Genomic DNA, 115343 nt, shown 5'->3' on the forward strand with positions numbered 1-115343 from the left:
GCCCATTCAGGTTTAAGGTTAGTATTATTTCTCTTGTTTCAAAAGGAAGTAAACCAGTAAAGTTCCACGATAAATTGTTTGCGCTTTGAGCATCTGTAGCAGGAACAGATGTTACATAATCTATAACCGAATCTATGTAAACAAGGTTTAGATTACCATTAAGTACCTGGTTGCCTTTGTTCTTATAAATAATTTTATACTCGGCATCAAAGCCAGGCTGGGCCATACCTAAGGGAGCAATAACAACTTCAACATCTGGATGTACGCCATTAGCTGTAACACAAAAATTTTGTACCACTTCCAAATTATCAGCCGTAGCAAAATTTACTACTGCTGTAGCAGGTGTTACGGTAAAATAATCATTATCTATTATTGCGGCCACGTTTATAGCACCGCTTTGCGTGTAAAGGCTGTATTGGCCTAAAGCATTGGTAAAATTTGCACCGGTGTTAGTACCATCATCAGAAGTTACTTTTACGAAATCCGGTAAATAGTCCTGGTCGTCGCAGCCATCATTATCAAAATCAAAACTAACGGTACCCGTAATGGTATTAAAATTACCACCCGGTGTAAAGTTGCAGTACGAACTTATTATAAGGTTGGGTAAATTATAGTATCCCAAAAAATCAAGATAATACTCTACTTCGTCGCTATCTACACATGCAAATTGTAGTGCCGTATTAGCAACGCCGGGATAAATTGTCCCGAAACCGTTTTTAAGATTTATGTATTCTAAATTCACATTATTGTTTGCAGGCAATTCAAATGTTCCAGGAACATTACTAAGATCTAAGGTAGTAAGGTTATTGTGACTAACATCTAATAGATTAATTGATGGCAAATTTGACAACGTTATCTCTGTTAGAGCATTGTTATCCGCCTGTACCGTTTGCAATGCAGGTAAATTTTGTAAAGTAAGAGAGGTAATATCGTTATTATAACACCAAAAAACTTCGAGCGCAGAGATACCACTAAAGTCTAACTCAGAAAGATTGTTGTTAAAGCAATAGAAATTTTTTAGGTTAGTTAGGCCTGTAATATTTATACTTGTTAAGTTATTGTTGTTGCAATGAAGAGCTTCTAAAAAAGAAAGCATAGATAAATCCACACTTACAACCTGATTATAAGAAAAATTGAAAACTCTTAAATTTGTAAAATATTCTATTCCTGTAAGATCTGCAATGGTCCATGCGTCGCCAAGCGAAAGTTCATAAACCTCAAGTGCTTCGCTTAACTGAATTTCCCCATCATTGTTAGCATCAACAATCATAGGGTTACCGTTTACGTCAATCGCTGTGCTGTAAGTTAGAGGGTTAAGTAGCCTATCTTTAAAGGTTGGATCAGGTATATTAACTGTTTGGGCTTGTAATGTTCCGGCAACTAAAAGTGTTAAGTAAAGTAAGGTTTTTTTCATAATTGTTAATTAGATTATGTCTCTATAGTTAATGCATGGCCTTGCATTCGTTAAACATTTAAACATTAAAATCCCTAACTAAACTTTTGCGTTTTAACATTAAAGCATAAAAAAGCCGCACAATGTGCGGCTTTCCATTCAATTTTATAATCTTACTTTTTCATAATTTTTTCAACCTTAACACCTTTAGCAGTTGTTACTTTTAAGAAATACATTCCCGTAGCCCTTGTAGAAATATCTACAGTAGCTGTAACATCATTTATAATTGCAGTTTGCAGCAGCCTGCCCTGTACATCATACAATTCTATAGATTGCAGGTTACTATCTGCATCCAATTTAATGATGCCGCTCGTAGGGTTAGGGTATATTATAACTGAGTTATCAATTTCAAAATCGCCTGTGCTTAATACCCCAAACACAGTATTTGTCTCGTTAGTTTCAACAGGCAATTTGTAATCGTAAAATATCCTCGCCTGATTTGAAACCGACATTCCCGATTGCAGGCTTGTTTTAGTTTTAACTTTAAACAATATATTACCTCCCCCGTCTGCCGCTAAATTAACATTCCTCAATAAAAAAGTTATTGTGTTATTCGCCGTTGTTGCCGTTACTTCTTCAGAGCTATTTAACAGTTCGAGCGTATTAATATCAAAATAGTCAGGATTTAAGTCGTGTGTAATCACAACATTCTGAGCTGTCTCAGTGCCTGTATTTTTAAAGTTGACACCATAGTGTAAATAATTGCCAATTGCCGTAGCAGGCTGCGTATTACCTTCTACACACATAATATTATTAGGGTTTACCATAGCTGGCACCGTTTGATGGTACACAAAGTTGTTATCGCCCGGCAAAACATCGGTACTATTAACAGCTGCAAGCGCAGTAAAATTAATTACATCGCCAGTGTTTACCGGCGGATTATCGGTTGATCCGTTTACATCCAGGTAAATTACTATCTCCCTGTTCTCAAAAGGCTTTAGGTCGGTAAAATTCCATGAGTAAACAGATGGACCTGCATAATTTGCGGTAGGTGCTGTGTAAACACTACTAAACAATTGGGTATTCCAAGTACAGCTAACTGCACCCGAAACCTGTACTGAACCTTTATTTTTATACACGATTTTATAAACAGCACTACCCCCGGATGTTGCCGGTACAACAGGCACCATAACAACCTCTACATCGGCAGAATAGGTATTCGCTGTAACACAAAAGTTTTTTATATCTGTTGCACCCAAACCAGTGAATATGGAGGTAGCAGACACAGGTGTAGCGGTAAAAAAGTTATTTTCAAATTGTGGCGTTATAGCATAAACACCCTGAGGGGTATAAATATCATAGCTACCTGTTAAACTGGTAAATGTTGCGCACGATTGCACCCCATTAGTAGATACTATTTTAATAAAGCTTTGCGGGACATCATCAGTATCACAACCATCGTTATCACCATCAAAAATAATATTCCCGGTAATAGTGTTGTAACCTCCACCAGGGGTAAAACTGCAATACTGGTTAGCATTTACATCTGTAAGTCCGCTTGCAGCGAGAATTGTAGTAATTGCAGCTACCTCAAAATCGTCTATGCAAACAAATTCAAGGTCAGGATTATTACCCCATTCATTCACTCCATTGGTACCAGACGAATGAGCGGCACCATTTTTCAGTCCGATATAAGTAAGGTTATTGTCATTACATATTAACTCCGTTAGCATTGGGTTAGCAGAAAAATCCAACTCTATAATTTGATTATCAGCACATTCAACCGCTTCAAGGTAATTTAATCCTGCAACGTTTAATACTGTAAGCTGGTTCTCGTTGCATTCTAATTCATGAAGATTGTAAAAATATTCAACGCCTGCTAATGATGCAATGCCTTCATTCTCTACTTTAAGTTTAAATACCATTAGCGCCTCACTTTGCTGGATATTACCATCACCATTAACATCTATAATGATAGAATCGCCATCGTTATCCCTTGCAATATCATTATTAGTAGTAGCTGAAAGGAGGGCAGCCTTAAAAGCTGCATCAGGGATACTTATAACCTGTGCTCCCGCTAAAGCAGTAAACAATAAAAAGAAGCAAAACATGGTAGTTTTCATAGTAAATATCCTCCTGATTAAAAACTTCAAATCTATATAATTATATGGCATAAATGTTAAACGGATTAGAATTTGGCAGGTTTCACTTAGAATTCGTTATAACGATCGTAATAAATCCTGCAATCTTTCGCGCTTTCTCTGAGATATGGGCAGGTGGCTATTATCTGCCATTACTGCATAACCACCATCTTTTTTTATATACGACCTTAAATAGGCCAAATTTATGAGGTGAGACTGGTGTATACGCTCAAAACCCTGTTCTGAAAGCAGGTCTTCATACTCCTTAAGGGTCTTGGCTATAAGCACCGGCTTATTATCTTTAATATAAAATTTAGTATAATTATCCTGCGACTCTAAACGAATAATATCGCTAACTTCAAAAAGGTGTATCCCATCTGATGTTGAAAGGGCAATACGCTTAAACTTATCTACCTTTTTCCTAATATTTTCAAGCAAAAGGTCTATGTGTGCATAACTATCATTATTGGCCAGCACTTTGGTTATTTTCTCTACTACTTTACGCAAATCTTCCGGGTCTACAGGTTTTAGCAGATAGTCAAGTGCGCTAAAACGAAACGCTTTTACTGCATACTCTTCGTGCGCCGTTATAAACACCACATGACTTGTAAGTTTACCGTGCATTTGTGTCAGTTGCTCTAAAATATCAAACCCGGTACCATCACCTAATTGTATATCTAAAAAAACAACATCAGGCTTATATTCTGCTATTGCAATAATACCGGCTTTTACGCTATCTGCCTCTCCCAGTATCTTTATATTGGGGGCATACATTTCCAAAAGCCCCTTCATACCGGCCCTCAGGTTGCTGTCATCATCTATTAGTAAAGCTGTTATCATGTTAATTAGTAGCGTATTGTATTGGCAAATTTAGCACAATTCGGGTTCCCGTTACACGTCCTTGTGTATCTTTAATTTCTTTTATTTCTACCTGCGCTGTTTTAGATGTTACAGCCTGTATAACTTCCAGCCTTTTACGGGTAATTTCCAACGCCATGGATTTATGTACTGTAACCGACTTTTCCTTATTTTTCCGGGACTGGTCAATTCCAATTCCATCGTCAGTAACAGTACATACAAGTTTTTCGCCATCAAGCGAAAAATCAACGCTTATGGTACCATTTTCTTTTTTAGGGACTATGCCATGTATTATAGCATTTTCTACAAAAGGCTGCAATAACAACGGAGGTATACCCATATCATCTTCTATATTTGGATCCTTTGTAATACTAAACTCAAAAACACGGTTAAACCGGAGCTGCTCAAGTTCTAAATAGTTTTGAAGCCCTTCTATTTCGCGATCTATAGGTATAAGCGATTCTTTAGAATACTCAAGCGTAAGCCTCATTAGTTTACTAAATTTAGAGAGGTATTTTATAGCCGAATCGGTACCATTTTGAACAATAAAACTGGATATAGACCCCAGGCAGTTAAACACAAAATGCGGGTTCATTTGAAGGTGAAGAGCTTTTTGCTCGTATTCAGCAAGGTCGCGTTGCAATGTTAGTCTTTTTTTAAGCTGTAGCCTGCTGAAAAGAGAAAAAGTAATACCAAAAATCAACAAAACAAAAATCCCTAAAAAAAGCATTTGTTGTTTATGCCTTTTAGATTCTTCGGTATACAAAGCCTGTTTCTTTTCATCTTCAAGCTTTTGCAGGCTGGCTTTACGCTCAAACTCATAGTTGATTTCTTCCCTGATAAGGTTCTTAACATTTTCGCCGTTAACTATTTCATCCTTAACATCGGTATATTTTTTATAATGTTCTAAAGCCTCTGTGGTATTACCTATATTTTCATAATACTCACTCAATGCCTTTTCCGATTGTTCAACCTGCTTTAATACGCCTATTTCTTTAGCTAAATTGCTGGATTGTGTAAGATACTCAACAGCTTGGCGTTTTTTTTGCTGGCCATACAAAACACCAAGATTTAATAATGAAACCGATTCTCCAAATTTCTCTCCGGTAGACCTGATAATGTTTAGTGCATCAAGATAATAACGTTCGGCATCGGCAAAGTTGTTTTGCCTCTTATAAAAATCCCCCAGGTTATTATACAGGTTAGTAAGACCCCTTTTGTTATTAAATGCAATTAACTGTTTCTCGGCTTCTTTATAAAGCTCTAATGCCTTTGCCTCGTTATTTTTATGAAAGTAAATATTCCCAATGTTTGTAACAGTAACAGCGGTAGTTTCATCGCCCAATTTTTCCTGAATAATAAGTGCCTTATTAAAGTACTGCAATGCCTTATCATACTCCTTTTGCGATTCATAAACAATACCAATATTGTTATTAATAAAGGCAACTACATGCTCGCTATTTATACCCGTATAAAGCTTAAGGGCCTTAAAATAATATTCGAGTGCTTTAGGATAGTTATTTTGCTCAGAGCATACCACACCAATACTTCCATAGGCATTGGCAAGACCCACAATCATTTCTTTATTTTTTTTGTTTGCAGGCACTTTTAAAATACCTTCATAAATATCCTGAGAGCGAGTAAAACTTTTTAAAGCATCCGTATATTTACTAAGCAGCACATTGGCATTGCCAATATTAAGCCATGCATCGGCTTCCTGTTCTTTAAGTTTATTTTTTTGTGCAAATGCCAGCCCTTTCTTTGCAAATTGCATCATGCTGGCCGGATCGCTTTCATATTCTCCGGCTATTAAATTTAACAGCCCTGCCTTTTCTTTAGCAGTAGTTGCCTTATTAAACTGATTATTAAGGCTGTCCAGTACTTTATTTTGCGATAAAGCCGGCCAACATACAAAAACCATCAAAACCGGCAACCATTTTAAAAGCTTCATAAAGAGTTTCTTAATCAACACAAAAATAGGTTATACCAACATATATATAACGTGCTGTTTAGAATTTGAAGCCTATTATTTAGAATTCGATAATAAATTGATAATCTATAGCTATGATTTCAGAAAATTCAACAATTGTAAACTCCATCCAACAAAAAAAGGCTGCCCGAATTGGACAGCCTTATAACCTGAAATACCAGGAAAATTATTTTTTGATTTTGAATGCTTTTTCACCAGGGAAGTAAGCAATTTCGCCAAGCTCTTCCTCAATCCTAAGCAATTGGTTGTATTTTGCCATACGGTCGCTACGAGAAGCAGAACCTGTTTTGATCTGGCCACAGTTAAGCGCCACAGCAAGATCGGCAATAGTGTTATCTTCAGTCTCTCCAGAACGATGTGACATTACTGATGTATAACCAGCATTATGCGCCATGTTTACTGCAGAAATAGTCTCGGTAAGCGTACCAATCTGGTTAACTTTAATAAGTATAGAATTAGCAATACCTAAATCGATACCCTTAGCAAGACGCTCAACGTTAGTAACAAATAAATCGTCACCCACTAATTGCGTTTTATCGCCAATAAGTTCAGTAAGGTATTTCCAGCCATCCCAGTCATTTTCCTGCATACCGTCTTCAATAGAGATAATTGGGTATTTAGATGCAAGTTCAGCAAGGTATTCAGCCTGCTCTTTAGAAGTCCTGATTTTACCCGTCTCGCCTTCAAATTTAGTATAGTCGTATTTACCGTCTACAAAAAACTCAGAAGCAGCACAGTCAAGAGCTATCTTAACATCACCACCAAAAGTATAACCCGCTTTTTCTACAGCAAGTTTAATAGTATCAAGAGCATCCTCTGTACCACCGGCTAAGTTAGGTGCAAAACCACCTTCGTCGCCCACAGCTGTACTTAGGCCACGGTCATGAAGTACTTTTTTAAGGTTATGAAAAACCTCTGTACCTATTTGCATAGCATGTGTAAAACTTGTAGCTTTTACAGGGAAGATCATAAATTCCTGGAAAGCGATAGGCGCATCAGAGTGCGAACCACCGTTAATGATGTTCATCATCGGAACAGGAAGCGTGTTTCCTGATACACCACCTACGTAACGGTAAAGTGGCATGCCAAGCTCGTTAGCAGCAGCCTTAGCAACTGCTAAAGATACGCCAAGGATAGCGTTAGCACCCAGTTTCGATTTGTTAGGTGTACCATCAACGTCTATCATTGCTTTATCAATAGCATTTTGCTCGAAAACTGACATACCCACTATCTCGGCAGCTAATGTAGTATTTACGTTTTCAACAGCTTTTAAAACACCTTTGCCCATGTAAGCTTTACCACCATCACGAAGCTCAACAGCTTCATGTTCTCCGGTAGAAGCTCCAGATGGTACCGCAGCCCTGCCTAAAACGCCGTTTTCTGTAATAACATCTACTTCAACTGTAGGGTTTCCGCGAGAATCCAGAATTTGCCTGGCGTGTACTTTAATAATTATGCTCATAATTGTTTTTTTGGTTTATTTTCTTCTATAATTTTTAATTGCTGTGTTTACCCTTTTCTATGTTTGTAATAAACTGGTCAAAAAGGTAAGAGGCGTCATGCGGGCCCGGGCTGGCTTCTGGGTGGTATTGTACAGAAAAACAATTCTTATTTTTCATGCGCATACCTGCAACAGTACCATCGTTAACATGAACGTGTGTAATTTCAAAATCAGGATGTTTTTCCAGCGCTTCCCTGTTTACAGCAAAACCGTGGTTTTGCGATGTAATTTCTCCTTCGCCTGTAAGCAGGTTTTTAACGGGGTGGTTAATACCCCTGTGGCCGTTAAACATTTTATAAGTTGGTATGCCATTGGCAAGGGCCAGTACCTGGTGGCCAAGGCATATACCAAAAACAGGCTCATTTTTATCTAATATCTGACGGGCAGTTTCCTGAGCGACTAAAAGCGGATCGGGGTCGCCGGGGCCGTTAGAAAGGAAATATCCGTCAGGGTTAAAGCCTTTAAGCTCATCGTAAGTCGCATCATAAGGAAACACTTTAATGTAGCAGTCCCTTTTTGCCATATTGCGCAGGATGTTCTTTTTAATACCAAGATCGAGCGCAGAGATTTTATATTTTGCTTCAGGATTACCTACAAAATAAGGCTCTGTAGTAGATACTTTAGATGAAAGTTCAAGGCCTTTCATGTCCGGCACAGCAGCAAGGCGTGTTTTAAGCGCTTCGATGTCGCACTCCTCAGTACAAATAGCCGCGTTCATGGCGCCATTTTCCCTGATATAGCTTACTAAAGCCCTTGTATCAACATCAGATATAGCTACAAGGTTTTGCTCTTCAAAGTATTGTTTAAGCCCTTCTGTAGAGTTTACCCTACTGTGATTAAAACTAAAATTTTTACAAACAAGACCCGATATCATTATTTTATCGGCCTCTACTTCTTCTTCATTAGTACCGTAGTTGCCAATATGCGCGTTAGACGCTACCATTATCTGGCCAAAGTATGAAGGATCGGTAAAAATTTCCTGATAGCCCGTCATACCGGTATTAAAACAAACTTCTCCAAAAACAGTACCCTCTATGCCTATAGATTTGCCATAAAAAATAGTACCGTCTGCCAAAAGGAGTATTGCCTTGTTCCTGTTAGTATATTTCATTTATATTGTTTGTTGTTGTGCGGTGCAAATTTACTTTAAAAAATCGTGATACTAAAAACACAGGGGTATTTTTGCATTTACCTTAGTCTAAAACGATTAAGGTTTGCAAAAAAAAAGGACAAACTATACAGTTTATCCTTTTTTTAGTATTGAAAAATCATTTTTCCATGATTATTCAGTAGCTTCTTTATTTTCGTCTGTATCAACAGCTGGCGCTTCAGTAGCTGCAGGAGCTTCGGCCACAGGAGCAGCATCAGCTTTTTTAGCAGAACGGCTACGACGGGTAGTTTTCTTAGCTTCTTTTTTAGTAGCGTTGTACAGTTCGTTAAAATCTACAAGTTCAATCATCGCCATATCAGCGTTGTCACCTAAACGGTTACCAAGCTTAATGATACGGGTATAACCACCCGGACGATCGCCAACTTTAGCTGCTACTTCCCTAAAAAGTTCTGTAACTGCATATTTATCGCGAAGGTTAGCGAATACAATACGCCTGTTGTGCGTAGTGTCTTCTTTAGATTTTGTAACTAAAGGCTCAATATATTGTTTAAGCGCTTTAGCTTTAGCCACAGTCGTATTAATACGCTTGTGCTCTATAAGAGAACAGGCCATGTTAGCCAGCATAAGTTTCCTATGCCCAGACTGCCTGCTTAAATGATTTACTTTTTTTCCGTGTCTCATTGCTGATTGTAATTTAAACCTAAACCTTTGCGGTACGGATTATTCTTTATCTAATTTGTATTTCGTTAAATCCATTCCAAAGTGTAAGTTCTTAGAGGCAACAAGTTCATCAAGCTCAGTCAATGATTTTTTACCAAAATTACGGAATTTCATTAAGTCGTTTTTATTAAACGATACCAGATCTCCTAATGTATCAACTTCAGCCGCTTTTAAACAATTTAATGCCCTTACAGAAAGATCCATGTCAACCAGTTTGGTTTTAAGAAGCTGCCTCATATGAAGCGACTCTTCGTCATAAGATTCTGTTTGTGCAATTTCATCGGCCTCAAGTGTTATTCTTTCATCAGAGAACAGCATAAAGTGGTGTATCAGTGTTTTTGCTGCCTCAGTAAGCGCTTCTTTAGGATGAATAGAACCATCTGTAATGATCTCAAAAACCAGTTTTTCGTAATCTGTTTTTTGCTCCACACGGAAGTTTTCTATTGTATATTTTACATTCTTTACCGGTGTAAAGATAGAATCTGTAAAAATAGTCCCTATAGCTGCGTTTTGCTTCTTGTTCTCTTCTGCAGGAACGTAACCCCTACCTTTCTCGATAGTAAGCTCAAGGTTAACGTTGATTTTGCTGTCCATGTTGCAGATAACAAGATCCGGGTTAAGCACCTGGAATCCTGAAATAAACTTTTGGAAATCACCTGCTGTAAGCTGGTCTTTTCCTGTAAAAGATACAGATACACTTTCGTTGTCGATATCTTCTATCTGGCGTTTAAAACGAACCTGTTTAAGGTTCAGGATTATTTCTGTAACATCTTCAACAACCCCCGGTATTGTGGAGAACTCATGGTCTACTCCTTCAATGCGAACTGAAGTAATTGCATAACCTTCTAATGAAGAAAGCAAAACTCTTCTAAGTGCGTTACCAACGGTCAATCCATATCCGGGCTCCAGGGGACGGAACTCAAATTTCCCCTGAAAATCCGTAGAATCGATCATGATAACTTTATCGGGCTTCTGAAAATTAAATATTGCCATATTTCGACTAATGTCAATTATTATTTGTTATACAACTCAACGATTAGTTGTTCTTTGATATTTTCCGGTATCTGGATCCTTGCAGGTACACTAACAAAAGTACCTTCTTTAGTATCGTTATTCCAGGTAATCCACTCGTATACACGAGAAGAATTTGATAAAGATTGCTCTATAACATCAATAGATTTTGATTTTTCACGAACAGCCACTTTATCGCCGGGTTTAAGGTGGTAAGACGGGATGTTTACTAACTCGCCGTTTACTGTAATATGCCTGTGGCCTACAATTTGCCTTGCAGCCCTGCGAGAAGGTGCAATACCCATCCTAAATACCACGTTGTCTAATCTCGCTTCACAAAGCTGTAAAAGTACTTCACCGGTAACGCCTTTAGTGGCAGCGGCTTTTTCATACAGGTTCCTGAATTGTTTTTCAAGGATACCATAAGAGTACTTAGCTTTTTGCTTCTCCATTAACTGAACAGCATATTCAGATTTTTTACCCCTTTTTTTGGCTAAACCATGTTGCCCAGGAGGGTAATTTCTTTTATCGAAAGATTTGTCATCTCCGAAGATCGCCTCACCAAATTTACGGGCGATTTTTGTTTGTGGACCAGTATATCTTGCCATTTCTAAAAATTAATGAACAGGGGGTTATGAATTCAGGTCTTAGTATCCTCCGATAACCCTTAATCCTATTCGAATTATACTATAAATTAAACTCTTCTTCTCTTAGGAGGGCGACAGCCATTGTGTGGCATCGGTGTTACATCGATGATCTCTGTAACTTCAATTCCTCCATTGTGTAAAGACCTGATAGCAGATTCCCTGCCATTACCCGGGCCTTTAACGTAAACTTTTACTTTCTTCAAACCAGCCTCAATAGCTACTTTGCTGCAATCTTCGGCTGCCATCTGGGCTGCATAAGGAGTGTTCTTTTTAGAACCCCTAAAGCCCATTTTACCTGCTGAAGACCATGAAATAACTTCACCTTTCTTGTTGGTTAAAGAAATGATTATGTTATTAAAGGTTGCGCTAATGTGAGCCTCGCCAGTAGATTCTACTATAACTTTACGTTTTTTTGTATTCGCTTTAGCCATTGCTACTTATTATTTAGTTGCTTTTTTCTTGTTAGCAACAGTTTTTCTCTTACCTTTTCTTGTCCTTGAGTTGTTCTTGGTGCGTTGGCCCCTAAGTGGAAGACCAGCTCTGTGGCGTATGCCCCTGTAGCAGCCAATATCCATTAAACGTTTGATGTTTAATGATATTTCTGAACGAAGCTCACCTTCTATCTTGAAGTAAGAAACAGCCTCACGAATAGCGCTGATCTCGTCATCGTTCCATTCCTGAACTTTTTTATCTTCGCTAACCTGAGCTTTCTCTAAAATTTCTTTAGCTCTGCTATTACCAATACCAAAAATATAGGTTAAAGCAATAACTCCTCGTTTGTTTTTAGGTATGTCTACCCCTGCAATTCTTGCCATAATTATCCTTGTCTTTGTTTAAATCTAGGATTCTTTTTGTTAATAACATATAATCTGCCTTTCCTGCGCACTATCTTGCACTCGGCACTTCTTTTTTTAACTGATGCTCTTACTTTCATTATTAATAGCTATTAGTATCTATAAGTAATTCTTGCTTTAGACAAATCATAAGGGCTCATTTCCAGTTTTACTTTATCACCAGGCAAAAGCTTGATGTAGTGCATACGCATTTTTCCTGAAATATGAGCAATTACCACATGCCCGTTCTCTAATTCTACACGAAACATGGCATTGGATAATGCCTCAATTATTGATCCGTCTTGTTCTATTGCTGATTGTTTTGCCATAAAAATTGTTAAGCTACTGCTTTTCTATTCTTACCACTTTTCATCAAACCGTCATAATGCCTATTCAGTAAATAAGAATTTATCTGCTGAATGGTATCGATTGCAACCCCAACCATAATTAACAGTGATGTACCACCATAAAACAACGCCCACTGAGATTGAACCCCAAAACTTACCACAACTGCCGGGAACACAGCAATAAGTGCTAAAAATAACGAACCGGGGAACGTAATCAATGACATTATTCTATCAAGGTAATCGCCTGTCTCCACACCTGGCCTTACACCCGGTATAAATCCGCCACTCCTCTTAAGGTCATCAGCCATTTTGTTAGTAGGCACCGTAATCGCGGTGTAAAAGTACGTAAAAATTATAATTAATAACGCAAAAACCACATTGTAGGCTAAACCAAACACATTTTGAAAACTTGTTGTGATGGTTTGGGCCGCATCAGACTTAGAAAGCCCTGCCAGTGCAGCAGGAATAAACATAATTGCCTGGGCAAAGATAATTGGCATAACCCCCGAAGCATTAAGCTTTAACGGTATCCATTGCCTGTTGCCGCCAAACATGTCCTGCTCAAAGTCGCCAGAAGCGGTGCGCCTTGCGTATTGCACAGGTATTTTTCTTACGGCCATGATCATTAAGATACATGCAATAATAATAAATAACCAAACTACAATTTCAAGAAGCAGTTGTAACGGGCCTCCATTGTTTTCTGTTACAACAGAAGTAAACTCCTGTATAAACGCTTGTGGCATTCTTGCGATAATACCCACAAGGATTAATAATGATATACCGTTACCAATACCCTTATCTGTAATTTTTTCTCCAAGCCACATAGCAAATATGGTGCCGGTTGTAAGTATCACTACAGATGAGAATAAGAATGGAAACGAGTCAGATGGTAATAGGAACGCCTCACCAGGTAAAGTTCTGTAAAGGTTATAAATATAACCAGGACCTTGTACCAGTGTTATGGCAATAGTTAGCCAACGGGTAATTTGGTTTAGCTTTTTCCTTCCGCTCTCTCCTTCTTTCTGCAATTTTTGCAGGTAAGGCACCGCAATACCCATTAATTGTACTACGATAGATGCAGAAATGTAGGGCATAATACCCAATGCAAATACAGATGCCTGCGAGAACGCACCACCTGTAAATACATCGATAAGCCAGCCTATACCACCTTGGGTTTGTTTAGATAAATTTGTTAGCCCTGTAGCATCAATACCAGGAAGGGTAACGTGTGCACCAAAACGGTACACAAGCAATAAACCTAAAGTAACTAAAATTCTGTTTTTTAGTTCTTCTATTTTCCAGACATTGACAAATGCTTCTAAAAATTTCTTCATAAGGCTATAGGGATTATAAACTTAAACTCACAGCCTCTCCACCAGCAGCCTCTATAGCAGCTTTAGCAGTAGCAGTAAATTTGTGGGCAGTTACTTTTAGTTTTGCCTTTAGCTCTCCTCTTCCTAAAATCTTAACCTGTTCATTTTTCGTAGCCAGGCGATTCTCTACAAACACTGTAAAATCTACAGTATCTGTAACGATGCCGTTATCTACAAGAGCCTGAAGTGTATCAAGGTTTACTCCTTCGTATTCTTTACGATTGATGTTTTTAAAACCAAACTTAGGAACACGTCTTTGAAGTGGCATCTGGCCACCTTCAAAACCTATCTTCTTAGAGTAACCAGAACGCGATTTAGCTCCTTTGTGGCCACGAGAAGCTGTGCCTCCTTTGCCAGAACCTTCGCCCCTGCCTAATCTTTTGTTTTTATTGTGAACCGAACCTTCAGCAGGTTGTAAGTTACTTAAATCCATTTCCTGTTATTGTTAGTTAGTTTCTTCTACAGAAACTAAGTGTTTAACTTTATTTACCATTCCAAGGATAGCTGGAGTTGCATCGTGCTCAACAACCTGACCCATTTTGCGAAGGCCTAAAGACTCAAGAGTCAGCTTTTGCGTTTGAGGGCAGTTGATTTTACTCTTAACTTGTTTTACTATAATTTTTCCCATGATTTCCTTTGGATTAACCTTTAAATACTTTTTCTAAAGAAACACCTCTTTGTTTTGCAACAGTTGCAGCGCTCCTCATTTGAAGAAGGGCATCAAAAGTAGCTTTAACAACGTTGTGAGGGTTAGATGAACCCTGAGATTTAGATAATACATCATGTATACCTACAGACTCAAGTACAGAACGTACAGCACCACCGGCAATTACACCGGTACCGTGAGAAGCCGGCATTAGCAGTACACGTGCACCACCAAATTTACCTTTTTGCTCATGCGGCACAGACTGACCAGATAGAGGGATCTTTACAAGGTTTTTCTTAGCATCTTCCACCGCTTTAGCAATAGCTTCAGATACATCTTTAGATTTACCAAGTCCATGACCTACTACACCATTCTCATCTCCTACAACTACAATTGCAGAAAAGCCGAAAGCCCTACCACCTTTTGTAACTTTAGTAACACGATTTACACTTACCAAACGATCTTTAAGTTCAAGACCGCTTGGTTTTACAAGTTCTACGTTTTTATAATTATGATACATAATTTTTCTTAGAATTTAAGCCCGGCTTCTCTTGCGCCTTCAGCTAATGATTTAACACGTCCGTGGTAAAGGTATCCACCCCTGTCAAAAGTGATAGATTCTATACCTGCCTGTAAAGCTTTTTCAGCGATAAGTTTACCAACTGAAGCAGCTGTTTCTATGTTAGTACCTTTAGTGATGCCTGCTTCTCTTGATGAAGCAGAGGCCAAAGTTACACCGTTTACGTCGTCTATGATTTGTGCATAGATTTCTTTATTGCTCCTGAAAACAGAAAGTCTTGGCTGAGTTGCAGTTCCGCTTACAATCTTTCTGATCCTGAACTTAATTCTTTGTCTTCTTTCAGATTTGTTTAATGACATGATCTTTTAATTATTAAGCTGATTTACCTGCTTTTCTCCTTAATACTTCACCTACAAATTTAACACCTTTTCCTTTGTAAGGCTCTGGCTTGCGGAATCCTCTGATCTTGGCCGCTACCTGCCCTAAAAGTTGTTTATCAAACGATGTTAATTTTATAATTGGGTTCTTTCCTTTTTCCGATATAGTTTCTACTGTAACTTCAGATACAACTTCTAAAACTATATTGTGAGAGAAACCAAGTGCCATATCCAGTTTTTGACCCTGGTTAGACGCCCTGTAACCTACACCTACAAGCTCTAATTGTTTTGTAAATCCTTCAGATACGCCAATTATCATGTTATTGATAAGAGACCTGTATAAACCGTGTTTAGATCTTTCGTCTTTATGATCAGAAAATCTCTCTACTAAAACCTGGCCATCCTCGATTTTTACAGATACATCTGAAAATTCCTGAGTTAATTGGCCTTTTTTACCTTTTACAGTAACAATGTTACCGTTAACCTCTACAGTTACGCCGGCTGGTATTGCTACTGGATTTTTACCTATTCTTGACATGGTACTAAGTCTTTGTTATTAGTATACGTAGCAAATTACCTCTCCACCAACATTTTGTTGTTTTGCCTGTTTTCCTGTCATCAAGCCTTTTGATGTAGAAACGATAGCAATACCTAATCCGTTAAGGATTCTTGGTAGGTTAGATGCACCTGCATATTTACGTAAACCCGGTTTACTAATTCTTTGGATATCTTTAATTACACTCTCTTTAGTTTCTTTATCATACTTAAGAGCGATTTTGATGGTGCCTTGTACAGCATTGTCATCAAATTTGTAGCTTAAGATATATCCCTGATCGAATAAAATCTTAGTGATCTCTTTTTTAAGGTTTGATGCAGGAATTTCAACCACTTTGTGGTTAGCCCTTACAGCATTTCTAATCCTTGTAAGAAAATCGGCAATAGGATCTGTATACATTTGTATTAATTTGCGGTTACGGTTTTCGGTCTTAACTCTTAAGACCGAACCTGAAACCAATTTATAATTCTTTTATTTTACCAGCTGGCTTTTTTAACACCCGGGATAAGACCGTTGTTTGCCATTTCACGGAAAGTAACACGTGAGATACCAAACTGGCGCATATATCCTCTTGGCCTACCTGTAAGTTTACAACGGTTGTGTAAACGTACTGGTGAAGCATTTTTAGGTAGTTTTTGTAATCCTTCGTAATCTCCGGCTTCTAATAAAGCCTTCCTTTTCTCAGCATATTTTTCTACCATTGCCTGCCTTTTTACCTCGCGGGCTTTCATTGATTCTTTAGCCATAACTTAATTCTTTTTAAAAGGTAAACCTAATTCTGCTAATAGTGATTTTGCTTCTTTATCTGTTTGTGCAGATGTTACAAAGGTAATATCCATTCCTGATATTTTGTTAACTTTATCAATATCAATTTCAGGGAAAATGATTTGTTCAGTTACACCCAGGTTATAGTTACCTCTTCCGTCAAAACCTGTAGCTTTAATTCCGCTAAAATCCCTTACACGTGGCAACGCAGAGGTTACCAGCCTGTCTAAGAATTCATACATCCTCTCACCACGAAGTGTTACTTTAGCACCAATTGGCATACCTTTTCTAAGTTTGAAAGACGCAACGTCTTTTTTAGATATGGTAGAAACCGCTTTTTGGCCGGTAATTTTTGTTAACTCGTCTACGGCATAATCGATAAGTTTCTTATCAGATACAGCTGCACCAACGCCACGGCTTAAAATGATTTTTTCAAGTTTAGGAACCTGCATTACATTTTTGTAACCGAACTCTTCTTTAAGAGCAGAGATAACCCTGCTGTTATATTCTTCTTTTAGTCTTGGTATATAAGCCATCTCTATAATACTTGATTAGATTTTTTTGAAAATCTCACGTTCTTATCTCCTTCTTTCCTAACACCTGTTTTTGTAGTTTCCTTAGATTTAAGGTCTACAAGTGCAATGTTAGAAATATGGATAGGAGCCTCTTTCTTAACGATACCACCCTGAGGGTTTTTAGCGCTTGGTTTAGTGTGTTTTGACACCATGTTAACGCCTTCTACGACCGCTTTGTTTTTTTCACGAAGCACACGTAGTACTTTACCTTCGCTACCTTTATGGTCGCCAGCAATTACCCTTACAGTGTCTCCTGATTTTATTTTTAGCTTTATCATCTTTTTAACAATTAAAGCACTTCAGGTGCTAATGATACAATTTTCATGAATTGTTTTTCACGAAGTTCCCTTGCTACAGGACCAAAAACACGAGTTCCCCTCATTTCACCAGCAGCATTTAACAATACGCAAGCGTTATCGTCAAACCTGATGTATGAACCGTCGGCTCTTCTCACTTCTTTTTTGGTACGTACAACAACTGCGGTAGAAACAGCACCTTTTTTAACGTTACCGTTAGGTGTTGCATCTTTAATAGATACCACAATTTTATCTCCAACAGAGGCATAACGTCTTTTCGTTCCTCCTAATACACGGATAGTTAAAACTTCTTTAGCTCCCGTGTTATCTGCTACTTTTAGTCTAGATTCCTGTTGTACCATAATTACTTCGCTCTTTCAATGATTTCAACTAACCTCCAACATTTTGTTTTACTTAAAGGTCGTGTTTCCATGATCTTTACTGTATCACCAATGTTACAGTCGTTCTTTTCGTCGTGTGCTACAAACTTTTTAGTTTTTAGTACGAACTTACCATATAATGGGTGTTTAACTTTAGTAGTTTGAGAAACCACAATTGATTTCTCCATTTTGTTACCAGTAACAACACCTATACGTTCTTTTCTTAAATTTCTTTTTTCTTCCATCTTTCAGCAGACTACAATTATTGTAACTCTCTTTTGCTTAGCTCAGTGGCCACTCGTGCGATAGACCTTCTTAGGGACCTTATCTGTAGAGGATTCTCTATTGGAGTAATGGCGTGAGCTGATTTTAGGTCGGCATATGTTTTCTGTAACTCACCAAGTTTACCTTGTAACTCAGCTGCAGATAGATCTTTAATGTCTGATTGTTTCATAATAAATTTGGATTATGCTTCGAAATCTCTGGCAACAATAAACTTAGTTTTAACAGGAAGTTTTTGTGCAGCAAGGCGTAATGCCTCTTTAGCTACAGACAAAGGAACTCCTCCTACTTCAAACATAATTCGTCCTGGTTTAACAACGGCAGCCCAAAATTCAACTGCACCTTTACCTTTACCCATACGTACCTCTAAAGGTTTTTTGGTTATCGGTTTATCCGGGAAAATTTTAATCCACAATTGACCCTCCCTTTTCATAAAACGGGTTGCCGCGATACGGGCAGCCTCGATTTGACGGGAAGTGATAAAAGACGAATCTAAAGATTTTATACCAAACATACCATTTGAAAGTTCGTGACCTCTTTGAGACACGCCTTTCATCTTACCCTTCTGTACCTTACGGTATTTTGTTCTTTTAGGCTGTAACATTTTTCTTTAGTTTAAAATAATTACTTTCTTTTGCGTTGTTGGCTGTTAGGTCTATCACCGTTTGGCCTGCCACCTGGCCTTCCGCCTTGTGGCCTGTCATTACGGTCTTGAGATCCTGCAGATTTAGATTGTTTTTTATCCATACCTACTAACGGAGAAAGATCTCTTTTTCCATAAACTTCACCTTTCATTATCCACACCTTAATACCCATCCTACCATAAGTAGTGTGAGCCTCGGCAAGTGCATAATCAATGTCCGCCCTGAAAGTTGATAGAGGAATCCTACCTTCTTTGAACATTTCAGAACGCGCCATTTCGGCACCGTTCAAACGGCCTGAGATCATTACCTTAATACCTTCAGCATTCATACGAATAGCAGCGGCAATAGCCATTTTAATAGCCCTCCTGTAAGAGATACGGCTTTCAATCTGACGGGCAATACTTGTACCTACTAAGTAAGCATCAAGCTCCGGCCTTTTAATTTCAAAGATGTTAATTTGAACCTCTTTGTCAGTAATTTTCTTAAGTTCTTCTTTTAACTTGTCTACTTCCTGGCCACCTTTACCGATAATGATACCGGGACGGGCAGTAGTAATAGTAACGGTTACAAGTTTAAGAGTCCTCTCAATTATTACTTTACTAACACTAGCTTTAGATAAACGGGCATGGATATATTTCCTGATTTTGTGATCTTCGGCAAGTTTATCGCCGTAATCGTTTCCACCATACCAGTTAGAATCCCAACCCCTGATGATACCAAGGCGATTTCCTATTGGATTTGTCTTCTGTCCCATTTATGAATTGCTTTGTGTGTTATTGTTAATAGCTCCAAGCACGATAGTAACGTGGTTAGAACGTTTTCTTATTCTGTGAGCACGGCCTTGTGGTGCTGGCCTAAGCCTTTTTAGCATCATTCCGCCATCTACTCTTATTTCTTTCACAAAAAGACCTGCATTCTCTAAGCTCTCTTCGCTGTTTTTTTGCTGCCAGTTATTGATAGCAGAAAGCAACAGTTTCTCAAGCTTGCGCGAAGCCTCTTTTGTACTAAACCTCAATATATTAAGAGCTAATTCTACCTTTTGGCCCCTTACTAAATCTGCAACTAAGCGCATTTTTCGAGGTGAAGTAGGGCAGTTATTTAGCTTAGCAAAGGCAATAGACTTGTTAGCCTCTTTTCTTGCATCTGCAGTTTCTCTTTTACGAACTCCCATTGCTATTATTTTTTACCTTTATTTTTAGCACCAGCGTGACCCCTGAAAGAGCGCGTTGGCGAAAACTCTCCTAATTTATGACCTACCATGTTCTCTGTAACGTAAACCGGAACGAATTGACGCCCGTTATGTACTGCGATAGTCTGTCCAACAAAATCGGGAGTAATCATAGAAGCGCGAGACCACGTCTTAACAACTCCTTTGTTACCTTTCTCGATATTTTCCTGAACTTTCTTTTCTAATTTATAGTGAACGAAAGGTCCTTTCTTTAATGAACGTGCCATATCTTACTTATTATTTCTTTCTACGTTCTACGATATACTTATTACTCGGGTTAACTTTAGAACGAGTTCTGTAACCTTTAGCCGGAAGACCTTTTCTTGAACGTGGGTGACCACCAGAAGAACGTCCTTCACCACCACCCATCGGGTGATCTACAGGGTTCATCGCTACTGGTCTCGTTCTTGGCCTTCTGCCTAACCACCTTGACCTACCTGCTTTACCAGATACGATTAATTGGTGATCTGAGTTAGAAACAGCTCCAATAGTTGCACTACAAGTTAAAAGGATTAACCTTGTTTCACCTGAAGGCATTTTAATGGTAGCATATTTACCATCCCTCGCCATAAGCTGGGCAAATGTACCTGCACTACGTGCAATTACAGCTCCCTGGCCCGGACGTAGTTCGATACAAGATATAACAGTTCCCAGAGGAATTTTACTTAAAGGAAGGGTGTTACCAATTTCCGGAGCAGCATCTACGCCAGAAGTTACGGTTTGACCAACCTGAAGTCCGTTTTGTGCAATGATGTATGTTTTCTCACCATCAGCATAAAATAATAGGGAAATAAATGCTGAACGGTTTGGATCGTACTCGATAGTTTTAACTACAGCAGGAACACCAGCTTTAGTTCTTTTAAAATCAATAATACGATACTTTTGTTTGTGACCACCGCCTGTATAACGCATGGTCATTTTTCCTTGACTATTTCTACCGCCTGAGTTTTTTTTCGGTGCGATCAATGAACGCTCCGGCTTATCAGTTGTAATAGTGTCAAAGCTATTAACAACTCTAAAACGCTGACCCGGGGTAATAGGTTTTAATTTTCTAACTGACATGTTGCTCTATTAGATATTATTGTAAAAATCTATTGTTTCTCCTTCTTTAACCTGAACGATAGCTTTTTTATAAGCATTAGTCTTTCCGGTGATTAAACCACTCTTAGTGTATTTAACCGATCTATCAGCCCTGTAATTCATAGTGTTAACTTCAACCACAGATACACTGTAAGCAGCCTCAACAGCATTCTTAATTTGTATCTTGTTAGCTCTTTTGTCAACAATAAAACCAAAACGGTTAAAAACTTCACCGTCTTTAGTTATTTTTTCAGTAATGATAGGTTTAATTATGATACCCATGGCCTATTATTTGCTTAAATTATCTTCAATTCCTGCTAATGAACTCTCTAAAAGAACAAGACTGTTTGCGTTTAATATCGCATAAGTATTTAATTCTGAAGTAGTTACAACACTAGTAGCCTTTAAATTGCGTGAGGACAAATATACATTTTTATTTGTATCGCCCAACACAATTAAAGATTTTTTATTTTCTAACCCTAAAGCTTTCAAAAAGTTAATGAAATTTTTAGTGCTTGGAGCTTCGAAATCGAAGTTTTCAACTACCACTAAATTTGATTCTTTTGCTTTAAGAGCGAAGGCCGATTTTCTTGCCAAACGTTTAAGATTTTTGTTTAGTTTGAAAGAGTAGCTTCTTGGCCTTGGGCCGAAGATGGTACCTCCACCTTTAAACAAAGGGTTCTTAATACTACCTGCACGAGCTGTACCGGTACCTTTTTGCTTTTTAATTTTGCGTGTACTTCCGGTAACCTCAGCTCTTTCTTTAGCTTTGTGGGTACCTTGCCTTTGGTTTGCAAGATATTGCTTAACATCAAGGTATACAGCATGCTTATTAGGCTCAATTGCGAATACTGAATCAGAAAGGGTTACCGTTCTGCCAGTTTCTTTTCCGTTGATATCTAATACTTTTACTTCCATTACTTCTGAATGATTACGTAAGAGTTTTTGTGTCCAGGTATAGCACCTTTAACTACAAGCAGGTTCTTATCAGCCACTACTTTTAAAACTCTAAGGTTTTGTACTGTTACATTTTCTCCTCCTGTTCTTCCTGCCATGCGCATTCCTTTGAATACACGTGAAGGATACGATGATGCTCCAACAGAACCCGGCGCCCTTAAACGGTTGTGCTGACCGTGAGTAGCCTGACCCACACCACCAAAACCGTGGCGTTTTACAACACCCTGGAAACCTTTACCTTTAGATACACCCTGAACATCTACGAATTCACCTTCAGTGAAAACGTCTACAGAGAGAACATCACCTAATTTGTACTCGTTCTCAAATTGGAATTCAACGACTTTTTTCTTAGCAACTGTACCTGCTTTTTTAAAGTGGCCTGCAGCCGCTTTAGTAGCATGTCTTTCTGCTTTGTCATCGAAACCAAGTTGTAACGCTTCATACCCGTCAACCGCGTTGGTTCTGACTTGGGTAACAACGCATGGTCCAGCTTCGATTACTGTACACGGAATATTTTTTCCGTTTTCATCGAAAATACTGGTCATGCCGATTTTTTTACCAATTAACCCAGACATAAATTATTGTTATTAATTATTAATTCCCTTCAATTTGAAATAACTAGAATACTCCAAACAGGGGTGCAAAAGTAATTATTATATTTAGATTATCAAACAGTTACAAAAAAATTATTGTAAGAAATTGATATTTTTTTAATTCTAAACTAAAAACTACCTTTTTACTACTCTAAAAACACACAGCATGAGGTATAAAAAAAATCTCCAAAGCAAACGCTTTGGAGACTTTCTTACAAGTTAAATAAATAACTCAGACTTTTATTTCAACTTCAACACCACTAGGAAGCTCTAATTTCATTAGGGCATCAATAGTTTTAGAAGAAGAACTATAAATATCAAGTAGCCTTTTGTATGAGCTAACTTCAAACTGCTCCCTTGATTTTTTGTTTACGTGCGGAGAACGCAGTACGGTAAAAATCTTTTTGTGGGTAGGTAAAGGAATAGGACCAGTTACCACAGCACCTGTACTTTTTACAGTCTTAACGATCTTCTCGGCAGATTTGTCTACCAGGCTGTGATCGTATGATTTTAATTTTATTCTGATTTTTTGACTCATTTTCTTTTAGATTAAGCGTTTCCTTTTGCTTTTTTAATAACTGCCTCTGAAATATTAGAAGGCGTTTCTGAGTAGTGAGAAAACTCCATTGTAGAAGTTGCCCTACCCGATGAAAGTGTTCTAAGCGTAGTTACATAACCAAACATCTCTGATAATGGAACGAAAGCTTTAATGGTTTTAGCACCAGCTCTGTCACCCATATCATTAACCTGACCACGACGACGGTTAAGGTCACCTACTATATCACCCATGTTTTCTTCCGGAGTGATAACTTCCATTTTCATTATCGGCTCAAGGATAACAGCACCGGCAGCACGGCCAGACTCTTTGTAACCCATTTTAGCAGCTAACTCAAAAGAAAGAGCATCAGAATCCACAGGGTGGAAAGATCCGTCTAACAAAGTAACTTTTAGGCTATCTACTTCGTATCCTGCAAGAGGACCTTGTTTCATAGCAGCTTTAAAGCCTTTTTCGATAGATGGAATATATTCTTTAGGAACGTTACCACCTTTAACACTGTTTATAAACTGAAGACCAACAACACCTTCGTCTGCAGGCTCAATTATAAACACGATATCGGCAAATTTACCACGACCACCAGATTGTTTTTTGTAAACTTCTCTGTGTTGAGCCGATCTTGTAAACGCTTCTTTATACTCTACCTGGGGCTCACCCTGGTTAACTTCAACTTTAAATTCCCTCCTCATACGATCTACAAGGATATCTAAGTGAAGCTCACCCATACCAGAAATAATAGTTTGGCCAGAAGCCTCATCAGTCTTAACAACGAATGTTGGATCTTCTTCAGCAAGTTTCGCTAAAGCCATACCCATTTTATCCACGTCAGCTTTTGTTTTAGGCTCAATAGCTATACCAATTACCGGCGCAGGGAAATCCATACTTTCTAATACTATTGGGTGTTTTTCTTCACACAAAGTATCTCCTGTCTTAATATCTTTAAATCCAACTGCTGCTCCAATATCACCTGCCTCAATATACTCGATCGGGTTTTGTTTGTTAGCATGCATTTGGTAAATACGAGATATCCTTTCTTTGTTACCAGAACGTGTGTTTAACACATAAGAACCAGCATCAAGACGACCAGAATAAGCACGGAAGAATGCCAAACGACCAACATAAGGATCGGTAGCAATCTTGAATGCAAGAGCAGCAAACGGCTCTTTTACATCCGGCTTACGAAGTATTTCTTCATCAGTATCAGGGTTAGTACCCACAATACCTTCTTTATCCATTGGAGATGGAAGGTATTTACAAACTGCATCCAGCATGAACTGAACACCTTTGTTTTTAAATGATGAACCACATATCATTGGTATGATAGACATATCAATTGTAGCTTTTCTTAAAGCATTGTTGATTTCATCCTCAGTAATTGAGTTTTCATCTTCAAAGAATTTCTCCATTAAAGACTCATCGTAATCAGCAACAGCCTCAATAAGCGCAGCACGGTATTCACGTACTTCGTCTACCATATCTTCCGGGATAGGCACGATATCAAAAGTAGCACCCAAAGTAGCATCATGCCATATAATAGCCTGATTTTTCACTAAGTCTACAACACCTTTAAAATCTTCTTCTTCACCAATTGGTAAAGTTATTGCCACCGCGTTAGATTTAAGCATATCTCTAACCTGCTGGCAAACGTTAAGAAAGTTAGAACCCTGACGGTCCATTTTATTAACGAAACCCATACGCGGCACCCTGTAATTGTCGGCAAGCCTCCAGTTAGTTTCTGATTGAGGCTCAACACCATCAACAGCACTAAAAAGGAAAACAAGACCATCAAGAACCCTAAGAGAACGGTTTACCTCAACAGTAAAGTCAACGTGTCCCGGGGTATCTATAATATTAAAGTGGTAAGGCAATGTTTCAGGTAGCGCAACTCCTTGGTTAGTAGGAAAGTTCCAACTACATGTAGTAGCCGCAGAGGTAATTGTAATACCCCTTTCCTGCTCCTGTGCCATCCAGTCCATTGTAGCTGCACCATCGTGCACCTCACCAATTTTATGTGACTTACCGGTATAAAAAAGGATACGCTCTGTTGTTGTTGTTTTACCAGCATCAATGTGAGCAGCAATACCTATATTTCTTGTATATTTTAAATCTCTAGCCATTTCTAAATTTTTATTTTCTTTATGAATTAAAATCTAAAGTGAGAGAACGCTTTGTTAGCTTCAGCCATTTTGTGCGTATCCATTCTCTTTTTAACAGCAGCACCTTCTTCTTTAGCAGCAGCTAAAACCTCAGAAGCCAGTCTTTGAGCCATAGATTTCTCATTTCTTCTTCTTGCATAAAGAATCATCCATTTCATTGCCATGGATATTTTCCTGTCCGGACGTATTTGCATCGGAATTTGGAATGTAGCTCCACCTACCCTACGGCTACGTACTTCTACGTGAGGCATAACGTTAGTAAGAGCATCTTTCCATATTTCTAATGAAGATTTTTCTGCATCCTGTTTTTTAGCTTCTACGATATCAATAGCATCATAAAATACTTTAAAAGCAGTTGATTTTTTACCATCCCACATTAAGTTATTTACAAAACGTGTAACTAATTGATCATTGAACCTTGGATCTGGTAAAAGCGGTCTTTTTTTGGCCTGTCTTTTTCTCATGTCTTTTTCTTAAACGTTTTTAAATTACTTTTTCTTCTTAGTGGGTGCAGCAGCAACCTGTCCTGGTTTAGGACGTTTTGCTCCGTACTTAGACCTGCGCTGCGCTCTTCCGGCAACACCGGCGGTATCTAAAGCGCCACGTACAATGTGGTACCTTACCCCTGGTAAATCTTTAACCCTTCCGCCTCTAACTAATACTATCGAGTGCTCTTGTAGGTTATGTCCTTCTCCGGGAATGTAAGCATTTACCTCGTTACCATTTGTTAAACGAACCCTTGCTACTTTACGCATTGCAGAGTTTGGTTTTTTTGGTGTTGTAGTGTAAACACGTGTACATACCCCTCTTCTTTGAGGACACGAATCTAAAGCAGCCGATTTACTCTTCTTAGTTATCTGGGCTCTCCCTGTTCTTACTAATTGTTGAATTGTTGGCATAATTAATACTAAAAATTTCTTATGTTTAAATAACCCGCTTTTTACGGGGTTGCAAATGTAGAAATAAAAAATTACAAAACAAATCCTAAAACATTAATTTTCAATCCTATCTATCTCCTTTGCACCACTATATATTTTTTGTGCATTTTTTGCGTTATTTGTAACAGTAACCCTCCTGCGTTGAAAAGACTTTTTTACATACTCCTATTTATACTCCTTGGTTTTACGGCAAATGCTCAAAACTTTTACTTAAAAGCAGAGGGCCGCGATGCTGTAGAGACTAAAATTATCGACTCTGTATCGTACTCCAAAATTCACACTGATGCAAAAAGCGTGGCTGATGAGGCTGCTTTGCTTTCTGCCAATCTTTATAAAGCCGGGTATTTAGAGAACCGCGAACTGGCGCACCTTAAGGTAAACGATTCTACTTTTGCTTACTCCTATAGTATAGGTGCAAAAATTACTACCCTGCATATATATACAAGCAGGCTTTCGCCCGAACAAAAAAAATTACTGGACATAGAGCGGGATACTCTTACCATGCCCCTGCCTGCCGTAGAAAGTTACATGAATACCAATATGGCACTACTGGAGCAAAAAGGATACTCTATAAGTTCACTACAACTTAAAGATTACACAAAAAAAGGTATTACCCTTTTTGCTTCGCTTAACGTGAGTATAGAAAAGCAACGAACGCTTGATGATATTGTACTGGAAGGCTACTCAAAATTCCCTGAAGGCATTCGCCGCAACATTTTAAGGCAGTACCGCGGTAAGACGTTTAATAAAGAGAACCTGCAACGCGTGTATAACGATTTTAATGCCCTACGCTTTGTTACCCAGCCCCGTTACCCCGAAATTCTCTTTAAAAAAGACACCACTAAAGTATACGTATATATGGCTAAGGCCCGGCCTAATACTTTTGACGGTTTTATAGGCTTTGGTAATGATGACAATAGCAACAAAGTACGCTTTAACGGCTATCTTGATCTGCTGCTTAACAATGTGCTTAATACCGGAGAGAAGTTTAACCTGTATTGGAAAGGCGACGGCAACAAGCAAACCACCTTTAACGCCTCTATAGAATTACCTTATATGTTTAAGAGTCCTGTAGGCGCAAAGGCCAGCCTGCGCATCTTTAAGCAGGACAGTACTTTTCAAAACACGGCTACCGATGTTAACCTGGGCTATTACTTTAGCTACAACTCTAAAGTATATGTGGGAAGGCAGCAAACAGAATCGGTTGATATACAAAACCTCAACAGCAGCACACTTACAGACTATAATAACTCATTCTGGACATCTACCTACGAATATGCCGAATATAATGTAGATGACTTTTTATTTCCGCAAAAAACTTCGTTATTTATTAAAAGTGGCATAGGAAAGCGCGAAGGCAAGACCGGCGACAGTGACCAGTATTTTGCTCAGGTTAATTTTTCGCACAACCTGTATCTTAACAGGAAGAACATTATCAATATAAAAAACCAAACCTACTACCTTGATAGCAACACCTATATTATTAATGAGCTGTACCGATTTGGCGGAATTAACTCTATACGGGGTTTTAATGAAAATAGTCTGCAAGCTAACCTTAGCTCAGCGCTAATGGCAGAGTACCGCTATGTACTTGCCCCCAACATGTATATACATTCTATTACAGATTATGCCTATATGCAGGATGAAACATCAAACATTAAAGAAAACCTGTTGGGCTTAGGTTTTGGTTTTGGCCTGCTTACTAATAATGGACTCTTTAATATAGTATACGCCAATGGCAGTACTAAAGACCAAGCCATTAAACTATCCAACTCCATCGTTCACTTAAGCTTCAAAGCGTCATTTTAACATTTTATTTAGATATAATTTAACATTTACAAGGCTTTTATCTAAATATTATCATAAAACAATTGATTTTGTTAAGTTTTTATTTGAAATTTGGTTTACAACTAACATAAAAACTTATAAATGAGAACACAACTAAGGGTCTTATTGACGCTCTTTTGCGCGTTAATGATGCAAATTGCGTTTGCACAAGACAGAACGGTTTCTGGTACCGTTACAGATGAAAGCGGATTCCCCATCCCCGGGGTTAATGTGGTGGTAAAAGGTACAACCACCAGTACACAAACCGACATGGACGGTAAATTTACAGTTGCAGCTACAGAGGCACAGGTTTTAGTCTTTACCTATGTAGGCATGCAAACACAGGAGGCTTCGGCCAGTAAGGCATCTTTCGCAATCATACTTAAAGATGCAGCTACAGAACTGGAGGGTGTGGTTGTAACAGCATTGGGTATCTCAAGAGATAAAAAATCGCTAGGTTACTCTTCTCAAAAACTGGACGGAAATTCTGTAAACACAGTTCCTACAAACAACTTCCTTAATAATCTTTCCGGTAAAGTTGCAGGTTTAGAAATACGTAACAACTCTAACTTTGGCGGTTCTACAAACATTGTTCTAAGGGGGGCAAAAAGTATTACAGGTAATAACCAGGCACTTATTGTGGTAGATGGTGTTGCCATTACCAATACCAACCTTAACACTAAAGAAGCAGCAGCATCAAGGGTGGGGTTTGACTTTGGTAACTCAACATCGGATATAGACCCTAACAATATCGAATCCATTACCGTACTTAAAGGTGCTGCCGCAACAGCTCTTTACGGTAGCCAGGCTGCTAATGGAGCGATAATGATTACCACTAAAAAAGGCAAAACCAATACTGGCCTTGGCGTTACTTTTAGCACCACAACCTCTGTAGGAAGGTACAATAAAGACACATTCCCTAAGTACCAGAAAAAGTATGGCGCCAATGGTTACAGCGGACCAGATGATAGCTTTTACGAAGCCGATGTAAATGGCGATGGTATTGACGACCTTGTTGTAGATACAACAGCCGACTCCTCTTTTGGTAATGCTTTTGATCCTAATTTACTGGTTTACCAATGGAATGCTTTTGCACCAGGCAATCCTAATTTTGGAAGGCCAACACCTTGGACCGCTGCAAAAAATGATCCGGGCACCTTCTTACAAGACTCTTTTGGCGCGCAAAACAACGTAAACTTTAACGGTGGAGATGATAACTCTACATTTAACTTTGGCATAACCAACAACTATGAAACCGGTATTTTGCCAAACAGCCGTTTAAACAAAAACATTATAAATGGCAACTTTAGCAGGAATATTACCGATAAAGTTAAGCTAACTGTATTTACTACCTTTACCGATCAGACTACACAGGGAAGAAACAGTGTAGGGTATGGTGATAACATTATGGGCGGTTTTAGGCAGTGGTGGCAAACCAATGTAGACATTCAGGAACTAAAACAGGAATATTTTAGGGATAACCGCAATGTTACCTGGAATATGATAGACCCTGTAGGTGGCGATCTTTCTCCGGCTTACTGGAACAACCCGTACTGGGACCGTTATAAAAACTACCAAAGCGATGACCACACCCGTTTGTTAACCGGTGGTAATATTAGCTATGATGTTACAAGCAACTGGAACGTTTTAGGCCGTGTTACGGTAGATTACAGTAATGACAGGCAGGAACTTCGTAAAGAAATTGGCAGCCATGCCGAAGAATTCGGTTTACAGGCGCTTGATGAAACTTCGGGGTATAGGTTGTATACGCGTACATTTTTACAAACAACGTACGACCTAATTACCACTTATGATTTTCAACTTGGTAAAATCGGCGGTAAAGCGTTGTTAGGAACAACATTTATAAAATCTAAACTGGATTCTTTTGATGGTTCCACCACAGGAGGACTTGCAACAGCAGGCATCTTTACCCTTGCGAACTCTAACACCTTTGTTGCCCCGGTAGAAAGCCAGATAGACTATGAAAAACAAGGCTTATATGGCCAGCTTTCATTAGATTATAATAAACTGGTTTACCTTGAAGGTTCATACAGGACAGACTCTTCTACCGCATTACCTACCAACAATAATAATTATGATTACTACTCTATAGGAGGTAGCTTTATATTATCTGAACTAGTTAAAAAAGACTGGCTTTCCCTTTTAAAACTAAGGGCCAGCTATGCAGTTGTAGGTAATGACCCTGCTGCAGGACTTTTAGGTGCAAGGGTAAATAACGGCATCTTAAACGGTAACCTCTTATTTGGCAACAGTACCACCCATGTAGATTTTGACAAACTTAAACCGGAGAAACAAAAATCTACCGAGCTTGGTATAGAGGCAAGTATGTTTAACAGCAGGCTGGCATTTGATGTATCGGTTTATAAAAATAATACCGAAGACCTTATTTACAACGTACCACAAACATCTTCTACCGGCTATAGCTTCTCACAAATTAATGCAGGGGAGATAGAGAATAAAGGTATTGAGGTTTCTATAAGCGGCACACCAATAAAAACAGCTGATTTTGAATGGGATGTGCGAGTTAACTGGGCTAAGAACAAAAATGAGGTAGTTTCGCTTGATGCCGGCAGGGAAAACCTTCAGCTTGCATCGTTTCAGGATGGTGTAACACTAAATGCAACACTTGGCGAATCTTACGGTACTTTGCGTGGTACAGGATACACGTATGATGGCAACGGTAATAGAGTGGTAGACGAAAACGGATACTACATCCCGGCATCAGACCAAATTATTGGTAACATACAGGCCGATTGGATAGGTGGTATTTATAACAGGTTTACTTACAAAGCTGTTTCTTTAAGCGCTCTAATAGATGTTAAACACGGTGGCGATGTATTCTCGTTAGACCAATCGTATGGCCAATACACCGGTTTATACCCTGAAACAGCAGGTAATAATGAACTGGGCAACCCCGTACGTAATGCAGTAGCCGATGGCGGCGGTGTATTAAACCAGGGAGTACACGAAGACGGCACACCAAACACAACAAGGGTAGATGCAAATTATGTGGGTAGTGCCTTTGGTACCGATGGTAACCCGGCAAAAGCTTTTGTTTACGATGCTTCTTACGTAAAACTAAGAGAGGTGGCCGTTACATACAGCTTCCCTGCTAAAATGCTTGAGAAAACATTTATAAAAAATCTTTCTCTAAGCTTTTTGGGCAACAACCTTTGGATTATACACAAAAACCTGCCGTATGCAGATCCTGAGGCAGGTGCCTCATCAGGTAACATACAAGGTTTCCAATCGGGTGTTATGCCATCAGTAAAAATGTATTCGTTTAACTTAAAAGCCAGCTTCTAATGAAAAAGATATTATATACCGCATCGGCCTTCTTATTAGTGCTGGCCAGTTGCACTAGTGACGATTCTAATTTTAACCGCGACCAGGACAGGTCTTATGATGTGCCAGCCGAGACCCTGCTCGCTAATGCACAAAGAGAACTTACAGATCAGCTTGTAACCCCAGAGGTTAACCTTAACCCCCTTAGGTTTTACACGCAGTATTGGGCCGCAACGCAATACCCTGCAGAATCACGTTACAATCTTGTAACACGTACTATAGCAGATAACCTTTGGGATAATCTTTTCAGGGATGTTTTGGGAAATCTGGAGTCGGCTAAAGATGTTATAGAAGTAAACCCTGATCTTGATGATGCTACTAAGCAAAACCAAATTGCTATTATAGAGATCATAGAGGTATACACTTACCAAATACTTGTAGATACGTTTGGTGATATACCATACTCACAATCATTAGATGTGCTTAACGTTTTACCTGCTTATGATGATGATGCGACCATTTATCCACAACTAATAACGCGCCTTGACGCTGCCCTTACTAACCTTAACGATGGCGAAGGCACCTTTACAACCGGCGATGTTATTTATAGTGGTAGTGTTGCTAAATGGAGGCTTTTTGGCAACTCGCTAAAAGTTAAACTTGGTATTAACCTGTCCGATGTAAATCCGTCGTTAGCACAAAGCACTATAGAAAGTGCCGTAGCTGATGGTGTTATTACAGATAACAGTGATAATGCCACCCTGCGATATCCGGGTTCAGCACCTTTTTACAACCCTATTTACGCACAGTTGGTTGCAAGCAATAGGAATGACTTTGTAGCATCCGAAAGTATTGTAAATCAACTTAACGATTTAGATGATCCCCGCCGTTCCGCCTATTTTGAATTAGATGGCACCGGTGTATATAGTGGAGGTATAAATGGTGCCGGTAACGGATACTTTAATTTTTCGCCTATTGCCGAGTCACTTACTGAAAATAATGTACCAGGTGTATTATTTGAAGCTACAGAAATAAACTTTTATCTTGCCGAAGCTGCTGCAAGGGGATATAGCGTTAACGGAACAATAGAAGAATATTACGAAGCCGCAATTACCACATCATTTGAATTTTGGGGCGTTGGTGATGTTGAAACTTATCTTGCCAACCCAGATGTTGCATATGCAACTGCACAAGGTGACTGGAAACAAAAAATTGGAATGCAGGAATGGATTGCATTTTTTAACCGCCCGTTTGAATCGTGGACAGCATGGCGCAGGCTTGATGTACCAAGCTTAACGCCGGCCATTAATGCCGTACCTGCATCGGAAGGGCAAATACCGGTAAGGTTTACTTACCCTATAGATGAGCAAACGGTTAATAATACTAACTGGACTGCAGCATCTAATGCCATTGGTGGAGATAAGCTTACTACCCGTGTATTTTGGGATTTAGCTAACGATTAAAATATTTTAAACCTCTATAAAAACCACCGGCAAAACGCTGGTGGTTTTTTTATACCTTTGCCTCATGGAAAAAGAACACCAGATATTCGGGATAAGGGCTATTATAGAAGCTATAAACGCAGGTAAGGAAATTGATAAGGTTTTTATTCAGAAAGACGCCCAGGGCGATTTGATGAAAGACCTTATGAAGGCTATGAAGCAAAAAAGTGTAAACTTTAGCTACGTGCCGGTAGAAAAACTTAACCGCCTTACCCCTAACAACCACCAGGGTGCTGTAGCTACTATTGCCCCTATTAGCTTTTACAAGCTGGAAGACCTGGTAGAAAAAGTTTTAGAAAGCGGTAAAACCCCTTTGTTCTTAATATTAGACCAACTGTCTGATGCGCGTAACTTTGGTGCCATTATCCGTACGGCAGAATGTACCGGTGTAGATGGAATCATCATACAAAAACAAGGATCTGCTCCTGTTAATGGCGATACAGTTAAAACATCGGCCGGGGCGGTATTTAATGTGCCTATTTGTAAAGTAGAACATATTAAAGATGCTATTTTCCATCTGCAGGGATCGGGTATTAAAACCGTTGCCGCTACTGAGAAGACTGACAGCAATATTTACGATATATCGTTAAACGAGCCGGTAGCTATTATAATGGGTAGCGAAGACCGCGGCATTAACCCTTCTGTCCTTAAAATAGTTGACGAAAAGGCGAAATTGCCAATGTTTGGATCTATAGGATCGTTAAACGTATCGGTTGCCTGTGGTGCATTTTTGTATGAAACTGTTAGGCAACGAGGATAATACTGATTATTAGATTTTTGGATATTCAGATTGTTAGATATATTAAATATTAAAACATAAAAAAGCAGTACACTTTACAGTTGTACTGCTTTTTTTATGAGATTGTGCCTGCTTACTTAGACTGCCCACTTTCATCATCAACTTTTGGTTTTTCAATATAACTATATACTATCCTGTAATTGGCATAGGGCTCTACGATTTCGTAATCAACTACCTCTATATCTTGCGGTTTAGGTGGGTTTATAAAGTTGCCATTCTCATCAAAGCGCTTCATGAACGGGTCTTTTTTAGGATCAAAATCGGGTTGTTCCCAGGCGTAAAAAGGCTGTTTTTTATACTCAGGGGTATCGTAAATTCGTGAGAACAGTATACCCGATATTAGTCCACCCAAGTGCCCTTCCCAACTGATGCCTTCTTCTACATCCGGAAAAACATACCATATCATGCTGCCATACAGCATTATAATAAGTAGTGACAATGCTACAAGCCTGTAATAACCCGTTTGTATACCCTTAAAGAACACAAAGGTTACCAGTACATAAATTAACCCGCTGGCACCTATATGGTGAGATCCTCCCCTGCCTATAAGCCACGTTATAAATCCTGAGAGCAGTATACCATATATTATAATTTGCAAAGCATACCGCCGGTAAAAGAACCGCATGGCTGCTACTAGTAAGAATAGCGGAATGGAATTATTATACAAATGCTCTAAGCTGCCGTGCAGGAAAGGACTGAGCACAATTCCACGCAATCCGGTTAAAGTTCGTGGTGCTATACCGTAATCAGATAAGTATATATGAAATTTAATTTCTACCCAGTATACCGTCCAGAGGGCAAGTATAAAAGCCAGTGGCCAAAGCACAACTGAGGGCGAAAATGTAAAGTGGTTGTCCTGGTTATTGTTCATGCATAAAGGCACGTCAAAAAGCCAACCAAAAATATTTATCTGTTAAAATGTCAGTTATGGTGTCAGGATTTCATTACATCCTGTTTTGTTCATCGCTGTTTTTACTCTCACGCATATTCATATTCTTAAGCTCACCGCCAAATGTATATAGTACTGATAAGCGTACCATCCGCTGGTCGTTATAATTAGAATATGTGTTTTTAACCCCGTTAGAGAACCCGCTGTAGGTAGTTTTGCTGGATCTTAAAAGGTCGCTGCCATACAGTGTAAACTGCAACTTTTTATTTAGCAATAGCAATTTAACCGATGTATTAAGATAGCTTAAGGCGCTGTTAGTATCCAAGTTAGCAGTACCGCAGGTAACATAAGTATAACCCATATTAAACAAAAAGGTTTTATCCTTGTTTAACAACACATCATTATTTATCCTGAACTCTCCATTCCATCCGTTTAAAAATTGCAGCGTTACCGGTATGGTAGATTTTGCCTCGCTATAATACACATCGGCACTAACATTGGTTTTTATCCATTTTAAAGGTTCAAAGGCAATATATTGGTTAATACCATAAGTATTATTTGTTATAAAGTTTAAGGGCACATTTTGCTGTATGCTGGTTACGGGGTCTACAATTGTTAACTGCTCAAAATCGCCGCGGGTACCGGAGAAAAACAACGATGCCGTATAATAATCTTTAAAACCATATTCAAGCTGTATATTATGGGAGTATGACGGCCTTAAGTACGGGTTGCCTTCGGAATAAGAATAGGGAGAATCTACCCTCCTGAAAGGGTTTAAAAATTCGTAGGATGGCCTGCCTATCCTTTTACCGTAATTTATAGTAAAAGAATGGTTGTCGTTATGGTTGTACACTAAATAAGCCGTTGGGAAAAACCTTGTGTACTGTATTACATTTTCCTGCCCCGTAGTGATTGATGTGCCTTTTGTACGGGTGTTCTCCATACGCAGGCCTGCCTTTGCCTCCCACTTGCCAAACTCTTTGCTGCCATCTATAAACGCAGCCTGTGTATTTTCTTTAAATACAAACTGGTTGCTTTGGGTAAAGTCTTGAACCGGCAGGCCCGAAGTAAGGCTGTACAGTGCAAAGCTGTTTTGCGTTTTGGTGTACGACACCCTCGCACCATAATTCAGCTTTAGCCATTTAAGCGGATGCTCCATATCGGCATTGGCAGAATAATTATCTACTTCGCGGCTGCCAATGTTATTAGCCGACACATACGACCCGGGGATAAAACTGCCATCATTATAAAAATTATTGGTAGCAAAAGTGTTATCGCTATCGGTTATGTAATTAAAATAATCGGCATCAAAAGATAGCTTAACCCCGGTAGTATCTATCGTATAAATAGCGTGGTAATTAATAGCATTGTAATCGCTAACAGATTTGCTATTTCCGCGTGTATTTATGACCGAATCCAGCAACCGAGTTGTATTATCTGTAATATCTACATCTGAGTTTTCGCGCGAAACTGAATTACTGTGGCTGCCCATATACTGTGCACCTGTGGTAAATTTATCCGAAAATTTATAATCAATACCCAGCCTGCCATTAAACGGTTTAAAATTATTCTTACGAACAACATTATCTTTCCAGTCGTATTGCGGATATTCCAGCAATACTTCTTCGGTATTTTTTTGGGCACCGTTAGTATAGCCTACAGATGATTGCAACAAAAATTTATCTTTTTGGTAATTAAACGTAGCATTTGTAGAACCGGTAGCATAGCTATTTTGCCTGTACGACCCAAGTATAGAGGCATTCCAGGTATCAGCCCTGGTCTTTTTTAGCTTAATGTTTATGAGCCCACTATTACCCTCGGCACTATATTTTGCAGGTGGGTTGGTTATTACCTCTATGCTCTTTATATCATCCGCCTTTATCGATTTTAAAAAGGCAGTTAGCTCATCGCCCGTAAGGCGCATTAGCCTATCGTCTACCATTACGCTTATACCACCCTTACCCACTATAGATACCACATCGTTAACTACTTTAACCCGCGGTACTAATTTTAAGGCATCAAGCGCATCGCCACCGCTGGCTGCTACAGAATTTTCTACATTGAACACCAGGCGATCTACCTTTCTTTCTACAAGCTTCTTTTTGGTTTCTACCACAACCTCGTCTAACTGCTTTGAGGCTTCCAATTTAATTGTACCAAGGTTACGATTTTCTGTAAGTTCTACAGGTTTGTTATATAATTCGGCTCCCATAAAAAGTATACGCAGGGTATAATTACCCGATGGGGCGCTCAGGCTGAAATTACCTGAATCATCCGACAGGCCGGAGCTTACTATAGTGTTTGAATTATTCTCGACAACAACTTCGGCAAATTCAAGGGGTTTGTTATCACTATCAGTTACGGAGCCTGTAACATTTACTTGTGCAAATGCTATAACAGGAAACAGTAACAGTGCAATAAAGAATACAGACTGAAAACGGCTTATAAGGTAAGAATGCGGCATAAATAAGGGTAGTGGTTTTACTATAAGACTACCTTTAACAACGCTATGTTACAGTTGGTATTGTTAAAATTGTAAAGAATATCCTATTTTTCAGGATTTCATAAACACTTGATTTAAACAGTAATATTTTTATAAAAACTTTATCGGTTAAATGCTTAATCCTATTTATTCAAAATCCGTAATTTTACGCTATGGAAGCACCTTTGGCAGAACGCATACGCCCGCAGCATTTATCTGAATACATTAGTCAGCAACACCTCGTGGGGCCAAATGGCTCACTAACCCACCAGATAGCACGTGGTATAATTCCGTCTCTTGTATTATGGGGACCTCCCGGTACCGGTAAAACCACCCTGGCACAGATAATGGCACAAGAAAGCAACCGCCCGTTTTATGTGCTTAGCGCCATAAACGCGGGGGTTAAAGATGTGCGCGAGGTTATAGAAAAAGCCAAGCAAAGCGGCGGTATGTTTACCGCCAAGAACCCTATTTTATTTATAGATGAAATTCACCGGTTTAGTAAATCGCAACAGGATTCGCTGCTGGCAGCGGTAGAAAAAGGCTGGGTTACACTCATTGGGGCTACTACTGAGAATCCAAGTTTTGAGGTAATACCTGCACTCCTGTCGCGGTGCCAGGTATATGTGCTGAATCCTTTTACAAAAGATGACTTGGAGGCTTTAATGCACCGTGCTATTGACGTAGATAAATACCTGCAAACAAAGAATATTGATCTTAAGGAAACCGAAGCCTTGATACGATTATCGGGCGGCGATGGCCGAAAGCTGCTCAACATTTTTGAGCTTGTGGTTAATGCCAACGAGACTGATGATGTTGAAATAACGAACGAACGCGTAATGCAGCTTGCCCAAAAAAACACTGTGCTTTATGACAAGACGGGCGAGCAGCATTATGACATTATTTCTGCTTTTATAAAATCAATGCGCGGCAGCGACCCTAACGGGGCGGTTTACTGGCTTGCGCGAATGATTGAGGGTGGCGAAGACCTAAAGTTTATTGCCCGCCGTATGTTGATACTTGCAAGCGAAGATATTGGCAATGCGAACCCTACCGCGCTTATAATGGCGAACAATACCTTTCAGGCAGTGAGCACAATTGGCTACCCGGAATCGCGTATTATATTGAGCCAGTGTGCTATTTACCTGGCAACATCGCCTAAAAGCAACGCCAGCTATATGGCTATTGGCAAGGCACAAAGCGTGGTTAAGCAAACCGGCGACCTGCCCATACCACTACATCTACGCAATGCCCCTACCAAACTTATGAAGGAATTGGGCTATGGCGACGACTATAAATATGCGCATGACTATGCCAACAATTTTGCCGAGCAGGAGTTTTTACCCGATGAAATAAGGAATACAACTTTTTACGACCCAGGAAATAATTCCCGTGAAAACGGCACCAGAGAGTTTTTGAAGAACCGGTGGAAAGGGAAGTATGGATACTAACTGGTAGAAAGTTAAAAAGTCAAAAGTCATAAAGATACAAGCTGCAACTTTATGACTTTTGACTTTAAAAACCTTTAGACTTATATCTAAAACTTAATATTTAACTTTTCAGTTACCAGTTTATCGTTTACATAGTATTCAAAAAACCAATCGTTGCCTTTTTTAAAGATCACTCCGGTTTTACCTTCGCCTTGCGCCGAATAATAATCTGCCTGTGATGTTTTGTATAGCCTTGCCACTACTTTTGGAGTAGTATCTACCAATTGATAGCCGTTAGCAATTGGTTGTGCAAATAGTTGGTTCTCATTAACAATGGTAGGTGTAACTGTGGCGGCAGGTGTTGCTGTAGCTACTGCTTGTTGTGTAGCTGGTGTAGTTGGTACAGATGCAGTTGCATTAGGATTTGGATGTCCGGCTTGCAAAATAGGAGTGCCGTTATATTGATAATTTAACGCAGCCATAGAAGCTGCAGCTTCTCTTAACGCTTCATAATAAGCCTTTTTAAAATCTTTTTCTTTGCTTCTTCCTTTTAATGAAGTATATACCACTTTACCACTGCAATCCTTTAACAGGATGGTTATATTGGTGGAAAGTATACCCGAATCATCTACTAAATCGCCGTAAAGGGCTCCACACTTGTTTAGCATCAGGTCTTGTGGCATTTGATCGTTAGGATAAAATACGGTAAAGCCGTATTTTTCAAAGACCATTTTAGTAAGGGTATTGAGGTTATGCTTATTGGGTTCTTTAAGAAAGCTGAATTTCTCCGGGATAATCACATATTTGTAATTGTTGATAGTTTCTGACTGTGCAAAGCAAAATCCGGAAAACAATATGGCCAGTAATACTAAGGCTTTTTTCATAAAATTAGAGTAGTTGTTTTAATTGTAGCAGGTGGTTAACCTGTTTTATGGTTGGGTGAGCTTCAAGATTGTGCTCGTTAAAATAAATAGCATCAAGGCCGCAATCTAATGCACCCTGTACATCGGCCTCTATACAGTCACCTATCATAATGCTGTCTGCTTTTTGCGCATTAGCAGCGGTAAGGGCGTACTCAAAAATAGCGGGGTCGGGCTTTTTACAGCCTGCAAGCTCAGAGTTGGTTACTGTATCAAAATAATGGTGAATGTTGGCACTTTGCATTTTGCGTGCCTGTACTTCGCTAAAACCATTGGTAATAATGTGCAGGCTGTACTTTGATTTGAGGTAGTCTAAAATCTCAATTGTGCCCTCGTATAAATGATTGTTAGTAGGCAAAAGCCTTACATACTCTACAGACACCTCTTCTATAAGTTCATTTGAAATATCATAATTAAGGGCTGTAAAAGCCTCTTTCAGCCTGCCATACCTAAGCTGTGCCTGGGTGATCTCGCCATCGCGAAACAACTTCCAGTACTTAACATTTAGGGGAGAAAAAAGTGCGTTAAATGCATCGGCATCTACTGCAATGCCAAATTTAGGCAGCAGTTCTTCAAACGCCAGCGCAGAGTTTTTCTCGAAGTCCCAAAGGGTATGGTCGAGATCAAAAAAAATCGCTTTTTTATTATTGATCTTCATACTTATTTACTAACAATAACGGCATTCTCAATGTGGTATATCCAGTCGTCTACATCGGCATCATTGTACCTAAAGTTGCCCTGTAGTGTTACATACTGGTCGGTCTTTAACTTCATGCCGGGGTTTTTAAATTTGATGCCCATAATGGTTTCAGGGCCAGCTTGTCCACAAAAAAAGCACGATGCAAATACGTTTTTGCTCAATGCGTAGCTTTTATTATCTATAGGTATTATAAAGCCACTCATTAAGATGGGCTTATTGTTCTTGGCCTTAAGCGTAGTGTTAATAACCGGGAACATAACACCTTCCGGGTAGTCTTTACTTGGCTTTTTAAGGTATTTTATCTGGGCAAGCAATTTCCAGGTAAGGGTATCGCCTGCTGTAATTTTTGTTGAAGCCGTAACGTGATACGCCGGTGCCTGCGGCGATGCTACCGATGCCAGTATGAATGCTGAAAGTATAAGCGATGCTAATAAAAACGTTTTACGCATTTGCCAGTGTTTTTGATATGTTTAAACTATATGCTTTAACGGCAGGTATAACCGCCGCTAAAATCCCTACAAAGATAGTGAGCTCCAGCAAATATCCTTCTTTTTCCCAAACAAACTCAAGGGGGTTGAACGATATTTTAAACTCCGACTCAGATGAACCTGAGATAAGGCTTAGTGCTACCCTTCCAACAATTGTACCAAAGATAAAGCCGGTAATGCATAGTAAAAGGCTTTCTATAAGTACTAAAAGCAGCAATTGCAGGCGACTTGCACCATTAACGCGCAAAAGGGCAAATTCGTATTTACGTTCTTTTAACGTATTATAAAGGGCTATAAATATGCTGATGCCGCTAATAAGCATGATACCATACGCCAGGTATTGCAGCGCATCTAATCCGATACCAAAAAGGGTAAAGAGCCTGTTAATCTCTCTCGCCGGCGATGCTGCCTGCATCCTGGTGTTTTGAGCCACAAGCCTTGGCCAGGTTATAAAGCCCATCTTGCCCCTAAACTGTATGAGTACGGCGGTAATTTCTTTGCCTTCTTCGCTAATACCTACTTCCTCATGTTCATGGTCGTGTTCCTCCCCTTCGGCATGAGCTTCGTGGTCGTGATCTTCATGCTCGTGAGTATCAGCAACAGCCTCAGCATGGCCGTCGTGTTCATGCCCTTCTTCTGTTGATTCGGTATGCCCTTCGGCACCTGCATGCTCATGGTCGTGCATGGCCCAAACGCTGGGCACATTGCATAAAATAAGATTGTCTACCACTTTGCCTGTAGGCGAAGCAATACCTGTTACATGGTACGCATGGTCTTCGTGCAGTTCGCCCTCGGCGGCATCGCCGTGCGATCCGAAGAATTTATCGCCCACTTTTATCCCTAAGTTTTGGGCGATCTCACTGCCTACCACCACTTCAAAATTCTTATTGAACACCTTGCCGTCTTTAAGCTCGGCGCCGTATTTGGTTAAATATTCGGGTGTGGTGCCTACAATACGGTAGCCGTGGTAATTATCGCCAAACGCCAGCGGAATAGCACTTTTAACCATGGGGCTGTGCATCCAGGTCTTGGCTTCGGCGTAGTCTATATTGCCGGTTGGGGCATCTACCTGGTATACAGAAGACAATATCAGTTGTAGCGGACTACCCTGCGCTCCCAGCACCATATCTATACCGTCTATATTGGCGTTAAATTTCTTTTCAAACTGCTCATCCAATAAAATAAGCAGTGTTATAATGGCAACGCTGGCAGTAAGCAAAATAATGCTCAGCGCTGTGTTAAGGGGCTTAAACCAAATGTTTTTCCAGGCTATTTTAGTAATCATTATAAGGATATTTGATTGGGAAAACGGTCTTTTAGCCTTTGGTCGTGCGTTACAATAATAAGAGCGCTACCGTATTGTTTAGCAAGATGTGCAAGCATATCGGCTACACGAAAAGCATTATCGTCGTCAAGGCTGCTGGTGGGTTCATCGGCAAGTAAAAGCTTTGGCTGATTGATTAGCGCACGGGCTATAGACACCCTTTGCTGCTGGCCTATGCTAAGTTGCGATGGTAATTTATACAGGTGGTCTGTTAAATCAAGTTCCTGCAAAAGCTGTCTGGCTTTATCATTAGCCTGTTTGCCGGTAGCCAGCCAAGAGGCCAGCACCACGTTTTCAAGTACGTTTAAAGACGACACAAAATAAGCCTGTTGTAAAACAAGCCCAATATTGGTTCCGCGAAAGCGGTCTAACTTTTTTTCGGATAAAGAGGCAAGGCCGGTCCCTTCTATAAGCACCTGACCTGATTGCGGCCTTAAAAGTCCGCCAAATAGGTGGAGCAATGTGGTTTTGCCCTTTCCTGATCCGCCTGTAATTAAAAGGCTTTCGCCGGATTGTACGGCGATATCAGGAAAATTAAACTGAGCGCCCTTGCCGTAGGCAAAGCGTATATTTTGAGTACTTATCATTCGGTAATATAATAAGACTGCAAGGTAGCAAATGTACAGCTATTATAAAACCGCAAAATTACATTATGCACTGGCAGCAGCAGCATTTCTTTTCATATCAAAAACAATGATGCTTTGCAGTATATCTTTCTTTTCGTTTTCATTTTCAAATGCTTTTGCAAGGCAAAGCTTGCCCTTTTTCATGGCGCTAACGCAACAGTCGTAAATAGCTTCGCGGCTTTTAAGGGCGCGAATGCTAAGGTCCAGCCTTATCTCTACAACTGAGCGATGCACTTTAGGATTGTTGATATAGCGCTTAGCCTGGGCGCTGTCGTAGTTCTCAGTAAGGTTAAAATCAACCAGCTCAAACTCTTTCTTTTCCAGTTTTTCTAACACCATATCCGGCACCTTCCTATCCCGTACCTCAGGATCGTTGGGCAGGTCAAACTCCCCATCGTATTTAAAGGTCATCGTGTACGTATCCATAGCTTCTTTTTTACTTAAAGTTACTACAGCAAACAATATTAAACACCATGATTAACAAAAGCATAGGACAGATATATGATAATTTTAGGGAATTTAAAAGCTGTACTGCTATATCGTGGCCTGATTAGTACAGCGCCACACTCCATTTTGGATACAACCACAAGTAATTTGGATACGTTTAGGATGCCCCTTGTAGCGAACTTTGTAATGCATTAATTATAACGCAACAATCTAAAAATAAGATCATGAGCATTAAAAAGATTAAATTGGGAATACAGGGGTTTGTAGTGCCCCAGATAGGATTAGGCTGTATGGGCATGACGCAGATTGCGGGTGCCGATATTTACGGAAAAGCCGATGAGGCTGAGGCCATTGCTACCATTCACCGCTCCTTAGAATTAGGCGGCAACTTTTTAGACACAGCCGATCTGTATGGCCCGTTGCTTAACGAACGCCTTATTGCCAAGGCAATTAAAGGCAACAGGGATGCCTACCAGATAGCCACAAAATTTGCATGGGAAATTGATGAAAGCGAGCAGCTTACCTGGAAAATTAACGGCCAAAAAGACTACGTTTGTAAGGCGGTAGAACGCTCGCTTAAAAACCTGGGAACCGACTATATAGACCTTTATTACATGCACCGCCTTGACCCCAACACCCCTATTGAGGAGACCGTTGGTGCAATGGCTGATCTTGTAAAAGAAGGTAAAGTGGGCTATATTGGCTTATCGGAAGTATCATCGGAAACTATAAGGAAAGCACATGCTGTACATCCGCTTACTGCCTTACAATCAGAATATTCGTTGTTTGAAAGAAGTGTGGAAGAAGAGGGTATTTTAGATACGCTTAAAGAGCTTGGTATTGGCTTTGTACCGTATTCGCCACTGGGCAGGGGATTTATATCGGGCGAAATTAAAAGTCCGGATGATTTTCCTGAGAATGATTTCAGGCGAAGCATTCCCAAATTTCAGGGCGAGCAGTTTTACAAGAATATCGAATTGCTGAATGAACTTCACAAACTGGCTGAAGAGAAGGGCATTACAGCATCGCAACTTGCTATAGCATGGACTGTTAACAAAGGCTTTGTGCCAATACCGGGAACCAAACGCGTAAAATATGTTGAGCAAAATATTGCTGCCGCCGGTGTAGAACTTACTACCGCTGAAGCAGAAAGGCTTGAAAGCATTATCCCACTTGGTACGCCAACCGGTAACAGGTATGATGATTGGGGCATGACGATGGTGAGTCTTTAATTACGAATTTTAAATTACGAATTACGATTCAGTTCCAAAATCCCAAATTTTAAAATCCAAACAACGAACTGATCATCAGTCTCTAAATAATCTAAAAAATCCAACCATCTAAAAATCTAAATTATGATACAGGCAAAAGGATATGCAGCACAATCGCCGGAGAGCAATTTAGCCCCGTGGGATTTTGAGCGCCGCGACGTAGGCCCGCACGATGTGCAAATAGAAATTTTATTTTGTGGCGTGTGCCACAGCGACTTACACCAAATTAAGAACGATTGGTTCCCGGGAGTTTTCCCAATGGTGCCGGGCCATGAAATTGTGGGCCGCATTGTTGCCGTGGGCGGCCACACCAGGAAGTTTAAACAAGGCGACCTTGCCGGAATAGGCTGTATGGTAGACAGTTGCCGCCAATGCGAAGACTGCAACAGTGGGCTGGAACAGTTTTGCCCAAATGGCGTACAAACCTACAACAGCATGGGCCATGACGGGCAGCCTACCTACGGCGGCTACAGCAATACTATAGTGGTGCACGAAGATTTTGCCTTCCGAATATCAGAAAAACTGAACCTTGCAGCCGTTGCACCGTTGCTTTGTGCGGGGATAACCACCTATTCTCCATTGCGTTACTGGAAGGTGGGCAAAGGCCATAAGGTGGCAGTTTTAGGATTGGGCGGATTGGGCCACATGGCTGTTAAATTTGCCGTTGCTTTTGGTGCCGAAGTCACCGTATTAAGCACATCGCCCGCTAAAGAGCAGGATGCCAAAAACCTTGGCGCACACCACTTTGTGGTAACAAAAGACCCTGAACAGGTAGCGGCATCGGCACGTAAATTCGATTTTATTGTAGATACCGTATCGGCACCGCATGACATAAATATGTACTTGCAAATGCTTAAAACACGCGGTACGCACATTACGCTTGGTGCACCTACAGAGCCGTATCAGGTACCTGCATTCTCGCTACTGGGTGGTGCCAAAGCCATAGCAGGATCGGGTATTGGAGGGTTGGAAGAAACCCAGGAAATGCTTGATTTTTGCGCCGAACACAACATCGTTTCAGATATCGAACTTATTGATATTAAAGACATTCACGCATCTTTCGACCGTATGGAAAAAGGCGATGTGCGTTACCGTTTCGTTATAGATATGGCAACACTCTAAAATTTCAAAAAACAAACTCCAAATCGCAAACAACAAACTGATAATCTGCAATTTGTTTTAAAAAATTAAACAGGAAGGGCTATCTTTACGGTAGCTCTTCTTTAAATTATCCACCATGAAAAAATCAATACAGGGTCCGCTAATACTCAATTCGATATCAGAAATGCACCGCATAATGGATATCCCTGAGCCGGAGCATCCGCTTGTTAGCATCGTGAATTTTAAGGACATACGATCGCATTCCGAAATACTGGAACACGGCCTGGTGCTTAATGTGTATATGATAGCCCTAAAGAAAGAGTACAAGGGCAAGGTAAAATATGGGCAAAGTTTTTATGATTTTGATGAGGGCATGATGTCTTTTATAGCACCAGGACAGATATGCTACCAAAATGAGCCGGGGTATGACCCGTTAGATGGCAGCATGCTTATCTTTCACCCTGATTTTTTGAGGGGATATGCCATAGACAAAAACATTAAAGGGTTCGATTTTTTCTCGTATGCGGCTAATGAAGCACTGTACCTATCTAAAAAAGAAGAAGTTATGATAGAAGGTATTTTTAATAATATAGCCCAGGAGTACCATAGTAATATTGATAATTTTAGCCAAGATGTAATTATATCGCACATAGAATTGCTGCTTAATTACAGCAACCGCTTCTATAACAGGCAGTTTATAACCCGTAAAAATGTAAATAACGACCTGCTTACCAAACTGGAGGATATCCTTGAAAACCACTTTAAGAACAACGAAATTTCAAGCCTGCCAACTGTTAAGCACCTGGCAGACAGCCTAAATGTATCGCCTAATTACCTTAGTGATATGCTGCGCACCCATACCGGGCAAAATGCACAGCAACACATACATAACAAGCTGATAGATAAGGCAAAGGAGATTTTAACCACTACCCAACTGTCAGTAAGCGAAGTAGCCTACAGGTTGGGGTTTGAGTACCCCCAATCGTTCAGTAAACTTTTTAAAGCTAAAGCTAACGTAAGTCCGTTAGAATACAGAAAGCTGTTTAACTGAAACCCTGCAAGCTACAGGCAAACCGATGTGTGATTTTGTTAAACGATTACTTTTCAGCAGGTATCCTAAGTACCTGGCCGGGATATATCTTGTCAGGATCAGACAGCATTGGCTTATTGGCTTCAAAAATAGTGTTGTACTTTTTAACATCTCCATAATATTTACCGGCTATTTTGCTAAGCGAATCGCCACTTACTACCGTGTAAAACTGCGATGCAGGTTCGCTTACTGTTACCCTCATTAGGTTATTTACCGTTTCTACACCACCTACGTTACCCACAGCAAGAGCTATTTTTTCAGTATCAGCCTCTGTATCCACTTCACCTTCAATAGTCACTGTTTGCCCTTTAGTTGCAATTCGGATATTTTTGTACACCAGCCCCAGTTTTTTAATGAATGCTAATAATTCAGCTGCTTTAGTATTCTCTGCGTCAGCTGCCGATAGGTTAATGCTTCCAAAAACCTGTGTGCCTGCCTCTTTATTAAATGTTATTGTTGCCATAATATTTATTTTGTTTGTTTACAGGATACAAGTTAGCTAACATAATTAAGCAAGTTTCTTAATACTGTTACAATTAATAAATCTTTAATCTTAAAACATGATGCTATTATTTTGTATAGTGCTAAAAGTTAAGACAATGTTAACAGTAAATCAAATTATCGTATATTTGCAGCGCTTATACTGAGCGGTTTACCCTCCCTAACCAACTACCGCTTAGGGCATTGTAGTTATGAAGTTACAATTTAAAAGCAGGCTAACCATACTTTTAGCCAGGCTATTACTCGTATATATAGCATTTATGCTTTGCCGTATGTTGTTTTACCTCTTTAACAACGATCTTATAGACCCTCTTAACGCTACCGCAACCTGGAGCCTTATAAAAGGCAGCCTTATGTTTGATACGGTTTCTATTATTTACATTAATATGTTGTTTATTTTCCTGTCGCTGCTGCCATTGCACGTCGCAGAGAATAAGGCATACCAAAAAGTGGTTTTTGCCATATTTATTGTATTTAACAGCGTTGGTTTATTAATAAACACGGCCGATATTTTTTACTATCCTTTTAAACAGGCACGTCTTGTACTTGGCGATTTTGTATTGCTTAAAGACGACAGCTTTATGCCTTTGCTCGGTGATTTTGTTACCGATTACTGGTACGGATTCCTGTTTTACCTTGCTCTGGTGGCCCTTTTATGGTTTGGCTATAAAGCGGTAGGCTTAAAATATACAGAGCAAACAAACAAGCGATTTTATATTACAAACTCCATACAGCTTGCTGTTATGGCTATTGCCGTTGTGTTTTTTGTAAGGGGCGCCACATTCTCGGCAGCGTCATTCCCTATTACTATGAACGATGCATTCTTGTACACGCAAAACCCATCCCACACATCTGTAATACTAAGCAACCCGTTCTGCATACTGCGCACCATGAGCAAATCTAATAAAGTACCTAACCTTAAGTATTTTGATCAGTTTGTGGCCGATAACATGGCTCCCACAACCCATAAGGCTATTGATTGGGAAACGCATGAAATTGACCGGAAAACAAATGTATTTGTTATAGTTCTCGAAAGTTTTGGCAAGGCACACCTAAAAGGATTTTCAGACCAGTTTAAACCGGGACAGGAAGCCAACACGCCATTTATAGATTCTTTAATGCAACACAGTTATGTGTTTACCAACACCTTTCAAAATGGCCGCAGATCGATAGATGCGCTGCCTGCCATTTGGGCATCCATACCATCGTTTAAAGAGCATTTTTTATCGCTACCAAACTCAGTAGCACCCTACCATGGCCTGCCGGAATGTATGACCGAAATGGGTTACCAAACTGCCTTTTTTCATGGCGGTGTGCGGGAGTCTATGGGTTTTGTTTCTTTTGGGAAGGTTACCGGTGTTAAAAATTTTTACTCCCGCCAGGAATATGAGGCAGAAAATGGCAGTGGCGACTTTGATGGTAAGTGGGGCATTTGGGATCATAAGTTCTTCCCTTATGTGCATAAAAAGCTAAACGGCATGAATAAAAAAGATAAGCCTTTCTTTGCTACACTCTTTACCTTGTCATCGCACCACCCATATGCGATTCCTGAAGGGATGGAGAATAAATTTACCGAAGGCACCATGCCTATTCACCGTGCTATTAAATATTCGGATTATTCGTTACAGCAGTTTTTTAACAGCATAAAAAACGAACCTTGGTATAACAACACCTTGTTTGTTATTACTGCCGATCATTCATCGGGCGCCGATAGCCGTAAATTTAACAAGCAGCCGTATGAATACAGTATACCACTTATGTTCTTTAAGCCGGGCGGAAATTTTGTAGGCGTAGATGATAAGGTAATGCAACACATAGACATTATGCCAACATTATTAGGTATGTTGGATTATGAAAAGCCATATTTTGCTTTTGGTACCGACCACTTTGATAAAACAGCATCTAAAAATCACTTTGCCATCAACCACTCCAACGGAGTGTTTAATTGTACTACCGATGAGTTTTGCTATATCTTTAATGAAAAAGATGTAATTACCAAGTTTGCATACAAAACCGACCCGTTGGGTAAACACAATCTTATTGCTACTAAAACGGCAAAAGATGATGCAACTATTAACAGCATTAAAGCATTTTTACAGGAGTATAGCATTCACGTTAGTAAGCGCGACTATTTGCCCGCAGGAATTGGTGAAAAAGGGATGGCGCAGGTACATAAATAATTAAAAGTCAAAAACTTAAAAGTCAAAAGTCTTAAAGCTACAGAGTACTCTTTTGCTTTAAGACTTTTCTATTTATATTACTTAAAACCGTGACATCTTTTCTTTTTACTGCTCAAATTTTTACCGAATTCGTAAAATAAAGTATCTTCGCGGGGCTTAAAGGGTATTATTACAGGATTGGGAAGTCCGCTAATGTAATCTTTCGCAACTATTAACTTTATTTAAACCCAAATGAAAAAACTAATTTTATTCCTAACCATGTTTGTCATGGTACTGCCGGTAAGGGCCGATGAGGGCATGTGGTTCCTTATGTTTATTGAGCGCCTTAACCACAGGGATATGCAAAAAATGGGCCTGCAGCTTACTGCCGAAGAAATTTACAGCATTAACCATCACAGCCTGAAGGATGCGGTTGTGCAGTTTAATGGTGGCTGTACTGCCGAGCTTATTTCTAAAGACGGCCTTGTGCTTACCAACCACCACTGTGGTTACGGTGCTATTGCCGAATTAAGCACTCCCGAAGCTAACTACCTTAAAGACGGTTACTGGGCTAAAGACCGCAGTGCCGAGCTTAAGCCAAGCAGCCTGTACGTGCGCTTTTTTGTGCGTATGGATGATGTATCTAAACGTATCCTCGGCAAAGTAAACGCTAACATGACCGAAGCCGAAAGGGAAAAAGCAATTAACCAGGAAATTGCGTTAATTGAAAAAGAAAATAACGAAGGTGGCAAATATACCGTTTCAGTTCGTCCTTTCTTTCAGGGTAACGAGTATTATTACTTTGTATACCAGGATTATAAGGATGTACGTTTTGTAGGCACCCCGCCGGAAAGCATAGGCAAATTTGGAGGCGATACCGATAACTGGGAGTGGCCGCGCCATACCGGAGATTTCTCTATGTTCCGTATTTATGGAGATAAAGATGGTAACCCTGCTGAGTATTCGGCAAACAACGTTCCGTTACACCCTAAATACCATTTGCCTGTAAGCCTTAAAGGAGTTCAGGAAAATGATTTTGCCATGATATTGGGCTACCCGGGCCGTACCAACCGATGGATGCCAAGCGGCGGAATAGAGCAAAACGTTAAGTTTGCGTACCCTGCATGGGTGGAAGCCTCTAAACTGGGTATGGATAAAATGAAAGTGCATATGGATAAGGATGCTAAAGTGCGTCTTGATTATGCCTCTAAATATGCGCAGGTTGCCAACTACTGGAAAAACCGCCAGGGCATGATAGATGCGCTTACCAAGCATAAAACAGCCGCCACTAAAGCTAAAGTCGAAGCAGATTTTAATACTTGGGCCAACAAGCCTGCCAATAAAGAAAAGTACGGTACTGTTATAGCTACCATTAATAACTACTATAGCAAAACCAACGAAAAGGCACGCCATGATAATTATTTAACCGGACTGTTGCGTACCAGCAACTACGCAGCTATGCCGTACTCGTTAGGCAAGGGCTTTGAGAGTTATTTCCCTATGACGGGTGCTGAGAAAGATAAGATGACTGCCGGCCTTCAGGAGGCTATAGATGAGTACTATGGGTCGCTTTACCTGCCTTTAGAAAAAGATGTACTTGCTGCACAGCTGCACCTGTATGCTACAAAATCTACCGGTTATGAGATTGCTCCTTACATTGCCGAGATTGGTAAAGCCAACAACTACGATTATACTAAATTTGTAAATGATGCTTTTGCAAACAGTATTTTTGGCTCTAAAGAAAAAGCTGAAGCGTATCTTAAAAACCCGAATGCCGAGGTGCTTAAAAACGATGTGCTGTACAAATTATCTAATGATATTATGACAAAGTACAGGGCTAAAACTGATGAGCAGGCTAAGCTTGATGCGGAGTTCTCTAAAGCGTTCCGCCTGTTGGTGGAAGGTATGAGGCAGGCTAACCCGGATGCTAAATACTACCCGGATGCTAACAGTACGCTACGCCTTACCTACGGTAAAGTGCGCTCGCTGCCTAAAGACAAGCGCAACGATGCTAAAAAGAACTACTATACTACGCTACAGGGCGAAGTAGCTAAATACAAGCCTAACGATGAAGAATTTGACCTGCCTAAAAGGTTAATGGAACTTAACGAGAAAAAAGACTTTGGCCAGTATGCTGATAAAGCAGGTTATATGCCTGTTAACTTCCTTACAGATAACGATATTACAGGCGGTAACTCAGGTTCGCCGGTACTTAACGGTAAAGGGGAGCTTATAGGCCTTGCTTTTGACGGTAACATTGAGGCAATGGCGGGTGATGTTATTTTTGACAAAGACCTGCAACGTACCATCAACGTTGATATTCGTTATGTGCTTTGGATAATCGATAAATACGCCGGTGCCAAACACATTGTTGATGAAATGACAATAGTAAAATAAAAGTTTAGATAACAGACTTGAAATGATAGACAAAACCGCCCTGATAACGGGGCGGTTTTTTATTTAAAATATCTCTTTAGCGATAGCTTTGATGTTATCAGGTTTACCCATGCTGTAATAATGCAACACAGGTATACCAGCTTTAACCAACTCCTTGCTTTGGGCAGTACACCACTCTATACCAACCTGCCTTACGGCATCGTTATCTTTTGCACGAACCACTTCCATGATAAGATCATCAGGAATATCAACTTTAAAGCGGTGCGGTATAAGGTTTAACTGTTTTTTGGTTGCAATAGGTTTAAGCCCCGGAATGATAGGCACTGCTATACCCTCTTTACGGCATTTGGCCACAAAATCAAAAAACTTTTGGTTATCAAAAAACAGCTGGGTAACAATATATTCAGCGCCGTTCTTTATTTTTTGTTTCAGAAAATAGATATCGCTGTCCATACTTGGCGCTTCCATATGTTTTTCCGGGTAACCGGCTACACCAATACAAAAATTGGTTGCAGAGGTATTCTGCAGATGATCGTCGAGGTAAATACCGTTGTTCAGGTTAGCAATTTGCGTAACCAACTCTGTAGCGTAGTTATTACCCTCGCGCTCAGGCTTAAAGTAAATTTCGCTTTTTACGGCATCGCCCCTAAGGGCAACCACATTCTGAATACCTAAAAAGTCGAGGTCTATCAAAAAGTTCTCAGTATCTTCTTTAGTAAAGCCACCGCAAAGTATGTGCGGAATAGCATCTACCTGATATTTGTTTTGTATTGCCGAACATATGCCCACCGTACCCGGGCGTTTTTTAACTACCTTTTTTTCCAGCAATCCGCTTGGCAGCTCTTTATACTCATATTCTTCCCGATGGTAAGTAACATCTATAAAGGGCGGTTTAAATTCCATTAATGGGTCTATACTATCAAAAATAGACTGTATGTTTTGCCCTTTTAACGGGGGAAGTATCTCAAAAGTAAACTGTGTTTTGCCGTTGGCGTTTTCTATATGTTCGGTTACCTTCATTGGTTTTTTGTTTCAGGATTTCAGGTTTCAGGTTGCCTGTAGAACTGCCTACTGCCACTGATAACTGAATACTTTTTTGTTAATCTGCTATATTAGGATTAAGCCATTTTGTGGCTGTTGTTGTTGGCATGCTTCGCCTTTTGGCATAATCAATAACCTGGTCTTCTTTTATTTTTCCGAGGCCAAAGTACTTACTTTGTGGATTGCCAAAGTAATACCCTGATACCGATGATGCCGGCCACATGGCAAGGCTCTCGGTTAGGGTTACACCTATCTGCTTTTCTACATCGAGCAGTTGCCAGATGGTATTTTTCTCTAAGTGATCAGGGCAGGCAGGGTACCCCGGTGCCGGACGTATACCTGCGTATTCTTCTTTAATTAGGTGCTCGTTGCTAAGATGCTCATCGGCAGCATAGCCCCAAATTTCTTTCCTGATTTTTAAGTGCAGGTATTCGGCAAAAGCCTCTGCAAGACGGTCACCCAGGGCCTTAACCATTATTGAGTTATAATCGTCGTGGGCTTTCTCAAATTCGGCAGCTTTTTCATCTATACCAAAACCGGTGGTAACGGCAAATGCACCTATATAATCGGTCTTGCCGCTATCCTTAGGGGCAATAAAATCGGCCAGGGCAATATTAGGTGCTCCTTTTGTTTTTTGCGATTGCTGGCGAAGCGTTAAGAAAGTAGCTTTCTTTTTACCGTTTTCGTCGTACAACTCTATATCATCATCATTAATTTGCGATGCCGGGAAAACACCATAAATACCGCGCGCTTCCAGCCAATCTTCCTCAAGCATTTGCTTAAGCATCTTTTGAGCGTCAGCAAATAAAATAACGGCTTGTTCGCCAACTACCTCATCTTTCAATATGGCAGGATATTTACCATGCAAATCCCAAGTCTGGAAAAACGGCGTCCAGTCGATAAACTCCACCAGGTCGGCAGGTTTTGGGTAAATGGTTTGTACACCAATAAAATTGGGCTTAAAGGGAGTAAAAGCCACCCAATCCAATTTTAGTTTATTGCGGCGGGCATCTTCAATATTAAGGAAATTCTTATCGCGGGAGCGGTTAAGATACCCTTCTCGAAGCGTATCATATTCATCCCGGATGGTCTTGGTATAATCGCCTTTAGTAGCCACATTAAGCAGGTTACCTGCAACGGTTACCGCACGGCTGGCATCATTAACGTGCACCACTGTTTCGCGGTACTGCGGCGCTATTTTAACCGCAGTATGCGCACGGCTGGTGGTTGCACCGCCTATCATAATAGGTATGCTTATATTAAGCTTATCCATTTCTTTAGCTAGGTAAACCATTTCGTCTAACGACGGTGTTATAAGTCCGCTCAGGCCTATAATATCTACCTGTTCCCTCACGGCAACTTCTATAATTCTTTCGGGCGGTACCATAACACCAAGATCAATGATCTCGAAGTTATTACAACCCAACACCACAGCTACAATATTTTTGCCGATATCGTGCACATCGCCTTTTACGGTTGCCATAAGTATTTTTCCAGCCCCCCCCGCCCCCGATGGGGGAGCTGTTAACTCAGTCGTCAATTCTGTCACGATCTTATCTAATACGTTTTCAATATTTAACAGCACTTCATCATTTGTGAATCGTATCACACGATATCCTTGCTCTTCAAGCCATTGCGTTCGCTGTTTATCACTTGCACTATTTTCAGGCAACTGGTGTATAAGCCCGTCTACTTCAACAATCAAATTTTTCTTTATACATATAAAATCTGCTATAAATCCCCCAATAATATGCTGCCTTCTAAATTTGTACCCTTCCAGTTTTTTTCCACTTAAAGCAGACCATAATAGGCGCTCTGCATCGGTAGGCTGATTACGCATTTTTTGACAATACCCTTTTAGTAAGCCATACATTATTGGATCAGCAGTCTTCCAGTAGCGGGTCTGCTCAGCAGCTCCCCCTTTGGGGGCGGGGGGGGCATTTTTCGCAGCTTCTATAAAAGGCAATAGATAAGCCACAGCCTTTTTCATAACCCGCGCCGACTTAACCACTTGGGGCAGAAACATTTTACCGCTACCAAAAAGGTCACCCACTACGTTCATCCCAGTCATCAGGTTAATTTCTATAACCTCAATAGGTTTAGATGCTGCAAGTCGGGCCTCTTCAATATCAACCTCAATAAATTCGTCTATACCACGCACAAGGGCATGCGTAAGCCGCTCCTGTATCGATAATGAGCGCCATTCTTGAGCTTGCTTCTCGGTAACTTTGGGTCCGCCCTTTACATTCTCGGCAAAAGTCAGTAAGCGTTCGGTAGCATCGTCACGCCTGTCGAGCAGTACATCTTCTACATGTTCTAAAAGTTCTTTATCTATATCATCATAAACCTCGATCATCTCGGGGTTTACAATACCCATATCCATACCGTGCTGAATAGCATGGTATAGGAATGATGAGTGCATGGCCTCGCGCACCTTATCGTTACCCCTAAAAGAGAACGATACGTTGCTTACTCCACCACTTACATGGGCATACGGCAGGTTTTGCCTGATCCATTTTGTGGCACGAAAAAAGTCGACCGCGTTTTGACGGTGCTCTTCCATACCTGTTGCAACAGGAAATATATTAGGGTCGAAAATAATGTCCTCAGCCGGAAAGCCCACCTTATCTACAAGAACATCATAACTGCGCTTACAAATATCAATACGCCTTTGATAGGTATCGGCCTGCCCGGCTTCATCAAAAGCCATAACAATAACAGCCGCACCATAGCGCTTTACTTTATTGGCTTGGGCAATAAAATTCTCCTCGCCCTCTTTAAGGCTTATAGAATTTACAATGCTCTTACCCTGCGCCACTTTAAGCCCGGCCTCTATAATTTCCCATTTTGAGCTGTCTATCATTAACGGCACGCGGGCAATATCGGGCTCCGATGCTATAAGGTTCAGGAACGTGGTCATGGCATGTACGCCATCCAGCATTCCCTCATCCATATTTATATCTATGATCTGGGCGCCACCTTCTACCTGCGCCCGTGCAATATCAAGCGCTTCCTCATACTTTTCTTCTTTAATAAGCCGAAGAAATTTACGCGATCCCGTTACATTTGTACGTTCTCCAATATTTACAAAGTTGGTTTCGGGCGTAACAATTAAGGGTTCTAACCCGGATAATTTTAAATATCTATCTCCAGCCATTATACAGTTACCTCAATTTTACGGGGTTGATATTGATGAGCAACTTCGGCAATTAGCCTGATGTGCTCTGGGGTGGTGCCACAGCAGCCACCAATTATGTTGATAAGGTTATCATCAAGGTATTCCTTAATAAGTACCTGCATTTCTTCAGGGGTTTGGTCGTACTGCCCAAAAGCATTTGGCAAGCCTGCGTTAGGGTGTGCCGAAACACTGAACGATGTATTGTGTGCAAGCCTTTTTAAATACGGCTTAAGCTGATCTGCCCCAAGTGCGCAATTAAAACCGACACTTAATAACGGAATGTGCGATATTGAGATGAGAAATGCCTCTACCGTCTGACCACTTAGGGTTCGGCCGGAAGCATCGGTAATGGTACCGCTAACCATGATTGGGATATCGATTCCTAATTCATCTTTAACCTCTTCTATAGCATATAGGGCAGCTTTGGCGTTCAGGGTATCAAAAATAGTTTCTACAAGCAGCACATCGCAACCACCATCTATCAATGCTTTTACCTGTTGTTTGTAAGCTGCAAGCAAATCATCAAAAGTAACAGCGCGGTAACCGGGATCGTTAACATCAGGACTCATACTCGCCGTGCGGTTGGTGGGGCCTATAGATCCTGCTACAAAGCGTGGGCGCGAAGGGTCTTGCGCTTCAAATTCATCGGCTACTTCGCGGGCTATTTTAGCCGACTCGTAATTTAGCTCATACACTATATCTTCAAGGTGGTAATCAGCCATACCAATGGTAGTGCCAGAGAAGGTGTTGGTTTCCACAATATCGGCGCCTGCCGCAAAATACTGGCGGTGCACATCTTTAATAGCTTCGGGCTGGGTTAGGGTAAGTAAATCGTTATTACCCTTTAAGGAGTGTGGAAAATCTTTAAAGCGTTCGCCGCGAAAATCTTCTTCCGAAAAGTTGTAGCGCTGCAGCATGGTACCCATAGCACCATCCAGCACCAGTATACGGTTGTTAAGCGCAGCATATATTTTAGACATAGCAATATCAGGTTTAAAGTTTCAGGTTTCAGGTTGCCCAACAAACCGTAAATTGTACATGCAAAAAAGTTACAGCCAAAACGAACCTTCGGGTTATGAGCCCGACGAGCTTAACTTTGATGTTTGTACCTTATAATATGCTATCTAATTGGAGAAGGAAATAGTAAAACTATTTCTTGAGTTATCTATCTGCGCGCGTGCGTAGTAGAATTTAGCACCTTCTTTAAAGTTTAAAGGGTTGCTAAGGCTTCATCGGGTCTATTCCCTCTGCCTTTCGTGATAACATATCATTGTGTAAAAGAACGTTGCAAATTTATGCAATAATTTGCAAGAATGCAAATTGTTTTTTAGAGTGATTGTGTGGTGGTTAATTCGTAAACTTGCACAAAATGCCATTGACCTAAATAAAGTCAAAATACCTCATCAATTTACACCACTCCCAAAAATGAAAACATTTAAATCATACCTTAATGCAACCCTGGCCGAAGACAAAAACCCATTCCATATCATCGTTGTGGGAAGCCCGACCGAAATAGAAAATATTGAGGAAGACAAATGGCTGAGCAGTGGCGTGATAGATTACTGGCAAAGGGTTGAAGCCCCTGCTTATGATGCTGAAAAACTGCACATGCACATAGCCCGTAAAAAGCATGTAAACACTATACTTAGAAAAATATCGTGGCACGTAAATGGCTTTAAACATGATAAACTTGCATTTAATAACAACCTTAACGGAGTTGAAAGCGCCCGGAATATTGCCAAAGCTGTTTTAAAATTACCTGCCGATAAAGTGTTACAAACTGCGCCCAACGAAAACGCAGCTATACTTTTAGCAGGGGTAGATTACCTGCCTAACAAATGCAAAATATTTGTATTTAGTATTGCAAACAATCCCAATTAAGCATTACACCAATTCCTTAACCTTACCGGCTACCTCTAAAATCGCAGCATACAATGCGTCTGCGGCAGCTTCCTTGTCCTGAAAGCCTGTACGTATAAATTTGTGGGCAAGTCCGCGGCCATCAGCCAGGAATTTAATGCCCTTTTCAAAGCTGTCGGGTAAAAATGGCAGGCTCTCGTTTATAGATACTATACTGAAGCCTGTTCGTAAAAGTCCGGGATATTCTGCCGCCAATGCTGCGCTCGGGGTAGCATCTACTGCAATAAGGTTTTGCAAATCGTTATCTATTACATATTCCAGGACATCATCCAACTTGAATGGTATAGCAAACTGAATAAAGTTGGCTTCCCATGCATAGTCAGCCCCTTCCTTTTCAAAAAAGGCAACAGTACTGTTGGTTATTACCGGAAAGCGAAGCTGTGCCGCATCGGGCTGGGCATTCTTACTTTTCTTTACTACTTTATTTATTAACGCGCTGCCTGCATTACCTATACCAAACAACACTACATTTATTACCTGAGCCATAATTTCTTATTTTTTAAAATTTTAAAAGAAACTGCCTTTGTTGCCGAGACAAAGGCAGCTCTTACCAAACAAACAAACCTAAAACAAACTTTAATTATCGTTAATTTACCACTGAATAGTCTTTATACAGGGTAAGGTTTACCGGTGTATTATTAACAAGGCTATCATATACCGGGCTTCGAAACTGTACTTCTTTCATCCAGCGTTGCAGCACATCTAACGGTGCCGTAACAGCGGGTTTTAGCAATATTTCTATTTTGTTAAAACCGGGCCTTTCCTTTGCCGATGCATTATTAAGGCTTCCGGTAATTTCTATTTGCAATGATCTTAAATTAATACCCAGTTCTGTCGCTACAAGCTGACCAAGGGCGTTAATACATCCTGCAAAACCAGCCAGTATGTATTCATACGGGCTTGGACCTTCCAGTTCAGGGTAACGGTTGTTTTGGTTTATCCGGAGATCTGTGTTCGTGGTTTTAACTACAAACTGGCTGTTGTTGCCTGTGTAGCCTAATACGTTAATGTTTTGTGTTTTCATAATGAGCATTTTTTTTGGTTGATGATTATTAAACCCCTGTAAATAAAAAAAGGCCTCTTAGTATTACTACCAAAAGACCTTTTGCATCAGAGAGTTAATTTATAACTTATCTATCACGTAGCCCGTTTTGGTATAGGTGCACACAGCACCTGCATCATCCAAGAAGATGAACAAATGACCTGTTTACAACAATTTACGGTTAACGCTTTCATATTATTTTGATTACTAAACTACAACAAAAAAGCCCCTGCATTTACTGCAGGGGCCTTATTATATTATTGACTGAAACTTTTACATTTATGCAATAACGGCCCCTGCGGAAGGTTTCCACATCGAAAGGACGTTCTGACAAATAATTAGTTTCATGACGTATCGTTATTCTGAAATCCAAACTTAGTAAATTTATTAATACGCAACTATAATTATTTGAGTTTTTTAAAAAATATTATTCTTTAACTCCCAACCCATCAATTTGCATAGTGCGACTTTAAGCCTCTGAAATGCAGCAGGCATATAACTATTTAAAAAATCGTATCTATAAGGTTAAATAAAAAAATGTTGCTTCATTTTTTATTCCAATTAGGTTTTATACCTTTGCCACGAAATAAATTAGAGGAAAGATTTGTACTGATTGCAACCTCACAAAAAAAATGCTAAAGCAGGACTCCCTCCCTTTAGCTGCGTTGCAAAGTCTTTTCCCTACTAAAATTATAGACTAATACTATGGCATATTTATTTACGTCAGAGTCAGTAAGCGAAGGGCACCCTGACAAAATTGCTGACCAGATCTCGGATGCATTGATTGACAACTTTTTAGCATTCGATCCTGAATCTAAAGTAGCTTGCGAGACTTTAGTAACTACCGGACAGGTAATACTTGCAGGCGAGGTAAAATCTAAAACATATCTTGATGTGCAGAGTATTGCACGTGATGTTATAAGAAAAATTGGCTACACAAAAAGCGAATATATGTTTGAGGCTAACTCTTGTGGTGTGCTTAGCGCTATACACGAGCAATCTCAGGATATTAACCAGGGCGTAGACCGCCAAAATAAAGAAGACCAGGGCGCTGGCGACCAGGGTATGATGTTTGGCTATGCCACAAACGAGACTTCAGATTATATGCCATTGGCACTTAACCTTAGCCACGAACTTTTACAGGAACTTGCTGCACTTAGGCGCGAAAATAATGAGATAACTTACTTACGCCCCGATGCTAAAAGCCAGGTTACTTTAGAGTACGATGATAACAACAAACCTGTGCGTATTGATGCTATTGTGGTTTCTACACAGCATGATGATTTTGACGAGGAGCCGGCCATGCTTGCTAAGATCAAAAAAGACATTATAGAGATATTAATACCAAGGGTAGTTAAAAACAACCCTGCACATGCTCACCTGTTTAATGATGATATTAAATACCACATTAATCCTACAGGTAAATTTGTAATTGGTGGCCCTCACGGCGATACCGGCCTAACGGGACGTAAAATTATTGTAGATACCTACGGTGGTAAAGGTGCTCACGGTGGTGGTGCATTCTCTGGTAAAGACCCAAGTAAGGTAGACCGCAGTGCAGCATATGCTACACGCCATATTGCTAAAAACCTTGTTGCTGCCGGCGTGGCAGAAGAGATTTTAGTACAGGTATCGTATGCTATTGGTGTGGCTAAGCCAACCAGTATTTACATTAATACCTATGGGACAAGTAAACTTAACTTAACCGATGGCGAAATTGCCAAGAAAGTAGAGACCCTTTTTGATATGCGTCCTTACTTTATAGAGCAGCGCCTTAAACTGCGTAATCCTATTTACAGCGAAACGGCCGCTTACGGGCATATGGGCCGCACACCGGAAGTGGTTACCAAAACGTTTACAGCCCCTAATGGTGATACCAAAACGGTAGAGGTTGAATTGTTTACATGGGAAAAACTGGACTATGTAGATAAAGTTAAAAGTACTTTTGGGCTATAAGAATCCCTAAATATATATGAAAAGGAGATGCCATAGCGCATCTCTTTTTATTTAATATTATATGGCATAAAAAAAGAGGGATCGTTTAAGTAACGATCCCTCTTTTTATAAAGTTCAACTATTTATTCAGATTCAACATCTAAAAAAACCGATTTAAATGCGTCATTAAGCTGTCCTTTAATATCCTGTGGCACATCTTTTCTTGGAAACAGCAATGCCGGCATATCATCTGAAGATTTACCTATAATAAAAACGTTTGATAGTGTTTTACCCCTAAAAAATTCAAGGTTGTTGTCGCGGATCTGAAGGGTAAGTGAACTGAAACGCTCTCTCTTTTGCTGATAGTCTGTTGCCATAATGAGTGTAATTTATAAGGTTACAAATATAGCCTTTTTCTATGGATTATTTACCCAAATACAAACCTCATCTATACAAAAAGCGGGCTACTTAAAAAGTAACCCGCTTTTTATCTAAATACCGCTATACAAATACCGAGTTAAACGCTGCAGTAAGTTTATCTGTAATGTTTGTTGGTGTGTCTTTTTTTGCAAAGATCAGTGCTGGCTTGTTGTCTTCGGTCTTGCCTATGCTGTACACTTTTGCAAGAGTTTTGCCTCTAAAGAAATCTAGGTTCTCTACCCTTATTTTAAATGCAAGCGAGCTGAACTGTTCTCTTTTTAGCTGAAAATCTGTAGCCATAATAATTATATTTATTTGATTATCAGCAAATATAATGTTTATCAATGATTTTTTGTGTTTTTATAAATAATATTTATAATTAGTTTACCATTAGCCTATAATTAATTCTTTAACAAAATATTTTATTTTTTCATAAATAAAAATATCTTTGGTACATACAATGAAGAGCGATTATACAAATGGACAGCACTACTTATTCTCCCGGCCTGCATAAACTTCTTACTCTCAAGGTACTGCTTACCAACAGGCTACAGGACGTTGCCGGCTTTGTACAATTTACCGATGGCTTACTGGCCCAGCACGAACTTGAAAAAGTAGGCTTTTCCAGCCATGTGTTTGATAATGGCAGTTTTACAGCCGCTGTTTGCCTTAAAGAATCGCACCTGTGTATACATACCTGGCCGGAGTTTAACCAGCTTACTATGGATGTATACCTGTGCAATTATCTTAGGGATAACAGTGATAAAGTACGCGAAGTAGCTGCCGCTTATGTATCTTATTTTGAAGCCGAAGTAATTAAAGATTTTGAAATTAACCGATAAGCTATGCAGATAACCTGTCCTAATTGTAAAGTTACCACCACGGCTTCGGTAGCGTTAGACATTACCCAGTTTGCCTGTCCCAACTGTAACAATCTGTATTCATACAAGGATGGCAGCATTGGCAAACTTGTAAAAACATTCAGCTACAAGCCTGCAAGCATAACACTTGTGCCGGGCCAGAAGGGCACATTGGAGGGCAAGGGATATGTAATTACCGGTGTTGTAGTAAAAAAGGTAGAGCCTCATTTTTATTGGCGTGAATATATTCTTACCGCCGCCGATGGCAAACAACGCTTTCTTAGCGAAACTAATGGCCACTGGATGGTGCTGGATGCCATAACCGACAGCTTTAAAATTCAGCACCACCCCAATACAATTGATTATAACGATAGGATATTGCATTTATACGAGTTTTCTAAAACATCTATCGCTGCGGCAAAAGGCTTTTTTGATTATGCTCTGCCGTTAGGAAAAGAAAACCTTACAGAGTTTATCAATCCTCCTAATATACTTTCTATAGAAAAAGACAACGGCATAGAAAATGCGTTTTACGGTTATCATGTAGACAGGAAAACCATTCAAAAAGGGTTTGGTATACCGGTTATGCCCCTTAAAACAGGCACAGGGCTGGTCGAGCCATTTTTTATAAATATCCGTAATTTAGTAATAACCCTAAGTGCTTTTAGCATACTTATACTGGTTAGCCAACTTTTTATTTATAGCGGCAGGTATCAAAAAGAAGTACTTAACAGTTCGCTTTCGTTTTCTACATTCAACAATAAAGATTTTGTAAGCCCGTCGTTTACATTAGAGGGCGGTACCGCCCCCATTACAGTAGAATTACAATCTAACGTAGATAATTCCTGGGCGGCAGTACAGGTTGGGCTTATTAACGAAGTTACCAATGAAGAGGTATACGCCACTAAAGACATTGAATATTACCACGGCTATACTGATGGCGAAAACTGGACGGAAGGTAGTACTGCCGACAATTTTAATATATGCGGTGTGCCTGCCGGTAAATATCACTTTGTAGTTACGCCACAAAAGCCGCCGGAGGATGCTGCTAACAACAGCGTACATATTATTGCAAAGTGGGACAAGCCGTCTATTCGTAATGCGGCGCTGCCTATAATTTTTATGCTTGCGCTATGTATTGCCATTTATTACTGGAGCGTTTCATTTGAGCGTAAACGATGGGCCGACAGTAGTTTTTCAACCTATAATTAACAGCCATGCAATCTAAAATTACCACATTTTTTAAGCAGAATTATATAGCCATTATTATAGGCCTGATCTTTTACTTTATTTACCTGCAGTATACTTATGCAGGCAACAGGATGTGCGGCTGCGAAACTACCGAGAAATATAACGCATCTACCAGTGCCTATCACCGCAGCACTTACCGAAGCGGTGCTGGCGTAAACCGATTTTATCATAAATAATCAAAACCTATATACTATGTTAATAGAACACTATTTTCAACTCATCATAAGCTCAGTTATTTTCTCAATAGTGGGGCTTGCCATACTTTTTGGTGCCTATTTTATTGTAGAAAAATTAACTCCGGAAAATACCTGGAGAGAAATTGTACATAACAAAAATGTTGCGCTTGCTATTGTTTTTGCAGCCTTTATAATTGGCATGTCCATAATTATCAGCGGGGCCATTCATGGTTAAAAAATTTCTCAGGTTTGAGGTACTGCTCCTGCTTGCCGTATTTACCATTGCTACCTGCGGGCTTGTTTATGAGCTTGTGGCCGGCACACTTGCCAGTTACCTGTTAGGCGACTCGGTAAAGCAGTTCTCGTTTATTATAGGCGTGTACCTCTTTTCTATGGGGGTAGGCTCCTACTTTTCTAAATTTATTACCCGCAATCTGCTCAATACCTTTATAGAGATAGAAATATTGGTGGGTGTTATAGGCGGGCTTAGTTCGGCAGTACTGTTCGTACTGTTTGAAAGCGTATATTACTTTCAGTTTATATTATATTTACTGGTATTTATAACCGGCTGCCTTGTAGGGTTAGAGATACCCCTGCTTATGAATATTTTAAAAGACAGGGTAAAATTCCGCGACCTGGTATCTAACGTTTTTACGTTTGATTACATAGGCGCGTTACTTGCATCCATCCTGTTTCCGCTTGTGCTGGTGCCGCAACTGGGGATTATGCGAACGTCTCTGTTCTTCGGCATGATAAACATAAGCATTGCTATTATGCTGTGCTTTATCCTTAAAAATGAACTCAAAAAGCCAAAATTGCTTCGGGCGAAAGCCATATTTTCATTCTTGCTTTTAGTGGTGGTGTTTATATTTTCTGATAGTATCCTTTCCTTTTCGGAAGGTAAATTGTACGGTGAAAATATTATTTATACCCATGCCACCCCCTACCAGCGTATAGTGCTAACCCACAACAAAAGCGATTACCGCCTGTATCTTAACAACAACCTGCAATTTAGCAGCCAGGACGAATACCGCTACCACGAAGCATTGGTGCACCCGGTAATGGCATCGGCAAAAAAAATAGATAACATACTGGTTTTGGGCGGCGGCGATGGCCTTGCCGTTAGGGAGATCTTAAAATACAATGATGTTAAACACATCACACTGGTAGATCTTGATGAAGGTATGACCAACCTTTTTAAAACCAACACTGTACTTAGCGGCTTTAATAAAGGCGCGCTAAACAACCCTAAAGTCACCGTTATAAACAGCGATGCCTATATTTGGGCGAAAGACTGCAAACAGCAATTTGATGTAGCGATTATTGATTTCCCGGATCCGTCTAACTACAGCCTGGGTAAATTGTACTCGCTTAATTTTTACAGGACACTGCAAAATATACTTACGCCTGAGGCTGTTGTGGTAATACAAACCACGTCGCCTTATTTTGCACCAAAGTCGTTTTGGTGTATTAATAAGACCATACAGCAGGTGCTGCCGGTAACCGATGCATACCACGCGTATGTGCCCTCTTTTGGCGAATGGGGTTTCACCATTGCAGCTAACAGCCCAACAACCAAATTTAGTAAAGTAAGGCGTAAGGTGAGCGGCCTGCGTTTTTATGATTATGATTTTGAAAGGCTAAACGATTTTGCTAAAGACATGAAGGCAAACGATATAGAAATTAACAGGCTGGACAACCAGGTCTTAGTACGTTATTTTGATGAAGAATGGGGAAAATTATAACGGCACGAGCCGGCGGACTTTTTTAAAAGGCATTGCTGCCTCGCTGCTGCTTGCGCCATTTTTAAAAGCCTGCCAACAAAAAGCTGCCGCCCTAATTGTAAAGCTTACAGGAACCAACCATGTTTTGGGCCACAGGCTTTGGGCGAAGAACTTCCCAAAACCCAGCCAAAACATACAGATCCCATACCTGATTATTGGTGGCGGCGTCAGTGGGCTTAGCGCTGCAAGGCTATTTAATAAAAAAGGCATTGATGATTTTTTAATCCTTGAAATGGAAAGCCATATCGGTGGCAATTCGTCAAACGGAGAGAATAAACATTCTAAATTTCCGCTTGGGGCGCACTACCTGCCGGTACCTAATTTTCATGACAAAGAACTGCTGCAATTTTTAGAAGAAGAGAAAATAATAACCGGTTACACTGCCAACGGCTTTCCTGTTTTTGATGAACAGCAACTTAGTTTTTCGCCACAGGAAAGATTATTTTATAAAAACACATGGCAGGAAGGCCTTGTGCCAAAATTTGGCAATCCGCAGGCTGTAAACGATGAATTCGACCGTTTCTTTGCGCTAATGGAAGCTTTCAGGACAGAAAAAGGCCCTGATAACAGATACTATTTTGACATACCGCTTTCTGTTGGTTCAACCGATGCGAGGCACAGGCATTTGGATACTATTAGCATGCAGCAATGGCTGGATGAGAACGATTTTACATCGCCTGAAATTGGCACCTATGTAAACTATTGCTGCCGGGATGATTTTGGCTTGGGCATTGCCTATATATCGGCATGGGCGGGCATCCATTATTTCGCCGCGCGCAAGCACAATGCCGGGGACACAAAAGATAACGTGCTTACCTGGCCGGAGGGCAACGCAAGGCTGGCGCACCACTTAAAAAAGTACACACAAGGCAAGACCCTGCTAAATTACCTCGCTTTTGATATTGATGTATCAGATGACAATGTCATTGTCACTGCTTTTGACAGCGATAAACAGGAAACCGTAACCATAACCGCCCAAAAGGTTATAATAGCTACGCCACAATTTGTAAACCAATATTTACTACCTAACCGCAAACCTATTGCCAAAGATTTTAACTATGCGCCGTGGCTTTTGGCAACGTTAACGGTTAGCCACCTTCCTGATGACGAAAGCTACCCCCTTTGCTGGGATAACGTTATTTTTAACGGCAAAGGCTTGGGTTATATCTATGACCAGCACCAAAACCTGAAGCAAATTCAGGATAAAAAGGTTATTACATGGTACCATAGTTTTTCTACAGCAAATAATAAGAAAGCACGTAAAGAACTCTATTCGAAGTCTAAAGAATACTGGGAGGCGTTTGTATTATCCGACCTTAAAGCGGCACATCCCGGTATAGAGAATTTTGTAGAAGAAATAACCATACACCGCCTGGGGCACGGTATGATAAGCCCTGTACCTGGATTTTTGTTTGGTGCTTCAAAGCACGAGGCAGCTAAAAGTATTGCCAATAAGTTGTACTTTGCACATACCGACCTTTCGGGGATTTCTATTTTTGAAGAGGCTTTTCATCAGGGAATTAACGCCGTAAACAATCTGCTACATGATACAGCCGTGGATACATAAGGCAAAAACCGACAGCCTGTTTATTCTCTTACCGCCTTTTGTTATATTGGCAGTGGTGTTTTTGTGCCAGCCATGGCTACAGGATTTAGAGCAGCGCTACTCATTTTATACCTGGCTCTTTTTTGTAGTATTTATAGATGTTGCCCATGTGTATGCTACCCTGTTTAAAACCTATTTGGTTCCTGACGCTTTTAGAGAGAAAAAGCAACTGCTTATAGCCCTGCCCATTATCTGCTTTTTTATTGGCTTACTGTTATTCTTATTGGGCAGTAAAGTGTTTTGGGTTACGCTTGCTTATGTAGCAGTGTTTCATTTTATAAGGCAGCAATATGGCTTTATGCGGCTGTATGCCCGCTTTGAACCAAAGACTAAATTCAACATTATTACTGATAATCTTGCCATCTATGCAGCAACGGGTTACCCCATGCTGTATTGGTTTATGAGTCCGCCGCGCCAGTTTGCATGGTTTATGCAGGACGAGTTTTTTACCTATCAAAATGCGCATTTGCTACAGGCATTCGGTTATTTATATTACCTCATATTAGGCATTTATGTAATTAAAGTAACTTATGGCTATAGTAAGCACGGTTATTTTAATATTCCAAAAAACGCAATTGTGTTTGGTACAGCCGCTTCCTGGTATTTTGGTATCGTATATTTTAATAACGACCTTATTTTTACCATGCTCAACATTGTAAGCCACGGCATACCCTACATGGCGCTTGTTTATCTTAAGGAAATAAAACAGGCAAAAGCTCCTGCAACTGCGGGAATTTGGCAGTACCTCAACACCCACAAAGGCATTATAATTTATGTGGGAATATTAGTAGCACTCGCCTTCTCTGAAGAATATCTTTGGGAAATATTAGTGTGGAATGAGCAGTTTAGCCTTGGCAGTATTACTACTTTTGAGGCCTGGCAGTTCCTCTTGGTGCCCTTGCTGGTAGTACCTCAGTTTACACACTATATATTGGACGGCTTTATTTGGAAAACTAAAAAAGCATAAATAAAACGCCCGGCAAATAGTAACCTGCCGGGCGTAAAATCTCAAATTAATTAGTCTTATATATTGTATTTAACGGTTAGCAATAAGTAACGTGGCTGTACCCTGTAGCGCGATGTGCGGGTAGTAAACTGATTAAAGCTGTCGTCGTTAAGCGATGTGGTATTTAAAAGGTTTGTACCCCCAACTTTAAACTCCCACTTGCTGCCAGGCTCACGGTACATCAGGTTCGCATTTAAAAAATCATACTCATTGTCGGATGTTTTTACGTCATTGTAATAGTGGCTATAGGTATAATCTGCCGTAAGGGTAAAGGCTTTCCAAAACAGGTAATCCATACGGACATAAGGGCTGTGGGTGTAAAACTTGTTGTTAGCATAATCGTTTATAGATAGCGTGTACCCTACCTCCAGGTTGGGCAAGGTTTTATAATTGGTGCTAAAGCTGGTTGTATAATTTTGTGTAACCTGCTCACTTACCTGCCTAATGGCATCGGCTATTGTTACAAAGGTATCAGTTTCGGCATTTTGGTCGAACCTAAAGTTATTGAACCTGCTCCACGAAACACTTGCATTTACAGCAGCCTTGTAGTAGCGTGCAAAACTGCGGGTATACCCCGCCGCACCTGAAATCACCTGATCGGCAAAATTGGAGTTCTCTACCGTGCTTACCTGATTAATGCCGCTAAATGCCGAGAGGTTTTTAATGGCCTCCATACGGTGGCTGTAATTTACATTGGCAAATACCTGTGTAAAGTTAAACATGTTGTATTTAGAATAACTCAGGTTATGGGTTTGGTACAGGGCATTCTCTAAATTCCTGTTCCCCCTAAAAAGCGAGTTATAGTTGTTTAGCAACAGCCCCTGCGCAAACTTGGCAACATCGGTAAACTCAGTTGTCATGTTGTAAGTGTATTGCAGCCTTTCCGATTTTTTAATCTGGTATACAGCATACACATCGGGCAGTACCCTTAAAAAACTGTTATCTACTTTAGTGCCCAATTGCTCATTGTATGAGTCATAGCTGTGCAGGCTCACACCGGGGTTAACTGTAAACTTACCTGCTATAAATTTGTAATGCAGCCCAAGGAACACATCATTAAAACTGTAGTTTACATCATTTTTTGTATTGGCATCAAGGTTATCCTGCGCGCCATCATCTAATATTTGAAAGATGGATGAATTAAACCCCTGGTACGAATAAGTATTGCCCGCAGTAAGATTAATATTGGCCTTTGGCGTAAGCATATAGTAGTAATCAAACTTAGCATCAAATTTATTGGTAGTTACAAAGCGGGTTTGATTAAGGTCATAGCGGGAAGCGTCGGCAAGGCCAAGATTTAACGATGTATCGCCTGTAACAGCATCCGGGAACGGGTTGTTTGCGAGGTTAGCATTGTAAAACGGATCTTCTTCCTGGTACAGGTGCTGCGCCTCAAAAGCAAATACATTTTTATCATCCATCGTGTAGTACAGGTTCAGGTTTTGATTGATGGAGAACGGATTCTGCTTTTTAAGCGTATAGATATCCTGGCTTTGCGAAGTTTCCGGCATTACCGATGAAAACAACGAATTATCCTCAGATTGCTTAGAGGTTTTAAAGAATGCATCATAATCAAACTGGAAATTTTTATTGGGCTTGTAACTCGAACTCAATTTTATAAGGCTGAAGTCACTGCGCTGTAATGACTTTTCATCGGTATCCTGAATGGTTTCCGGCTCACCTGTCTGTGCATTTAGTACTGTGTTGCGGCTGTGTGTTTCCAGTTCGTTACGGCTGGAGTTGATAATAGCAAAACCGCTAAGTGACCACGCCTGTGTAGGGTTATAGCTAAAGTTTGCTGCGCCAAATTTAGTCTCAATTTCTTTTGCCCTGTTATTGCGAAGTAAAGTAAGGCCAAGGTCGTTACTACCTACATTAAAGTTGGTACCGCCCTTTTTCATCATATTCCTAAAGCCGCCCGTCATTTTAAAATAATCCTGCATGGTAAGCGGTAGCTCTCCCGTGTTATTAAAGTTGCCAATAAGGTTAATACTGTATTTAGGACTGTAATAAAACAGTTTAGGATTTACAATATAGCGTTCACCCTCCCCTATACTTGCCCCTGCCGAAACATCGCCAAACATAAAGTTCTTTTTACCTTCTTTAAGTTTGATATTCATGGCAACGTTTTCCTCATTATTTTCGAGGCCTTTAAGCTGGCCCACTTCGTTGTAATTACGGAGAACCTCAATCTTATCCAATGCATCTGCCGGGATGTTTTTAACACCCAGTTTGGTATCGCCGTCAAAAAAGTCCTTACCTTCAACCATCAACTTGGTCACGGTTTTGCCTTCTACCTTTACGTTACCATCGGTATCAACCTCCACCCCGGGCAGTTTTTTTAGGACGTCTTCCAGCTTGCGCTCAGTGCCATTGGTAAACGAATCGGAGTTATACACAATAGTATCCCCCTTAATAGTAACCGGCATTTCGTGTACAATTTCCAGCTCCTTAAGCTCAACACCTGCTTTAAGCACCACATTTTTGGTACTGTTAACAGCACCTGTGGTTAATTCTTCCTCATAGGCTGTATACCCAATGTAACTTGCCCTGATAATGTAAGCTGTATTAGCCTTTAGCTGAAGCTGGTACCTACCGGCATCATCAGTAATAGCGTAAGAGTCCATGGCATTGGTAGTTTTGTTAACGGCCATGATATTTGCCATTTCCAGCGCTACGCCGGTTGAGTCTTTTATAGTTCCCTCCAGCCTTACGTTTTGTGCAAAGGTGCCAATAGAGAACAGCAGGGCAAGCCCCAGTAATATTTTAGCCATTTTAGGGGATGTGTAATTGATTGTATTGATATAGTAAATTAGTTCATACGAGGAGGCCTGCCACTGCCGGGACCACCCGCCCCCCCCATCTGGCGCATTTCTTCCATCTTTTTAGCTACGATATCCTCATACTCCGCCTGCGTAACCTTTTTACCTTTAGCCGGTTTTCTAATCTCCTGCTTTTCTTTAGGATTGATAGTTATCTTACTGCACAGCAGGGCTGTTTTATCTGTAGTAACCTCTAATATAAGTCCCGGTAATCCCCAATAATTGGCTGGGCCTGTGCTTACAGGAATATCCGGTGTGTACCATGCGGTTATAGCAACGGTATCGGGCATTTCTACCGAATCCATTAGATTTGTAGTCTTGTTCTCGTCTTTTTTAGCCTGATCTGCCTTTTGGGCCGCATCTTTTTTCATGCGCAGGTTCCTGAAATCAGATTTATCTGTAGGTACAACAGCAGTAGCCTTATAGCAATTATAATTGCCTATTTTTTTGGTTTCGCTCTCCAGCTTCCATTGGATTTTAGGCAGGGTATCATCTATCAAAAATTCTTTCCCAAAGACCTCTTTTTCCATGGCAAAACGTTTCTCTTTAATGTTCTTATAGTGTTTGCCGCCACCGCCCATAAAATTGGCCATCATCCTAAAGCCGGGATTTTCGCCGGGGGCATCCAGTTTTTCTTCTTCCAGGTAGTTTGCCGATGTTTTATCAAAAGTGAGCACAAAGGTTTTTTCGAGCGCTTTTTTCATGCGGTCTTCCATGTTCTTTTTCTCGGCATCGGTCATATCACGGTCGCGTCCGGGTGGCCTGAAATCGGGTATAGTGGTTTTAGATTCGTATACAGCTACACCCTGAAAATCCTGGGCACTTACGGTAAGTACACCAAATAAGGCAAGTACAAAATATGTTATTTTTTTCATTTTGTGAATGTTGTTTGTTCGTTAGACTTTAAAAATGCCCGAAAGTTACATGGCGCTTTAAAATTTAATTCTAAAGTAAGCTATAACTGGATGTGCCGAAAAAAATATATACCAACAAGGCAAAACTGACGGTAAACAACCCATATCGGACTATAAATTAATTCGTAGAGCCAAACTGCTGTTATTCATATTTGCGTTTAACAAACCATGTATCATCAATGCTTAAGTTAAGGGTAAGCAGATGGTATTTTTCTTTCACTAAAGTATTAGATATCAAACCTCTTTGCCCATAACTGTACGAAAGGTTAAGAACAGTGTTTCCACGCCCTAATGGCAGCCCTAAACCCGATGTTAATGCCATATTCTTTATCCTGTTGCCGTTAACCTCAAGGTAGCCATTATCCATATTAGTACCAAGGCGGTATTTAATCCTGCCAAGATAACCGGAGCGTGGCTTGTAGTTATAATACTCCAGGCCTACTCCAAGCAGGTCCTGATCGGTAAATGTGCCTATATTGTCTTCCATACCTGTACTGCTCCAAAACGAACGCTTATAATCAGCATTCATGGTAAGCGCTTCCGTAAAGCTATATTTTACACCTATTGTTAACTCTGTAGGCAGTTTGAAGCTTGGTATATCACGGGTTTCAGACTCTACTTCACTCTGCACTAAGTTAATGATCTTATACACTTCCCGATCCTGTGTACCTTTTAAGGTTACAGGCAGGGTTAGCACACCAGCCAGCGTAAATTTGCTGTTAGCCTTGTATTGCGCGCCAAATCCCAACCTCAACCCGCTGTAATGGTTAACTTCGGCTATACTAAGGTAATCGCTGGTAAGGGTTACGTATTCGGTTTCAGTAATGTTACCAAAGTAATACGAACCGTTTATACCCACATTTAGCTTTGGCGTAAGCTTGTAACCATAGTTTGCCGCTATATTGTTAAGCCCACCACTGCCCTGTATATTGCTCGAAAATGTATCAGTCGAGCCCTCTACCGTGCCGGTAACGCCTTGTAATAAATATCCAACATCCGAATACGGCGACATACTAAGCCCTATTCCCGATTTATCTGATATAGATACCCCCATGCTTATGTTAGAGAAGTTATAAGTGGTCTCGGTATTTTGGTCATTCGTATTGGTAAAGTTGTTACGCTCTGCCTTAAGGCCAATATCGGTCATGAATGAATTCTTAAAAATATCGGCATAAGCTGCCGGGTTAAGGCTATTGATGGCGGTTGCCCCAGAAAGGGCTATACCGCTTTTACCCAGCGCATTGGTCTTACCTGCGCCAACAGGATTTAGTGTGCCCAGCCCAAAAAGTGAGTAAGGCGAACTGGTAAGGCTGTTAGACTGGCCCATTGCCACAGTAACCGTAAGCAAAAAGGCTAAAAGCGCCAGCCTATTTATCGTATATAACATAGGTAAGTTCTAATCGTGATTTATAATTGCTGTTGTTTTCGCCATTAATTACAAACCTTTCGGTTGTAGAGTTGTAGTAAAGCGGGATAAATATGAGGCCGTAATTGGCATAGTCGGCACTCTCTATAGCGCGTTTAAGGTAAGCCTCTACAGGGGCAATAAGGTATACATCGTTAAACTCTTCATCCTCCCTGTCTACGTAGGCCATTACAGGATTGCCGGCATCATCATCAAGCCGTATTACAACATCATTATTCTGGTCTACAACATACATATAGAGAGAATCTGTAGGGTATAGATTCTTACTGAAATTAGCCTGATTAAGCTTCATCTTTACCTGTGCCTTAAAAATATCGCCGTTGCCGTTTCCATAGTTTACAGTAGAAATTTCCCTTATGGATGGGAACGTAAGCTTAGTAGTAATACCAAGCCCTGATTGTATAAAACTAAGGTTGTTAAGGCTGGATGATGTGCCTTCGGTTTCCTGGCCGTTGAGGTTTTGCAACAACGTGCCGTTCCTGTCGCTCTCTATTTTAGAGAAAAACTTAGTTGTGCTTGCATCGCTGTTGTACACAAGGTCTATGTGTTCGCTTTCTGTCGCCTCAGTACCCGGCATGTGGTAGTACATCCTTATGTAACTTGTAGATGCCGTAAACCCTATTATAGAGGCATCCTCTGTATCATCGGCAGAAATACGCAGGCCTTTAAAATAATCGGTATATTGGTCTGCATCGTTAATAATATTGGTTTGAATCTTGCTGAAAAGGTTTTGCCCAAAACTGTAGTTTAGTGTAATTGTTAACGAATCCCTGCTTATTCGCGGATAAAATGTTTTTTGGCCTATAGTGGTATTACTGGTAGCAACATCAGTAGTATTGTAGTGATAGGTTTCATTGGTTTTATACTTAATCTCTTTGGTAAGCTCCTGCACCCTTATTATTTTTTGCTGAAGCGTATCGTTGTAATAATAACTGTCATACGGCAGGTTAAGTACTACACTATCCAGCACGGCAGTTTCATCTATATAATAAGCCGATGGTATGTAATCTATAAAGCCTGTTGCTTTTACTTTGCCAAAAAAGGGATCGGTATAACGGCCTACCATAAGCCTGTCATTACCAAAACTGGTAATACTGTCGTACCTAAAGGTACTCATGTTAAGGGCAAAGGTATCTATCTGTATTACCTTAATGTTGCTTTGGGTGAAATCAGCCCCCGATTCAAATGTATCTACTTCATCTGTACAGGATATCACCCCAAAAAGCACGGCTAAAAAAAACAAGGTGCTATATAAAATTCGCATGATTATAATTTAGGTTTCCCAAAAGTAGCAGGGCATATATCCATTAAAAAAACACGATATATAATAACCCTGTTTGTAAAGACAAACACCCCTATTTTAACTACCAATGCTAAAAAAAGCAGTTATAGATAAAAAATGGCTAATTGTAGAAAAAAACAGCCCGGTAATATATTAGAGTTTTATGAGCATTAAATTAAAAATATGTTTGCCTAAACTTTTGCTAACATGTTTAAATTATTTGCTGCTTTGTTGTTATTAGTTACAGGTGCCGCTTACACGCAGGAAATAACAAACTCTTTTAAGTACGATTACACCGCTATGCACAACAGTGGGTCAACATCTGTTACACGCCATTTTGCCGAGTTTAATTTTACCCAGCATTTACAAAATAGTAGCCTGCTGTATACTGCTGGCGTATCTAACTATACGATACAAAATAATGCTCTTATCACGCCTTTTAATAGTAGCACGCTCGAAGGGGTTACTTCTATTAAGGCTGGTATTACTTATATGTTTCCGCTAAGCGGCAACTGGAAGGGTGTGGCCTCATTTACTCCTGAGGTGAACACCAATTTTGAAGGCACAAGCATTAAAGACCTATACCCCGCATTTTTTGTTGGGGTAAGCAAAACTACATCGGGCGAAAGCCCCTCTACCCTCACTGTTGGTGTAGGGTACAAAGGGTACTTTGGTAAATTCAGGTTTATGCCTGTAATTAATTATAGTAAAAAGGTAAACGAAAAAATATCATACAACCTGGGCATCCCGGCAACAGAATTTGCCTATAAGTTCAACACAAAACACACATTAAAGTCGGTCGTTTTTGCAGACGCTATTTATACAAGAATTGGTGGGGAGGACTATATTTTTGATGCGCTGCAAAACACCGATGTTAAGATATCCAAACTCGAAATGCTATCGTTAAATGCCGGGCTGGAGTACAATTACCTTTCTGCCGATGACTGGATAGCTACCATAAAGGGTGGTTACAGCTTTTATAACAGCCTTACGGTTAGCAAACAAACCGGGGGCGATACCAACGTAAATTTTAATAACAGTTTATATATATCAATAGGTTTTAAATACAATCTAAATTTTTAAATAACTATGAAGGATCTTTTTTTAAGTAAAAATAACAAACTTGTTTTGGGGCTGGCTTTTTGTGCCGCCCTGTTTAGCGGCTGCTCCAGCGATGACTCTTCCGAAGATGTGGGTAACTGGATTACCAGCACCGTTTTTGATGGTTCGCCACGCAGCGGGGCTGTATCGTTTGTTATAGATAATTACGCCTATGTGGGTACAGGTTATGATGGCGACGACTATTTACAGGATTTTTGGCAGTACGACATCAACGGTGGCTATTGGGTGCAAAAAGCCAGCTATCCGGGTATAGGCAGGAGCTCTGCAGTAGCATTTACAGCCAGCGGCAGTGGCTACATAGGTACGGGCTATGACGGTACTAATGAGCTGGCCGATTTTTACAAATACGACCCATCCAGCAACACATGGAGCCAGATAGCCGATTTCGGTGGTTCCGCAAGGCGTGCAGCAGTTGGGTTTAACTCCGCTACAAAAGGTTATGTAGGATCTGGCTTTGATGGCGATGGCGACCGTAAAGATTTTTACAGGTACAACCCTGAAACCAATACTTGGGAAGAGCAGTTTGGCTTTGGCGGCAACAAAAGGCGTGAGGGTGTAACCTTTACCATTGGCACTAAAGTATACTTTGGCACGGGGGCATCTAACCTTGTAAACCAAACCGATTTTTGGGCTTTTGATACTACATCTGAAACGTGGACACGCCTTAAAGACCTTGATGATGATGATGCTTACACCATAGCACGTACCAATGCAACCGGTTTTTCTATTGGCAATTATGGCTACATTTGTGGTGGTGATAATAATATTGTATGGGAGTATAACCCGCTTACTGATGAATGGGACGAAAAAACCACGTTTGAAGGGGTTACCAGGCAGGATGCCATTGCTTTTAATACCGATACAAGAGGCTTTGTGCTCTTGGGCAAATACGGCAACTATTATTACGACGATATGTTTGAGTTTAAGCCGTTTGATGAATATGACGACGAAGATTAAACGTAAATTTACAGTTATTAAGCGTTTTGGTATACTTGCCATTACGCTTATTGCCGTTGTGGGCTGTCAAAAAAAAGCCGCTGCCCTGCAAAGCAACGTACACCGCACGGGCAATGGGTACGGCTACAGCATAACAGTTAAGAATAAGATACTTATTAAGCAGGATTTTATACCGGGAACAGAAGGCAACCACGCTTTTTGCGACAGTCTTGATGCCGAAAAAGTAGCCAGCAGCGTACTTACCAAACTAAAGCAAAAGGAAATGCCAACCATTACCCCCGCCGAATTAAAGGTGCTTAAAATAAAAACAAAATGCTAAAAAAAGTCTATAATACCCTGCCGTATAACTTCAGGTCGTCTTTGCTCCATGTATTTTTCTGGATGCTGTTCCTGTTTATACCGGTGGGCGATTATATTCTTGGCAATACCGGTTTCCCGTGGGGCTATTTACTAAAGGCCGGTGTATGCATGATCGTTTTTTACTTTAATTACTTCATCCTTGTTCCGCGGTTCCTGCTGCAAAATAAGCCCGGTTTATATGCACTGTGTGCATTGGCTATCATCATAATCTTTACCATTATTTTTTCTGAATTTTTCTCAGTTTTCGATTTTCCAAGAAGGCATCACATGATGCGTCCGCCGGGCGATATGCCTAAAGATATGCATCAGGCATTCAGGTATTTCCCTAATATTATCATGCTTACACTTCACATATCATTTAGTGCCATGTTTAAGACCTATGTAGAGTGGAACAACACGTTTAAACGCCAAAAAGAAGCCGAAACAGAGAAAAAAATAAGCGAACTCAACTTTTTAAAGGCCCAGCTTAACCCGCACTTTTTCTTTAACTCGCTCAATACCATATTTTCGCTGGCCATAAAAAAGTCAGATCAAACGCCTGTGGCAGTTCTTAACCTTAGCGACCTTATGCGCTATATGCTATATGAAACGGATAAAGACAAGGTTTCGCTTGCGGAAGAAATACAGTATATCGAAAACTATATCGAGCTTCAAAAATTACGGCTTACCGAGAATAACCATATTAAATTTGAGGTTTTAGGCTCGCCTAACGGAATTCTGATTCCGCCATTGTTGTTTATCTGTTTTATTGAAAATGCCTTTAAACATGGCGTTAATCCGGCTACAACAAATGAAATACAGGTAAAATTTACCATTGCACACAATGAAATAAGGCTTATTGTTGTTAATGATATCAACACCCAGTTAAAAAAGGATGAAGCCAGCGGACTGGGCATAGAAAACACGGTAAAGCGCATTAACCTGTATTTCCCTGATAAGAACGAGCTAAAAACCTATGCCGAGAACGATAAATTTTATGTAGACCTAACACTAAAACTTAATGAAGCTTAAAACCGTTATTATTGATGATGAGCCACTTGCAGTAGATATTATAAAAAACTACTGCGATACCGTTGCGCATATAGAGGTTTTAAGCTGCTATACCAATCCGGTTGAGGCCATGAGCTTTATTAATAATAACGCAGTAGACCTAATTTTTTTGGACATTGAAATGCCTCTCATTACAGGACTGGAATTTATTGATACCCTTAAACATAAGCCCCAGTTTATTTTTACCACGGCCTACCCACAGTTTGCCATTAACGGTTTTGAGATGGAAGCCGTAGATTACCTCATCAAACCCATATCGTACATTCGCTTTTTAAAGGCTGTAAACAAAGTCAAAATGCTTGGTCAGGAGCCAATTGCCAAGCCACAGCAGGCACCGGTTGTGAGTCCGGTTACAGAGGATACTTTTTTGTTTGTAAAGTCGGAACACGAAAGCCTTAAGATATTTATTACCGAAATTAAATTTATTGAAGGCCTTAAAGACTACCTTAAAATCAACCTTAGCAATGGTAAATACGTGCTTACGCTATCCAACTTTAAGAACCTCATGGAGCGCCTGCCCGAAAAATCATTTATACGGGTACACAACTCTTATATAGTGAACCTCAACTATGTAAACTCGGTACAGCGCAACAGGATAGTGATAGATAACACCCGTATACCCATTAGCGAATCGTACAAAAAACAGTTTTTTGAGCGGATTAAGATATAGAGCTATTCCACAGAGATTCACTACTTTTACGCGTAACTTTAGTGTATATGAAACAACTGCTGCTTGTATTTCTTTTCGCAATTTTTACTATGCCTGCTGTATCACAGGAACTTACCATTCCGGTTAAGTTACTGTCTAACAGCAAAGCCGGGCCGGAACGCTTTATCGGCACCGATGCTTTTGGCTGGAAATACACTACTTTGGAGAATGAGTTCCGCAAAGAAAAAGACGGCCGTACCCTTAAATACAAAAATGTTGCCTTGGGCGAAATATACCGGGTAGACCTGCAAAACCCTTTGCAAATCGTACTTTTTTACCGAAAATTTAATACTGTAGTATTGTTAGACAACCAGTTAAACGAAACCTCACAGTTTAACTTCAGCACCCTGCCGGAACAGGAACTTATTGTTGAGGCTGCCGGGCTGGCATCGCAAAACAGGCTATGGCTGTATGACGTTACCACCCAGCAAATAGGGCTGTATGATACTGCCCGTGGCATTTTCAGAACCCTTACCCCCCCTTTTAACGATGGTATTAAATATTATCAAAGCGATTACAATTACTTTTACTGGATAGACACCACAGGCAAATACTTCGCTGTAAACCTGTTTGGCAATGTGAGCTTTTTAGGCAACATACCCCAGTATGACGGGGTGCAGCTGCTATCGTCAACCGAGGTTTTAATAAGCTCAGGCAATGCACTTTACCTGTACAATTTAGCCAAGCAAAGCACCCAAAAGATTGAAATCGTTGAAAAAACCTTGACAGGTTTTTACTATAAAGACCAAATTTTATCTATTTTTACCAACAACGAAATCATCCAGTATAAAATTACCCTCTCAAAATAATGCATATAGCTGTTGCAGGCAACATAGGCGCCGGAAAGACCACACTTACAGAGCTTTTAGCCAAACATTTTAAATGGGAAGCCCACTTTGAAGACGTGGTAGACAACCCTTATTTAGACGACTTTTACCACCAGATGGAGCGTTGGTCGTTTAACCTGCAGATCTATTTCCTTAATACCCGCTTTAGCCAGATATTGCAGTTTAGGGAGAATGGTAAGAAAATCATACAGGATCGCACTATATACGAAGATTCTCACATATTCGCCCCTAACCTGCACGCTATGGGGCTTATGAGTAATCGCGATTTTAACAACTATAAGTCGCTTTTTGAGCTTATGGAAGGCTTTGTTGGCCCACCCGACCTGCTTATTTATCTTCGCAGTTCGATACCTAACTTGGTGAAACACATACACAAACGTGGCCGTGACTACGAAAATTCCATCTCGATAGACTACCTGAGCCGCCTTAACGAGCGCTATGAGGGCTGGATACAAAACTACGACAAAGGCAAACTGCTTATAATAGACGTGGATAAGAACAACTTTGTTGATAACCCTGAAGACCTGGGCGACATCATAAACCGCATAAATGCTCAGCTTAACGGACTTTTTTAGTCGTTTTGTCATGCTGACGAAGGAAGCATCTCATATCTTAGAGAGGGATTCTTCACTACGCTGCGCTGCGTTCAGAATGACACACTCAATCCTAAAATAAAAATCCCTTTCCGTTAAGAAAGGGATCAAAAACTGCTTAATATTTCACTTTCGGACTCTGAGATTCGCTACATTTTGACTGTTTATCACATCAAAATTACAAACCTCAAACTCCTCGTTTATTTCTTCTTTTTTAGTGCCTCAATTTGGGCATCTACTTCTTCGGCGGTGCCTTTAAAAACTTTCTCTTCGGTTTTTAATTCCTCCTGATTTGTCTTCGTAGATATCGTAACCGTAGCGGTAACATTACCGTTGGCATCTATCTGCCTGTCTACGCTAATGTCTTCGGTTTGCTCCTGTCCTACCAATACCGGATCGTTTGAAGCCGTTTGTTCCTGTTGCGCACCCTGGGCTGCATCAGTTGTGGTTGCCGCCTCGGTGTGGCCACCTAATATTGGTGCGATTACAAGCCCTATAAGGCAGGTTAGCTTGATAAGGATGTTCATAGACGGGCCCGAGGTATCCTTAAAAGGATCGCCCACCGTATCGCCGGTAACGGCAGCTTTATGCGCATCAGACCCTTTGTAGGTCATCTCCCCGTTGATCATTACTCCTGCTTCGAATGATTTCTTGGCATTATCCCAGGCACCACCGGCGTTGTTTTGGAAAATAGCCCACAACACGCCCGATACCGTTACCCCTGCCATGTAACCCCCAAGCATCTCGGCTACCAGTGCATGGTTGTCAGAATAGATAAGCATACCCAGCAATACAATAGCAATTGGGAAACCAATGGTTAATAGCCCCGGCAGCATCATTTCGCGCAAAGCGGCCTTGGTAGATATCTCTACGCATTTGCCATACTCCGGTTTGCCGGTGCCCTCCATAATGCCCGGTATCTCCCTAAACTGTCTCCTAACTTCATATACCATATCCATAGCGGCTTTACCTACCGAGTTCATGGCTAAGGCCGAAAATACCACCGGTACCATACCGCCCACAAAGAGCATGGCAAGCACAGGTGCCTTAAATATATTGATACCGTCTATGCCCGTAAAGGTTACGTAAGCCGCAAACAGAGCCAGCGATGTTAACGCTGCCGATGCTATGGCAAACCCTTTACCGGTAGCCGCAGTGGTGTTACCTACCGAGTCTAAAATATCAGTACGGGTGCGCACCTCTTTAGGCAGTTCGCTCATTTCAGCAATACCACCGGCATTGTCAGATATTGGCCCAAAGGCATCTATAGCCAGCTGCATGGCTGTGGTAGCCATCATGGCACTTGCGGCCATTGCCACGCCATAAAAGCCTGCGAATGCGTAAGACGACCATATTGCTGCAGCAAATAATAATATTGTTGGGAAGGTTGAAACCATACCCGTTGCAAGGCCTGCTATAATGTTAGTACCTGCACCCGTGCTCGACTTTTGCACTATGGCAAGTATCGGTTTTTTGCCAAGGCCGGTATAATATTCAGTTACCGATGATATAACACCGCCCACAACTAAACCAACCAACGCGGCATAAAATACGCGCAGTGAAGATATATCTTTAACAGGCTCACCGTAAAACTGCATTTTCATAGTTTCGGGCAGCATGTGCTGTACTAAAAAGTACGACGATACCGCCACCAGTATAATAGATACCCAGTTGCCGCGGTTTAACGCGCCCTGTACCTGTGCCTCTTTAGCATTGTTATCTTTAATGCTTACCATAAGCGTGCCTATGATAGAGAAGATGATACCAAAGCCCGCAATAGCCATTGGCAACAGTATGGGGCCTATGCCACCAAAAGCATCGGTAAAATTGGGGTTATCCATAATGATATCCCTAAGCACATAATTACCAAGCACCATAGCCGCCAGGACTGTTGCTACGTATGACCCGAACAAATCGGCACCCATACCGGCAACGTCGCCCACGTTATCGCCTACGTTATCGGCAATGGTGGCAGGGTTACGCGGGTCATCTTCCGGTATACCGGCTTCCACCTTACCTACTAAGTCGGCACCCACATCGGCAGCCTTGGTATAAATACCACCACCCACACGGGCAAACAGCGCGATAGACTCAGCACCCAGCGAAAAGCCTGCAAGGGTTTCCAGCACAATGGTCATTAGTTCGCCCGGTGTTTTTAGCACCCCTTCAAACTCGGCAGCAGCCCACTGGCCGTTCATAAAATAATGAAAGAAAAATATAAAGAAGGCCGTAAGCCCCAAAACGGCAAGGCCGGCAACGCCAAGCCCCATTACCGTACCGCCGCCAAACGATACCTTTAACGCCTGTGGCAGGCTGGTACGTGCGGCCTGCGTGGTTCTTACGTTAGTTTTAGTGGCTATTTTCATGCCCATATTGCCTGCCAGTGCCGAGAAGAATGCACCGCATATAAAGGCAACAACAATAAGCATGTGTGTAGTAGGAACTAAATAAGCAATTATTGCAAGGGCAATACTGGCTATAACAACAAAAATGGCAAGCAATTTATATTCTGCCTTTAAAAAGGCAAGGGCACCCTCGTAAATGTAATCTGAAATTTCTTTCATCTTACCGTCACCGGCATCCTGTTTTAACACCCACGATCGTTTAACTGCCATGAAGAGCAGCCCCAACACGGCCATTACAGCCGGAACATAAATAATTATCGATTCCATAAAATGAGGTTTGGTTTGGTATTAATTTATCGGTTTGATTGTGAACCTATTGTAAATATAATAAAAAATGAAACCAAAAAAAGCAATACCCTTTACAGAATATTGCTTTTTTTATATTTTATGGAAACCGGAGTTTATTATCTGATGCTGAAAAGCTCTTCCGGCTTATCGGCTAAAGCTTCAAAACGGTCTACGCACTCATCAATAATAGCACGGGCCTCTGTAACATCACCCCATCCGCCTACATCAACTTTTTTGTTCTCAAGATCTTTGTATACCTGGAAAAAATGCTCAATTTCTTTTAAAAGGTGCGGATTAAGCTCGTTAAGGTCGTTAAGCTTGTTCCATATCGGGTCTGATACCGGTACGCAAACCACTTTCTCGTCCGGGCCTTTTTCATCTGCCATGTGGAAAACACCAATTGGCTTAACCTCCATAACACAACCAGGGAAAGTAGGCTCTGTAACCAATACTAGCACATCAAGCGGATCGCCGTCAAGTGCAAGGGTTTCAGGTATAAAACCATAATCAGCAGGATACATCATAGATGAGAAAAGCATCCTGTCATAACGTATTTTTTTCAGCTTAAAATCATACTCGTATTTATTCCTGCTACCTTTTGGTATCTCTATAAGTACATCAAAAGTTTTTAGTTTTGCTGCAGACATCATAATAGTTTTTTCGTTAATCGTGCAAAAGTAGTATAAAAAAAATGCCATGCAAAAGTTTGCCTGATTAAAACAGCAGTAAAACAGGGAGTTTACATAAATTTAATTACGAAAACGGTTGCGTTAACCGTAAATAAAAAACCCTCCTTATGGAGGGTTCTCTTCTATGCTTTTATCCAGCTAATTAGTTAGCCTTCTTTTCTTTCACAAAATGCACCGCAGCCATTTTCGTTACAATAAGGGTATTTGTGACCGCTTACTATAAGAAAAGACATGTTACAGCCCGTAGCACAGCCACGGCAGCTTACGTTCTTATCGCCCTCTTCGCTATCTACGCTAAGGCTGGAGCCACCGCGTTGCAGTAATACACCGATAGATGTACCATTACCATCAGATCCTATTACCATATAAGCCTTTACCGACGGATCATTAGTAGCCGTTTTTTCCTCTATCGCCACCGTTGTAACTTCTGCCTGTACGCCCTGTTGGCGAAGCGAAACGTTAAGATCATCGATAAGTAATTCGGGGTCTACGCTAAAAGTTACATTTCCGTTAGCATCAATCGTAGCAATCGTGCCAGCCCATACATCTCCACGCGCTGTTGATGGAGTAACACCATCAGTTCCTGAATCTTTAACAGAAGTGGACTGAGGGCTTTGAGGCACTATAGTGTCCGTCTCCTCTGTACTACAGCTTGCCATAAGCGCAATTGCAAAGGCACAGGCAAGGGTTTTAAGTAAATTTTTCTTCATGGCTTTAGTAAGTTATTTGTTAGATGATTACGCCACTAAAGTATAAAAATTATGCCTTACTAATAGTAAACGAAATGTTAATTACAAATATATTTTGGGGCTATAAAAAATGATCTGTTTTTATGCAATCAGCGCACGGTGAGCAAGATAAAAACACCGCCCCTTTAATTGCCGTAGCAATAGGCAGGCAACCGCCGGTACATGTGCCGTGGCACCTTACCGCTACAGGGTTAGCCTGGTTAAAATAAAAGTTGTTGCCTTTTAAATCCAGCAATGCTGCAATGGTTTGCCCATCTTTGCATTTGCCCACGAGCATGTAAAAATCTTTTACAGCATCGCCTGTAGTACGGCCTTTTATTATTTCAAAAGTTTCAATACTACTACTTTTATCGCTAAGGTATTTTTCCCATTCGGGTTGTATTACATCGGCAGATGTTACTGTATAACTTTCACCCTGGGCAGTACCCACAATATTTTCAGGATAATTACTTTCTTTTGGCACTGTTTCATTTTTACAGGAAACACCAATAATAAGTAAAAAAAGTACTACGAAAAATTTGATTTTCATAAAACTGTGGGAGTAAGATTTTTGACGAATTTACACTTTTTTCGCTGATGTTAAAAATTTTTTAAAATCATTATTAACAATAATTTTCAATCTAAATAACAGCCATTTAAGTAGTAAGCCAATCTAAAAATAGAATCCGAATGAGCCTTTAACCGCAAATTTATTAGCCCCCGGCACATCAAGGTAACTGCCCCTCCATGCAAGATCTATCCTGAATACTTTAAATATATTACCTACACCGGCATGGTATTCCCAATAAAGGTCTTCAGGAGAGCGATACACAAGGTTACTGGCATTAAGATTAATGTTAGCATTAGATACATTACCCATTACACCTTTTATACCTATAATTTCGCGCAGGTTTAAGTTACGAAGGCCCGGTATGCGGCTAAAAAGCCTTCCGTTAAAATTGTGCTCAAGGTGCAGCGACACATACTGGTCGGCCACAAACTCGTAGTAATCTAAAAGGTTATACGTATTCTCTATAGAAAAATAACTTTGGTTACCCGGTATTACTCCCATTAGCCCCAGTGGTACGGCACCAAATATCTTACCTGCCTCAAAGGTGGCAAACAATCGGCCAAAACCACCTACCAATAAAGGCTGTCGGTAATAAAACTGTACTTTCTCGTAATCAAAATCGCTGTTAAACAGGCCTTTTATACCTTGTGAATAGTTAAGGAAAATACGCGAATAGTTATAATCTACATCGCTACGCTCAACTCCGTAACCTATGGTACGCCTTTTAGGGGTGTAATCTATCATAAAGCCATACTCATATTGCTTTATAAAGCCGTTTACACCTTTAGAATGGTCGGCCGGGTCTAAATAATAATCCAGGCTAAACTCCGGCGATGCCGCCTTAAGCGTACGGTAATTGAAACTGGTACGGAACACCAGATTCTTAACCGGCTCTATCTCCGCCGAGAACATACTAAAGTTTATGGATGTAAGCTTATTGTTGCTTCCGCTGCTAAATAAAGATGATGAAGCAAAACTTCGCCCAAGCACATCGCTGGTTGCTGTAAGGCTTACGCCAATTTGCTCTATATCACGGCGATTACCTCCCTGTAGTATGATACGGTTCTTTTTATTAACCATCCACTTACCCGAAAATCCATACTTAAACTGGTTATCTTTAAAGCCGTAGGCCCCGTAGCCTTCAAGCCTCCACGGGTCGTTTTGCCCAAAGTAGGTTCTCCCCCCCGATCGTATCCTTAAACCCTCTACCGGGTTATACCCAAAGGTGGAGAATATGGGGCCGTAATCAAACTTATCCATTTGGTAATAGCCACTACCCAGCGTTGCCACTAAATCATACAGGTGGCGGAACTTAGGTACTGTTTTTAAGGTATCGAGCATTTTGTACACGCCCCGCTCGTCTTTGTTAAGCGACTCAAAACGGTTCTCTTCCCAATACTCTTCTGATTTATTATAGATAGCCTCATCGTTAAAGTTAACTTCAGCGGTATAAAATTCGGCGGGTTTGGGTTGGTCGAACTTATAATCCCTGAAAAGTGTGGTACGCTTACCGTACACCCCTTTTGAGTCTTCTTTTTTCTTAAGGGCGAAGTCGGTCATCATGTGGTCGCGTTTCAGTAAGAAAACCGAATCGTTAAGCACATCAAACTCCTGCTCTATGTAAATATCCTTTACCCAGTTAATGTTAGCGCTCTTGCTGGCCGACATAGCCACTTTTTTAATGGCCCAGGTAGTATCATTTACCCAAAAGTTACCTTTAAAGGTAAGCTCTGCCTTACGGCGCGGATAAAACACAATGTTGTAGCACCATTTGTTATCTATATACGAACTATCGGTAAGTACGTAGTTGTACACATTGATACCCGTACGCGACAGCGGACTCACAAAATCTTTATCAAAAAATTTAAGGTAGTTGTTGTAGATGTCATACTCGGCATACAAATCTTTAATAAAGGCAATGATTTGCTGGTTATTGCTAAAGCCTGATGTTTTATTGGCCTTTGTAACCTCTTTTTTGCGGCTGGCAACATTATCGCCATACACATTGCTTAGCGCCTCATTAATAAAAATAGGAAGGTATGTTTTACCGGTAATGTTGCTGGTATCTACCTGATCAAAAATAAACTCCATGCCTTTAAAGAGCTTGCTCTTAATCATGGCGCTGTCTATAGTATTAAGGTCAAACTCAACCTTTTCGTACTTATCATACTCGTATTGCTTAAACATGTTAAGGCCGTTTTTGCGGCGGCGCTCCCATATTTTACGCAGGATATCTATAGCGGGATTATTTTTCTTAGATGTTTTACCGGCATACAGCACCACTTCTTTAAGCTCATTGGCCTCTTCCATGGTGACTTTAAGGTCGTAGTTTACGGCTTTATCAAGGTGAATTTCTTTTGGGGCAAAGCTCACAAAAGTTACAACAAGATCAGTATAGGTATTTTGAGACTCCAGGTAAAATTTACCGTTCTCATCGGTTATAACGCCTTCGTTCGTGCCTTTAAAATATACGTTTACATAAGGCAGGGGTGCCTTTGTGTTGTCCAGTACAACACCGCTAACTTTGGTTTGGGCAAATAAGGGTGCTGTAAGGGTTAAAAATAACCCTACAAACAACAGTAATCTTCTCTTCATAATAGGCATAAACAAGAAACTTCACCATTTAGTATGATGAAGTTTCAAATATAGTTCAATATTTTTTTATATGCACATATAGTTATTGCCTACTATACAATAAACAAGTAACTATTTATAAAGCACTTTTTTTACTGCTTTAACAACGTCGCCTGCATTAGGCAACCACTCTTTTAAGAGAGCCGGAGAGTAAGGAGCCGGGGTATCTGCAGTAGTAATCCTTTGTATAGGCGCATCAAGGTAATCAAAAGCCCTTTCCTGCACTATATACGTAATTTCAGACGAGATACTGCCAAACGGCCATGCCTCTTCTAATATCACTAACCTGTTTGTTTTTTTAACCGAATTAAGGATGGTATCATGGTCCATAGGGCGGATAGTCCTTAAATCGATGATCTCGCAGCTAATGCCTTCTTTCTCTAATTCATCGGCAGCAATAAACGCTTCTTTAATGATCTTACCAAAAGATACAATGGTAACATCTTTACCTTCGCGTTTAACATCGGCAACACCAAGAGGTATTGTGTATTCTCCATCAGGCACTTCACCTTTGTCTCCGTACATCTGTTCCGACTCCATAAAGATAACCGGGTCGTTATCACGAATAGCGGATTTTAATAAACCTTTACAGTCGTACACGTTAGATGGCACAACAACTTTAAGGCCCGGTATATTAGCATACCAGTTCTCAAAAGCCTGAGAGTGCGTTGCACCAAGCTGTCCGGCAGAAGCCGTAGGCCCGCGGAAAACGATTGGGCAGTTAAACTGGCCCGCACTCATCTGGCGTATCTTAGCCGCGTTGTTTATTATCTGGTCTATACCCACAAGGGCAAAGTTAAATGTCATAAATTCAACAATAGGCCTGTTACCGTTCATGGCACTACCTACTGCAATACCGGCAAAACCAAGTTCGGCAATTGGGGTATCTATAACCCTTTTCGCACCAAACTCATCCAGCATGCCTTTAGAGGCTTTGTAAGCTCCGTTGTATTCGGCAACTTCTTCACCCATTAAATATATAGCTTCGTCACGGCGCATTTCTTCGCTCATGGCTTCGCACACAGCTTCCCTAAATTGTATAGTTCTCATGTAATTGTATTTCGCGTATTATTAAATGAATGGCAAAAATAAAAATTTTAACTCATTATAGCAGCCCATTGCGGCAAATAAATCATCTTTTACCTTTAAAGCTAAAATCATACTAAATTTCGCAATAAAAGCCATTTAAAACGCTTAAATTTATACTTATTTAATTTTATAGATTAAATTTTTAGAAAAATCACATTTAATATGCGTGCATAGTTTTTTATTTAAATAAAATTATTAACTTCGTGTTATCAATATTCAAACCTTATAATCTCATAATAATGAAAATATTAGTCTGCATCAGCCACGTGCCTGATACTACTGCAAAAATTAACTTTACCAATGGCGACAGCGAGTTTGATGCCAATGGTGTACAATTTGTAATTAACCCTAATGATGAGTTTGGCCTTACGCGCGCTATATGGTTTAAAGAGCAGGCAGGCGCTACAGTAACTGTAGTGAACGTAGGCGGAACCGATGCCGAAGCTACACTGCGCAAAGCACTTGCTATTGGTGCCGATGAAGCTATTCGCGTTAACGCTACCCCTACCGATGGTTTTTTTGTTGCAAAACAACTGGCCGAAGTGGTTAAAAATGGCGGTTACGACCTTGTAATTGCCGGTAAAGAAAGTTTAGATTACAACGGCGGTATGGTACCGGGTATGCTTGCAGGGCTTTTAGGATATGATTTTGTTAACGGCTGCATTACCCTTGATGTGAATGGAACCGATGCAAAAGCCGTTAGAGAAATAGATGGTGGTAAAGAAACGCTTAGCGCAAAGCTACCCCTTGTTATAGCAGGGCAAAAAGGCCTTGTAGAAGAAAAAGACCTTAGGATACCTAACATGCGCGGCATTATGCAGGCAAGGACTAAAGCACTTACTTTAGTAGAGCCTGTGGGTGCGCAAAGCAGCACAAAATCGGTTAAGTTTGAAAAACCGGCACCTAAAAGCGCCGTGAAACTAATTAGCCCTGATAACCTGGACGAACTGGTTAACCTGCTGCACAACGAAGCGAAAGTTATATAATAAAGAGTTGATTTGGTTATACGGTAATTTGTTGATTTGACCACATAGCTAACAAAGAAAACTGATTTGGTTATTTGTTAATTCGGTTATTTGATCGCTCTGCAAATAAGAATTGAATATGTTGATTTGATAGCAGTGTAGCCAAATAACCAAATTAACAAATCCACGAATCCACAGATTAACAAATCCACAAATTAACAAATAAACAGTAAAGAATATGTCTATCCTAATATACGCTGAATCAGCAGAAGGTAAATTTAAAAAAACAGCGTTTGAGCTTGCTTCTTACGCTAAAAAAATAGCCGAACAAAACGGCACTACCGTTACTGCGGTAACTATTAACGTTACAGATGCTTCTGCCCTTGCCGCTTATGGCGTTGATAAAGCACTTAACGTTAACACCGATAAATTAAAGTCGTTTAACGCCAAGGCTTACGCCGATGTTATTAAACAGGCAGCAGGCAAAGAATCGGCTAAAATTGTATTGTTCTCCTCTAATACCGATAGTCTTTACATTGCACCACTTGTAGCTGTAGGCCTTGAGGCCGGTTATGCAAGCAACGTGGTTGGGCTGCCACAAAGCCTTTCACCTTTCCAGGTAAAAAGGCATGCGTTCTCTAATAAGGCATTTGTTGTTACCGAGATTAGCAGCGATGTAAAAGTGCTTGCCATTGGTAAAAACTCATTTGGACTGGTAGACTCGGCTTCAAGCCTTACCCAGGAAGACTTTGCACCTTCTTTAAACGATAACGACTTTACTGTTAAGGTAGAATCGTCTGAAAAAGTTACGGGTAAAGTTACTATTGCCGATGCCGAAGTGGTAGTATCTGGCGGGCGCGGACTTAAAGGCCCTGAAAACTGGGGTATTATAGAAGACCTTGCTGCCGCTTTTGGCGCTGCAACGGCCTGCTCTAAACCGGTATCAGATCTTGGCTGGAGGCCTCACAGCGAGCACGTGGGCCAAACAGGTAAGCCAGTAGCCGCTAACTTATATATTGCCGTGGGCATCTCCGGAGCCATACAGCATATTGCCGGTATTAACTCCAGCAAAGTAAAAGTGGTTATTAATGCCGACCCGGAAGCTCCTTTCTTTAAAGTGGCAGACTACGGCGTAGTGGGCGATGCGTTTGATATTGTTCCTAAACTGACTGAAAAAATAAAGGCATTTAAAGCCCAAAACTCATAATTTTATTTTAAATTGTGCCCATCTAAGGGCTATCGGTTAAGGATAGTTATATCTTTGCCCGATAGCCTTTTTTTTTGTATACAGGAAAGATTTAACATGAGCTTAGTAAAACTAAATATTAAGGGTATTTCGTACAGCCAAACGCAAAACGGAGCCTATGCCCTGATACTTAATGAAGTGGATGGTGAACGAAAACTACCCATTGTTATTGGGGCTTTTGAAGCCCAGTCTATTGCAATTGCGTTAGAAAAAGAAATAAAGCCGCCAAGGCCTTTAACCCATGACCTTTTTAAAAATTTTGCCGACAGGTTTGATATTGTTGTTAAGCAAGTTATCATTCATAAACTGGTAGACGGGGTTTTCTTTTCGAGCATTATTTGCGAGCGCGACCGCATTGAAGAAATTATAGATGCCCGCACCAGCGATGCCATTGCACTGGCCCTGCGTTTTAACGCACCTATTTTTACCTATAAGAACATACTGGATAAAGCCGGTATTTACCTTAAGATAAATCCGGAACAGGGTGAAGAAGGCATTAACCACGACGATGTGCTTACCCCTGCGCAAACTTTTGACACCGAAACTACTGTTTCGGGCGAAGGGTACACACAATACAGCCTTACCGAACTGCACGAGCTGCTGGAAGGCGCCGTACAAAACGAAGATTACGAAAAAGCCGCAAAAATCCGCGACGAAATATCTAAAAGAGAAAGTTAATTTGGCAATTTGTGGATTTGGTCATTTGATCATAGAACAAAGTTAATTCGACTATTTGTTAATTTGGTTATTTGAAAGCATCTGTAGTTGAATCAAAAACCAAATTAACAAATAAACCTATCCACAATATTCAAATTACCAAATCCACATATAACCGCATCCGCATCACGTGGTTGATTTCTTTGTGAATAACCCGTTGGTTTGTTATAACAAAAAAGGATTTTAATTTATTTACCTTTGTATCGGAGAATTGTTGATTGGGAATTCTGAAATCGAATAACCAAATTAACAAATCACCAAATCCACAAATTGTCAAATCCACAATAAAAATGAAGCAGTATTTAGACCTCGTAAAACATGTTTTAGAGAATGGTAACGAAAAAGGCGATCGTACCGGCACGGGTACTAAAAGCGTTTTTGGCTACCAGATGCGTTTTGACCTTAGCGAGGGTTTCCCGCTGGTTACAACTAAAAAGCTGCATTTAAAATCTATTATATACGAGCTGCTTTGGTTTTTAAACGGCGATACCAATATTAAATACCTTAACGATAACGGCGTTAAGATTTGGGATGAATGGGCCGACGAGAACGGTAACCTGGGTCCGGTTTACGGCGCGCAGTGGCGCAACTGGGACAGCCGCGAAATCGACCAGATAACCGAGCTTATAGAAACATTAAAAACCAACCCCAACAGCCGCCGCATGCTGGTTAGCGCCTGGAACCCGCGTGTATTGCCCGATACATCTAAATCTTTTTCAGATAATGTAGCCGAAGGTAACGTAGCGCTCCCTCCCTGCCACGCGTTCTTTCAGTTTTATGTAAGCCCCCCAACCCCCGAAGGGGGAGCAGCAAAGTTATCCTGCCAATTATACCAAAGAAGTGCAGACATTTTTTTAGGCGTACCTTTTAATATTGCATCATATGCACTGCTAACCATGATGATCGCCCATGTTTGCGGTTACCAGCCGGGAGACTTCATACACACATTTGGCGATGCGCATATTTACAACAACCACATGGAGCAGCTGGAACTTCAGTTAAGCCGTGAGCCACGTCCGCTTCCTAAAATGGTTTTAAACCCTGAGGTTAAAAACATCTTCGATTTTAAATTTGAAGATTTTACGCTTCAAAATTACGATCCGCATCCACACATTAAAGGCGCAGTAGCAGTATAACAACAATTATGAGATTAACTATTTTATTGATTTGCCTTTTGGTACAGGGCAGTCTTTTTGCTCAAAAAGGACTCAGCAGCGCCGTTCTTCCGGATTGCGCAACCGAAGAAAAACCTTTTACATGCACTGACAAAAAATTAGAAGCAGGAGTAATTTCACTTATAAACACAATCGTGATAAATACTTTGCCAGAGGAATCTAAAGCTTATTTTAGTGTATCGGCAGTTATAGTGACAGATGAAAATGGACTCGTAATAAAAGACTACACTAAAATAAAATCACCAAGCCCTTTCTTAGATACCCGTATTCAAAACTATTTAAATAATTTACCTGCATTCATTCCAAAAGATAAAAGCTATGAAGAAAGGCGAAGTGTAGATTTTATTAACCTTACCTTCATTCTTGATAGTGATACAAAAAAATATTATATAGCAGAGAAGGAGGACTTAAAAGCTTTAAACATTAAGTCAGAATACATAATGGCAGACGAAGCTTCTTTATATCCTGGTTGCGAAAGAACAGGTAACTACACCACCGATTTTAACTGCACTCAAAAAAAAGTATACGAATTTATTCTAAAACATTACCGTGTACCACAGGTACAAGGCCCTGGCCAACTTAAAATGATGGTTACTTTTTCTATAGATACTAAAGGTGTAATTAAGGTAGAAAGTATAGAAGGCGGAGAGTCTGGATTTCAAAGCGAGGCACGCAGGGTTATTAACAAACTCCCTAATCTTACCCCAACAAAAGTTAAAGACATCCCTATAAAGGTTTCGTTTAACCTGCCCATTACTATTAATGTAACCTAAAAATTTTTAACGCTTCGTTATTTTTTCATAACTTTAATTCCGCAATTATAACAGTATGGAAAAAAATCAACAGGAATTATATGAATATGCTCGTAAACGGGTTAAGCAAAAAAAACGCGTGTACTTTCATTTTATATTGTTCTTTGTAAGCAGTGTGTTTTTTTACATCATAAATAAAATACTCGACGTGGACCCTCAGGACGACTGGTACCTTTGGGCCATAACCGCATGGGCATTTATCTTTATACTGCACTTTATAAAAGTATTTGTAACCGAAAGCTTTATAAACAAAACCTGGGAGCGCGAGCAGATAGAAATGCTTATTGCCCGCCAGGAACGCCGCATAGAACAGCTTGAAAAGAAACTGCAAAACGAAAACATACTACCCAAACAATGATAATTACCCTTATTGCTGCCGCTGCCGAAAACAATGCCCTGGGCAAAGACAACCAAATGATATGGCGCCTGCCCGACGATTTTAAACGCTTTAAGCTCCTTACCACAGGCCACCATATTATTATGGGGCGCAAAACGTTAGAGAGCATGAACGGCCCACTGCCCAACCGTACCAATATTGTAATTACACGCCAGCCAAACTACACTCACGAAGGCTGCATTATCGTAAACAGCCTTGACCAAGCCCTTGCCGCCTGCCCGCAAAATGAAGAAGTTTTTATTATAGGCGGTGGCGAAATTTACAAGCAGTCCATTGCTAAAGCTGATAAAATAGAGCTTACGCGTGTACTGGGTATATCGCCGGAAGCAGATGCCTATTTCCCTTTAATAAACCCGGACGAGTGGATACTTAAAGAGCGTATTTTTCACGGCAAAGACGAAAAGCACAGCTTAGAGTTTGCATTTGAGACGTATTTAAGAAAATAAATACTCCAGAACCAAGCCTTTGTTTCATCAGGAAAAACCTCTATTAGCCCCTATATTTTACTTGAAAAAGCAATAAATTTTGATAATTTATAAATGTATGTTAAAAAAACTCTTATTTTTAACACAGTAAATTTTATCAATTAACGCTTTATAATGATACGAAAGCTTGTATTGCTAAGGGAACAGCTGGGTACTAAATATTCTTTAAAAAAAATAAAGAACAAGGACTTCACCATTATTTCTGATAATTGCTGGGGAGGAAACCTTTATACACAACTAAAAATAAGCTACAAAACACCAACTGTAGGTTTGGGTATGGGCAAACACGGCTACCTTAATTTTATAGAAAAGCTAAATACACAGGAGGCTACCACTTTTTGGCAACTAAGCGCCGACCGCTGTTACCCTTTAAACCCAAGGCGCATATATCCTGTAGGCAAAACCAGCCTGGGCACGGTACACTTTTTACATTATAAAGAATTTGACCCAGCCGTACGGTTATTCCAGATACGATACAAAAAAATTAACTGGGATAATATTTTTTACAAAATAGATTTTGAACTTGAGTTTTACACCCCGGAGCACATACAGCGTTGGAATGACATGAAAATCCCCAATAGCATTGCCTTTTACTCTGACAGGGTTAAAAAAATATGGGATGGCGAAATTCATAATGGTGTATATATTAATAACTGGGAAGCAGGATCATCCTATATTTTTGGCAATTTTCAGGACACATTTAATTATATCGAGTGGCTAAACACGGGGCGAATAACTACCTCATTTGGATACCGAATGCTCAGTGTATTATTTTTAAACCCCACAACGCCGCAAAAAGCAATACGGTCGTTAAAAAACACCATACTAAAACCTTTACGAGTAACCCGTAGGGGCAAAGCCGCTGCGGTAAGTGTTTAGTAGCTAAAATTAATAATACGGGGATCCTTAACACTTTAATCTACATTAAAGCATCTTGCTTTGAACCTTAAGTAGACCCTCTAAAAGAACCCAATGAATTATAACGCGCTATTAACAAAAACTTATTTTATCTTTGTTGCGTAAATTAGTGTAATGTCGCAAAATGTAACCCCCTATAAAGATTCCGGCTTAGGCAAAAAAGAGCAGGTAGCCCAGATGTTTGATACTATCAGTGGTAATTATGATGGCTTAAACCGTGTAATATCATTTGGTATAGATGTTAAATGGCGTAAAAAAGTACTTAATCTTGTTGCTGCAAAAAATCCCAATACAATATTAGATATTGCTACCGGCACCGGAGACCTTGCCATACTTATGGCGCAAACCAGTGCCCGGGAGATTATTGGCGCCGATATTAGCGAAGGCATGATGGAGGTTGGCCGTAAAAAAGTAATTGACAAGGATCTTGATGGCAGGGTTCAGCTTGTGTATGGCGACAGCGAAAAGCTGCCATTTGCCGATGCATACTTTGATGCCATTACCGTTGCCTTTGGCATTCGTAACTTTGAAACGCTGGAAAAAGGCCTTGCCGAAATACTGCGTGTACTAAAGCCCGGAGGCATTTTTGTTATTTTAGAAACCAGTGTACCTGTTAAATTTCCGTTTAAGCAGGGCTACAAAATATACTCCAAATACCTTCTGCCCCTTATTGGCAGGGTATTTAGCAAAGACCGCGAGGCTTATGCCTATCTTAGTGAGTCGGCCTCAGTTTTTCCGCATGGCGAAACGTTAAACAATATTTTACGTAAAATTGGGTTTATAGAGGTTAAGAATATGCCACAAACTATGGGAGTGGCTACCATTTACACAGCTTCAAAACAATAAGATGAAGAAATTGCTTTTATTTATACTCTTATTATCAGGACTTTGCGGCCATGCGCAGTTTGGCACAAACGTTTTTGGAAAGGATCCTATTATAAACATGGAAAATTTTGACAAACAGCGTGTACACTGGGGATATTACCTTGGTTTTAACAGCTACGATTTTAAATTTGCCTATAAAACTAATCCCGGGGTAGATGTTATTGCGAAAAGCACCACCGGATTTAACGTGGGGCTTGTGGGCAATCTTAGGCTTTTTGAAAACCTTGATCTAAGGTTTGAGCCGGGCTTGTACTACACCCAGCGCGACCTTACTTACACCCATCCGGAGCTGGTTAGGCCTGCCGATATGCTGCGCGAAGTAAAATCAACCTATATACATTTTCCGCTTTTATTAAAATTCTCGGCAAAAAGAACGGGCAACGTCCGCCCCTATTTATTAGGCGGAGTATCACGCTCATGGAATATGGATAGCAACCAGGAAGCTAAAGACGATAACATTACCGGCGAGCGTTTCAGGATGAAAACCTGGACAAACAACTATGAGCTTGGTTTTGGTGTAGACCTTTACTTTGAATATTTTAAATTCTCGCCCTCAATACGCGGGGTATTTGGCACAGGCGATGAACTTATTAGAGACAACACATCAGATAGTCCTTACACGGGCAATATAGAGAGTATGAAAACGCGCGCCGTTTTTGTGAACTTTACTTTCCATTAAAATTTCGGCGAAACTCGCTTAAAATAATAGCTGCTGCGGTAGCTACATTAAGGCTTTCGGTTTGCTGCAAGTCGCCAAAACGGGGAATGGCGATGCGGTGGGCAGAAAGCCTTTCTATTTCTGTACTGATACCATTGGCTTCATTACCTAAAACAATAATGCCATCCTGCGGCAATGTTTGGGTGTAAACATTGTCCCCATCCATAAAAGTACCAAACACAGGAGTATCGGCTACAGCCAGATACTCAGCCAAATCAGTATATAGCACATTAACACGGGTTAACGATCCCATGGTGGCTTGCACAACCTTAGGGTTGTATACATCGGCACATTGCTGTGAGCAAACCAGCTGCTTAATCCCAAACCAATCGCACAACCTAATAATTGTGCCCAGGTTACCGGGATCTCTAACTTCATCAAGAGCAACGGTAAGTCCGGTTTTTACAAGTGGTTTTTCAGCAGGCATTTCAAAAACGGCCAGGCAGGATTGTGGTGTGGTAAGCGCGCTGATTTTTTTAAGCTCATCATCGGTAATCAGTGTTACTTTATTATTATCCAACCCATTAAACAGCGCTTCGGTGGCATATAAATGGTGTAATTCAAAATTGGAATTGAGCAATTCCTGTACTACCTTTATCCCTTCGGCAAAGAACAATTTATGCTGCTTCCTGTATTTTTTTTGCTGTAAGCCCGTTATTGTTTTAATTTGGTTTTTACTAACCATAAAAAATGTATTTTTGAATTACTATCCGGCAACACCGTTTTGAGAAATATAACAACAAAAATAGCACTAATTTTACTACTGGGCCTGGTTTTCTATTCCTGCTCCCTTGTAAAAAGGGTACCGGAAGGTAAACACCTGTTAGAAAAGAACAATATTACCGTAAACGGTGAAGACAAAAACGACGATGAGCACGATGCCCAAATGTATCAGCTGCCCAATACAAATATTGGCGGCTACCATTTAAGGCTGCATCTATATAACCTTGCAACACCCAATGCCGATTCTTCTTACCTTGCATGGCTTGACCGTAAACCCGGCAGACACGATTTTATGCGGTCGTTACTTTCAGAAAAGCAGGTGCAGCGCCTTGGCAACTCTTTCATAGTATCAGGTTTTAGCAATTTCCTTAAAAAAACCGGCGAGCCACCCGTACTTGTAGATGTTGCCCGTATAAAAAAATCGTCTAACAGGTTGTATGCCTATTATTATAAGCAAGGCTATTTTAGGGCAAAAACAAGCTACAGCATAGATACCCTGCCCGATAAACGAGCGGTTGTAAATTACAAGGTAGATACAGGGAAGCCTTATATTATAGACAGTATTGCAACAGCAATTTCTACGCCCGTTTTAGACAGCCTTTACAACACTTCTAAAGCAGAAGCCCTAATAAAAAAGGGAAAACAATATAACGAGGCCGATTTTGCAGGAGAACGCGACAGGATTACCACGTATTTTAGGAACAGGGGTGCCTACACCTTTCAGCAAAACAACGTGAGTTATGTGGTAGATACCGTAAATAATAATTATACCGCTAATGTAGACCTTGTTATAGATGATGAGTCGGTTAGGCGTGGCGACTCTACCTTTGTGCGTCCGTTCAGGCTATACAAGATCAGTAAGGTAAACATCTATACAAAAAACCCTACCAGCGACGACCAGGCAATAGACAGTGTAAGTTACAACGGCTTTAACCTGTACAGTACCGGAAAATTAAATTACAGGCCAAAAGCCCTTACCGACGCTGTTTTTATAGCACCGGGGAGCACCTATGCCGATTTTAGACGCATACTTACCTCCCGCTCCCTTACCAATCTTAAAGTATTTAACTACCCTACAATACAATATGTAGAGGACAGTACCGATGTTAGCGGGCAATCGCTCATTACCAACATTTACCTTAACCCGCGTAAAAAGTTCCGTTTTAATGTAACCGCCGACTTTTTGCACTCTAACATTCAGGATTTTGGTATACAGGGTAGCCTTGGGGTATCTATACGGAATATATTCAGGGGTGCTGAGGTGCTGGAAATTTCTACAAGGGGTAACATAGGTTCATCGCGCGATGTTGCCATAAAAGACAATACATTCTTTAATATCCTGGAGTACGGTGCCGATGCAAAGCTAACTTTCCCAAGGATATTTTTTCCGTTTAAAACCGAGAAGATCATCCCGAAGAGCATGATACCCAACACCCTACTAAGCGTGGGTATAGGCCGCCAAAAGAACATAGGTCTTGATAAAGAAAATTTCACGGGGATATTAAGCTATAACTGGACACCAAAAAGAAACCATACCGCTAAATTTGACCTCTTTAACATTCAGTACATACGCAATGTAAATGCGGGTAACTACTTTAATGTATATACATCATCGTATGATGCACTAAATGAGTTTGCTACACAGTATAATTTCCCATCCAATTATTTTAATCCTGATCAACCCGGTGAGCTAATCATTGAAGACGGTACCAATGCATTTATAAGCGCCGTAGCGGCTAACCAGGTAGCAGGTGTAACCGAAGACGACAAAAAAAGCATAGCACGTATTGAGGAGCGCCGCCAAAGGCTTACCGAAAATAACCTTATTAGCGCCACTAACTTTACCTACACTACCAGTACCCGAAAGGACCTTACCGATAATACATTTTTTATCTTTAAAACTAAGGTAGAAAGTGCCGGCGGGGTACTCTCCCTACTAAGTGGCCTTATGGATGAAAATAAAGATATAGCTGTGGGCAACCGCACGCTGTTTAACGTACAATATTCTCAATACGTTAAGGGAGAACTTGATTTTATAAAACATTTTGACTTAAGGCGTGGCAAAGTGCTTGCCATGCGTGCCTTTTTTGGCCTTGCAGTGCCTTATGGCAACTCCAGCTCTATACCGTTTACCCGCAGTTATTTTGCAGGCGGAAGCAACGATAACAGGGCATGGCAATCCTATAGCCTTGGCCCTGGCCGCAGTGGCGGGCAAAACGACTTTAATGAGGCTAACTTAAAAATGGCATATAGTGCCGAACTTCGTTTTAATATATTCGGAAAACTTAATGGAGCCATTTTTGGCGATGTAGGTAATATCTGGAATGTTTTTGATGAGGTAGACGACCCTAATTTCACCTTTAACGGCCTAAGCTCATTCAGGGACCTGGCTTTTGGTACCGGCCTTGGCTTTAGGTACGATTTTAACTTTTTCGTAGTCCGTTTTGATGTAGGCTTTAAAACCTACAACCCCGGCAGGCCCGAGGGCAAACGCTGGTTTGACGAGTATAATTTTGCCCACAGCGTTTTAAATGTTGGTATTAATTATCCGTTCTAAACTTAAAAATACTATTTTTGTGAATTAATTTTTAAAACATTAACTAATGGCTCATAATATTAAGCCCGGTGTAGCAACCGGAGACCAGGTACAGGAAATATTTAAATATGCCAAAGAAAAAGGCTTTGCACTTCCTGCGGTAAATGTAACAGGCTCTAACACTATTAACGGTGTATTAGAAACTGCTGCAAAATTAAAAGCTCCTGTTATCATCCAGTTCTCTAACGGTGGTTCTATTTTTAATGCAGGTAAAAGCCTGAATAATGATGGCCAGCGTGCTGCTATACTTGGTGCTATAGCCGGTGCTAAACACATACACACCCTTGCAGAAGCTTATGGAGCTACTGTTATATTACATACAGACCATTGCGCTAAAAAGCTTTTACCATGGGTAGATGGCCTTCTTGATGCCAGCGAAAAACATTTTGCCGAAACAGGAAAATCACTATTCAGCTCACACATGCTGGACCTTTCTGAGGAGCCACTTCACGAAAACATCGAAATTTGTGTGGAGTACCTTAAAAGAATGAGCAAACTGGGCATGACCCTTGAAATTGAGCTTGGTATTACAGGTGGTGAAGAAGATGGTGTTGATAACAGCGATGTAGACAGCTCTAAATTATACACGCAGCCGGAAGAAGTTGCCGAATTTTATGAGGCACTAAGCGCAGTATCAGACAAATTTACTATTGCTGCTGCTTTTGGTAACGTACACGGTGTATACAAACCGGGTAACGTAAAACTTACTCCAAAGATCCTTAAAAACTCTCAGGAGTACGTTCAGCAAAAATTTGGTACAGGCCCTAACCCTGTTGATTTTGTTTTCCACGGAGGATCTGGTTCAACTCACGAAGAAATAAGGGAAGCTATCTCTTACGGTGTGGTTAAAATGAACATTGATACCGACCTGCAATTTGCATTTACCGAAGGTATCCGTGATTACATGGTTAAAAACATTGATTACTTAAAAACTCAGATAGGTAGCCCGGACGGTGCTGAATCGCCAAACAAAAAACATTACGACCCTCGTAAATGGGTTCGTGAAGGCGAAGTTACTTTTAACACAAGACTTGAACAGGCATTTGCCGACCTGAATAACGTTAACACACTTTAGTTTTGAGTTACGGGTTGCGCGTTACGTGTTTTATGCTCGTTAACCCGCAACCCGCAACCCATAACCATAAACAGAATAAATATGGCTTGGTTTAAAAGAACAGAGAAAGGGATACAAACACCAACCGAAGATAAAAAAGATGTACCAAAAGGCCTTTGGTATAAATCTCCCACAGGTAAAATTGTTGATGCAGAAGAGCTTGCCAGGAATTTTTATGTAAGCCCCGAAGATGGTTACCATGTTAGGATAGGCAGCAAGGAGTATTTCAAAATACTTTTTGATGATAACGAGTTTACAGAACTTAACCCTAACATTACCTCTAAAGATACCCTTAAGTTTGTTGATACTAAAAAGTATGATGACAGGCTTAAAGAAGCGATGGAAAAAACCAAGCTTAAAGATGCCGTGCGCACTGCCGTAGGCAAATCTAAAGGCAGGGAGCTTGTTATTGCGTGTATGGATTTTGCTTTTATCGGTGGATCTATGGGTGCTGTGGTAGGCGAAAAAATTGCCCGCGCTATAGATTACTCTATCAAAAACAGGATACCTTTCCTTATGATTTCAAAATCAGGGGGTGCACGTATGATGGAAGCAGCTTACTCGCTTATGCAGTTAGCTAAAACATCGGCTAAACTGGCACAATTGTCTGAAGCTAAAATACCATACATTTCGCTTAGTACCGACCCTACAACGGGTGGTACAACGGCATCGTATGCAATGCTTGGCGATGTTAACATCTCTGAGCCGGGAGCGCTGATTGGGTTTGCAGGCCCGCGTGTTGTTAAAGACACCACCGGTAAAGATTTGCCGGAAGGCTTTCAAACCTCAGAATTTTTATTAGAGCACGGTTTCCTTGATTTTATCACTCCGCGTAAGGAGCTTAAAGACAAGATAAACCTTTACTTAGATCTTATACAGAACCAATCTGTTAGATAATTAAAATCCCGCTTTCGCGGGATTTTTTATGTTTTTTTTCTACTAACCTTATCAATAAGTAGCTTAACCTTTAATGATATACTACTCCCGTATGTCACTGCGAGGGAGGCACGACCGCGGCAGTCTCATTTATGGAACGCGGATTTAGCTGATGCTTCGCAATCGCGGATTAACACGGTTTTACGCAGCTACTACATGCAATGCGCGAATACTTTCGGTAATTACCCAAGACGTACTCAATGCATCCTACTGCAAACCGAGACTGAATCCTCTAAACTTACAGCTTACATCCCGCTCCTGATTGCCTCTACAGGATCTAATTTAGATGCCGATATAGCAGGCAGTATACCCGACACCAACCCAATAGCAGCCGAGAGGCCAGTACCCAGCATGATGTTACTAAAGCTCAGTACAAATTCAAAGTCCAGCAGGCTGGTAGCGGCAGCAGCTATACCCCAAACCATTAGTAGCCCGAGTATACCGCCAAATAATGATAGTATTACAGCCTCAAATAAAAATTGTAGTAGTATAAACCTGTTCTTGGCGCCTAATGATTTCTGAATACCGATAAGGCCCGTACGCTCCTTAACCGATACGAACATAATATTAGCAATACCAAAGCCCCCCACAAGCAGAGAGAACCCGCTGATGATCCATCCCACCAAATTCATAACCCCTACTATCTGGTCTATAAACTCAGTAAACGAGGCAATAATATCAATCATAAAATTATCAATTTGTCCGGCTTTAATACCGCGAATTTGTCGTAGTTTTTGGGTTAGGTCGGCTTTTACAGCTTCCGGGTCGGCACCTGTAAAAGGCTTAATGATAATTATTGGCGTCATAAAATCGTTATGGTCACCATACACCCGCCTTATAAAATTTACAGGGAATATGGCGGCGGTATCGTTACTGGGCATCCCCAGTCCGCCGCTACCCAGCTTGGCCAGCACGCCAATAACGGTAAAGCGTTGCCCGTACATGCGTATTTTTTTGTCAATAGGATCCTCATCGCCAAAAAGTGCCTGGGCAATTTCATACCCCAGTACCACTACTGCAGCGCCGGCATTACTTTCACTTTCGTTATAAAAACGCCCCTGTCCTATTTTATCGCTCTGTATATCAATAAACTCATGCGACACCGGTATCATATTAACATCTGTAGCCGATTTATCCTGGTAGCGTATCGTCTCGTTATTTGTAAACACCTGGAACGCCATATACTGTGCCGATGGCACAGACTCCTTCAGTTTTTCATACTCATCATACGTAACATCCGGAAACTGCTCCATTTTCCAGCGGGGTATATCACTTGGTGCAAAAGAAAAACGCTTAAGGTACATAGTGTTCTTATCCACCTTGTTTAGGTCGGCCCTGATCTTACGGTCCAGCGAGTCTACTGCCGCCAACACGGCAATGATAGAGAAGATACCTATAGTGACCCCAAGGAGCGACAAAAAGGTGCGCAGCTTATTGTTAGTAAGTGCACTTATGGCAAAAGCAAAGCTTTCTTTAAGCAGGCGCAGGTATAGCAGCATGGTGTAATTAGTATTGTATAGCGTAAAATTGAGCATTTTTTTAAAATCCTGAAACCTTAAGGCTATAAAATTTTAAATAATTTAAAAATAGGGCGTTCTGCTTTTGAATGTTAACTATACAAATATTACTTTTGCACCTTTATTAAACACACAACAAATGAGCAGTACAAAAACCATTTCATCGGCGTTAATATCGGTATTTAGTAAAGATGGCCTTGAGCCTATCGTTAAAGCGCTTCAGGCGCAAGGTGTAACCCTGTATTCTACGGGCGGTACCGAAACCTTTATTAAAGATCTGGGCATACCGGTAGTACCTGTTGAGGATGTAACTTCGTACCCATCTATACTGGGCGGAAGGGTTAAAACGCTTCACCCTAAGGTATTTGGAGGTATCCTTAACCGTCAGGACAATGAGCAGGATGTACAGCAAATGAAGGAGTTTGACATACCGCAGATAGACCTGGTTATTGTAGACCTGTACCCTTTTGAAAAAACGGTAGCTTCGGGTGCATCTGAGGCTGATATTATAGAAAAAATAGACATTGGCGGTATATCGCTTATAAGAGCTGCGGCCAAGAATTTTAAAGACACGGTTATTGTAGCATCGGTAGATGATTATGCCCTGTTTTTAGAAACATATACTAACAACAACGGCGGCACTACGCTGGAGGAAAGGAAACTTTTTGCTACACACGCTTTTCATACGTCTTCACACTACGATGCAGCCATATTTAACTACTTTAATACCGATGAGACTTTCTTTAAAGAAAGCGTTGCAAACGGGCAGGTACTGCGCTACGGCGAGAATCCGCACCAAAAAGGATTCTTTTTTGGAGAATTCGATAAAATGTTCTCTAAAGTACACGGAAAAGAGTTATCTTACAACAACCTGTTAGACGTAGACGCTGCAGTAAACCTGATAGCCGAATTTAAAACCGACGGGCCTACATTTGCTATACTTAAGCACAATAATGCGTGTGGTATTGCCACAAGGGAAACGGTTAAAGAGGCCTATCTTGATGCCCTTGCCGGCGACCCTACTTCTGCCTTTGGAGGTGTATTGATCTCAAATGCTAAAATTGATAAGGCTGCTGCCGAAGAAATCAACAAGCTGTTTTGCGAGGTTGTAATTGCCCCGGCTTATGATGATGATGCTACTGCCATACTTCAGGAAAAAAAGAACAGGATAATTTTAGTACAGCACGATGTGGCGTTACCTGAAAAACAGGTTCGTACGTGCCTTAACGGGTTATTGGTTCAGGATAAAGATAATATTACAGACAATAAAGAGCACCTAACTACCGTTACGGTTACATCACCTACTAACCAGGAAGTAGAAGACCTGCTTTTTGCATCAAAAATTTGCAAGCACACAAAAAGTAACACTATTGTATTTGCAAAGAACAAGCAACTATATGCATCGGGCACCGGCCAAACAAGCCGTGTAGATGCATTAAGGCATGCAATAGAAAAAGCAGTATCTTTTAACTTTGACCTAAATGGCGCCGTTATGGCCAGCGATGCTTTCTTCCCTTTCCCTGATTGCGTGGAAATAGCTAAAGAAGCAGGAATTACAGCAGTTATACAGCCCGGAGGTTCTATTAAAGACGAACTGAGCATTAACTATTGCAACGAAAACAACGTAGCCATGGTATTTACCGGCACCCGTCATTTTAAACATTAATTTTATTACTTTTGTAGGCTTACACACAAACTAAATATAAATACCTAACCTCTAATATAAGATGGGATTTTTTGATTTCATGACCGAGGATATAGCCATTGACCTTGGCACCGCGAATACCCTTATAATACATAATGATAAAGTTGTTATAGACAGCCCGTCTATAGTGGCCCGCGACCGCATAAGTGGCAAGATAATAGCCGTAGGTAAAGAGGCTAACATGATGCAGGGTAAAACGCATGAAAACATAAAAACCATACGCCCCCTTAAGGATGGTGTTATTGCCGACTTTGATGCTTCTGAAAAAATGCTTACCATGTTTATTAAAAGCATCCCGGCATTAAAAAAGAAATTGTTTCAGCCTGCCTTACGAATGGTTATTTGCATTCCAAGCGGAATTACTGAGGTTGAGATGCGCGCGGTAAAAGAATCGGCAGAGCGTGTTAACGGTAAAGAAGTTTATCTTATACACGAGCCTATGGCTGCCGCAATTGGTATTGGTATAGATATTATGCAGCCTAAAGGCAACATGATCGTAGATATAGGCGGTGGTACTACCGAGATTGCAGTAATAGCGCTTGGCGGTATTGTTTGCGATAAATCGGTTAAAATTGCCGGCGACGTTTTTACTAACGATATTGTTTACTACATGCGTACCCAGCACAACCTTTTTGTTGGTGAGGGTACTGCAGAGAAAATAAAGATTACCATAGGCGCTGCCCTTGAAGATTTAGAAAGCGCCCCGGAAGATATGAGTGTACAGGGCCGTGACCTTTTAACAGGCAAGCCTAAACAGGTAGAGGTATCGTACCGCGAGATAGCTAAGGCGCTGGACAAATCGATACAGCGTATTGAGGATGCGGTTATGGAAACCCTGAGCCAGACACCACCGGAACTTGCTGCAGATATTTACAACACCGGTATTTACCTTGCAGGTGGAGGATCGATGTTAAGGGGGCTTGATAAAAGGATTTCTCAAAAAACCGACCTGCCCGTTTATATTGCCGAAGACCCGCTTAGGGCCGTAGTAAGAGGAACAGGCATGAGCCTTAAAAACATACCAAAGTACAGGAGCATACTTATAAAATAACCGGATTAGGAAATGCAGCAAATATTAAATTTTTTATATAAAAACAGTATCACACTACTGTTTTTGCTGCTTTTGGGCATTTCATTAACATTTACCATACAGTCGCATTCCTACCACCGCAGCCGTGCCGTATCATCGGCAAATGCGGTTACAGGCTATGTATCCGAACAAATAAATAATGTTGAGGCTTACTTTGGCCTGCGCGAACAAAACGAGCACCTGGCGTTTGAAAATGCCCAGCTTAAAAGATTACTTTACAACACCCAGGACAGCACCAACCGCCCGCCGGTTACCTTACCAAACGAACTGGGCGCCTTTAAAGTAATACAAAGTAAGGTAATCATAAACTCCTATAACAAGCAGGAAAACTACCTTACCATAAACAATGGCGCTAAAGATGGCATTAAGCCCGATATGGGTGTAGTGAGTAGCCAGGGCGTTATAGGCTACATAGAGCAAACCTCTAATGGCTATGCCACCATTATAAGCGTGCTTAATAAAAAGTTCAGGCTTGGCGCTAAGATAAAGAAGAACAACCACTTCGGCACCCTTATATGGAACGGTAAAAACACGGGCTTTGCACAACTTGTAGATGTGCCCCGCCTTGCCACCGTTATTAAAGGCGACACTATTGTTACCGGTGCCGAGAGTACCATCTTCCCCGAAAATATTCCTATAGGCACTATAGAAAAAGTATACATAGATAAAAAAACCAATTATTACACACTGGATATCAGGCTGTTTAACGACATGACCAGCCTGGGATATGTATATGTAATTGAGAACAAAGACCGTAAAGAAATAGAACAACTACAGCAGGCCACTACCAATGAATAGTACCGTTTTAATAAATATATTCCGCTTTTTGGCGCTGCTTGCGGTACAGGTTGCTGTTTTTAACAGGCTGGACCTGTTTGGTTTCCTTAACCCGTACCCATACATTTTATTCATACTTCTGTCTCCGGTAAACGGCAATAAGGCAGTATTGCTAATATCGGCCTTTTTTCTTGGCTTGTTTGTAGATATGTTCCTTAACACCGGAGGGCCGCATTCGGTAGCCTGTGTGGTCCTGGCATACCTGCGCCCCACCATCTTTAAGTTTGCCTTTGGTATAAGTTATGAATATCAAACCATTAAGATAAACGACAGGCTTTCGCCGGAACGGTTTTCCTTTATACTCATAAGCATCATACTGCACCATCTTATATTGTTCCAATTGGAAGCTTTTCGCTTTAACCTGATATTAAGTGCGTTGCTGGATACTCTATATAGTACTATATTCACGTTAATAATTTGCATTATTACCATTTACCTAATTAAGCCGGGCAAACAATAATGAGAAAGATCTTACTGCCTACCCTGATAATTGCCGGTACCCTGCTTATAATAGCAAGGCTTTTTTATTTGCAGATACTCGACGATTCATACATTAAAAAGTCTGACAACAACGCCATTAAGATAAAATACGATTATCCTGAGCGTGGTTACATATACGATCGAAACGGCGTGCTCATGGTGGCCAACCAACCGTCTTACGACATTATGGTTACTCCCAATGAGATGAAGGATACCGATACCCTTGCCATGTGCAAGCTTTTAAATATAACCGAAGAATACTTTATTCAGCGCCTTGAAAAAGCAAAGGTGTATAGCCCAAGGCTACCCTCGGTATTTTTACCACAGCTAAGTAAAAAAGAGTTCGCGGGTTTTCAGGAACGCATCCGCCGTTTTAAAGGTTTTGACATTGTAAAGCGTTCACTACGTGACTATCAGGTGCACGCGGCGGCAAATGTATTTGGCTACATTCAACAGGCAGGCGATGCTACCATCAAGAAAAACCCATACTACAAGAGCGGCGACCTTATTGGCCGCCAGGGTGTAGAAGAAATGTACGAAGAGATACTGCGCGGGGTTAAAGGCGTTAAGTACGTTCAAAAAGACCGTTTTAACCGCGAAATAGGCTCTTTTAAAGAAGGTATTTACGATACAGTTGCCGTTCAGGGTAAGGATATTACGCTTTCGCTTGATGCCGAATTGCAAAAATACGGCGAAGCACTTATGTTTGAAAAGCGTGGCGGTATTGTAGCTATAGAGCCGCAATCAGGTGAGATATTAGCATTGGTTACTGCACCGTCTTACGACCCGTCGTTATTAGTTGGCCGCGACCGTTCTAAAAACTATACTACGTTATTTAACGACTCTATTTCCAAGCCTTTATATGACCGCGGGCTGTTAGCCGAATACCCGCCGGGATCGCCATTTAAGATCCTTACCGGGCTTATAGGGCTTCAGGAAGAGGTTATTGACGAGAATACCAGCTTTGTATGCCACCACGGGTTTAGCTACGGCCGTGGCGCGTTTATGAAATGCCACGACAGCGGTACGAATCGACTGCATGAGGGTATTTATAAATCGTGCAACACTTATTTTGCGAATACTTTTAAACTTACGATTGATAAATACCCTAAGCCGGAATACGGCGTAAATGCCTGGAGCAGCCACCTTAAGAGCTTTGGACTGGGTGACTTTTTAGGTTATGACCTCCCGCCAGGACGTAAAGGCTTAGTGCCTACTCCCAAATTTTACAAACGTTATTATCCTAATGGCGGCTGGAGGAGTTCTACTATTATATCCAACTCAATTGGTCAGGGCGAGGTACTAATGACGCCTATACAGCTTGCAAACATGATGGCTACCGTGGCTAATCAGGGGTACTATTACACACCTCACGTAATCAAGAAGATCAAGGGTCAGGAAATCGATAAGAAGTTCAGGATCAAGCATCAAACTACAATAGACAAGCAATATTACAAGCCGGTTATCGACGGGTTATTTGACGTGTTTAACCTGGGTACCGCATCGCACCTGCGCGTAGAGGGCATTGAGATTTGTGGTAAAACGGGTACCGCCGAGAATTACACCAAGATAAATGGGGTTAACACGCAGCTGAGTGACCACTCTATCTTTGTGGCATTTGCACCGCGTGAAAATCCTAAAATTGCTATTGCGGTGTTTGTAGAGAACGGCTACTGGGGTGCCCGTTGGGCAGGCCCTATTGCCACTTTAATGATAGAAAAATATCTTAAAGGCAGCACCACAAGGACAGCCCTTGAAACCAAAATGCTTACCCAAGGACTTAAAGCAGAATACGAGAAACCGCTTAGCGGACAGCCATTTACCATTAACCACTAAGATGAAGAACCAGAGCGTTACCAATAACATAGACTGGATCACTATCCTGCTGTATGCGGTTATGGTGGGCTTGGGATGGATGACCATCTACTCGGCATCGCTGCCTACAGAGGAGACATCTATCTTTGATATTGGACAGATTTATGGCAAGCAGATACTCTTTATCATCACCAGCATACCGCTTATTATTGTGGTACTTACGGTTGACGCCAAGATTTACGACAAGTATGCCTTTATCTTCTACGGGCTTGGTTTACTGCTGCTTGCAGGGCTTTTTGTACTCGGTAAAACCATAAAGGGGCAAACCAACTGGTACTCATTTGGTGGTTTTAGTATGCAGCCGTCAGAGTTTGCCAAGATAGCCACATCGCTGGTATTGGCTAAGTACCTGAGCGACGTACAGATAAACCTTAAGAACACCAACCATCAGTTATTAGCTTTCGCCATTATAGCACTGCCTGTAATGCTTATCATGATGCAGCCCGATGCCGGTAGTGCCATGATATTCATGGCGTTATCATTAGTATTATACAGGGAAGGCCTGCCGGGCTGGTACCTTGGTACGGGAGCGATTGCCATTGGATTGTTCCTCGCGGCACTGCTGGTACGGCCACAATTTGTAATACTATTTGGCGGTATCGTTATCCTCGCACAATACTTTGTTACCCGTCGCGCTATGCGTAACCCTATCATTTCCAGTATCATATTTGTAGCCATGACCGCTTTTGTCCTATCGGTAAGCTACGTTTATGATAATGTTTTAGAAGACCACCAAAAAGACCGTATCAATGTACTTTTTGGCAAAGATGTAAACATGCAGGCCGAAGGCTACAACCTTAACCAGGCGCAAATTGCCATAGGATCAGGCGGTTGGACGGGTAAAGGATACCTTGAAGGCACACAAACCAAAGGCGGATTCGTGCCCGAGCAACATACCGATTATATCTTTACCACTGTGGGCGAAGAGTGGGGATTTGTAGGTTCAATTGCTGTTATCGCACTGTTTGTCACACTGTTACTACGAATTATATACCTTGCCGAACGTCAAAAATCAAAGCTTAGCCGTGTGTACGGTTACTGCGTGGCATCCATCCTGTTTATGCACTTTTTTGTAAATATCACCATGTTAATCAAGCTGTTCCCTACGGTTGGGGTTCCGTTACCGTTCTTTAGCTATGGTGGTTCGAGCTTGTGGGCATTTACCATTTTGCTGTTCATTTTTATTAAAATGGATGCCAATAAGGTTAACGAATGGTAATTTTAAACACCTGCTTCTAACCAAGAGAAGTAGTATTTTCTTACTTTAAAAATTCCAAAAATGCTTAATATTTCACTTTTGGATTCTGAGTTGCGCTACTTTTACGCTCTAAAAACAGATCCAAAATACTTGAATTTTCATCCCGGATAATCATTGCAAAGTCATTTATATACCGGTCGGTATATTTTTAGGGCATCATTTTGGCAACTTTTGGTTTTATACCGATTGGTATATTTTAATAACGTAGGTAATTTTTTTCCATTTCGATCAATGTTGAGGAATTAAAATTTATAAGAGATTTCTCCCTGCGGTCGAAATGGAAACGCAAACCGCCGTCAACGAAAAATTTCTTAAAAAAATTACGCCCATTACATTGCCAATCCAAAAATTCTATTTTACTTTGCAATTCAAAGTACTTTTGTATGGAAAATTATTTACAGGATATCCAGGACATCAAAAAAATGATGGATAAGTCTACCCAGTTCATCTCCCTGAGTGGGCTTGGCGGAATTATGGCGGGTGTATATGCCTTGGCAGGCGCTTTTGCCATAGCACGCATTACCGATCTTAATGTGGGCCGCATAAGCCTGCAAAGCGATCCGTTTAAGCTTATCGTTCTTATAGCTGGTGCCGTATTAGTGCTTGCCGTTACCACGGCCTTTATATTAACCGCTAAAAAAGCCCGTAAAAATGGCGATGCCATGTGGAGCAGCGCTTCTAAAAGGCTTTTGGTTAATTTTTTGATTCCATTAGGTACAGGTGGTATATTTGCCCTTCTGCTTATAAAACAGGAGCAATATGGCCTTGTTGCCCCGGTAACGCTTATATTTTATGGCCTTGCCTGTGTTAATGCCAGTAAATTTACCCTGCGCGATGTTAGGTACCTTGGGCTAACCAACATCATCATAGGGCTGCTGGCCACCTATTTTATTGGGTACGGACTGGAGTTTTGGGCACTGGGCTTTGGCGTATGTCACATCATATACGGGTCGGTTATGTATTTTAAATACGACCGCAATAACTAACTACGTGAAGAACATACTACAACATATAAATAAAGCTTTTGACCACCGTATACGCCTGGGTATCATGAGCATACTCATGGTAAATGAGTACGCCGACTTTACTACCCTTAAGGAGCTGCTGGGAGTGACTGACGGTAATCTTGCGAGCCATGCCAAAGCGCTTGAGGCTGAGAGCTATATTGCTGTAGAAAAGCAGTTTATAGGCAAAAAACCCAATACAAGTTACAGGGCTACTAAAGAGGGCCGTAAAGCCTTTAAAGATCATATAGATGCGCTTGAAAAATTAATACAAAAAGGCTAACCCTTTTTTTTACCTTTTAACTTTGAAAAACAAAGTACTTTATAAAAATTAATTATATATGAAAACCATCCGCCTAACCCTAACCCACGAGTTTAAACAGTACTGGCTGCTGTTTGCCCTTTCCTTATTTTGTGCAGCATTGCTGCTGGTGCGTGCAAAAGTTACCGGCAGTACCTACTTTTTCTTCCTCATCTGGAATTTGTTCCTGGCCTACACCCCACTGGGCGTAACATCTATAATGATGCACCGCATTAACCTGATAGAAAAGCGCTTCTACTTTTACCCGCTCCTGCTGTGCTGGCTGTTGCTGCTGCCCAATGCACCTTATATTATTACCGATTTCATCCACCTGCGCAAAGAAAGCGGTGTACCCGTTTGGTTTGATGTGCTGTTGCTCATCTCCTTTTCGGCCTGTGGCATTTTGTTCGGCCTTGCATCCATGAGAAATGTATACAACATGATTATGATGAAGTTTGGAGGCAGGATTGCCGATATCAGTATGGGCATCATTTGCCTGCTGAGTGGGTTTGGCATGTACCTGGGGCGCTTTTTACGCTACAACAGCTGGGATGTGCTGCAACGTCCGCTTAACTTAATATCCGATATATTTTGGAGCCTTATAGCTATCGAAACCTACCGCGCTGCCTGGGGCATTACGCTGGGGTTTGGTACGCTTATGTTCCTGTTGTTCAGCTTATATAACGATCCTGAAAAGTAAAAAAATTTGTATCTCCACTTTGAAATTCAAAGTAAAATTAATCGCTTATGAAAACCATGAAAGACAAAATTGAAGCGGTTCGCATAGAGTTCGACCGCAAAAGAAAAAATCTAACCATTGCCGATTTAATAACCTACCCCGAAGGCACATTAGGCAACAACCTGGGAAAACACCTTATTAACCACAGCTACGGAAAGGTAGTGCCGGAAAAGGATGATATTTTTCAGCTACTCCTTTCGGGCGGGCAATCGCTAAAGCAGGAAATTGCCGTACAGTTTTACCTGTTTGGCAATGGCTACAACAGCATAAACAACCTGTTCTCTATGGCAGTAGGCATAGTGCTGTGTCCCTTTTATGCCGGGTATTTTTACAAGCGGTATAAGGATGGAAAGAACGCGCTGCGCTTTTATGATGTAGATCATTTTGGGCTGCTGCACCTTCCGCTACAGCGCATTAAGGATACTTTTTTAATCAGATAACCTGATACTACCATGATAACACACAACAAAACCGGCGCCCCGCAATGGATACACAACCTGCCTGTAGTGGTATGGGCTGCGACACTGCTTTTTGGCACCACGCTATTGCTCATACTGTTAAACGCACCAAAAGACGGTTTTATAGTTACCCACGCCTTTACCTATGTGGCAGGTGTAATAGTGGTAAATGTAGTTGTACTACTCTTTACCATGGCGGCAGTACTGCACCATAAAGATAACAACAGGGAGCTGGTGTCAGGAATTATACTGCTGCTAACCAACATACCCATTGCCTTTTTTTACGTGTTCCTGCTTATGCATTTTTCTTAACCTTTTAAATCTATAAGCAAATGGATACAGATCCTTTTATAACGATTAAAACACCAATTCATGTAGCAAGGTGGTCTTTTATTATTGGCACCGTGATATTGCTTGCACACTTAGGGTTAATGCTTGTTGTGCCATTTAATAATATCATGGTAATAACAGGATTTTTTTACGTGGTAGCTGCCGTGGTGATTAATCTAATTGTGTTTGCCACAACTATTATTTCATCATTCTGGCACCTCAAATATCAAAATCAAATGGTCATAAACGCTTTAATTCAGCTTGCCAACATCCCGATTGCCATACTCTACTTTTATATCGTAACACTATAGTTGTAATAAATCAAAAATCATAACATAAAAACCAATTATTATGGAAATCAATCAAAACCCAACCCCCGATCAGCCTAAATTTCAGTACCCTGCACCGCCCCCTCCTCCCGGCATATTGCAATCCAGCACCGCTAAGATCATCATGGTGGGGCTGCTCACGTTAGTACTGCTCATTCCGCTTGAGTTTGTAAAAAGCCTTATTTTTGAAAGGGCGCAGCGCCAGGAAAGCGTAGTAAACGAAATTAACCAGAAATGGGGCAAGAGCGTATATTTTTACGGCCCCGTGATTAAAGTGCCCTATGTATCGTATACCGATAATGAGCTGGTTGATGCCAACACCAAACAGGTTACCCACCAGCACTATACCACTACAGAGTATGCGTATTTCTTTCCGAATGAGCTTAACATTACCGCCAATGTACCTACGGAACAAAAGAACCGCAACAATTATGAGTCGGTTGTCTATACTGCCGATATGGGTTTTAAAGGCAACTACACCGCCCCCGATTTTAGCTCCCGAAACATTCCCGCCGAACAGATTAAATGGGAAAATGCCAGCATTGTGGTTAAAACCAATAACATAAGGAGTATAAAAGGTGCCGTAAACATTTCCTTAGGTGGCAAGCAATACACATTTGAACCTGCCGCTGCAACTAACGACCGCGATACCGTAGCTGCTTTAGAAACCAACACTATTAATTTAAGGGATGCCTTTGCGGGCGGGCCTGTAAACTTCGACTTTAAGATTCAGTACAAAGGCAGCGAAGCGCTTAAAATTGTACCTATAGGTAAGAACACTACGGCTAAAATGGCATCTAACTGGGCATCGCCAAGTTTTGAAGGCAATTTTATCCCGGATGAAAAAAAGGTAACCGCAAATGGCTTTGATGCCCAGTGGAAAATATCGCACCTTAACAGGCCGTTCTCGCAGCAGCATTTTGGTGCCATCCCTAATCTTGCCGATTATAGTTTTGATGTAAAATTCCTGATCCCTATAGACCAGTACCAGCAAAATGAGCGCGCCTCTAAATACGGCTTCCTTATTATCGGGCTCACGTTTTTAATCTTCTTTTTAATACAGTCGGTCAGCAAAATAAGCATCCATATTTTTCAGTACACCATGATAGGGCTGGCGCTTATAATGTTCTACACCTTACTTATCGCTATTACAGAGCATAGTAGTTTTACGCTGGCCTATATTGTTGCCGGAGTTTCGGTAGTGATTATGATAGCGCTGTACTCGATATCCATATTAAAGAACATTAAGTTCCCGGTGTTTATAGCAACGGCACTCAGCGCGTTGTACGCCTTT

118 protein-coding genes and 1 riboswitch (1 of these 119 running past the window's edge) are annotated in these 115343 nt (G+C 40.7%); of the genes, 52 read left to right on the forward strand and 66 right to left on the reverse strand.

The annotated features are described in order from the left end of the window. The 38 genes from FMM05_RS02805 to rpsL all read right to left on the reverse strand — a co-directional run. The coding region (locus tag FMM05_RS02805; protein ID WP_394345142.1) for a leucine-rich repeat domain-containing protein at nucleotides 1–1414 on the reverse strand (1414 nt) is incomplete at its 3' end. A gap of 152 nt (nucleotides 1415–1566) precedes the next feature. Further along, a complete protein-coding gene (locus FMM05_RS02810; protein WP_185965495.1) occupies nucleotides 1567–3546 on the reverse strand; it encodes a T9SS type A sorting domain-containing protein in 1980 nt (659 codons plus the stop codon). A 66-nt stretch (nucleotides 3547–3612) separates the two neighbouring features. Continuing rightward, nucleotides 3613–4374: a LytR/AlgR family response regulator transcription factor gene (locus FMM05_RS02815; RefSeq protein ID WP_143371839.1), complete on the reverse strand. Its 762-nt coding sequence runs from the start codon at nucleotides 4372–4374 to the stop codon at nucleotides 3613–3615. Nucleotide 4375: 1 nt separating this feature from the next. Beyond that, nucleotides 4376–6343, reverse strand: a complete 1968-nt coding sequence (locus FMM05_RS02820; RefSeq protein ID WP_143371840.1) for a tetratricopeptide repeat protein — start codon at nucleotides 6341–6343, stop codon at nucleotides 4376–4378. A 205-nt stretch (nucleotides 6344–6548) separates the two neighbouring features. Further along, a complete protein-coding gene (eno, locus tag FMM05_RS02825) occupies nucleotides 6549–7844 on the reverse strand; it encodes a phosphopyruvate hydratase (RefSeq protein ID WP_143371841.1) in 1296 nt (431 codons plus the stop codon). A 34-nt stretch (nucleotides 7845–7878) separates the two neighbouring features. Then, nucleotides 7879–8994, reverse strand: a complete 1116-nt coding sequence (carA, locus tag FMM05_RS02830; RefSeq protein WP_143371842.1) for a glutamine-hydrolyzing carbamoyl-phosphate synthase small subunit — start codon at nucleotides 8992–8994, stop codon at nucleotides 7879–7881. A 171-nt stretch (nucleotides 8995–9165) separates the two neighbouring features. Further along, the gene (gene rplQ / locus FMM05_RS02835) at nucleotides 9166–9675 is read right to left on the reverse strand and encodes a 50S ribosomal protein L17 (protein ID WP_143371843.1); all 510 of its coding nucleotides are present in this window, start codon (nucleotides 9673–9675) and stop codon (nucleotides 9166–9168) included. Nucleotides 9676–9714: 39 nt separating this feature from the next. Beyond that, entirely contained in the window at nucleotides 9715–10707 is a 993-nt protein-coding gene (locus tag FMM05_RS02840) for a DNA-directed RNA polymerase subunit alpha (protein WP_143371844.1), read from the reverse strand. A gap of 20 nt (nucleotides 10708–10727) precedes the next feature. Continuing rightward, on the reverse strand, nucleotides 10728–11333 hold the full coding sequence (gene rpsD, locus FMM05_RS02845) for a 30S ribosomal protein S4 (RefSeq protein ID WP_143371845.1): 606 nt from the start codon (nucleotides 11331–11333) through the stop codon (nucleotides 10728–10730). An 86-nt stretch (nucleotides 11334–11419) separates the two neighbouring features. Then, the gene (rpsK, locus tag FMM05_RS02850; RefSeq protein WP_026990858.1) at nucleotides 11420–11803 is read right to left on the reverse strand and encodes a 30S ribosomal protein S11; all 384 of its coding nucleotides are present in this window, start codon (nucleotides 11801–11803) and stop codon (nucleotides 11420–11422) included. Nucleotides 11804–11812: 9 nt separating this feature from the next. Beyond that, nucleotides 11813–12187, reverse strand: coding sequence for a 30S ribosomal protein S13 (gene rpsM, locus FMM05_RS02855; protein ID WP_143371846.1), 375 nt, complete (start codon nucleotides 12185–12187; stop codon nucleotides 11813–11815). A 2-nt stretch (nucleotides 12188–12189) separates the two neighbouring features. Then, the gene (gene ykgO, locus FMM05_RS02860; RefSeq protein ID WP_073370549.1) at nucleotides 12190–12306 is read right to left on the reverse strand and encodes a type B 50S ribosomal protein L36; all 117 of its coding nucleotides are present in this window, start codon (nucleotides 12304–12306) and stop codon (nucleotides 12190–12192) included. A gap of 12 nt (nucleotides 12307–12318) precedes the next feature. Then, nucleotides 12319–12534, reverse strand: coding sequence for a translation initiation factor IF-1 (gene infA, locus FMM05_RS02865; protein ID WP_026714631.1), 216 nt, complete (start codon nucleotides 12532–12534; stop codon nucleotides 12319–12321). An 8-nt stretch (nucleotides 12535–12542) separates the two neighbouring features. Further along, nucleotides 12543–13886, reverse strand: a complete 1344-nt coding sequence (gene secY, locus FMM05_RS02870) for a preprotein translocase subunit SecY (RefSeq protein WP_143371847.1) — start codon at nucleotides 13884–13886, stop codon at nucleotides 12543–12545. A gap of 13 nt (nucleotides 13887–13899) precedes the next feature. Then, the gene (rplO, locus tag FMM05_RS02875) at nucleotides 13900–14358 is read right to left on the reverse strand and encodes a 50S ribosomal protein L15 (RefSeq protein ID WP_026990855.1); all 459 of its coding nucleotides are present in this window, start codon (nucleotides 14356–14358) and stop codon (nucleotides 13900–13902) included. Nucleotides 14359–14370: 12 nt separating this feature from the next. Further along, the gene (gene rpmD / locus FMM05_RS02880) at nucleotides 14371–14553 is read right to left on the reverse strand and encodes a 50S ribosomal protein L30 (protein ID WP_143371848.1); all 183 of its coding nucleotides are present in this window, start codon (nucleotides 14551–14553) and stop codon (nucleotides 14371–14373) included. Between the two features lie 13 nt (nucleotides 14554–14566). Beyond that, nucleotides 14567–15091 (reverse strand): 30S ribosomal protein S5, encoded by a 525-nt coding sequence (gene rpsE, locus FMM05_RS02885; protein WP_143371849.1) that lies wholly within the window; start codon nucleotides 15089–15091, stop codon nucleotides 14567–14569. Between the two features lie 8 nt (nucleotides 15092–15099). Then, nucleotides 15100–15450, reverse strand: a complete 351-nt coding sequence (gene rplR / locus FMM05_RS02890) for a 50S ribosomal protein L18 (RefSeq protein WP_143371850.1) — start codon at nucleotides 15448–15450, stop codon at nucleotides 15100–15102. 13 nt (nucleotides 15451–15463) lie between these two features. Next, nucleotides 15464–16006 carry a 50S ribosomal protein L6 gene (gene rplF, locus FMM05_RS02895; RefSeq protein WP_143371851.1) on the reverse strand — a complete coding sequence of 181 codons (543 nt, stop codon included), beginning with the start codon at nucleotides 16004–16006 and terminating at the stop codon, nucleotides 15464–15466. An 18-nt stretch (nucleotides 16007–16024) separates the two neighbouring features. Continuing rightward, nucleotides 16025–16423, reverse strand: coding sequence for a 30S ribosomal protein S8 (gene rpsH / locus FMM05_RS02900; protein WP_143371852.1), 399 nt, complete (start codon nucleotides 16421–16423; stop codon nucleotides 16025–16027). Between the two features lie 77 nt (nucleotides 16424–16500). Beyond that, nucleotides 16501–16770, reverse strand: a complete 270-nt coding sequence (gene rpsN / locus FMM05_RS02905; protein ID WP_026990849.1) for a 30S ribosomal protein S14 — start codon at nucleotides 16768–16770, stop codon at nucleotides 16501–16503. Nucleotides 16771–16773: 3 nt separating this feature from the next. Then, nucleotides 16774–17325: a 50S ribosomal protein L5 gene (rplE, locus tag FMM05_RS02910; RefSeq protein ID WP_143371853.1), complete on the reverse strand. Its 552-nt coding sequence runs from the start codon at nucleotides 17323–17325 to the stop codon at nucleotides 16774–16776. Nucleotides 17326–17327: 2 nt separating this feature from the next. Next, complete coding sequence (gene rplX, locus FMM05_RS02915) at nucleotides 17328–17642, reverse strand: 50S ribosomal protein L24 (protein ID WP_143371854.1); 315 nt, start codon at nucleotides 17640–17642, stop codon at nucleotides 17328–17330. An 11-nt stretch (nucleotides 17643–17653) separates the two neighbouring features. Next, nucleotides 17654–18022, reverse strand: coding sequence for a 50S ribosomal protein L14 (gene rplN, locus FMM05_RS02920; protein WP_007803649.1), 369 nt, complete (start codon nucleotides 18020–18022; stop codon nucleotides 17654–17656). 2 nt (nucleotides 18023–18024) lie between these two features. Next, the gene (gene rpsQ, locus FMM05_RS02925; RefSeq protein WP_143371855.1) at nucleotides 18025–18285 is read right to left on the reverse strand and encodes a 30S ribosomal protein S17; all 261 of its coding nucleotides are present in this window, start codon (nucleotides 18283–18285) and stop codon (nucleotides 18025–18027) included. Nucleotides 18286–18302: 17 nt separating this feature from the next. Continuing rightward, nucleotides 18303–18494 carry a 50S ribosomal protein L29 gene (gene rpmC, locus FMM05_RS02930; RefSeq protein ID WP_143371856.1) on the reverse strand — a complete coding sequence of 64 codons (192 nt, stop codon included), beginning with the start codon at nucleotides 18492–18494 and terminating at the stop codon, nucleotides 18303–18305. 12 nt (nucleotides 18495–18506) lie between these two features. Further along, nucleotides 18507–18926 carry a 50S ribosomal protein L16 gene (rplP, locus tag FMM05_RS02935; protein WP_128388599.1) on the reverse strand — a complete coding sequence of 140 codons (420 nt, stop codon included), beginning with the start codon at nucleotides 18924–18926 and terminating at the stop codon, nucleotides 18507–18509. A 20-nt stretch (nucleotides 18927–18946) separates the two neighbouring features. Beyond that, nucleotides 18947–19720 carry a 30S ribosomal protein S3 gene (gene rpsC / locus FMM05_RS02940; protein WP_143371857.1) on the reverse strand — a complete coding sequence of 258 codons (774 nt, stop codon included), beginning with the start codon at nucleotides 19718–19720 and terminating at the stop codon, nucleotides 18947–18949. Then, on the reverse strand, nucleotides 19721–20137 hold the full coding sequence (gene rplV, locus FMM05_RS02945) for a 50S ribosomal protein L22 (protein ID WP_143371858.1): 417 nt from the start codon (nucleotides 20135–20137) through the stop codon (nucleotides 19721–19723). A 5-nt stretch (nucleotides 20138–20142) separates the two neighbouring features. After that, the gene (gene rpsS / locus FMM05_RS02950) at nucleotides 20143–20421 is read right to left on the reverse strand and encodes a 30S ribosomal protein S19 (protein WP_020213638.1); all 279 of its coding nucleotides are present in this window, start codon (nucleotides 20419–20421) and stop codon (nucleotides 20143–20145) included. Between the two features lie 10 nt (nucleotides 20422–20431). After that, complete coding sequence (gene rplB / locus FMM05_RS02955) at nucleotides 20432–21256, reverse strand: 50S ribosomal protein L2 (RefSeq protein ID WP_143371859.1); 825 nt, start codon at nucleotides 21254–21256, stop codon at nucleotides 20432–20434. 9 nt (nucleotides 21257–21265) lie between these two features. After that, nucleotides 21266–21556 carry a 50S ribosomal protein L23 gene (gene rplW / locus FMM05_RS02960; protein WP_143371860.1) on the reverse strand — a complete coding sequence of 97 codons (291 nt, stop codon included), beginning with the start codon at nucleotides 21554–21556 and terminating at the stop codon, nucleotides 21266–21268. A 6-nt stretch (nucleotides 21557–21562) separates the two neighbouring features. Then, on the reverse strand, nucleotides 21563–22192 hold the full coding sequence (rplD, locus tag FMM05_RS02965; RefSeq protein WP_143371861.1) for a 50S ribosomal protein L4: 630 nt from the start codon (nucleotides 22190–22192) through the stop codon (nucleotides 21563–21565). Then, nucleotides 22192–22806, reverse strand: coding sequence for a 50S ribosomal protein L3 (gene rplC / locus FMM05_RS02970; protein WP_143371862.1), 615 nt, complete (start codon nucleotides 22804–22806; stop codon nucleotides 22192–22194). Before rplC ends, rplD begins: the two co-directional genes overlap by 1 nt. A gap of 250 nt (nucleotides 22807–23056) precedes the next feature. Then, nucleotides 23057–23362, reverse strand: coding sequence for a 30S ribosomal protein S10 (rpsJ, locus tag FMM05_RS02975; RefSeq protein ID WP_020213633.1), 306 nt, complete (start codon nucleotides 23360–23362; stop codon nucleotides 23057–23059). Between the two features lie 11 nt (nucleotides 23363–23373). Then, a complete protein-coding gene (gene fusA, locus FMM05_RS02980) occupies nucleotides 23374–25497 on the reverse strand; it encodes an elongation factor G (protein WP_143371863.1) in 2124 nt (707 codons plus the stop codon). 26 nt (nucleotides 25498–25523) lie between these two features. Beyond that, entirely contained in the window at nucleotides 25524–26000 is a 477-nt protein-coding gene (rpsG, locus tag FMM05_RS02985; protein WP_026990836.1) for a 30S ribosomal protein S7, read from the reverse strand. Nucleotides 26001–26024: 24 nt separating this feature from the next. Next, a complete protein-coding gene (gene rpsL / locus FMM05_RS02990) occupies nucleotides 26025–26435 on the reverse strand; it encodes a 30S ribosomal protein S12 (RefSeq protein WP_026990835.1) in 411 nt (136 codons plus the stop codon). A gap of 180 nt (nucleotides 26436–26615) precedes the next feature. Between rpsL and FMM05_RS02995 the strand changes: the two genes are divergently transcribed. The 4 genes from FMM05_RS02995 (at nucleotide 26616) to rlmB (ending at nucleotide 33869) form a co-directional block, all read left to right on the forward strand. After that, complete coding sequence (locus FMM05_RS02995; RefSeq protein WP_143371864.1) at nucleotides 26616–28283, forward strand: BamA/TamA family outer membrane protein; 1668 nt, start codon at nucleotides 26616–26618, stop codon at nucleotides 28281–28283. A gap of 120 nt (nucleotides 28284–28403) precedes the next feature. Next, nucleotides 28404–31628 carry a SusC/RagA family TonB-linked outer membrane protein gene (locus FMM05_RS03000; protein WP_143371865.1) on the forward strand — a complete coding sequence of 1075 codons (3225 nt, stop codon included), beginning with the start codon at nucleotides 28404–28406 and terminating at the stop codon, nucleotides 31626–31628. Further along, the gene (locus FMM05_RS03005) at nucleotides 31628–33070 is read left to right on the forward strand and encodes a SusD/RagB family nutrient-binding outer membrane lipoprotein (protein ID WP_143371866.1); all 1443 of its coding nucleotides are present in this window, start codon (nucleotides 31628–31630) and stop codon (nucleotides 33068–33070) included. Before FMM05_RS03000 ends, FMM05_RS03005 begins: the two co-directional genes overlap by 1 nt. Nucleotides 33071–33134: 64 nt before the next feature. Continuing rightward, on the forward strand, nucleotides 33135–33869 hold the full coding sequence (rlmB, locus tag FMM05_RS03010; protein WP_143371867.1) for a 23S rRNA (guanosine(2251)-2'-O)-methyltransferase RlmB: 735 nt from the start codon (nucleotides 33135–33137) through the stop codon (nucleotides 33867–33869). Between the two features lie 112 nt (nucleotides 33870–33981). On the opposite strand, the gene FMM05_RS03015 is transcribed toward rlmB, so the two are convergent. Further along, on the reverse strand, nucleotides 33982–34779 hold the full coding sequence (locus tag FMM05_RS03015) for a rhomboid family intramembrane serine protease (RefSeq protein ID WP_143371868.1): 798 nt from the start codon (nucleotides 34777–34779) through the stop codon (nucleotides 33982–33984). A 73-nt stretch (nucleotides 34780–34852) separates the two neighbouring features. Beyond that, nucleotides 34853–37261, reverse strand: a complete 2409-nt coding sequence (locus tag FMM05_RS03020; RefSeq protein WP_143371869.1) for an outer membrane beta-barrel protein — start codon at nucleotides 37259–37261, stop codon at nucleotides 34853–34855. Nucleotides 37262–37452: 191 nt separating this feature from the next. Between FMM05_RS03020 and FMM05_RS03025 the strand changes: the two genes are divergently transcribed. After that, a complete protein-coding gene (locus FMM05_RS03025; protein ID WP_143371870.1) occupies nucleotides 37453–38730 on the forward strand; it encodes a replication-associated recombination protein A in 1278 nt (425 codons plus the stop codon). A gap of 86 nt (nucleotides 38731–38816) precedes the next feature. On the opposite strand, the gene FMM05_RS03030 is transcribed toward FMM05_RS03025, so the two are convergent. The 6 genes from FMM05_RS03030 to FMM05_RS03055 all read right to left on the reverse strand — a co-directional run bounded on the left by FMM05_RS03030 (nucleotide 38817) and on the right by FMM05_RS03055 (nucleotide 43193). After that, on the reverse strand, nucleotides 38817–39593 hold the full coding sequence (locus tag FMM05_RS03030; protein ID WP_143371871.1) for a hypothetical protein: 777 nt from the start codon (nucleotides 39591–39593) through the stop codon (nucleotides 38817–38819). 4 nt (nucleotides 39594–39597) lie between these two features. Further along, on the reverse strand, nucleotides 39598–40287 hold the full coding sequence (locus FMM05_RS03035; RefSeq protein WP_143371872.1) for a YjjG family noncanonical pyrimidine nucleotidase: 690 nt from the start codon (nucleotides 40285–40287) through the stop codon (nucleotides 39598–39600). A 2-nt stretch (nucleotides 40288–40289) separates the two neighbouring features. Further along, nucleotides 40290–40778 (reverse strand): hypothetical protein, encoded by a 489-nt coding sequence (locus tag FMM05_RS03040; RefSeq protein ID WP_143371873.1) that lies wholly within the window; start codon nucleotides 40776–40778, stop codon nucleotides 40290–40292. After that, nucleotides 40771–42102 carry an ABC transporter permease gene (locus FMM05_RS03045; protein ID WP_143371874.1) on the reverse strand — a complete coding sequence of 444 codons (1332 nt, stop codon included), beginning with the start codon at nucleotides 42100–42102 and terminating at the stop codon, nucleotides 40771–40773. Before FMM05_RS03045 ends, FMM05_RS03040 begins: the two co-directional genes overlap by 8 nt. Beyond that, on the reverse strand, nucleotides 42102–42728 hold the full coding sequence (locus FMM05_RS03050; protein ID WP_143371875.1) for an ABC transporter ATP-binding protein: 627 nt from the start codon (nucleotides 42726–42728) through the stop codon (nucleotides 42102–42104). The genes FMM05_RS03045 and FMM05_RS03050 overlap by 1 nt, the downstream gene beginning before the upstream one ends. A 63-nt stretch (nucleotides 42729–42791) precedes the next feature. Next, on the reverse strand, nucleotides 42792–43193 hold the full coding sequence (locus tag FMM05_RS03055) for a hypothetical protein (protein ID WP_143371876.1): 402 nt from the start codon (nucleotides 43191–43193) through the stop codon (nucleotides 42792–42794). Between the two features lie 245 nt (nucleotides 43194–43438). Here FMM05_RS03055 and FMM05_RS03060 point away from each other — a divergent pair, with 245 nt between their 5' ends. The 3 genes from FMM05_RS03060 to FMM05_RS03070 all read left to right on the forward strand — a co-directional run bounded on the left by FMM05_RS03060 (nucleotide 43439) and on the right by FMM05_RS03070 (nucleotide 46637). After that, nucleotides 43439–44446 (forward strand): aldo/keto reductase, encoded by a 1008-nt coding sequence (locus FMM05_RS03060; protein ID WP_143371877.1) that lies wholly within the window; start codon nucleotides 43439–43441, stop codon nucleotides 44444–44446. Between the two features lie 123 nt (nucleotides 44447–44569). Beyond that, nucleotides 44570–45607 (forward strand): NAD(P)-dependent alcohol dehydrogenase, encoded by a 1038-nt coding sequence (locus tag FMM05_RS03065; protein WP_143371878.1) that lies wholly within the window; start codon nucleotides 44570–44572, stop codon nucleotides 45605–45607. Between the two features lie 115 nt (nucleotides 45608–45722). Next, entirely contained in the window at nucleotides 45723–46637 is a 915-nt protein-coding gene (locus FMM05_RS03070; RefSeq protein ID WP_143371879.1) for a helix-turn-helix domain-containing protein, read from the forward strand. Between the two features lie 46 nt (nucleotides 46638–46683). On the opposite strand, the gene lysM is transcribed toward FMM05_RS03070, so the two are convergent. Beyond that, entirely contained in the window at nucleotides 46684–47139 is a 456-nt protein-coding gene (gene lysM, locus FMM05_RS03075; RefSeq protein WP_143371880.1) for a peptidoglycan-binding protein LysM, read from the reverse strand. 229 nt (nucleotides 47140–47368) lie between these two features. On the opposite strand from lysM, the gene FMM05_RS03080 reads away from it, so the two are divergent. Both FMM05_RS03080 and FMM05_RS03085 read left to right on the forward strand, forming a co-directional pair. After that, nucleotides 47369–49357, forward strand: a complete 1989-nt coding sequence (locus FMM05_RS03080) for an LTA synthase family protein (protein WP_143371881.1) — start codon at nucleotides 47369–47371, stop codon at nucleotides 49355–49357. A 231-nt stretch (nucleotides 49358–49588) separates the two neighbouring features. After that, nucleotides 49589–51733: a S46 family peptidase gene (locus FMM05_RS03085; protein ID WP_143371882.1), complete on the forward strand. Its 2145-nt coding sequence runs from the start codon at nucleotides 49589–49591 to the stop codon at nucleotides 51731–51733. 63 nt (nucleotides 51734–51796) lie between these two features. On the opposite strand, the gene metF is transcribed toward FMM05_RS03085, so the two are convergent. From metF to FMM05_RS03100, 3 genes are all read right to left on the reverse strand, one after another. Then, a complete protein-coding gene (metF, locus tag FMM05_RS03090; RefSeq protein WP_143371883.1) occupies nucleotides 51797–52753 on the reverse strand; it encodes a methylenetetrahydrofolate reductase [NAD(P)H] in 957 nt (318 codons plus the stop codon). A 79-nt stretch (nucleotides 52754–52832) separates the two neighbouring features. Further along, the gene (locus tag FMM05_RS03095; protein WP_143371884.1) at nucleotides 52833–55931 is read right to left on the reverse strand and encodes a vitamin B12 dependent-methionine synthase activation domain-containing protein; all 3099 of its coding nucleotides are present in this window, start codon (nucleotides 55929–55931) and stop codon (nucleotides 52833–52835) included. Beyond that, nucleotides 55931–56932, reverse strand: a complete 1002-nt coding sequence (locus FMM05_RS03100) for a homocysteine S-methyltransferase family protein (protein ID WP_143371885.1) — start codon at nucleotides 56930–56932, stop codon at nucleotides 55931–55933. Before FMM05_RS03100 ends, FMM05_RS03095 begins: the two co-directional genes overlap by 1 nt. Before the next feature lie 178 nt (nucleotides 56933–57110). Further along, nucleotides 57111–57218: riboswitch (SAM riboswitch) on the reverse strand. 159 nt (nucleotides 57219–57377) lie between these two features. On the opposite strand from FMM05_RS03100, the gene FMM05_RS03105 reads away from it, so the two are divergent. Then, complete coding sequence (locus tag FMM05_RS03105; protein WP_143371886.1) at nucleotides 57378–57833, forward strand: DUF6367 family protein; 456 nt, start codon at nucleotides 57378–57380, stop codon at nucleotides 57831–57833. A 3-nt stretch (nucleotides 57834–57836) separates the two neighbouring features. Here FMM05_RS03105 and FMM05_RS03110 read toward each other — a convergent pair whose 3' ends face one another. Together FMM05_RS03110 and FMM05_RS03115 are read right to left on the reverse strand one after the other, a co-directional pair. Continuing rightward, a complete protein-coding gene (locus FMM05_RS03110) occupies nucleotides 57837–58358 on the reverse strand; it encodes a hypothetical protein (RefSeq protein WP_143371887.1) in 522 nt (173 codons plus the stop codon). Between the two features lie 100 nt (nucleotides 58359–58458). Then, nucleotides 58459–58896, reverse strand: a complete 438-nt coding sequence (locus FMM05_RS03115; RefSeq protein WP_185965496.1) for an OsmC family protein — start codon at nucleotides 58894–58896, stop codon at nucleotides 58459–58461. A 723-nt stretch (nucleotides 58897–59619) separates the two neighbouring features. Between FMM05_RS03115 and metK the strand changes: the two genes are divergently transcribed. Continuing rightward, nucleotides 59620–60870: a methionine adenosyltransferase gene (metK, locus tag FMM05_RS03120; RefSeq protein WP_143371889.1), complete on the forward strand. Its 1251-nt coding sequence runs from the start codon at nucleotides 59620–59622 to the stop codon at nucleotides 60868–60870. A gap of 122 nt (nucleotides 60871–60992) precedes the next feature. Here the strand turns inward: metK and FMM05_RS03125 are convergent, their stop codons facing one another. Together FMM05_RS03125 and FMM05_RS03130 are read right to left on the reverse strand one after the other, a co-directional pair. After that, the gene (locus tag FMM05_RS03125; RefSeq protein WP_143371890.1) at nucleotides 60993–61226 is read right to left on the reverse strand and encodes a hypothetical protein; all 234 of its coding nucleotides are present in this window, start codon (nucleotides 61224–61226) and stop codon (nucleotides 60993–60995) included. Nucleotides 61227–61350: 124 nt separating this feature from the next. Next, the gene (locus FMM05_RS03130; RefSeq protein ID WP_143371891.1) at nucleotides 61351–61569 is read right to left on the reverse strand and encodes a hypothetical protein; all 219 of its coding nucleotides are present in this window, start codon (nucleotides 61567–61569) and stop codon (nucleotides 61351–61353) included. A gap of 179 nt (nucleotides 61570–61748) precedes the next feature. On the opposite strand from FMM05_RS03130, the gene FMM05_RS03135 reads away from it, so the two are divergent. Genes FMM05_RS03135 through FMM05_RS03165 form a run of 7 tightly spaced genes read left to right on the forward strand, consistent with a single transcriptional unit; the run spans nucleotide 61749 to nucleotide 67913 of the window. Continuing rightward, a complete protein-coding gene (locus tag FMM05_RS03135; RefSeq protein ID WP_143371892.1) occupies nucleotides 61749–62111 on the forward strand; it encodes an S-adenosylmethionine decarboxylase family protein in 363 nt (120 codons plus the stop codon). A 3-nt stretch (nucleotides 62112–62114) separates the two neighbouring features. Continuing rightward, nucleotides 62115–63341: a DUF4178 domain-containing protein gene (locus FMM05_RS03140; RefSeq protein WP_143371893.1), complete on the forward strand. Its 1227-nt coding sequence runs from the start codon at nucleotides 62115–62117 to the stop codon at nucleotides 63339–63341. A 5-nt stretch (nucleotides 63342–63346) separates the two neighbouring features. Next, entirely contained in the window at nucleotides 63347–63556 is a 210-nt protein-coding gene (locus tag FMM05_RS03145) for a hypothetical protein (RefSeq protein ID WP_235894349.1), read from the forward strand. Between the two features lie 16 nt (nucleotides 63557–63572). After that, a complete protein-coding gene (locus FMM05_RS03150) occupies nucleotides 63573–63791 on the forward strand; it encodes a DUF350 domain-containing protein (protein WP_143371894.1) in 219 nt (72 codons plus the stop codon). Then, on the forward strand, nucleotides 63784–65301 hold the full coding sequence (locus FMM05_RS03155; RefSeq protein WP_143371895.1) for a polyamine aminopropyltransferase: 1518 nt from the start codon (nucleotides 63784–63786) through the stop codon (nucleotides 65299–65301). Before FMM05_RS03150 ends, FMM05_RS03155 begins: the two co-directional genes overlap by 8 nt. Then, nucleotides 65279–66907 (forward strand): NAD(P)-binding protein, encoded by a 1629-nt coding sequence (locus tag FMM05_RS03160; protein WP_143371896.1) that lies wholly within the window; start codon nucleotides 65279–65281, stop codon nucleotides 66905–66907. The genes FMM05_RS03155 and FMM05_RS03160 overlap by 23 nt, the downstream gene beginning before the upstream one ends. Further along, complete coding sequence (locus FMM05_RS03165) at nucleotides 66885–67913, forward strand: hypothetical protein (protein WP_143371897.1); 1029 nt, start codon at nucleotides 66885–66887, stop codon at nucleotides 67911–67913. The genes FMM05_RS03160 and FMM05_RS03165 overlap by 23 nt, the downstream gene beginning before the upstream one ends. A 56-nt stretch (nucleotides 67914–67969) precedes the next feature. Here FMM05_RS03165 and FMM05_RS03170 read toward each other — a convergent pair whose 3' ends face one another. The 4 genes from FMM05_RS03170 to FMM05_RS03185 all read right to left on the reverse strand — a co-directional run bounded on the left by FMM05_RS03170 (nucleotide 67970) and on the right by FMM05_RS03185 (nucleotide 74378). Next, entirely contained in the window at nucleotides 67970–70726 is a 2757-nt protein-coding gene (locus FMM05_RS03170; RefSeq protein WP_143371898.1) for a TonB-dependent receptor, read from the reverse strand. Nucleotides 70727–70764: 38 nt separating this feature from the next. Continuing rightward, nucleotides 70765–71649, reverse strand: a complete 885-nt coding sequence (locus FMM05_RS03175) for a GLPGLI family protein (RefSeq protein WP_143371899.1) — start codon at nucleotides 71647–71649, stop codon at nucleotides 70765–70767. A 181-nt stretch (nucleotides 71650–71830) separates the two neighbouring features. Further along, entirely contained in the window at nucleotides 71831–73075 is a 1245-nt protein-coding gene (locus FMM05_RS03180; protein ID WP_143371900.1) for a hypothetical protein, read from the reverse strand. Next, on the reverse strand, nucleotides 73056–74378 hold the full coding sequence (locus FMM05_RS03185) for a DUF4270 family protein (RefSeq protein WP_143371901.1): 1323 nt from the start codon (nucleotides 74376–74378) through the stop codon (nucleotides 73056–73058). Before FMM05_RS03185 ends, FMM05_RS03180 begins: the two co-directional genes overlap by 20 nt. 225 nt (nucleotides 74379–74603) lie before the next feature. On the opposite strand from FMM05_RS03185, the gene FMM05_RS03190 reads away from it, so the two are divergent. Genes FMM05_RS03190 through FMM05_RS03220 form a run of 7 tightly spaced genes read left to right on the forward strand, consistent with a single transcriptional unit; the run spans nucleotide 74604 to nucleotide 80017 of the window. Next, on the forward strand, nucleotides 74604–75479 hold the full coding sequence (locus tag FMM05_RS03190; RefSeq protein WP_143371902.1) for a DUF6268 family outer membrane beta-barrel protein: 876 nt from the start codon (nucleotides 74604–74606) through the stop codon (nucleotides 75477–75479). A 6-nt stretch (nucleotides 75480–75485) separates the two neighbouring features. Next, nucleotides 75486–76475: a Kelch repeat-containing protein gene (locus tag FMM05_RS03195; protein WP_143371903.1), complete on the forward strand. Its 990-nt coding sequence runs from the start codon at nucleotides 75486–75488 to the stop codon at nucleotides 76473–76475. Beyond that, the gene (locus tag FMM05_RS03200; protein ID WP_185965497.1) at nucleotides 76459–76794 is read left to right on the forward strand and encodes a DUF4907 domain-containing protein; all 336 of its coding nucleotides are present in this window, start codon (nucleotides 76459–76461) and stop codon (nucleotides 76792–76794) included. The genes FMM05_RS03195 and FMM05_RS03200 overlap by 17 nt, the downstream gene beginning before the upstream one ends. Continuing rightward, nucleotides 76788–77846 carry a sensor histidine kinase gene (locus FMM05_RS03205; protein ID WP_143371905.1) on the forward strand — a complete coding sequence of 353 codons (1059 nt, stop codon included), beginning with the start codon at nucleotides 76788–76790 and terminating at the stop codon, nucleotides 77844–77846. The genes FMM05_RS03200 and FMM05_RS03205 overlap by 7 nt, the downstream gene beginning before the upstream one ends. Then, complete coding sequence (locus tag FMM05_RS03210) at nucleotides 77836–78555, forward strand: LytR/AlgR family response regulator transcription factor (RefSeq protein WP_143371906.1); 720 nt, start codon at nucleotides 77836–77838, stop codon at nucleotides 78553–78555. Before FMM05_RS03205 ends, FMM05_RS03210 begins: the two co-directional genes overlap by 11 nt. A 47-nt stretch (nucleotides 78556–78602) precedes the next feature. Then, complete coding sequence (locus tag FMM05_RS03215) at nucleotides 78603–79403, forward strand: hypothetical protein (RefSeq protein ID WP_143371907.1); 801 nt, start codon at nucleotides 78603–78605, stop codon at nucleotides 79401–79403. Continuing rightward, a complete protein-coding gene (locus tag FMM05_RS03220) occupies nucleotides 79403–80017 on the forward strand; it encodes a deoxynucleoside kinase (protein WP_143371908.1) in 615 nt (204 codons plus the stop codon). The genes FMM05_RS03215 and FMM05_RS03220 overlap by 1 nt, the downstream gene beginning before the upstream one ends. A gap of 218 nt (nucleotides 80018–80235) precedes the next feature. Here FMM05_RS03220 and FMM05_RS03225 read toward each other — a convergent pair whose 3' ends face one another. The 6 genes from FMM05_RS03225 to FMM05_RS03250 form a co-directional block, all read right to left on the reverse strand. Beyond that, a complete protein-coding gene (locus FMM05_RS03225; RefSeq protein ID WP_143371909.1) occupies nucleotides 80236–82707 on the reverse strand; it encodes a sodium-translocating pyrophosphatase in 2472 nt (823 codons plus the stop codon). Nucleotides 82708–82844: 137 nt separating this feature from the next. After that, nucleotides 82845–83375, reverse strand: coding sequence for an inorganic diphosphatase (locus FMM05_RS03230; protein WP_143372281.1), 531 nt, complete (start codon nucleotides 83373–83375; stop codon nucleotides 82845–82847). A gap of 188 nt (nucleotides 83376–83563) precedes the next feature. After that, entirely contained in the window at nucleotides 83564–84127 is a 564-nt protein-coding gene (locus tag FMM05_RS03235) for a hypothetical protein (RefSeq protein ID WP_143371910.1), read from the reverse strand. A gap of 100 nt (nucleotides 84128–84227) precedes the next feature. After that, nucleotides 84228–84695: a hypothetical protein gene (locus tag FMM05_RS03240; protein ID WP_143371911.1), complete on the reverse strand. Its 468-nt coding sequence runs from the start codon at nucleotides 84693–84695 to the stop codon at nucleotides 84228–84230. Between the two features lie 123 nt (nucleotides 84696–84818). Next, a complete protein-coding gene (locus FMM05_RS03245) occupies nucleotides 84819–87311 on the reverse strand; it encodes a DUF5686 and carboxypeptidase-like regulatory domain-containing protein (RefSeq protein ID WP_143371912.1) in 2493 nt (830 codons plus the stop codon). Nucleotides 87312–87422: 111 nt separating this feature from the next. Continuing rightward, the gene (locus tag FMM05_RS03250; RefSeq protein WP_143371913.1) at nucleotides 87423–88400 is read right to left on the reverse strand and encodes a pyruvate dehydrogenase complex E1 component subunit beta; all 978 of its coding nucleotides are present in this window, start codon (nucleotides 88398–88400) and stop codon (nucleotides 87423–87425) included. 278 nt (nucleotides 88401–88678) lie between these two features. On the opposite strand from FMM05_RS03250, the gene FMM05_RS03255 reads away from it, so the two are divergent. The 10 genes from FMM05_RS03255 to porT all read left to right on the forward strand — a co-directional run bounded on the left by FMM05_RS03255 (nucleotide 88679) and on the right by porT (nucleotide 96718). After that, nucleotides 88679–89425: an electron transfer flavoprotein subunit beta/FixA family protein gene (locus FMM05_RS03255; RefSeq protein ID WP_143371914.1), complete on the forward strand. Its 747-nt coding sequence runs from the start codon at nucleotides 88679–88681 to the stop codon at nucleotides 89423–89425. Between the two features lie 217 nt (nucleotides 89426–89642). Beyond that, entirely contained in the window at nucleotides 89643–90611 is a 969-nt protein-coding gene (locus FMM05_RS03260; RefSeq protein WP_143371915.1) for an electron transfer flavoprotein subunit alpha/FixB family protein, read from the forward strand. Nucleotides 90612–90707: 96 nt separating this feature from the next. After that, on the forward strand, nucleotides 90708–91328 hold the full coding sequence (locus tag FMM05_RS03265) for a bifunctional nuclease family protein (protein WP_143371916.1): 621 nt from the start codon (nucleotides 90708–90710) through the stop codon (nucleotides 91326–91328). Between the two features lie 329 nt (nucleotides 91329–91657). Then, complete coding sequence (locus FMM05_RS03270) at nucleotides 91658–92503, forward strand: thymidylate synthase (protein WP_143371917.1); 846 nt, start codon at nucleotides 91658–91660, stop codon at nucleotides 92501–92503. 8 nt (nucleotides 92504–92511) lie between these two features. Beyond that, nucleotides 92512–93315 (forward strand): hypothetical protein, encoded by an 804-nt coding sequence (locus FMM05_RS03275; protein WP_143371918.1) that lies wholly within the window; start codon nucleotides 92512–92514, stop codon nucleotides 93313–93315. Between the two features lie 55 nt (nucleotides 93316–93370). Then, complete coding sequence (locus FMM05_RS03280; RefSeq protein WP_143371919.1) at nucleotides 93371–93712, forward strand: 2TM domain-containing protein; 342 nt, start codon at nucleotides 93371–93373, stop codon at nucleotides 93710–93712. Then, entirely contained in the window at nucleotides 93709–94197 is a 489-nt protein-coding gene (locus FMM05_RS03285) for a dihydrofolate reductase (protein ID WP_143371920.1), read from the forward strand. The genes FMM05_RS03280 and FMM05_RS03285 overlap by 4 nt, the downstream gene beginning before the upstream one ends. A 153-nt stretch (nucleotides 94198–94350) precedes the next feature. Continuing rightward, nucleotides 94351–95115: a DUF1919 domain-containing protein gene (locus FMM05_RS03290; RefSeq protein WP_143371921.1), complete on the forward strand. Its 765-nt coding sequence runs from the start codon at nucleotides 94351–94353 to the stop codon at nucleotides 95113–95115. A gap of 153 nt (nucleotides 95116–95268) precedes the next feature. Further along, nucleotides 95269–96000, forward strand: a complete 732-nt coding sequence (ubiE, locus tag FMM05_RS03295) for a bifunctional demethylmenaquinone methyltransferase/2-methoxy-6-polyprenyl-1,4-benzoquinol methylase UbiE (RefSeq protein ID WP_143371922.1) — start codon at nucleotides 95269–95271, stop codon at nucleotides 95998–96000. Nucleotide 96001: 1 nt separating this feature from the next. Continuing rightward, complete coding sequence (porT, locus tag FMM05_RS03300) at nucleotides 96002–96718, forward strand: type IX secretion/gliding motility protein PorT/SprT (RefSeq protein WP_143371923.1); 717 nt, start codon at nucleotides 96002–96004, stop codon at nucleotides 96716–96718. On the opposite strand, the gene FMM05_RS03305 is transcribed toward porT, so the two are convergent. Next, nucleotides 96705–97442: a TrmH family RNA methyltransferase gene (locus tag FMM05_RS03305; protein ID WP_143371924.1), complete on the reverse strand. Its 738-nt coding sequence runs from the start codon at nucleotides 97440–97442 to the stop codon at nucleotides 96705–96707. The two genes, porT and FMM05_RS03305, sit on opposite strands and share 14 nt — an antisense overlap. 39 nt (nucleotides 97443–97481) lie before the next feature. Here FMM05_RS03305 and tamL point away from each other — a divergent pair, with 39 nt between their 5' ends. The 3 genes from tamL to accD all read left to right on the forward strand — a co-directional run bounded on the left by tamL (nucleotide 97482) and on the right by accD (nucleotide 102087). Continuing rightward, nucleotides 97482–100037: a translocation and assembly module lipoprotein TamL gene (tamL, locus tag FMM05_RS03310; RefSeq protein ID WP_143371925.1), complete on the forward strand. Its 2556-nt coding sequence runs from the start codon at nucleotides 97482–97484 to the stop codon at nucleotides 100035–100037. A gap of 46 nt (nucleotides 100038–100083) precedes the next feature. After that, nucleotides 100084–101151, forward strand: coding sequence for a class II fructose-bisphosphate aldolase (gene fbaA / locus FMM05_RS03315; RefSeq protein WP_143371926.1), 1068 nt, complete (start codon nucleotides 100084–100086; stop codon nucleotides 101149–101151). Nucleotides 101152–101232: 81 nt separating this feature from the next. Continuing rightward, a complete protein-coding gene (gene accD, locus FMM05_RS03320) occupies nucleotides 101233–102087 on the forward strand; it encodes an acetyl-CoA carboxylase, carboxyltransferase subunit beta (RefSeq protein ID WP_143371927.1) in 855 nt (284 codons plus the stop codon). Nucleotides 102088–102371: 284 nt separating this feature from the next. Here accD and FMM05_RS03325 read toward each other — a convergent pair whose 3' ends face one another. Beyond that, nucleotides 102372–103625, reverse strand: a complete 1254-nt coding sequence (locus FMM05_RS03325) for an ABC transporter permease (protein WP_143372282.1) — start codon at nucleotides 103623–103625, stop codon at nucleotides 102372–102374. 157 nt (nucleotides 103626–103782) lie between these two features. On the opposite strand from FMM05_RS03325, the gene purH reads away from it, so the two are divergent. The 13 genes from purH to creD form a co-directional block, all read left to right on the forward strand. After that, nucleotides 103783–105309 (forward strand): bifunctional phosphoribosylaminoimidazolecarboxamide formyltransferase/IMP cyclohydrolase, encoded by a 1527-nt coding sequence (gene purH / locus FMM05_RS03330; RefSeq protein ID WP_143371928.1) that lies wholly within the window; start codon nucleotides 103783–103785, stop codon nucleotides 105307–105309. A 61-nt stretch (nucleotides 105310–105370) separates the two neighbouring features. Continuing rightward, the gene (locus FMM05_RS03335) at nucleotides 105371–106399 is read left to right on the forward strand and encodes a rod shape-determining protein (RefSeq protein WP_143371929.1); all 1029 of its coding nucleotides are present in this window, start codon (nucleotides 105371–105373) and stop codon (nucleotides 106397–106399) included. Nucleotides 106400–106411: 12 nt separating this feature from the next. Continuing rightward, entirely contained in the window at nucleotides 106412–107236 is an 825-nt protein-coding gene (gene mreC / locus FMM05_RS03340; protein ID WP_143371930.1) for a rod shape-determining protein MreC, read from the forward strand. Next, a complete protein-coding gene (locus tag FMM05_RS03345) occupies nucleotides 107229–107735 on the forward strand; it encodes a rod shape-determining protein MreD (RefSeq protein WP_143371931.1) in 507 nt (168 codons plus the stop codon). Before mreC ends, FMM05_RS03345 begins: the two co-directional genes overlap by 8 nt. Further along, nucleotides 107735–109591 (forward strand): penicillin-binding protein 2, encoded by a 1857-nt coding sequence (gene mrdA / locus FMM05_RS03350; RefSeq protein ID WP_143371932.1) that lies wholly within the window; start codon nucleotides 107735–107737, stop codon nucleotides 109589–109591. The genes FMM05_RS03345 and mrdA overlap by 1 nt, the downstream gene beginning before the upstream one ends. Nucleotide 109592: 1 nt before the next feature. Next, nucleotides 109593–110849: a rod shape-determining protein RodA gene (rodA, locus tag FMM05_RS03355; protein WP_143371933.1), complete on the forward strand. Its 1257-nt coding sequence runs from the start codon at nucleotides 109593–109595 to the stop codon at nucleotides 110847–110849. Between the two features lie 422 nt (nucleotides 110850–111271). After that, nucleotides 111272–111874, forward strand: a complete 603-nt coding sequence (locus tag FMM05_RS03360; RefSeq protein WP_143371934.1) for a hypothetical protein — start codon at nucleotides 111272–111274, stop codon at nucleotides 111872–111874. Nucleotides 111875–111878: 4 nt separating this feature from the next. Beyond that, on the forward strand, nucleotides 111879–112175 hold the full coding sequence (locus FMM05_RS03365; RefSeq protein WP_143371935.1) for a winged helix-turn-helix domain-containing protein: 297 nt from the start codon (nucleotides 111879–111881) through the stop codon (nucleotides 112173–112175). 58 nt (nucleotides 112176–112233) lie between these two features. After that, a complete protein-coding gene (locus FMM05_RS03370; RefSeq protein ID WP_143371936.1) occupies nucleotides 112234–112893 on the forward strand; it encodes a DUF1361 domain-containing protein in 660 nt (219 codons plus the stop codon). A gap of 47 nt (nucleotides 112894–112940) precedes the next feature. Next, on the forward strand, nucleotides 112941–113372 hold the full coding sequence (locus FMM05_RS03375; protein ID WP_143371937.1) for a hypothetical protein: 432 nt from the start codon (nucleotides 112941–112943) through the stop codon (nucleotides 113370–113372). Nucleotides 113373–113384: 12 nt separating this feature from the next. Further along, on the forward strand, nucleotides 113385–113702 hold the full coding sequence (locus FMM05_RS03380) for a hypothetical protein (protein WP_143371938.1): 318 nt from the start codon (nucleotides 113385–113387) through the stop codon (nucleotides 113700–113702). A gap of 20 nt (nucleotides 113703–113722) precedes the next feature. Further along, entirely contained in the window at nucleotides 113723–114031 is a 309-nt protein-coding gene (locus FMM05_RS03385) for a hypothetical protein (protein WP_143371939.1), read from the forward strand. 40 nt (nucleotides 114032–114071) lie between these two features. After that, nucleotides 114072–115343 carry the 5' portion of a cell envelope integrity protein CreD gene (gene creD, locus FMM05_RS03390; RefSeq protein WP_143371940.1) on the forward strand. 123 nt of this gene lie beyond the right edge of the window, so the window shows 1272 of its 1395 coding nt (coding positions 1–1272); the start codon lies at nucleotides 114072–114074; the stop codon falls past the right edge of the window.

Origin of the sequence: Flavobacterium zepuense, from assembly GCF_007097145.1 — a bacterium.
Lineage (GTDB): Bacteria > Bacteroidota > Bacteroidia > Flavobacteriales > Flavobacteriaceae > Flavobacterium > Flavobacterium zepuense.

Excerpts from the sequence above, each read along its gene's own strand:
- FMM05_RS02815 (WP_143371839.1), bottom strand. The coding sequence starts at position 4,374 with ATGATAACAGCTTTACTAATAGATGATGACAGCAACCTGAGGGCCGGT.
- FMM05_RS02820 (WP_143371840.1), bottom strand. The coding sequence starts at position 6,343 with ATGAAGCTTTTAAAATGGTTGCCGGTTTTGATGGTTTTTGTATGTTGG.
- eno (WP_143371841.1), bottom strand. The coding sequence starts at position 7,844 with ATGAGCATAATTATTAAAGTACACGCCAGGCAAATTCTGGATTCTCGC.
- carA (WP_143371842.1), bottom strand. The coding sequence starts at position 8,994 with ATGAAATATACTAACAGGAACAAGGCAATACTCCTTTTGGCAGACGGT.
- rplQ (WP_143371843.1), bottom strand. The coding sequence starts at position 9,675 with ATGAGACACGGAAAAAAAGTAAATCATTTAAGCAGGCAGTCTGGGCAT.
- FMM05_RS02840 (WP_143371844.1), bottom strand. The coding sequence starts at position 10,707 with ATGGCAATATTTAATTTTCAGAAGCCCGATAAAGTTATCATGATCGAT.
- rpsD (WP_143371845.1), bottom strand. The coding sequence starts at position 11,333 with ATGGCAAGATATACTGGTCCACAAACAAAAATCGCCCGTAAATTTGGT.
- rpsK (WP_026990858.1), bottom strand. The coding sequence starts at position 11,803 with ATGGCTAAAGCGAATACAAAAAAACGTAAAGTTATAGTAGAATCTACT.
- rpsM (WP_143371846.1), bottom strand. The coding sequence starts at position 12,187 with ATGGCAAGAATTGCAGGGGTAGACATACCTAAAAACAAACGAGGAGTT.
- ykgO (WP_073370549.1), bottom strand. The coding sequence starts at position 12,306 with ATGAAAGTAAGAGCATCAGTTAAAAAAAGAAGTGCCGAGTGCAAGATA.
- infA (WP_026714631.1), bottom strand. The coding sequence starts at position 12,534 with ATGGCAAAACAATCAGCAATAGAACAAGACGGATCAATAATTGAGGCA.
- secY (WP_143371847.1), bottom strand. The coding sequence starts at position 13,886 with ATGAAGAAATTTTTAGAAGCATTTGTCAATGTCTGGAAAATAGAAGAA.
- rplO (WP_026990855.1), bottom strand. The coding sequence starts at position 14,358 with ATGGATTTAAGTAACTTACAACCTGCTGAAGGTTCGGTTCACAATAAA.
- rpmD (WP_143371848.1), bottom strand. The coding sequence starts at position 14,553 with ATGGGAAAAATTATAGTAAAACAAGTTAAGAGTAAAATCAACTGCCCT.
- rpsE (WP_143371849.1), bottom strand. The coding sequence starts at position 15,091 with ATGTATCATAATTATAAAAACGTAGAACTTGTAAAACCAAGCGGTCTT.
- rplR (WP_143371850.1), bottom strand. The coding sequence starts at position 15,450 with ATGTCATTAAACAAATCTGAAAGAAGACAAAGAATTAAGTTCAGGATC.
- rplF (WP_143371851.1), bottom strand. The coding sequence starts at position 16,006 with ATGTCAAGAATAGGTAAAAATCCAGTAGCAATACCAGCCGGCGTAACT.
- rpsH (WP_143371852.1), bottom strand. The coding sequence starts at position 16,423 with ATGTATACAGATCCTATTGCCGATTTTCTTACAAGGATTAGAAATGCT.
- rpsN (WP_026990849.1), bottom strand. The coding sequence starts at position 16,770 with ATGGCTAAAGAATCAATGAAAGCCCGCGAGGTAAAAAGGCAGGCAATG.
- rplE (WP_143371853.1), bottom strand. The coding sequence starts at position 17,325 with ATGGCTTATATACCAAGACTAAAAGAAGAATATAACAGCAGGGTTATC.
- rplX (WP_143371854.1), bottom strand. The coding sequence starts at position 17,642 with ATGATAAAGCTAAAAATAAAATCAGGAGACACTGTAAGGGTAATTGCT.
- rplN (WP_007803649.1), bottom strand. The coding sequence starts at position 18,022 with ATGGTACAACAGGAATCTAGACTAAAAGTAGCAGATAACACGGGAGCT.
- rpsQ (WP_143371855.1), bottom strand. The coding sequence starts at position 18,285 with ATGGAAGAAAAAAGAAATTTAAGAAAAGAACGTATAGGTGTTGTTACT.
- rpmC (WP_143371856.1), bottom strand. The coding sequence starts at position 18,494 with ATGAAACAATCAGACATTAAAGATCTATCTGCAGCTGAGTTACAAGGT.
- rplP (WP_128388599.1), bottom strand. The coding sequence starts at position 18,926 with ATGTTACAGCCTAAAAGAACAAAATACCGTAAGGTACAGAAGGGTAAG.
- rpsC (WP_143371857.1), bottom strand. The coding sequence starts at position 19,720 with ATGGGACAGAAGACAAATCCAATAGGAAATCGCCTTGGTATCATCAGG.
- rplV (WP_143371858.1), bottom strand. The coding sequence starts at position 20,137 with ATGGGAGTTCGTAAAAGAGAAACTGCAGATGCAAGAAAAGAGGCTAAC.
- rpsS (WP_020213638.1), bottom strand. The coding sequence starts at position 20,421 with ATGGCACGTTCATTAAAGAAAGGACCTTTCGTTCACTATAAATTAGAA.
- rplB (WP_143371859.1), bottom strand. The coding sequence starts at position 21,256 with ATGTCAGTTAGAAAATTAAAACCTATTACCCCGGGTCAGCGTTTTAGA.
- rplW (WP_143371860.1), bottom strand. The coding sequence starts at position 21,556 with ATGGGTATCATAATTAAACCTATCATTACTGAAAAAATAACTAAAGAC.
- rplD (WP_143371861.1), bottom strand. The coding sequence starts at position 22,192 with ATGGAAGTAAAAGTATTAGATATCAACGGAAAAGAAACTGGCAGAACG.
- rplC (WP_143371862.1), bottom strand. The coding sequence starts at position 22,806 with ATGTCTGGGTTAATTGGTAAAAAAATCGGCATGACCAGTATTTTCGAT.
- rpsJ (WP_020213633.1), bottom strand. The coding sequence starts at position 23,362 with ATGAGTCAAAAAATCAGAATAAAATTAAAATCATACGATCACAGCCTG.
- fusA (WP_143371863.1), bottom strand. The coding sequence starts at position 25,497 with ATGGCTAGAGATTTAAAATATACAAGAAATATAGGTATTGCTGCTCAC.
- rpsG (WP_026990836.1), bottom strand. The coding sequence starts at position 26,000 with ATGAGAAAAAGACAGGCCAAAAAAAGACCGCTTTTACCAGATCCAAGG.
- rpsL (WP_026990835.1), bottom strand. The coding sequence starts at position 26,435 with ATGCCAACAATTCAACAATTAGTAAGAACAGGGAGAGCCCAGATAACT.
- FMM05_RS03000 (WP_143371865.1), top strand. The coding sequence starts at position 28,404 with ATGAGAACACAACTAAGGGTCTTATTGACGCTCTTTTGCGCGTTAATG.
- FMM05_RS03005 (WP_143371866.1), top strand. The coding sequence starts at position 31,628 with ATGAAAAAGATATTATATACCGCATCGGCCTTCTTATTAGTGCTGGCC.
- rlmB (WP_143371867.1), top strand. The coding sequence starts at position 33,135 with ATGGAAAAAGAACACCAGATATTCGGGATAAGGGCTATTATAGAAGCT.
- FMM05_RS03015 (WP_143371868.1), bottom strand. The coding sequence starts at position 34,779 with ATGAACAATAACCAGGACAACCACTTTACATTTTCGCCCTCAGTTGTG.
- FMM05_RS03020 (WP_143371869.1), bottom strand. The coding sequence starts at position 37,261 with ATGCCGCATTCTTACCTTATAAGCCGTTTTCAGTCTGTATTCTTTATT.
- FMM05_RS03025 (WP_143371870.1), top strand. The coding sequence starts at position 37,453 with ATGGAAGCACCTTTGGCAGAACGCATACGCCCGCAGCATTTATCTGAA.
- FMM05_RS03030 (WP_143371871.1), bottom strand. The coding sequence starts at position 39,593 with ATGAAAAAAGCCTTAGTATTACTGGCCATATTGTTTTCCGGATTTTGC.
- FMM05_RS03035 (WP_143371872.1), bottom strand. The coding sequence starts at position 40,287 with ATGAAGATCAATAATAAAAAAGCGATTTTTTTTGATCTCGACCATACC.
- FMM05_RS03040 (WP_143371873.1), bottom strand. The coding sequence starts at position 40,778 with ATGCGTAAAACGTTTTTATTAGCATCGCTTATACTTTCAGCATTCATA.
- FMM05_RS03045 (WP_143371874.1), bottom strand. The coding sequence starts at position 42,102 with ATGATTACTAAAATAGCCTGGAAAAACATTTGGTTTAAGCCCCTTAAC.
- FMM05_RS03050 (WP_143371875.1), bottom strand. The coding sequence starts at position 42,728 with ATGATAAGTACTCAAAATATACGCTTTGCCTACGGCAAGGGCGCTCAG.
- FMM05_RS03055 (WP_143371876.1), bottom strand. The coding sequence starts at position 43,193 with ATGGATACGTACACGATGACCTTTAAATACGATGGGGAGTTTGACCTG.
- FMM05_RS03060 (WP_143371877.1), top strand. The coding sequence starts at position 43,439 with ATGAGCATTAAAAAGATTAAATTGGGAATACAGGGGTTTGTAGTGCCC.
- FMM05_RS03065 (WP_143371878.1), top strand. The coding sequence starts at position 44,570 with ATGATACAGGCAAAAGGATATGCAGCACAATCGCCGGAGAGCAATTTA.
- FMM05_RS03070 (WP_143371879.1), top strand. The coding sequence starts at position 45,723 with ATGAAAAAATCAATACAGGGTCCGCTAATACTCAATTCGATATCAGAA.
- lysM (WP_143371880.1), bottom strand. The coding sequence starts at position 47,139 with ATGGCAACAATAACATTTAATAAAGAGGCAGGCACACAGGTTTTTGGA.
- FMM05_RS03080 (WP_143371881.1), top strand. The coding sequence starts at position 47,369 with ATGAAGTTACAATTTAAAAGCAGGCTAACCATACTTTTAGCCAGGCTA.
- FMM05_RS03085 (WP_143371882.1), top strand. The coding sequence starts at position 49,589 with ATGAAAAAACTAATTTTATTCCTAACCATGTTTGTCATGGTACTGCCG.
- metF (WP_143371883.1), bottom strand. The coding sequence starts at position 52,753 with ATGAAGGTAACCGAACATATAGAAAACGCCAACGGCAAAACACAGTTT.
- FMM05_RS03095 (WP_143371884.1), bottom strand. The coding sequence starts at position 55,931 with ATGGCTGGAGATAGATATTTAAAATTATCCGGGTTAGAACCCTTAATT.
- FMM05_RS03100 (WP_143371885.1), bottom strand. The coding sequence starts at position 56,932 with ATGTCTAAAATATATGCTGCGCTTAACAACCGTATACTGGTGCTGGAT.
- FMM05_RS03105 (WP_143371886.1), top strand. The coding sequence starts at position 57,378 with ATGAAAACATTTAAATCATACCTTAATGCAACCCTGGCCGAAGACAAA.
- FMM05_RS03110 (WP_143371887.1), bottom strand. The coding sequence starts at position 58,358 with ATGGCTCAGGTAATAAATGTAGTGTTGTTTGGTATAGGTAATGCAGGC.
- FMM05_RS03115 (WP_185965496.1), bottom strand. The coding sequence starts at position 58,896 with ATGAAAACACAAAACATTAACGTATTAGGCTACACAGGCAACAACAGC.
- metK (WP_143371889.1), top strand. The coding sequence starts at position 59,620 with ATGGCATATTTATTTACGTCAGAGTCAGTAAGCGAAGGGCACCCTGAC.
- FMM05_RS03125 (WP_143371890.1), bottom strand. The coding sequence starts at position 61,226 with ATGGCAACAGACTATCAGCAAAAGAGAGAGCGTTTCAGTTCACTTACC.
- FMM05_RS03130 (WP_143371891.1), bottom strand. The coding sequence starts at position 61,569 with ATGGCTACAGATTTTCAGCTAAAAAGAGAACAGTTCAGCTCGCTTGCA.
- FMM05_RS03135 (WP_143371892.1), top strand. The coding sequence starts at position 61,749 with ATGGACAGCACTACTTATTCTCCCGGCCTGCATAAACTTCTTACTCTC.
- FMM05_RS03140 (WP_143371893.1), top strand. The coding sequence starts at position 62,115 with ATGCAGATAACCTGTCCTAATTGTAAAGTTACCACCACGGCTTCGGTA.
- FMM05_RS03145 (WP_235894349.1), top strand. The coding sequence starts at position 63,347 with ATGCAATCTAAAATTACCACATTTTTTAAGCAGAATTATATAGCCATT.
- FMM05_RS03150 (WP_143371894.1), top strand. The coding sequence starts at position 63,573 with ATGTTAATAGAACACTATTTTCAACTCATCATAAGCTCAGTTATTTTC.
- FMM05_RS03155 (WP_143371895.1), top strand. The coding sequence starts at position 63,784 with ATGGTTAAAAAATTTCTCAGGTTTGAGGTACTGCTCCTGCTTGCCGTA.
- FMM05_RS03160 (WP_143371896.1), top strand. The coding sequence starts at position 65,279 with ATGAAGAATGGGGAAAATTATAACGGCACGAGCCGGCGGACTTTTTTA.
- FMM05_RS03165 (WP_143371897.1), top strand. The coding sequence starts at position 66,885 with ATGATACAGCCGTGGATACATAAGGCAAAAACCGACAGCCTGTTTATT.
- FMM05_RS03170 (WP_143371898.1), bottom strand. The coding sequence starts at position 70,726 with ATGGCTAAAATATTACTGGGGCTTGCCCTGCTGTTCTCTATTGGCACC.
- FMM05_RS03175 (WP_143371899.1), bottom strand. The coding sequence starts at position 71,649 with ATGAAAAAAATAACATATTTTGTACTTGCCTTATTTGGTGTACTTACC.
- FMM05_RS03180 (WP_143371900.1), bottom strand. The coding sequence starts at position 73,075 with ATGTTATATACGATAAATAGGCTGGCGCTTTTAGCCTTTTTGCTTACG.
- FMM05_RS03185 (WP_143371901.1), bottom strand. The coding sequence starts at position 74,378 with ATGCGAATTTTATATAGCACCTTGTTTTTTTTAGCCGTGCTTTTTGGG.
- FMM05_RS03190 (WP_143371902.1), top strand. The coding sequence starts at position 74,604 with ATGTTTAAATTATTTGCTGCTTTGTTGTTATTAGTTACAGGTGCCGCT.
- FMM05_RS03195 (WP_143371903.1), top strand. The coding sequence starts at position 75,486 with ATGAAGGATCTTTTTTTAAGTAAAAATAACAAACTTGTTTTGGGGCTG.
- FMM05_RS03200 (WP_185965497.1), top strand. The coding sequence starts at position 76,459 with ATGACGACGAAGATTAAACGTAAATTTACAGTTATTAAGCGTTTTGGT.
- FMM05_RS03205 (WP_143371905.1), top strand. The coding sequence starts at position 76,788 with ATGCTAAAAAAAGTCTATAATACCCTGCCGTATAACTTCAGGTCGTCT.
- FMM05_RS03210 (WP_143371906.1), top strand. The coding sequence starts at position 77,836 with ATGAAGCTTAAAACCGTTATTATTGATGATGAGCCACTTGCAGTAGAT.
- FMM05_RS03215 (WP_143371907.1), top strand. The coding sequence starts at position 78,603 with ATGAAACAACTGCTGCTTGTATTTCTTTTCGCAATTTTTACTATGCCT.
- FMM05_RS03220 (WP_143371908.1), top strand. The coding sequence starts at position 79,403 with ATGCATATAGCTGTTGCAGGCAACATAGGCGCCGGAAAGACCACACTT.
- FMM05_RS03225 (WP_143371909.1), bottom strand. The coding sequence starts at position 82,707 with ATGGAATCGATAATTATTTATGTTCCGGCTGTAATGGCCGTGTTGGGG.
- FMM05_RS03230 (WP_143372281.1), bottom strand. The coding sequence starts at position 83,375 with ATGTCTGCAGCAAAACTAAAAACTTTTGATGTACTTATAGAGATACCA.
- FMM05_RS03235 (WP_143371910.1), bottom strand. The coding sequence starts at position 84,127 with ATGAAGAAAAATTTACTTAAAACCCTTGCCTGTGCCTTTGCAATTGCG.
- FMM05_RS03240 (WP_143371911.1), bottom strand. The coding sequence starts at position 84,695 with ATGAAAATCAAATTTTTCGTAGTACTTTTTTTACTTATTATTGGTGTT.
- FMM05_RS03245 (WP_143371912.1), bottom strand. The coding sequence starts at position 87,311 with ATGAAGAGAAGATTACTGTTGTTTGTAGGGTTATTTTTAACCCTTACA.
- FMM05_RS03250 (WP_143371913.1), bottom strand. The coding sequence starts at position 88,400 with ATGAGAACTATACAATTTAGGGAAGCTGTGTGCGAAGCCATGAGCGAA.
- FMM05_RS03255 (WP_143371914.1), top strand. The coding sequence starts at position 88,679 with ATGAAAATATTAGTCTGCATCAGCCACGTGCCTGATACTACTGCAAAA.
- FMM05_RS03260 (WP_143371915.1), top strand. The coding sequence starts at position 89,643 with ATGTCTATCCTAATATACGCTGAATCAGCAGAAGGTAAATTTAAAAAA.
- FMM05_RS03265 (WP_143371916.1), top strand. The coding sequence starts at position 90,708 with ATGAGCTTAGTAAAACTAAATATTAAGGGTATTTCGTACAGCCAAACG.
- FMM05_RS03270 (WP_143371917.1), top strand. The coding sequence starts at position 91,658 with ATGAAGCAGTATTTAGACCTCGTAAAACATGTTTTAGAGAATGGTAAC.
- FMM05_RS03275 (WP_143371918.1), top strand. The coding sequence starts at position 92,512 with ATGAGATTAACTATTTTATTGATTTGCCTTTTGGTACAGGGCAGTCTT.
- FMM05_RS03280 (WP_143371919.1), top strand. The coding sequence starts at position 93,371 with ATGGAAAAAAATCAACAGGAATTATATGAATATGCTCGTAAACGGGTT.
- FMM05_RS03285 (WP_143371920.1), top strand. The coding sequence starts at position 93,709 with ATGATAATTACCCTTATTGCTGCCGCTGCCGAAAACAATGCCCTGGGC.
- FMM05_RS03290 (WP_143371921.1), top strand. The coding sequence starts at position 94,351 with ATGATACGAAAGCTTGTATTGCTAAGGGAACAGCTGGGTACTAAATAT.
- ubiE (WP_143371922.1), top strand. The coding sequence starts at position 95,269 with ATGTCGCAAAATGTAACCCCCTATAAAGATTCCGGCTTAGGCAAAAAA.
- porT (WP_143371923.1), top strand. The coding sequence starts at position 96,002 with ATGAAGAAATTGCTTTTATTTATACTCTTATTATCAGGACTTTGCGGC.
- FMM05_RS03305 (WP_143371924.1), bottom strand. The coding sequence starts at position 97,442 with ATGGTTAGTAAAAACCAAATTAAAACAATAACGGGCTTACAGCAAAAA.
- fbaA (WP_143371926.1), top strand. The coding sequence starts at position 100,084 with ATGGCTCATAATATTAAGCCCGGTGTAGCAACCGGAGACCAGGTACAG.
- accD (WP_143371927.1), top strand. The coding sequence starts at position 101,233 with ATGGCTTGGTTTAAAAGAACAGAGAAAGGGATACAAACACCAACCGAA.
- FMM05_RS03325 (WP_143372282.1), bottom strand. The coding sequence starts at position 103,625 with ATGCTGCTATACCTGCGCCTGCTTAAAGAAAGCTTTGCTTTTGCCATA.
- purH (WP_143371928.1), top strand. The coding sequence starts at position 103,783 with ATGAGCAGTACAAAAACCATTTCATCGGCGTTAATATCGGTATTTAGT.
- FMM05_RS03335 (WP_143371929.1), top strand. The coding sequence starts at position 105,371 with ATGGGATTTTTTGATTTCATGACCGAGGATATAGCCATTGACCTTGGC.
- mreC (WP_143371930.1), top strand. The coding sequence starts at position 106,412 with ATGCAGCAAATATTAAATTTTTTATATAAAAACAGTATCACACTACTG.
- FMM05_RS03345 (WP_143371931.1), top strand. The coding sequence starts at position 107,229 with ATGAATAGTACCGTTTTAATAAATATATTCCGCTTTTTGGCGCTGCTT.
- mrdA (WP_143371932.1), top strand. The coding sequence starts at position 107,735 with ATGAGAAAGATCTTACTGCCTACCCTGATAATTGCCGGTACCCTGCTT.
- rodA (WP_143371933.1), top strand. The coding sequence starts at position 109,593 with ATGAAGAACCAGAGCGTTACCAATAACATAGACTGGATCACTATCCTG.
- FMM05_RS03360 (WP_143371934.1), top strand. The coding sequence starts at position 111,272 with ATGGAAAATTATTTACAGGATATCCAGGACATCAAAAAAATGATGGAT.
- FMM05_RS03370 (WP_143371936.1), top strand. The coding sequence starts at position 112,234 with ATGAAAACCATCCGCCTAACCCTAACCCACGAGTTTAAACAGTACTGG.
- FMM05_RS03375 (WP_143371937.1), top strand. The coding sequence starts at position 112,941 with ATGAAAACCATGAAAGACAAAATTGAAGCGGTTCGCATAGAGTTCGAC.
- FMM05_RS03380 (WP_143371938.1), top strand. The coding sequence starts at position 113,385 with ATGATAACACACAACAAAACCGGCGCCCCGCAATGGATACACAACCTG.
- FMM05_RS03385 (WP_143371939.1), top strand. The coding sequence starts at position 113,723 with ATGGATACAGATCCTTTTATAACGATTAAAACACCAATTCATGTAGCA.